Genomic DNA, 98,763 nt, shown 5'->3' with positions numbered 1-98,763 from the left:
ACTGGCCATAATGTGACCTCCTTGTTAGACGAACCTCCGCATTGACGAACTCTTCTTAGCTGACCGAACCCCGCCAGTTCCTCCAGCACGTGGATTTCGAGAACTCATAGCTAAGTAAAGCATACTCCTCGAGCTATGAAGAGCTGATGAGGAATTCATGAAGACTTTTTAATGATCCAGCTGAATGCCTGATCTGAGCGCAAAGCCTTCGGTGAGCCAGCCCCTCTGGCCGTTTCTTCCTGCCTGCTCGACCCCTCAAATGACCTGACTGTCGCCATGAGTGGACCACATGGCAATGTATTCCGGCAATATCCTCACACCCATCCGTCATCCGCAACTGTCGGCGGACAAGCGATGCGCCCAAAGTGTCAGAGAGAGACGGTGATGAAACCTGTTCAGGGGCGGTGACGCAACTCGGTCGATATTAATGCGGCTGCTCCGTCCTGGTGAGGAACCGGTTCTTGATCTAACCACGCATCGCCTTCCGGCTGATGACCAGCCTCTGCTGTCAGCGAGGTAAAGTCAAAGAGTCGTGGATCCATCAAGAGCGAGGGCGCGACGTTGGTCAATGCCGCGGCGATGCTGTCGGAACAGCCAGATGACTCTCGCTCCCATTGCTGAAGAAATGCTTTCACTTTCTTTCGCTTCAAATTCTCTTGAGAGCCGCAGAGGTCGCAGGGAATGATGGGAAATTCTCTTAGCTCCGCATAGCGTGCAAGATCGGCCTCTTTCACCAACGCCAGCGGACGGATGACCAGATGCCGTCCATCCTTTGAACGCAGTTTTGGTGGAATCGCTTTCAACTTCCCTGTATAGAAGAGATTCAGGAAGAGCGTTTCGATTATGTCATCCCGATGATGCCCGAGCGCGATTTTCGTGGCCCCTAGCTCACCGGCGATGCGATAGAGATGTCCCCTGCGAAGGCGCGAACACAACGAGCACGTCGTTTGTCCTTCGGGAATCAGTCGTTTCACAATCGAATAGGTATCGCGGGACTCGATGTGGAAGCGGACTCCCCGACTAGTCAGATAATCTGGCAGGACGTCCGCTGGAAATCCTGGCTGCTTCTGGTCGAGGTTGACGGCAATCAGGTCAAAATGGATCGGTGCACGGGGTTGCAGCACGAGTAGGATGTCGAGTAAACCATAACTATCTTTGCCGCCCGACAGACACACCATAACCTTGTCGCCGTCCTCAATAAGGCGATAGTCAGCAATCGCTTGCCCCACCAGGCGGCAGAGGCGTGTCTGAAGCTTCTCGGTTTCTTCGTCGAGTTTACGACGTGGCGTGGCGGCCGCAGAGATAGGCATGGCGCGATTGTAGCCGCTCTGGAGCGGTCCTGTCGACCGTGCACTGGTACATGGAGCATGACAAACCACCTATGAGGCAGTCCATTCTCTTTGTCTGCACGGGAAACGTGTTCCGCAGCGTGACAGCCGAATATGCGGTCCGGGCACAGAGCGGTCCACAATCCTGTTACCACGTTGAATCGGCTGGTATCAAAGCCTCGCCTCAATCGGTTCCCCTGGTGGTCTGTCACCCGCTGATCCAGAAAGGCATTGACCCCTCTGCGCACATTCCACAAGCACTGACCAAGGAGCTGATCAATCGGGTTGATCTTATTATTGCCATGAGTCTGAACCATCGAGAGTTTATTCAGCGGCAATTCGGTCTGACGACTCCACTCTTCAATGAAGTGGCACTCGGCGAAGAAACCCCAATTCTCGACCTGCACGAAGCTCTGCCAGATTGGGAGCGTGATCTTGCCCAAGCCCGAGACTATGTGGAGTCAGTCATCGACCACATTTGGGCATCCGTGCCGGCATTGATGGCACGACTTTCACAGTTTCCTGGACACCGAGGGCCCATGAAACCGTAATCACAGTTCAAACTGGAACAAGTGTGGACAATTTGTTCCTCCTCTCGCTCCTCGTCGATCAATCGCATCAGCCTCGCCAGCAGCTTGAACCAAGAATGCTATAGTTTTCCATGGACCATACCGACAGACCCTATGGAGGATGAAGTGTCTCATGGACCGTACGGTTTCCGACGTGCTCAAGACTCCGGCTGTTGGCCACGACGAACCGACATGGGCCTCCTGGCCCGACGACGCGTTGTTGGATCTCCCGATGTGCGATCTGCACCTCGGACTCAAGGGTGGATTTCTCGAACAGCCGATCGCAGAATTGACCCGCGAGCTGGAAGAACGTCGCCTGCTGTTTCGCCCACACTTCTGGCTCTCCAATGAATGGTTCACACCCGATGGGGTTCCCGGCATTGCGATTCCCTTCTACCTCGCTCATCCTCGCCTTGCGAAACTCGAACTAGCCCAAATGCTCGAAGTCGAAGGCGGAACAACGGAATGGTGCCTGCGCATTCTCCGCCACGAAGCCGGCCATGCCATCGAGAACGCGTACAAAATCAGGCGGCGCAAAACCCGCCAGCAGACTTTCGGCAAGTCGTCCCAACAGTACCCGCTGTATTACTCGCCTCGTCCCTATAGCCGGAGTTTCGTCCGCCACTTAGATTTATGGTATGCGCAGAGTCATCCGGATGAAGACTTCGCTGAAACCTTTGCCGTCTGGCTGACACCGGACTCCCTATGGGAAGAGCGATACCGTGGCTGGCCCGTTCTGAAGAAGCTCAGATATGTCGATGGCCTCATGAATAACCTCCAGGGCATCCCCCCCTCCGTCACAACACATGAAGAAATTGATCCACTTCCCAATCTCAAAAAGACTCTTCGCGAACACTATGAGCGAAAGCGCAGACATTACGGCATCGAGCACCAGTCGCAGTATGACCCGGATCTCAAGCGGCTCTTTTCCCACCTGCCCAACCATGCCAATAGGCCAAGTGCCGCCACCTTTCTCAATCGGTTTCGCCGTGAAGTGCGACGCAAAGTCGCGAGTTGGACCGGCGAGTATCAATACACGATCGACCAAGTGCTGGAGGACATGATCCGGCGATGCCGTGAATTGAATCTTCGAGTCCCCGTAGCAGAAGAGCAGGCCAAACTCGATTTCACCATCCTCCTGACCGTCCACACCATGAACTTCTTGCGGAGTGGGCGCCATCGAGTGGCCTTATGAAGCGACTGCGCGTGCTCGTCCTTATGCATGAAGACCTTGTCCCGCCGGAGCAGGTGAACGGTCACGATCTGGAAACCGCCGCGTGGCGAACAGAGCATAATGTCGTCTCCACATTGAAGAAGCTAGGGCATGAGGTGCTCCCGCTCGGCGTGAAGAGCGATCTCGACGTGATCCATTCTGCCATTGAGGAGTGGAAGCCGGACATCGCCTTCAACTTACTTGAAGAATTCGATGGCGTTGCCGTCTACGATCAGCACGTCGTGTCATACCTCGAACTCCTGCACCTCCCCTACACCGGCTGTAATCCGCGCGGCCTGATGCTGGCACGGGACAAGGCGCTGACCAAGAAAGTGTTATCCTTTCACCACATCCCCTATCCAGAATTTATCGAAGTCCCTCAGGGGCGCACGGTCAGGCGACCCAAATGGCTCTCCTTCCCATTGATCGTCAAATCCGTCAGCGAAGAAGCCTCACTGGGCATCTCTCAGGCCTCGATCGTAGAGGACGACGACAAGCTGAGCGAACGAGTGGCGTTCATCCATAATAGTGTGGGCAGTGGCGCCCTGATCGAGCGGTATATCGAGGGGCGTGAATTCTACGTAGGGATCATTGGCAACGGCCAGCTGCAAGTGCTGCCGGTGTGGGAACTCATCATGGACAAGCTGCCTGAGGACGCCAAACGGATCGCGACCGAGCGTGTGAAGTGGAGCCGGAAGTATCAGCAGAAGTACGGCATCACATCACGAGAGGCTGACAACCTGCCGAAGGGAAAAGCCGAAGACATTCAGGATCTATCGAAACAAGTGTATCGGGCGCTTGGACTCAGCGGCTATGCGCGGATCGATATGAGGATGGCAGATGACGGACAACTCTATGTCCTGGAAGCTAATCCCAACCCTCAAATCGCAGAGGATGAGGACTTCGCCGATTCGGCAAAGAAAGCGGACTATCACTACAAGGAACTACTCCAAGAACTCCTGAACGTTGGCCTCCGCTGGCGACCCGCTAAAGCGGCCTAACCGTTTACACTCAACCCTACAGTATTTTCCCGCCGAGCGTCAGAACTGCTTGTCCTGGCCTCATGAACCCGTTAGGATCGGTCCACTATGCGCACCATTCACTACGTGAGTTGCTCGACGTCATGCATCCGGCTGCTCACTCTCCTCCCATGAGTAACCCGTCTGATCAACCTAAGACCGCAGGTCTCACGCTCGCCGCGCTTGGTGTCGTGTACGGTGACATCGGGACCAGTCCTCTCTATGCGCTGCGGGAATGTTTCCATGCCTCGCACGGTTTGCCCGTGACACTTCCGACAATCATCGGCCTGCTTTCCCTCATCATCTGGGCCCTGCTGCTGGTCGTCACGGTGAAGTATTTGTTGTTCGTTATGCAAGCCGACAATCAGGGTGAAGGCGGCATTGTGGCGCTCATGGCCTTGGGACAACGCCATCGCGAAGAGTCGGCGTTCCCTTTGCGGATCGGGTCCGTGATTGCACTTGGATTACTCGGGGCTTCATTGGTGTATAGCGATGGGATCATCACACCGGCCATCTCAGTCCTCAGTGCGGTGGAGGGCATCGAGGTGGAGACGACAGCCTATCGGCCCTATACACTGCCGATCGCTATCGCCGTGCTGCTTGCATTCTTTGCAATCCAGTCACGTGGCACTGGGCGGCTCGGCGCATGGTTTGGTCCTGTCATGCTGCTTTGGTTCGTCACCCTCGCAGTTCTGGGAATCACGAGCGCTGTCCAGACCCCCGAGGTGTTTACCGCGTTCAACCCCCACCATGCCGTCCAGTTTCTTCTCGACCATCCCACACAGGGCTTCGCGGTGTTAGGAAGCGTGTTTCTCGTCCTGACAGGGGCCGAAGCCCTGTATGCCGACATGGGACACTTCGGAAAATCCCCCATTCGACTCGGCTGGTATGGCGTGGTCCTTCCATCGCTCGTCCTGCAATACTTGGGTCAGGGCGCATTGCTGGCTCGGCAACCGGACGCCGTAGCGAATCCGTTCTATTTGCTCGCACCGGGATGGTTCCTCTTGCCGCTGGTCGGCCTTGCCACGCTCGCGACCATCATCGCGTCGCAAGCGATGCTCAGCGGCGCCTTTTCCCTCACGAATCAGGCGATCCAGTTGGGCTATCTGCCACGCATGCACATTCGATACACCTCCGCATCGCAGATCGGGCAAATCTACGTCCCGGCGATGAACCTCATGATGCTGATCGGCACGATCAGCCTGGTTATACTCTTTGGCACGTCCAGCAATCTGGCCGCTGCGTACGGGATCGCCGTCGCCGGCACCATGGTCATGACCACGCTACTGATGTCCGTCGTCGCCCGACGCCAATGGAAATGGAGTTGGCCAGCGGTGGTCCTCGTCACCAGTCTCTTGTTGACCATGGACCTGTCGTTTTTTGGAGCCAATGCGCTGAAGATCCCACACGGTGGCTGGCTCCCGCTGGTCCTCGGCGCCGGGATCTTCTTCTTGATGATCACCTGGCATGGCGGGCGTCGGCTCATTGCGAAACACCTCTGGAGCAAAATGCCGCAACTGACCACCTACCTGAAAGACGTGCTGGCGCAGCCGCTCACTCGCGTCCCGGGAACCGCCGTCTACTTGACGCAGTTCCCCGACCTCACGCCGCCGTCTTTCGTGCAGAACGTGCGGCACAATAAAGTGCTCCACGAACAACTGGTCTTCCTCACCACCACGACCGCCCGCGTTCCGATAGTCATCGGCAGTCATCATGTCCGTATCGAACCGCTCGCGGAGGGTGTTCGACGAGTTGTGGCGCAATATGGATTCATGGAGACTCCGGACATTACTCGCCTGCTCACAGCCTGCCGGACACAGGGGTTAGACGTCGATCTTGACGGAGCGACGTTCTTCCTGAGCCGCGTGAATTCCCTCGCCACACCGAAGCCGGGCATGGCGCTCTGGCGGGAACGCCTTTTCATCTTCCTCAGCCGTAACTCCCAGCGCGCCAGTTCGTTCTTTCATATTCCCGCTGAACAGGTTGTTGAAATCGGCGTCGTGGTGGAAATCTAGTCCATACAGGCTGGAGACGACTGCCATTCGCCGCGTTTTCCATCTTTACTCTCTTTTCAGTTTCTGCGAGAATTCATCACGATGCGCTGAGACTTCAGTAAGTCCTGCCGTCCCACCACTCACCAAGTTTTCACAACACGTCCGAGCGAGTTTGGTTATGGCGCGCTTGAGTGGCCGAAGGTGAGTCACTGTTGTTCAATAAGGACATTCAATGAAAGTTTTAGTCACGGGAGCGAATGGGTTTGTTGGAGCCCATCTGTGTCGACGTCTTGTTGAGCGAGGAGCAGATGTTCGGGCATTGGTGCGGCAAGGCTCTGATCAAAGCGAGCTGAAGGGACAGTCCGTCGACATCGTTCACGGAGACATTCTGGATCTCGCGAGTTTAGAGCGGGCCACCCAAGGCTGTGAGCAGGTGTATCACCTGGCGGCGAACGTGAAGTTTTTCACCAGGGATCCTGCGGCCATGCGTGCCGCCAATACACAGGGCACGCGCAACGTGCTCACCGCGGCTCGCAAGGCCGGCGTGCGAAAAATGATTCATACCAGCACCGCCGCAGTCCTACGGCGCGGAACGAATTCGCCCTCGGCAGACGAAACCATGCTCAAGGACGATCATGAAGCCGTTGGCGCCTACGAGCTATCGAAGTTAGAAGCGGATCGCGTCGCGATGGAGGCCTGTGCAGAGGGGCTTCCGGTGATCATCATCAATCTTGCCGCGCCGATCGGTCCTGGCGACGCAAAACCCTCCCCCATTGGTCACACCATCATTCAATTTCTCAAAGGGAGATTCCCGGTATACACCGACTCAGGCTTGAATGTCGTGGATGTTCGAGATGCCGCAGAAGGCCATTGCCTGGCTGCAGAGAAGGGAACAATCGGACATCGCTATATCCTCGGAGGAGAGAACATTTCCTTGAAAGACTTTCTTGGTGTACTGGGAGAGTTGTCGGGGGTCCCCGCGCCAACAATACAAGTGCCCTACGCGTTGACCCTGATCGGTGGTGTGATGGGTGAGATCACCGGGCGGCTCACCGGCAAGGAACCCTTGGCCTGCATGGCCTCGGTGCGAATGGGGAAATATCCGCATTACGTCAGCATCGACAAAGCAAAGCGTGAACTGGGATACCGTCCCGGTCCCATTCGAGCCTCGTTACAAGAAGAAATAGACTGGTTTCGTGCGCACGGCATGGTGTAACTGAGAACCACCACCCTGGCTCGACTCGTTATTGAGGATAGGCCGCATGCTAATCCCTGGACCTGCAGGTTCCAGAAAACATCCAGTTGCATCGCCTCGGGGGCAGTCGTTCGTCAACTCGACACACCCTCCGGTAGTGAGTCAGTTTGAATTCGCCTGATCCCCGACATCCTAAGTTTCATCACTGAGGGTCTATGGCTTACGGACTCACTTGCACAGTGTTCACTTTGGGCTATTTTCTGTTTCTGGAAGATGTTACGGTGCTCGTGCCATGCGATACACGACCCGCCTGCGGCTCGCGGTACACACTATGGTGCTGCGACGTCTGATGCATGGCTTAGGAGCCGGACCCTCAACCTGAGAGTGAACGAGAACCTATCTCAAAATTGATTTTGAGAAGAGTCGGAACGAAGATCAGAACCTTGCAACATTGGATGCTATCGTCTGTTTCATCACTGCCTCATGGTGAAACACCTTCTTGTCTCGCGCTGTCTCAGGTGACGACCCAAATCTGGTCATACCATGTGTAATGATCAATTTTCCCGCAGAGGTGTAGAGGTCTGTCCTGTCTGGCACGACATGTGACATGTATTTTCAACGTGAGATACGTTCGAGACTCAGCCATAGAACAACCCGCGCTCAAAGGAGGCATTTATGAAATCTCTTCTATTACTCATCGAAGGTGACGATGAATTACGACCGGTTGTCAAGGAGCTTCAGGCCACGCCTGTGCCCGGGCCACAAAATCCGTTTGAAGGGACTCTATTCAATAAAACGAAGATCATTGCGGTAACCACCGGCGTTGGTCCCGAACAAGCCTATCGGGTGACCGCCGACGCGATCCGGCAATTCAACCCAGATTACGTGCTCTCTGCCGGAACCTGTGGCGCGTTGGTTCAGGGTCTCGAGGTGTCGGATTGGGTGGTGACAGGAGATGTGCGTGCGATTGGGAAGGCGAAGCAGCAATGGTCTACCCTCGAGACGCTTCGAGACAACGATGCGACCGCAGCGCCACGTCTCGGCCAAGCCCTCAAACAGACCCCACGGTGGCATGAAGGAAGATTGGTGACCGTGGCTGATGAACCAATCCATTGTGCCATGGCCAAGGCCGAGATCGCAGCGCTCCATGACGCGATTGCTGTGGACATGGAAAGTTATGGCATCGCACGGGCAGCCGTCGAGAATGGGCTTCCATGGGTTGTGGCGCGAGTCGTCGTCGATACCCCAGCCCTGCCCTTACCGGACTTCGGCGCCATGAACGTACGCACAGGGCGTCCTCCCCTTTCAGGCATCGCCAAATATGTCCTCATGAACCCCTTTGCGGGGCCCCAAAGATTACACGGATTATGGTCCCTGGTGCAGACCTACGCGTTTCACCTTGTCAGAATCTTGCCGGAATTCACCGATGGGTCGAGGGTCTCTGCCCCGAGAGAAGAGTGTCAACTCGTGTAGTCGCTCATCGCTCCACGATCTTTCTCAAGACCACCACCCTCGCCTGTCGATCACATGATCGTCGTCCAGGTCTGTGTGTCATGGGCTCCTGATCCACGGTGACCATGAGACTTCCTGTTCTGGCAGCCAGAATCCCTGCACCGCGAGGGGACTGATTCGTTTCTTCTCTTGGAAGAGAACGCGCATCGGGCCTACTGCCATGCATGCTGTGTGGCGCACGGCTCACATGACACATCTTTAGACACCACTCCTTTTCTGTTTCATATTGAGTCGGCTCCAAGTGAGAGCTCTCGCATTAATATTGAGCATTCCGCCTCTCTATGAAATAGTGTTGGAGCGGTGCGTGTCACGCCTATCTGGCTCCAGTCCCCCGCTTTACCAAATGTGGAGGTCTTACCTATGAAACGGATACTCACAGCTTGCCGACGTGCCGTGTGGCTACCGACCCTGCTGGTCCTGGTAACGGGCTGCGCCCACTCGACCATGCAAGGACGTTCGTCGCAGGAAGATCTCGGAATGGGAATCGTATCGGGAACATTGGGTGAACAACAACGTGTGGCCCTATGCACCGGAACACCATCCTCCATCTCGGTTATCGGTCACGTGCAAGCGGTGGAGGGCGGCGCGTACCTAATTCAGGACGCCCAGGGACAGGACATCCGTATTCCGCATGATGAAAATACCAAGATCGACCGACCAGCCCATGTGGGCGACCGCATTCAATCCTGGCTCGACCGCCAGGGCCGTGCCGTGCTGATCCGCAGCCTCGATGGAAATGGGCGGTAGCACTTTAAAACATGCTCTTGCAATTTCTAGCGGGATGTTCAGGCATGACCATTGATCTAACCCGCTTCAATCCTCTCGACCTGTGACGAATCGGTTCACACTGCACGATCACCGTGAATAGCGAGGTTCACGCAACCAACACATCTGGCTACTGATACGTACGCTTGCCTTGCCCACCTCGACCCTCTCATACGAGTCGAGCTTCCGCGTCGGCACTCATGGGCACCCAGGAGCTCATCCCCTCCTGGTGGAATGCCCTCGACAGACGAAAACACCGCTCGAACTCGTCACGAGAGCATCGCCGGAAGACTTGGTCGCCGAAGCGAGGCGACGACGACCGGCACATGACCGACCTCGGTCCATGACAGCACCGCCATCTCCGGCTCGACGCTGAACGATTGGAGCAGCCAGAGTGCACCGAGAAAGAGGGCAATGATGGCAGGCCAGATGGTCGAGAGGGCACCGATAACAAAGACGAACGTGATGGCCGACAATGTCAGCTGGAGCAACTGGCTCTTGGCTGTGATCATATGGTCCTCCCTCGTTCCCTAGCCCCTCGATTCATTCAGCGGGTCCCCCATATCTTCCACACTGCTCGATAAGCAAAGAGCGGGCCATGGTGAATCTACTTATAACGACTTGAATTTCCAACATTATGCTGTTGCCTGGAGAACTAACGCCTCACTGGGTGTATCTATCTCGATTCGCCGTGAGTATCCGAATAGATTCATCGCGGTGGGGATATCAGAGCAGATAGCCGAACACGCAGATGCTGATATTTAAGGGTAGACCATCGGACTGAGTGCCGTGGCTGCTTGACTGAGTCATGTCTTGCGCTCAGTAGACCTTCACGTGGAGCACTCTCGCGGCTTCGGGAGATACGGGTGATCGACGCGGCGGAGAGTTCGAGCTCATGCGTGATCCTGGCATCCGTTATACCCAGGACCACTAGATGTGGTGGGCTGACAGCCTGGAACACCTATTACTTTTTGTCCCTATCACGGCTCTCAACGAGATGCCCTGCAGGCCTTGCTGGGCACGACATTTAGTCAAAATCCTCAGTTGCAAAGCGCTGCTAGACGGCGTATAGGGTAGAGTAGGGCCTGTTGGTTCTACTTATCGATCGATAAGAGCGACCAGGGGCAGTTTCATGGTTTTTGGCTGATGTCGTTCCCCTGTTTCGTGACGGATTTTTCACGGTGTGAACGGGAACGGCTGTTGCCTCCATGGTCGACTTCAAAACTTGACTCCAGACAGCGGAGTCGCTGCAACTTCATCATTGAGTGAGGTGAGATATGATTATGAAGCTGGTCGCTTTCGCGTTTCTCTTCACCTTCATGGTCAATGGACAGGAATCGAGTCAGGCTGCGGCCACTCAGTCCATTGCCGACAGCCAGCCGACTGCGGTTCAATCGGACAATGGTCAACGTTCTCTTCTGGCCATGCTCGTCGGATTCTTGACCCCGACCGATGCTCGGCACGCTCAACAGGACTACGAGGCGGGCTCGTATGTTCACAAAGTCGACGGCGACGAGACGTCACTGGCTCCGTCAATTACGCCTATGACGTCGATTACGATCGACACACCCCAGAGCCAATCTTCTGAAGCAGAGAAGGAAACAGTCCGGCTGGAGCAACTCCTCGAACAGCTCACGGCTAAAGAGAAAGAGTTGTCCCTTCTGCGAGAGAAGACGACTGCGGCAGCGAATCAGGTGACCGTCGAAAAGACTCGCGCGGAAGCCTTGGAAGCGCAGCTGACCCAAAAGGAGCAGGAACTCGCAGGGCTCTGTACCCAACGGGACACCCACCAGTATATGTCGCAGGAGCTGAACCGGACACGAAGCAGCCTGGAGTTGGCCAGACAACAAGTCTTCGACATTGAGCGGCAATTTGCCACCAACAATGACCAGCTTGATACCGCGATGCAACGGATTGCCGACCTTGACCTGCAATTGGTGGCGAAAGAGCAGGAATTCCAGCTGGCCAAGGCCAACATGGATATGGAACTCGCCGCTCGCGACTCTCAGCTCGTGCAGGCGAAACGCCTACTCACGAGCCTAGGTAAGAGCTTGCCGAAACCGGTCAAACTGCCTTCCTACGCCAAGAATGCACTGCCTCAGCCAACCATCACGACGGCGCGTGCCACGACTGACCTCTCTCGGGTCAGCGAGAAGCTGGCGAGCGCCCTCCAGGACGAACTCAAACGAGGCACCGTGGTGTTAGAGCAGCGCGGCGACAAACTCACGCTCGCATTGTCGTCGGGTGAACTGTTTGGCATAGGACGAGTGACCATGACGGCGGCGGGAAACTCCTTAGTCAAGCGAATCGGCGTGGCCTTGCGTAAGTTCCGTCCCGAGAGCGTCGAAGTCGCCGGACATACCGACAGCATACCGGTCAAGTACAATCCTCGGCGGCCGTTTAAGGATAACGCTGAGCTTTCTCAGGCGCGCGCCGAAAATGCCGGCAAGGCGTTGGTTAAGGGAGGGTTAGGGGTCGACCGCGTTAGAGCTGTCGGGTATGCGGACGCACGGCCCATCGCGACCAACGATACGGAAGAAGGCCGGAGCAAGAACCGGCGGGTTGAGATTGTCGTGACCCAATCACCTCAGCCAATCGCCTCCACAGGTGAAACAGACGAGCAGGTTACACGCAACACTCGTGACACATCCCAATACAGTGGAATGGTCAAAAAAGTTTCGAATCGCTGATACTCAACAGACAACCATGTCGGCCTCTCATAGGCCGACATGGTTCGGTCGGTTTCCTACAAAGCTGCCCCTACCTGTTTAGAGTCCCGCCCTCTCTTGTATGTTCTGAAGGATATGTGAATCACCGCAATGTTTCCCATCTAAGCCACCACTTGAGGGCATGACGCACCCTGCAGTATTCTACACGCCAACAGGAAAATTGAGATGACTCCTACTCAAGCCGCAGCTGCCTTATTCAACGCTATGCCGCAACCTCTCACCGTGTCTCAGCTTGAGGAATACGGAGTCGAGGCATCGGAATCGACCTCCGGCCAGATCGCTCGCGAAATCTTGTCGTTAAATCTGTATTGGATCCTGGCTGCGGTGGATGCGCATATCCCCGCCAAGTACAGGGCCGCCATTACAGAGGCCCTGTTGGAGTCTGTCCGGAAGGCATGGTGGGAATCAGGGTGGTGCGGAGCTGGAACCTGGGACGAGTATCAACCGGAACTGAACGACCGGCAAACACACTATGCACGCCTGATCGATCAGGAAGGGATGAATCCCATGGGTGTTTGCGCGGAGACGGCGTCACTGATGGAGGATCAAGGCATCATTTCGCCGGAGGATCAAGCAAAGCTGCTCGTATTGCTGATCGACTATGCGCCAGCTTCGGAATACGGCAAGTTGCTCGAAGAGGTGGGATAAACTACACGCTCACAAATACCGGTGTGACAATACCTTGCCGCTGTCATCCAATTCGTAGAGAAGCGGCATGCCGGTCGGAATGTTGAGCTCCAACACCTCTTCCTTCGACAATTGCTCGAGTTCCATCACCAACGCACGAAGGCTGTTGCCATGCGCCGCAATGATGATAGTTTCCCCCTTCAATACACAGGGCTTGATCATCTTCTCATAATAGGGCAACGCGCGCTCAGCCGTATCCTTGAGGCTTTCTCCGCCAGGCGGTCTCACATCATAGCTCCGTCGCCAGATTTTTACTTGCGCATCACCGTACTGCTTGGCGGTTTCGGCCTTATTCAGCCCTTGAAGATCTCCGTACATCCGCTCGTTCAAGGCCTTGTCCTTCTCGATCGGGATGGTCGTTTGGCCAATGGCCTCCAAGACAAGTCTCAAGGTCTCATTCGCGCGAGTGAGCACCGATGTGAACGCCCGGTCAAAGCTAAACCCACGGAGCTTTTCACCAGCTTGTTTCGCTTCCTCAATCCCTTTGGGGGAAAGTGGGACATCAACCCACCCCGTGAAGCGATTTTCCAAGTTCCATTGCGACTCCCCATGCCGAAGCAAGACTAATCGAGCCATCGTAGATCCTTTATTATCAACCTGAACATCTCATCAGGGATCAAAGCATACTGAGTTGTCGCGCCAAGTCAAGCCTGTGACTGCAAGACCGCCTGTTTGGCCGGTCGACCGGGTGATTGCTCCACATCAGGTGGGCCTTCTTGCACCATCTTCGTCAACGTCGCCAGGAAGATAATGTAGAAAACCACACCGACCCAGATGACATAGGGCTGCACCCCGCCTGATTCCTTCAGTGCGGTTTCTTGCGCGGCAACATTCATCCGGCCGGCTTTCTTGATTTCACCGATGTGCTCATGGCAATGCCAAAAATACAGATAGTTCGCAGTCGCTCCCGCCATGACGCTCCACACGATGCCTGCTGAAAAATCTCCTGTGAGGTAGGTCGAGACCATCGGGCCGACCGCGTAGACGAACGCGTGCAGATACATCTTACGGTACAAAAACCACAGAAAGGAGATATAGAGAAAGGCCGGCCAGTTCCACGAAAGCGCAAACTTGGGCTGACCATTCGACGAAAATTTCTTAAACACGGTCAGGTAGTGGTCGGCGTTGGGACCGAGGAATTGGCGCCAGAGCGTGTCCTCGTTTTGAATCGGCTGAGCAGTGGACCTGTCAGTAGCGGTCTCTGCGGCAGTCGTGGCCTCAGCCAGCTTGGCTCCACACTGATGACAGAAATGGGCCTCGTCGGAGTTCTGTTGGCTGCACTGACTGCACATCATCATGGCGACGCAGCTTACCACACTCGGAACAGGAGGATACCACCTATCGCGTAATAGCTGATTGGAGAATGTCGTGCACGCGACTTCTGACAGTAATTTCCCGCTGCTCCGCTTATTGCTCTTCCCATTGCCCCTGTGCTAGCTTTTTCTTCTTTCTTAAGGGGATACGTCGTCATGCCGACCGAAGAACTGAAAGATGATGCCGCCAAATACCTGATGCAGACCTACACGCGCCAGCCGGTCTCGATTGTACGAGGGCGAGGGGCAAAGGTCTACGATTTGGAGGGGCGAGAGTACCTCGATTTCGTCGGCGGGATTGCCGTCAATATATTGGGGCATGGTCATCCTGACCTGGTTCAAGCCATCCAACGCCAGGCCGCCCAACTGATCCATACGTCCAACCTGTATTACACCGAACCACAAGTGAAGCTGGCGCGCCTGCTGGTGGACCATTCGTTCGCCGACCGCGTGTTTTTCTGCAACAGCGGAGCCGAAGCCAATGAAGCGGCGATTAAGCTGGCTCGACGGTACGGGCATGAGCGACATGGGCCTGATCGTTATGAAGTCATCACGATGAAGAATTCGTTCCATGGCCGCACGCTGGGCATGCTCACGGCCACGGGACAGGAGAAGGTCCAGAAGGGTTTCGAACCGCTGATGCCCGGGTTTGCCTATGCCCCGTTCAATGATTTCAGCGCGATCGAGTCCATGGTCAATGAGAAGACTGCGGCGATCATGCTGGAACCGATTCAGGCGGAAGGCGGCGTGCATGTGGCCGACCGGGATTATCTGAGGAGCCTGCGTGAGCTCTGTACACAGCAAGACATCTTGCTCATTTTTGATGAAATTCAAACAGGCATGGGTCGAACCGGCACCTTCTTCGCCCATGAGCAACTCGGTGTGAAACCCGATATCATGACTCTTGCAAAGGGTCTCGCCGGAGGAGTGCCGATCGGCGCCTGTCTGGCGAAAGAATCGGTGGCCGTAGCCTTTACGCCTGGCTCTCATGCATCGACATTCGGTGGGAACCCCTTGGCCTGTGCTGCGGCGCTGGCCGTCTGCCGGGTCCTGCTCGAAGGAAAAATACTGGATCAAGCCAAGCGCATGGGCGAATACTTGGCTAAAGGGTTGGCCGACTGCAAAGACCGCCATCGAATCGTAAAAGACGTGCGCGGGCTTGGTCTCTTGCAAGGTATGGAGTTGGAAGTCGATGCCCGAACGGTGGTGGCCGATGCACTCGCCCGTGGCGTGCTCATCAATGCGGCAACCGAGCGGGTACTGCGTTTTGTACCGGCCTTGGTGATCACACAGCCCGAGGTGGATAAGCTCATTGACCTCCTCGATATCCTGTTCAATCAACGCCAATCGGCGGGAAAAGATTCACACCACTGATGGCGCTCTCAGCCCGACAAAGAATACGCCGCACGCGCTATGCCAAGGACTTGCTCGACGTCGCGACGCTGTCACGACAGCAGGTCCTCGACTTATTGCGTTTGGCGACGTCTTTGAAGACAAAGCAGCGTCACGGCGCTCCACATCGGCTCCTGCCCGGGAAGACATTAGGATTGCTGTTTCAAAAACCGTCGACGAGGACGCGCGTGTCGTTCGAGGCGGGGATGAACCAGCTCGGCGGCCATGCGATGATCCTTCCCATGAGCGACATTCAACTCTCCCGCGGGGAGACGGTCTCAGACACAGCACGCGTCTTGTCTCGTTACCTAGACGGGATCGTGATCCGTACCTATGACCATGCGATTGTTGAAGAGTGGGCGACAGAAGCCACGATGCCGGTGATTAACGGGCTGACCGACCATAGCCATCCTTGTCAGGCGTTGTCCGACTTGATGACGATTCAAGAGATCAAGGGCCGGCTCAAGGGACTCAGCCTGGCCTACATCGGCGATGGAAACAACGTGGCCAACTCGCTCATCGAAGCAGGGGCGAAGGTCGGCATGCGCGTCGTGATCGGATGCCCGTCCGGCTATCAGCCGGATCAGCGGGTGATCGATCGTGCGAGAATGGAAGGGCACACCACCGGTGCGTCCATCGAGGTGCTGGAGAATCCTCTCGTTGCCGTGAAAGAAGCCGATGTGGTGTATACCGACGTATGGATCAGCATGGGCCGCGAGCGGGAGCAGGCTCGACGATTGCGGACGCTCGCCCCCTATCAGCTGAACAAGCGATTGCTGCAACGGGCGAAACCCGACGCCATCGTCATGCATTGCTTGCCGGCTCATCGCGGAGAAGAGATTACGGCGGATGTACTGGACGGCCCACAGTCCGTCGTCATCGATCAAGCAGAAAATCGCCTGCATATGCAGAAGGCAATCTTGACCCAACTGCTCAACCAGAAGACACATACCGAGTAGGATCCACCATGAAGCCAACATCGATCAAGAAAATCGTCCTGGCCTATTCCGGCGGACTGGATACATCCGTCATCCTCAAGTGGCTGCAAGAAACCTATCAGGCCGAGATCATCGCGTTCTGCGCCGACCTCGGCCAGGGCGAAGACCTCAAGGCCGTCAAGGTCAAGGCACAGGCGCTCGGCGTCAAGAAGGTCTATGTCGAGGATCTCCGTGAGACCTTCGTCAAGGACTATGTGTTCCCGATGTTGCGAGGAAATGCGATGTACGAAGGTTGTTACCTCCTGGGGACGTCGATCGCTCGCCCGCTGATCGCTCGTCGTCAGGCTGAAATTGCGCTCAAAGAGGGCGCCGAAGCGGTGTCGCACGGCTCCACAGGGAAGGGCAACGACCAGGTGCGCTTCGAGTTGACCTACATGGCCCTCGCGCCGAATCTCAAGATTATTGCGCCTTGGCGGGAATGGACCATGCGATCCCGGCGTGAATTGATCGAGTATGCCGATCGCCACGGCATTCCGGTGACCGCGACCAAAGCCAAACCCTACAGCACAGACCCAAATCTGTTTCATATTAGTTATGAAGGCGGCATTCTGGAGGACCCCTGGAAATCACCACCGGATGAAATATTCCAGCTGACTGTTTCGCCGGAGAAGGCCCCGAACAAGCCATTGGAAGTGGAGATCGCGTATCAAGCCGGCAATCCCGTCGCAGTCGATGGCAAGAAAATGAGTCCTGCGACCTTACTTGCCCATCTCAATAAACTAGGTGGCGCACACGGGATCGGCCGGGTCGATTTGGTGGAAAACCGCTACGTTGGGATGAAGTCTCGCGGTGTGTATGAAACGCCGGGAGGGACGATTCTACACGTGGCTCATCGCGGACTTGAATCCCTGACGATGGACCGCGAGGTCCTTCACTTCCGCGACAGTTTGATCCCACGATTTGCGGATCTGATCTACAACGGATATTGGTTCAGCCCTGAGCGCGAAATGATACAGACCGCTATCGATGAGGCACAAAAAGACGTCAGCGGCATCGCACGGGTCAAACTCTATAAGGGAAGCTGCACCCTAGCAGGACGTAAATCGAAACAGTCACTCTATCGACTCGACATCGCCACCTTCGAGGAAGATGAGGTGTATAACCAGAAGGACGCAGAAGGCTTCATCCGGCTGAATGCCTTGCGGCTGAAGATTCGCGCACAGAGAAAGAAAGCCTCGTCCTGATGGCCAAGCGCAGGAATGCTCAGACGTCAGTCGGCGGTGCTGGAAAGGCCTGGGACGGTCGGTTTCGAGAGAAGACCGACCAATTGGTCGAAGCGTTTACCAGGTCGGTGACCATCGATAGTCGGCTCTATGGCGAAGACATCACCGGGAGCATCGCCCATTGCAAGACACTCGAGAAGGCCCGGGTCCTCACACGGACAGAAACGCGTGCCATCGTGCGCGGGCTGGAATCAGTGAAGCAGGAGCTGGACCGCGGCCAATTCGCTTTCTCCCCTCACGACGAAGATATTCACATGGCGATTGAGCGACGGTTGACCGAAATGATCGGCCCATTGGGAGGCAAGCTTCACACGGGGCGCAGCCGGAATGACCAGGTAGCATTGGATATTCGACTGTACCTGCGCACACAGCTGGATGAGCTGCACGGACAATTAACTGACTTTCAACGCGTGCTGGTGGCGCAGGCCGCTGCGAACCGCACCCTCATGATGCCCGGGTATACTCACTTACAACGTGCCCAGCCGGTCCTCTTTGCGCACCACCTATTGGCCTACGTGGAGATGCTCGAACGAGACAAGGGCCGACTCCGCGATGCAAGAGGCCGGCTCAATGTCATGCCGCTGGGGTCCGGCGCCTTGGCGGGCACGAACTATCCGGTAAACCGGCGATACACCGCTGAACTGCTGGGCTTTCCTGCCGTCACCCTGAACAGCATGGATGCGGTTTCTGACCGTGATTTCATGATCGAAGTGGCCTCCGCCCTCTCGATTGTGATGATGCATTTGTCTCGGCTCAGCGAAGAATTGATTGTGTGGGCCTCACAGGAATTTCAGTTCGTTGATCTGCCGGACGCCTTCTGCACAGGAAGCAGCATGATGCCGCAGAAGAAGAACCCAGACATCCCTGAGTTGGTCCGAGGAAAGACCGGACGCGTCTACGGCCACCTCGTCAATCTGCTGACCCTGCTCAAGGCTCTGCCGTTAAGTTACAATCGAGATTTGCAAGAAGACAAACCGGCGCTCTTTGACGCCCTTGATACCGTAGCGGCCTCGCTCCAAGTGATGACGGAATTGATGCGCCGACTGACAGTCAACGGAGAGGCCCTCACGCGAGCGTTGCAAGGGGGTGGCCTACTCGCGACAGAACTGGCTGACTACTTGGTCATGAGAGGCGTGCCTTTTCGCGAAGCCCACGGGATCACCGGACGGATCGTACGGGCGGCGCTTGATGGTGGACGTGACATCACGGATTTTTCGCTGAAAGAGTTACAAGCATTTTGTGAACGGATCGATAAGACGGTATTTGCTTGGCTGACGACCGTCGCGGCAATCGATCATAAGGGACAAATCGGCGGGACCGCCCGAGGGCGAGTTGAGCAGCGGATCAAAGAGCTTGAGCGATTACTGTCATGAGAGCATTCCTCGTAATCGCATCGGCAGGGCTTCTGATTTCTTGCGGGGTGGTGGGAACACCGGTCGCCCCGGAACTCATCGGAGTTGCGCCTACGATCGCCAAACAGAAACGGCAACATGCCATCGAGGCAGAGCGGCAGGCAACAGAGTCGGCTGAACCGGACCCTACCCTGGGAGGCCATGAGACGGACCTCCCTCCATCGCAGCCGATCGGAATACGATAAGCGGTGTTGGGCCTGAGACTATCGGATTAACACTAGGAACTAAGCGATGAATAGTTTTGAGTACCACCACGGTGAATTGTATTGTGAACAGGTACCCGTCAGCCGCATGGCGAATGAACTCGGCACTCCCTGCTATATCTATAGCCATGAGACACTCGTCCGGCATTTCCACGCCTATGACAGTGCCTTCAAGAATATCCCGCACGTCATCGCGTTTGCGATGAAGGCCAATTCCAATCTGGCCATCCTTCGCCTGATGGCCAAGGAAGGCAGCGGCGCGGACATCGTGTCGGGCGGCGAGCTGTTCCGAGCCCTCAAAGCCGGGGTGCCTGCTTCCAAAATCGTGTTTGCCGGCGTCGGTAAATCGCCGGATGAAATCCGCGACGCGCTGAAGGCCGATGTTCTCATGTTCAATGTTGAGTCGTCGGCTGAGATTCATGCAATCAACGAGGTCGCGGCGTCGGTCGGGAAAAAGGCGCGCATCGCGTTGCGGATTAATCCGGACGTGGATCCCAAAACCCACCCCTACATCTCGACGGGGATGAAGAAGAGCAAATTTGGCATCGCGTCGGATCGCGCGCTGGAAGAATACAAGATGGCGTCCTCTCTGGACCATATTGACGTCGTCGGTGTCCACGCCCACATCGGCTCGCAGTTGACGGAGGTGACGCCGTTCGTCGATTCGCTGAAGAAGGTCGTGACGCTCATCCATACACTGAAAAGCCAGGGCATCACCATCCGCTACCTGAACATCGGAGGCGGACTCGGTATTACCTATTCCGAGGAGAAGCCCCCTTCGCCCCAAGACCTGGCAAATGCGATTTCGCCGCTTGTCAAAGATTTGGGGTTGACACTGGTCATGGAACCCGGACGCGTCATCGTGGGCAACGCTGGCATCCTGGTGACCAAGGCATTGTACGAGAAGGCCGGTGAGACGAAGCACTTCGTGATCGTCGACGCCGCCATGAACGATTTACTTCGGCCCAGCCTGTACGGCGCCTACCACGAAATTCGTCCAGTGAATGAAGACGCCCTCCATCGGACCAGACAGACAGTGGACATTGTTGGGCCGGTCTGTGAATCGGGTGATTTTCTGGCCAAGGATCGATCGCTGCCTAGCACCAAGCCTGGTGAGTTGTTGGCAGTCATGAGTGCGGGAGCGTATGGCTTTGTGATGGCGTCGAATTATAACTCTCGACCCCGCGTACCGGAAGTGCTCGTCAAGGGTGGAGAGTTTCACGTGATTCGCGAGCGAGAAACATACGACGACCTCGTACGCGGCGAGAGAATTCCGTCCTTCCTCAACGAAACGGAGTGAGTATGTTTACTGGATCTCTTGTCGCAATTGTGACGCCATTTCGACAGGGCAAGGTCGACGAGCGCGCCTTGGCCGAGTTGATCGAATGGCAGATCGCCAATGGCACCAACGGCATTGTCCCCTGTGGAACCACTGGTGAATCGGCTACCCTTTCTCATAGCGAGCATACTCGGGTGATTGAGTTGACGGTTGAGGTGGTCCGTCGTCGGGTACCCGTGATTGCCGGAACGGGTTCGAATAGCACAGAAGAAGCCATCACCCTCACAAAACATGCAAAGCAGGCCGGAGCTGACGGCGCGTTGCTTATTACTCCCTACTACAATAAGCCGACCCAGGAAGGACTCTATCGACACTACAAGGCGATTACAGAGGCCGTGGACCTCCCCATAATCCTGTACAATATCCCCGGTCGTACTGGGGTCAACATGCTCCCCTCAACGATCACCAGACTCTCAGCCATTCAGACAATCGTTGGAGTCAAGGAAGGGAGTGGCTCGGTCCAACAGGCCTCAGATATCGTGCAGATGTGCGGTGACCGCCTAACCGTGCTAGCCGGCGACGACTCCCTCACGTTACCGATGATGGCAGTCGGCGGAAAGGGCGTGATTACCGTAACCGCCAATATCGTACCGATGGAAATGGCCGCTCTTGTGAAGGCCTTTGCCGAGGGACGAATTGATGAAGCGCGACGGATTCACTTTAAGCTCTCTCCCCTCTTTGCCGCGTTGTTCTATGAGACCAATCCCATTCCGGTCAAAGAAGCGTTAGGACTCATGAGAAAGATTGACCCAGAATTGCGCTTACCACTCTGCCCAATGGCACAGGACACACGAGAGAAATTGATTCGCGTCCTCAAGGATGCGGCGTTGGTCTAACTTAATCAAGATCTAGGTATACGACAAGATGATCAAGATCATTGTAGCGGGTGCAGCCGGCCGAATGGGTTGCCGACTAGTGTCACTAATCCGAGATTCAACGGCTTTGACATTGGCAGGGGCCTTAGAGGGGACAGGGCATCCGGCGTTGGGTGAAGATGCGGGCGAGACTGCAGCCTCAGGTCGTGCCGGCATTCCCATCACGGATGATCTCTCCATCCTGATGGAGCGAGGGGAGGCTGTGATCGATTTTTCATCGCCCTCGGCGACACTGGAACATATGCGGATCGTTGCTCGCCATCGACGGGCCATGGTTATCGGAACCACAGGATTTTCGGCTGTTCAACTCGATGAGCTGAGGTTGCTGGCCCAGCAAATTCCCTGTGTCTTTTCTCCGAACATGAGTGTTGGGATCAACCTAATCTGCAAAGTCATCGGCGAAATGGCCAGAACGCTTGGGGACGAGTACGACATCGAAGTGATTGAAGCCCACCACCGGCTGAAAAAGGACGCGCCGAGCGGCACGGCCCTCAAGATTGCTGAAGTCCTCGCCCGTTCGGTGAGCCGAAACTTGGACCAAGTCGGAGTCTATGCCCGCAAGGGACTGATCGGAGAACGAACGAAAACAGAAATCGGGATACAAACTATTCGCGCCGGTGATATCGTCGGCGACCATACGATTCTGTTTGGTGGCATGGGGGAACGAATCGAGGTCACCCATCGGGCCAGTAGCCGGGATACGTTCGCCATCGGAGCCCTGCGAGCCGCCAGGTGGGTCGTCCGCCAACCGCCTGGTTTATACGATATGATGGATGTTTTGAACCTTCGTTGAGCATCTTCCAACTGCGCTTCGGCATCGATCCACTTGATGCCTACGCCTTCAATGAATGCACGGGTGAGATGCAGCCATGCAACACCCTCCCCCAGGATATTCGGGTATGCTGTGGCTCACTGAAGTAGGGAGTGCTTCTAGCTGACGACTTTGAATCCGTTACCGATTCTGAGGGAAGAAGGAATGGGCCATGACGCCAGAATTCATGGCTCGCTTCTGCCTAGCCACTGCTGTTCAAAGAGTAGCCACCGATGGCTACCTCCAGAGCAGCCCATTCCCCACAGTAAGCTAGAAGGCGCTGAGATCAAATCTGACCTCACAACCTTCCCACTCGTCAGTAGGTAGTGGTTTGGAGTCTGACAGGAAGGGATTAGTGACGAGCCGTAATCGGTCGAGGTTCCTGGTCCGCTGCTTTCCGACGACCACAGTTCAAACAGGCAAACACAGTGATCGCAAGCCCGGCGTCCAAATCCACCGCCCGTTCCGGTAACATCGCACCATGGCATTTATCGCATGTCTTCATGGTCGGCACTGTAGCACCATAGAATTGAGAAACCAATACTCCTGAAGTACTGGATGGCACTGACAAGAGTCCCAATGAGACCTAGTATCGTAGGCCATTTGCGCATTATTCATCGGTCTGATTTACGATCTGCAACAGGTCTATTCTTGACAGGCCTACCCTACTCGCATAGGATTGTGGTCCACAATTGGATATCCCACTATGTATAGATTAATCCTAGCTATTTTGCTTTTCACAGCCCTCTACTTCCTGCTCCGACAAATATTTCGTGGATTCAACAAGCCGATTGAGGATGGCCAGAAGAAATCGCCTGTACCAGTCCAAGATGAAGAACAAGATCAGATGGTCGAGGATCCAGTGTGCCACATATTCGTCCCAAAGCGAATCGCCGTGATCGAGACAATCGGTACCCGTGAGTACTGTTTTTGCGGCCCGGAGTGTGCGGCGAGGTTTCGGAGTGAGCACCCCGTCTAACAGATGTATTTAGACGCTACCTGAACTTGTTATCGTGGAAGAAATACGCCAGTAGTTTCAACAATAAGTTGGCTAGCAGCCAGAGTAGGTGTAGTCAGAAAGTTTCTCCTCTTTGTCAAACTTGAGGGTGATCTGACATTGATTGGGAGAGAAATTAAAGAATGGAGGTCCTGATTTTCCGCCAGCGATACGATAGTAGGTCCAGGTCTCTCCACCAAAAAACCTGGAGGCCTTGCCGTCTGGAGAACCCCAGTTCTTTTCGAACCAGCCTTTATCTTTTCCTTGAAGCTCGGCCGGTTTCAGCGATGCCTCAAGATAGGGGTTCTTCCCTGAACAGCCTGGAATGATCAGGGAGAAAAGCAGCAACCAGACAAATCGTTGCATCATGATAGCTCCTCTAAGGCCAATGGGTACTGTGAGCCGCAAAATTCTATCCCCCGCCCGAAAGCCTGTCAAACTTTCGTATCAACTTCTTGCAGTGACGTTGAGTTCTCCATAGAATGACCGATAATAGAGAGTATCACCTCACGATCTCTTCGCTAGGAAAGGGACCATTATGAAAATCTATCTCGATACAGCCAACGTCAAGGAAATCCATGAAGCGGCAAGCCTCGGATTACTCGATGGCGTGACCACGAATCCTTCCCTGGTCGTCAAGGAGGGCCGAAGTTTCAGGGAAATGCTGGAAGAAGTCTGCAAGATTGTGGATGGACCGATCAGCGCTGAGGTTGTGAGTGTGGAAGCTGACGCCATGGTGAAGGAAGGTAAAGAGCTCGCCAAGATCCACAAGAACATCGTGGTCAAGTGCCCGCTGATTCCAGAAGGCCTCAAAGCCACGAAGCGCCTGGCGGCCGAGGGAATCAAAGTGAACGTGACCCTCTGTTTTTCACCGACACAGGCACTGCTGGCGGCCAAAGCTGGCGCCTGGTGCGTCTCGCCTTTTATCGGACGGCTCGACGATATCAGCACAAACGGCATGGAGCTCATTCGACAAATCTTAACGATCTATAAAAACTATGACTACAAGACCTTGGTATTAGTGGCAAGCGTGCGCCATCCGCAGCACGTCGTCGAGGCGGCATTAGCAGGCGGTCACATCTGCACAATGCCCTACAGTGTGTTTCAAATGCTCTTCAAACATCCACTGACCGATGCTGGGCTGAAGAAGTTTTTGGACGACTGGAAGGCGAAGGGGCAGCAGTAGTAGTTGTCTAGTGGGGGTGAGCTCCGCATTCGGCGGACGCTCACCCCCCACTCTTCTTTCAAACTGACGATAAATACCTGCTTAGGTTCTAACTCCAAGTGCAACACGACCGGCCCAACTGGGCTAAGGTTTGACGCACGTCCAGCCGAGGTGGCGACCCGCACGGTGCCCGGCCACTGGGAAGGCGACCTCCTCAAGGGGGCTCGCAATACGTCGGCCATCGGTACGCTGGTCGAGCGGACGACGCGCCTGGTCATCCTAGCTCGGATGGAGGGGACGGATGCGACGAGTGCCCGCCAGGGCTTCACGAAGACACTCCGGCACGTACCCGCCGCACTGCGCAAAACCCTGACGTACGATCGGGGCAAAGAGATGGCCGAGCATGAGCAGTTGGCTCAGCGGCGTGCGCTTCAGATCTTTTTTGCCGATCCGCATAGTCCCTGGCAACGCGGCACCAACGAGAATACCAACGGGTTGCTGCGCCAGTACTTGCCGAAGGGCACGGACTTGTCGGGCTACACGCAGCGCGAGTTGAACGCCATTGCCCATCGGCTGAACACGCGCCCGCGAAAATGTCTTAATTTTGCGACGCCCCTGGAAGTTTATGCGGAACTCCGCTCCCATTCACCCGTTGCACTTGGAACTTGAAACCGCCCTGTTAATACACGCCTACACTACGCCGAGTCGATTTCTTTTCTCGCCCTCTGAAACACCGAGTGAAACATCGAGCGAGTCAATTTCCCGGTAAACGTATTTTGCTGGCTGGGGTGATAGGAACCCAGCAGTATCACGCCCCAGGGTAAGCGATAGACGACTCCATGGCCAAATTTTTGGACTGGCGCTGGCATAGCGTGCCCTTGTGCCCGACAGGTCTTGAGGTAGTGGTCGAAGGCGATCTTTCCTAGCGCAATCACCACACGATGATTTTTCAGGAGACGAACTTCATCCTGTAAAAATTGGCTGCAGCGTTGAAACTCATCGGGCGCAGGTTTGTTCTCCGGCGGTGCGCACCGCACGGTTGCACCAATGTAACAATCCGTCAATGATAGGCCATCTTCTTGGTGTGTCGACAAGGCCTGGTTGGCAAATCCATACCGATACAGGGCGTCATACAACCAGTCCCCACTCCGATCACCGGTGAAGACACGGCCTGTCCGATTCCCCCCATGTGCCGCAGGAGCCAGTCCAAGCACATAGAGCCGAGCTTGGTGATCTCCGAAGCCAGGAACCGGCCGCCCCCAGTAGGTCCAATCACGATATTGCTTCCGTTTCTGCCGTGCAATCCCCTTCCGATAAGTGACCAACCGAGGACAGGCCGTGCAATCAGTGATAGTCTTGTTCAGAACGGTCAAGGCTCGCATATGGGGGAAGAGTGTAACACGGACAGGCCCCTTTGCTTGCTGGTGATGAAGTGAGCTGTTACCATAGTTTTGCATTTTGTGACGGCTTGTATCTGGATGCACTAGAGGAGTTCGAGAATGATCATCCGTGGTATGCAGTCCTTGCTTTCTATAGTTGGAATCGGCTTCATAATCCTGTCAATGTGTCCTCCAGCTCTTGCCACATCAGAAACAGCAGATCATGGTGGCCACAAATCAGACGTGGAGAAGGATTTGCTCTTGCCGGATCTGTTGGATTCACAACCCGAACCAGAAGACCGTCTGGTTATTTTGCCGGAAATCAAACGCGAGGGAGAACGGTACTTTCTAAGTTCATTTAAGCTGCCCGATAAGATCACATTTGCAGGCGTGTCGGTTCCCTTGGATAACTGGCAAGTGAGAGAGCGGATCGAGTACGAGTTCTATCAGTTTTTGGAAGATCAAGGGGAAAGCATCATTCTTGCCAAACGGACTGGACGGTGCTTCCCTCCTGCAGAAAAACAGTTGGCTGATGCCGGGTTGCCGGACGACCTCAAGTACATGTTGCTGGTCGAGAGTAAATGCATTTCCGCCGCCTACTCGAAAGCAAAAGCATCAGGTCCCTGGCAGTTCATCCCATCCACAGGGCGCCGATACCGCCTGAAGAGCGACGCCGTCCGAGATGAACGTCGCAATCTCGAAATGTCGACCGAAGCAGCCGTGAAATACCTCAAGTACCTCAAAGACTTTCAGGAGAATGATTGGTTCATGGCCATGGCCTCCTACAATGCCGGCGAGGAACGAGTCCGCAAGCTGCTCAAAGAGCAAAACATTGCCGACTATTGGAAGATGCATGGCCCACGCGAGACGATGCGGTATGTCCCTCGTATCATCGCCGCGAAGGAAATCTACTCCCAGCCGGAGAAGTATCTTGGATTGACCAAGAAGGACCTCTATATACCGCTTGAGACCGAAACCATCACAGTCAATGTCAAGGAATCCCAGCGCGCGTTGACCTCAATCGCCGAAGAGTTTGGCACCTACCTGCTTGAGCTCAAGATGCTAAATCCCGAGTTTAAGAAAGATCTGCTCCCTCATGGCACCTATCAAATTCGTGTGCCTCGGCAGACCTGTCCTAGCCGCTGCTTCAAACAAGAAAAGACCCCGTAACGCTCTTGCTATGCGACTTCGCCTCTCCTCCTCTCCGGCACGGCCACTTCTTCACAGGCTGATCGCCGCAGGACTGAGTACTGCCGATCCCTACCACGCCCTGCTCAAACACGTCGCGCTTACTCGCCACTCCCTGCGTGTGGGCCGTCGCACCTACAACCTTTCACACATTGACCGTATTGTCGTGGTCGGTGCCGGCAAGGCTTCGGCAAGAATGGCACAAGCATTAGAGACTGCACTGGGGCCAAGGCTGGACGATGGACTTGTCATCGTCAAAACAGGTCACACCCTCGCGACCAAACGGATCACTATCCTCGAAGCCAGCCATCCAATTCCCGATCGTGCGGGTCTGCACGCAACTCAACGGCTTCTGCGTCTGACACAATGTCTGACGCCTCGAGATCTGCTGATCGTGCTCCTGTCCGGAGGTGCATCGAGCCTGCTCCCGGCTCCAGTCGCTGGTGTGACGCTGCCTGATAAGCAGCGCACGACGCGCCTGCTGCTTCACAGCGGTGCAACCATCAACGAAATGAACGTCGTGAGAAAACATTTGTCATTGATCAAAGGAGGCGGGCTAGCCGCGTCAACACGGGCGAAGATTGTGACCCTCCTGCTTTCAGACGTCATCGGCGATGATCTCGGTTCCATCGGCTCGGGACCGACAGCGGGCGACCTCTCGACATTCGCGGACGCAGTGGGCGTGTTGCAGCGATATCGAAGCTGGCGTGCCGTACCCGAGGCCGTACGCCGCTACTTGGACCGAGGGCGAAAAGGAGATGCTACAGAAACTCTGAAGCCTGGGTCACGACGATTGCGCAGCGTGCAGCATCACATCATCGGGAACAACCGGATCATGCTGGAAGCCGTCGCGCGCGCCGCACAACAGGCGGACCTCCACACGAAGTTCGTCTCCCACCCCATCACGGGAGAAGCGCGCGTGGCAGTGAAGCAGTTGACGGACCTCGCCAAGGCGATTACCGAAGGGCATGGCATCTTGAAACGCCCCTGTTGCGTGGTGGCGGGAGGCGAGACCACCGTGACAGTCACGGGCCGTGGGAAGGGTGGGCGTGCCCAGGAGTTCGCCGCTTCTGCGGCATTGGAGATCGCCGGTCTCCCCAATACATGGATCGTAGCCCTAGGCACCGATGGAACCGACGGCCCCACCGATGCAGCCGGGGCGATTGTCACTGGATGCACCGTCGCACGAGCAAAGAAACTCGGCATTGATCTCCGCGCCTCCTTAGATCGGCATAATACCTACCCTGCTTTGAAAGCTCTTGGATGTCATATCCATACCGGCCCGACAGGAACCAACGTGAACGACCTTTACCTTCTCCTCCTGCTCTAGCTACTATGCCGGGCTATGACCCGTCCCATCGTCCTTCCCTTGTCTCAGTGTACCGATCTCAATCTTGTGGGAGGCAAGGCCATTGGACTCGCTCGCCTCATTACAGCCGACTTCTCTGCTCCTCAAGGATTTTGCATCACAACAGAGGCCTATACACAGAGCCTGCATGCGTCAGGGTTTATTGAGCATGAGGAGTGGCAGAAAGCCTATGCATTATCAGGAAACGAGCGAGCGTCGGCGCTGGCCGACTGCCAGATTCGCATTGGACGGATAGAGACTTCCCAACTTGCCGCTCACTGTCTGACTGCGCTCCAAGGTCTTCATCAGCCGCCAAACACTCGCTGGGCCGTCCGGTCATCAGCCACGAATGAGGATATGGCGCATACCAGCTTCGCTGGGCTCTATCGCACACACCTTGGCGTGGCTCTCTTCGATATTGATGCTGCGATCAAAGACCTCTGGGCCTCGCTCTGGGAAGAACGAGTGGTGAGCTACCAGGTTCGGCAAAGCACCCACACGGCGCCAAGAATGGCGGTGGTGGTCCAACCGATGGTCGAAGCGCAATCGGCCGGAGTCGCCTATTCCATACATCCCGTGACTGGACGATCGAATCAGGTGACGATTAACGCCGTACCAGGACTCGCAGCACCACTGGTCGACGGCACGGTCAAGCCGGACCAGTATGTCGTAGAAGTGACCGACGAAGGACAACCGATTCGGGTTCGTCGGCGCATACTTGCCCGTAAGTTCGAGCGGCTATTGGTTTCGAGTGATGGACTGCGCACTGATCCCCTCAGTGGAGCGGCCACACTCCAATCGTCACTCACTGATGTTCAGCTCTTTTCCCTCGCCGAGACAGCCAAACACATCGAACGGTCCTTCGGACAGCCAATGGATCTCGAATGGGCGTTTGATACCCGACAATTGTGGATCGTGCAGGCCAGACCGATTACCGCCATTCGCCCTTCCTCCGATCTCACCAATGATGACTGCGAGTGGTCGCGCGCGAATTTCAAAGAGACGCTGCCTGAACTGCCGAGCCTGCTGAGCCTCTCCTTTCTTGAGCGGTTCATGGACGCCTACATCCTCTCGCACTATCGAAGACTTGGATGCCGTATCCCCGACGGGCTCACGTCAGTCCGTGTGCTCAAAGGGCGCCCTTATCTAAACGTCACGCTTTTCCATATCCTCGTCGCTCAGCTTCGTGGAGACCCCTCCATGAATACCGAACAGATGGGCGGTGAGCCACTACAGACCGTGCCACAGGTCCAACCACTCAGTGGGTCAGCCTTTGTCCGCGCGGGTTGGATGGTGTGGGCAGAGATGCGACGGGTGGAACGATCTGGTCCGCGTCTGTTTGAGGAAATGAAGGCGCTGGCCGCAACGTATCGTCGTGATCACATTCTGCACCTCTCGGTAGAGAAACTAGTGATCGAGCTCGACAAGCTTGGTCTCTGGCTAGAGGGCCGTGAAGTCACGTTCGGTATTGCCGGGGGAGTCGGGCAATGCCTACAGATTTTCAGCCAGCACTTACCTCACTGGCTTGGTCCAGACTGGAGAGGTCTACTGAATGCTGCCCTCCAAGGACAAGGGACCGTCATCAGCGCCCAGCAGATTCTCCGGCTCGCTGAGCTTACGGACATCGCCAGAGATGAAGCAGTGGTGAACGCATTTCTGATATCTGAACCATGGAACCCATCGACGTTTCGGATAGCTCTCGCCAGCACCAGGTTTCTGCGCACCTTTGATAGATACCTTGAAGATTATGGCCATCGCGCGGTTGGCGAATCGGATGTGATGTCTCCGCGTCTCGCCGATAACCCGGAATCGATCCTCGCTATCTTGCGATCCCAACTCATCTCCACCGCTCCTTCTCAGGAAACCATTCGCTCACGCCAAGACGAGACCAGAACCACTGCGCTGGATCAGATCAAACGGCAAATTGGCTGGCGTCTGGACAGATGGGCCCTGTTCTTGTGGTGGTACCGTAGATTGGGCCGGTTCTTTGCTCTGCGTGAAGCGAACCGGCACCACCTGATGTATTACTCAATCGCGATTCGCACCCTCTTGTTGCGCCTCGGAGAACTGCTGGTCGAGCGGGGCCAGCTCAACCACCGTGACGATATCTTTTTCTTGACGATCAGCGATCGAGCTGACCTGTTGGCTGGAAGCACACGTGACTGGAAAACTGAGATTCGAGCACTGCGAACTGAGCACGAACACAACGCACAACTTGAAGTTCCTGACACGATCTGCGACTGGGAAACGGCAAGCGAACGGACCATAACCTCTGATAAATCTGAACAGATCGGCATCCTGTCGGGCATGCCGATTAGCGTGGGAACCGTGGCAGGTCTCGTTCGCACGATCCGTTCAACGGCAGATTGGGGCAAGGTGAGAGCGGGGGAGATTCTGGTAGTCTCCGTTATCGATCCAGGCTTGGCTCCTCTCTTCGGTCTTGCTGGAGGCCTGATCGCGGAAATGGGCGGTACGCTGTCTCACGGAGCCATTATTGCGCGCGAATATGGACTCCCAACTATCGTCAATGTCGCAGACGCTATGACACGACTGGCTGATGGGATGCAGGTCTCAATTGATGCCGGATTAGGGACCATTCGTATAGAGCCATTTCCATAACTTGCCATTGACTAGAGCTGATCGATCCAGGCCTTCTGCTCCTTGACGTTTTTCAATTCCTTGCGTAGTCTTCGCTCAAATTGTGAGTCTTCACGCTATATGTAGCAGTTCATTGCAGTGGGACTGGTGACATGGATCAATCGCTCATTGACATCATCCCCCTCTCTATCGGTTTCGGAGCAGGACTGCTCCTAGGCGGGGTGTTTGCCGGGCTGTGGATCACCAGTCGTCTCCGACCTCAAGCTCAACGGGCTGAAGCAATGGTGGATGAGCTGCGACGGCAGATAGACCAAGAACGAGACGCGATTGCTTCTCTCCGCCACGAGTTGTCCGACGCTCAACACGCACGGGTCACTGCGGAAACCAGAATGGAGAACGCCGCTCGCCAGCTCACAGACCAGAAAGTCCTCATTGATCACACACGTCAAGAACTCATGGGGTCGTTCCAAGCTCTATCCGGCGAAGCGTTGAAGCAAAATAACGAGGCATTCTTGAAGCTCGCCGCCGTGTCGTTTGAAAGCCTTCACGTCAAAGCAGAGGGTGACTTGGCGCAACGGCAGCAGGCTGTCGATGCGCTGGTCCGCCCACTTCAAGAATCCCTGCAACGCTACGATGAACAGTTGCGCTTATTGGAGCAATCTCGGCAGTCGGCCTACGGTGGATTGGATCAACATTTGAAGTCGCTAGCGGAATCGCAGCAACGGTTGCAGCTGGAGACTGGAAACTTAGTCAAGGCCTTGCGGGCTCCGACCGTGCGAGGCCAATGGGGCGAATTGACGCTGAAACGAGTCGCCGAATTGGCAGGCATGGTCGACCACTGTGATTTTATCGAACAACCGTCTGTCACGGGCGACGATGGGCGCTTCCGACCGGATATGGTCGTACAGTTGCCTGGCGGACGCCAAATTATCGTGGATGCGAAGACCGTGCTGTCTGCGTACCTTGATGCCCATGAAGCCCAGAGCGAGACCCAACAGCTGGAAGCCTTGCGTCGCCACGCAGCTCAAGTGAAGAGCCGTATGGATGAGTTGTCGCTGAAAGCGTACTGGACGCAGTTCGACCGTGCACCGGAATTTGTCGTGCTGTTTCTCCCAGGTGAGCAATTCCTCGGTGCGGCGCTGGACCAGAACCCCCGGCTCATTGAAGAGGGATTCGCAAACGGAATCGTGTTGGCGACTCCAGCAACACTCATTGCGTTACTCCGTGCAGTCGCCTACGGCTGGCGCCAAGAACGAATGACCGCCCATGCAGAAGAAGCTGGTCGGTTAGGAAAAGAACTGTATGAACGCATGGCGGTGCTGGCTGAACATATGAACGACGTGGGCCAGGCTCTTGGGAAAAGCGTATCGGCGTATAACCGAGCCGTCGGTTCTCTGGAAACACGCATTCTTCCCGCAGCTCGGCGTTTCAAAGAATTGGGCGTCTCGTCGGATCGGGATATCCCGGTGCTGGAGTCGATGGAAGTGGTTCCGCGTAAGACCTTGCCGTTTGATATTGAATGAAGGAGCAGCATGACCGACGAACAAGCCATGGTTGAAGCATTTCACACTAGGTTCGAGATTGTGACACAAACAACGCCGATGGATGTGAGTGAAGAGACGAAACACCTTCGCGTTCGACTCATTCAGGAAGAGTTCGACGAATTGAAGGAAGCCATGGCCTCTGGAAATCTTGCTGAGGTGGCCAAAGAAATGGCAGATCTTCTGTATGTGACCTATGGAACAGCAGTTTCCTACGGGATCGATATGGAACCGGTGTTTCAGGAAGTCCACCGGTCGAATCTGAGCAAAATCGGCGGCTACAAGCGGGCGGATGGAAAATGGGTGAAGCCCCCCACCTATTCACCAGCGAATATCCAACCGATTGTGGAGGTCCAACAGAAGCAACGACCGGCGGAGCGACTATTGGTACATGATGCCGCCGGTGTGCCCCAGAGCTCATGAGAGATCCACACTGCCCAAGTTGCGGAACCCCCTACGTCCGAGTCGTCTATGACGAGGGAACCGTCGAGCGAATTTTGAATCGCTTCAGGATGTTCTCATTCCGGTGCCAACTCTGCACCGCACGCTTTCGTGTCTATCGGGCTCAGCGTCCAGCCCAGCCCTCGGTCTCGGATCGCCGGCAATACAAACGATTGCCCGTGTCGTTCAGGGCCAACCTCCTCGCAGAGAACGCCAGGCGGATGGACAATCGCGTGACGGATATATCCATGGGAGGGTGCACGCTCGAGACGACGGCAACCTTGCCTCAGGGCTCGTTTATCGAGCTGGTCATCAAACCGGCTTCCAATGAAGAACCGATTAAGATTGGGACGGCCATGGTGTGTTCTTCGCGACCAGAATCGATGGGCATCCGATTTCTCGAAATGGTGGCGGATGACAAGAACCGTCTCAGTCAGGTCATCCTCAGCTTACTGGTTGGACAAAGCCTCCATCCCAATCTTCTCGCCTAAAGACGCCTCGCTCTATTTGGAAGACCGCCGCGGCAGGGTGACCAGAAGATTATCGATAAGCCGAACGGATCCTATCCGCACCGCGCCAAGCAGCACAACTCGCGACGTGACAATGGACAGAGGCTCCAGAGTAGATGGATCGCACAGTGCCAGATAGTCGATCGTGATGGCCGGTTCTTTCTTGAGAACATGAGCCATCGCTGACTGTACGGCCTTTCCATCGGTGACGCCTCTCCGAATCACCTCGGCACCGGCTCGCAGGCTCTTGTACAGCGTGATGGCGCGCACTCGTTCCTCTTGCGACAGATAGACATTGCGTGAGCTCATCGCAAGCCCGTCTCTTTCACGGACGGTAGGACAGACAACCATCTCCACACCGAGATTCAAATCTTTCACCAACTGACGGACCAGCGCCGATTGCTGGAAATCTTTCTGCCCAAAGAGCGCAACCTGAGGGCGGACAATTCCAAAAAGCTTTGTCACGACGGTCGCAACGCCGGAAAAATGATGAGGACGGATCTCCCCCTCCCACCGTCGTGCGATTGTGGGAAGTGTGACCACGGTTTGAAATCCCTTCGGGTACATCCCTTCCGCAGTCGGTTCAAAACAGACATCGACCCCTTCTTTTCGGCACATCGCGTGGTCATGCGCGATGGGACGTGGATACTTGGCGAGGTCTTCCTGTGGCCCAAATTGAGTAGGATTCACAAAGATACTGACGACAAGCGCGTCGCATCGCAACCGCGCTGCCCGAATCAGTGCCCGATGGCCATCATGCAATGCACCCATGGTTGGAACCAGACCAACCCTCACACCTTCTCGCCTGTGTTGTTCGCTCCAGGCTGCCATGGGGGTCAGTGAACGAATAATCTTCATGAGTTGGGTGGCGAACTACAGGCAGGACGTGACCCGTATCTGGTTGAAGGCTGAGGGAACAGGAGACGCACTTGAGACTGGTCCTTGGCCGCCGTCAGTAACTGTGCCACCGATTGGTTGAGCGTCGGATGGACCCAGAGTGGATCCAGTTCATTCATCGGCATCAGGACGAATCGGCGTTGATGGAGACGAGGATGCGGAATGGTCAGTCCTGGCTCCGTGAGCACATGCGCCCCATAAAAGAGAATGTCTAAGTCGATCGTGCGAGGACCAGACCGATTGTCTTCATCTCGATCAAGTGCCCGTTCAATTTCCTGGAGTGTCGAGAGGAGGCTGCGGGGAGTAATGTTCGTTTCAAGCTGCACCACCCCGTTGAGGAACCATCCCTCTCCGGAATCGATCTGGTCGCGTACCGGTTCTGTTTCATACAGCAGTGAGACGCCGTGAAGTCGAGAATGTGGGAGGAGGCTGAGCAACGTCACTGCTCGATCGCAAAAATCGACTCGATCGCCGATGTTCGATCCAAATCCGATGAAGACCATCTCCATAGCGAGTTAAGAGTGAGGGGTAAGGAGTAAGGGGCCGAACTCCGTATCTTTTCGCCTCACCCCTTACCCTTCACCCTCTTACTAGTTAGAATTAGAATCCCACTTTTTTGATCCGCTCGACTGCTTCCGCTAACCGCTCTTTGGTCGTGCAGACCGTCATGCGGATATAGCCTTCGCCCGGTGCGCCAAAGCCGTTGCCCGGCGTCGTCACGATCCCTGCTTTTTCCAGCAGATGGGCGGTGAAGGACGTAGAGGTGTAGCCCTTCGGCACCGTCACCCAGATATAGAAAGCGGCGGGTGGCGCATCCACTTCCAGTCCCAGCTGCTTGAGTCCAGGAATGAGCGTATCGCGGCGCTCCTGGTAGATCCTTCGGATGCCGTCGGTGACAGAGTCGTCCAAGCCCAACGCGGTAATGCCGGCCTCTTGAACCGCCTCAAAACAGCCTGAGTCGAGGTTGCTCTTCACCTTGCCGAGGCCTGCCAAAACATCCTTGTTACCGACGACAAATCCCAGACGCCAGCCGGTCATGTTGTACGTCTTCGAGAGCGAGTGGAACTCCACGCCGACGTCCTTGGCACCATCTACTTCCATAAAACTCGATGGGCGCGCACCATCGTAGTAGATTTCCGAGTAGGCCGCGTCGTGGCAGATGATGATCTGATTATCCCCTGCGAACTCGATGGCCCGCTTAAAGTAGTCCTTCGTCATAATCACGGACGTCGGATTATTCGGAGAGTTCAGCCACATCAGCTTGGCTTTCCTAGCCACATCCTTTGGGATCGCATTCAGATCCGGCAGGAATCCATTGGCTTTTGTCAGCGGCATGAGATGCGACACACCGCCTGAAAATCCGGTACCGACGGGATACACCGGATAGCCGGGGCTGGGAACCAACACGATATCGCCGGGATCGACAAAGGCAAGATGAATGTGCCCGATCCCTTCTTTCGAACCGATCAGCGCGAGGACCTCGTTCGCTGGATCAAGCGTCACATTGAAACGGCGTTTGTACCAACCAGCCACGGCTTTCCTGAAAGACAACATACCTTCATAGGAGGGGTACTGGTGGTGCTTGGGGTCCTTCGCTGCTTTCGCCAAACTGTCGATAATCGGAGTCGGAGTCGGCAAATCTGGATCACCAATCCCGAGATTGATGATATCGACTCCCCGGCCAATGGCCTCCTGCTTCATCTTATCGATCGCGGCAAACAAATAGGGAGGCAGCGTCTTGATGCGTGTGGCAACTTCGATCGGAAAACCGGCCATTCCTTTGGCTCCTTTCGAGATGAATTCACATATTGGAACGTGACAAAGTTAGAACATGCGGAAAGAACCTTCTCACTGTTACACGTTCAAACTGAATGCGTTAGGTTACTTCAGAGCAACGCTGGCAATCAACGTGTAGGGTTAAGAAGATGGCCGATGAGTCGATCAGCCATTTCATGAAGTTGTGGGAGCCGCGGCAACGCGGTGGCTTTGACCTCCTGTGCAGCACGATGCGCTTTCATCAAATCCGGGGCACATTCTCGGCACAATGAGTCGATTCCCGTCTCTTCCATCTCTAAATGAAAGAGAAGGCCGTAGGCACGATCTCCATAGCGAAACGCCTGCAGTGGCGCAATCTCGGATCCAGCCAACGAGACACAATCACGGGGTAAGTCGAAGATTTCCCCGTGCCATTCAAAAACCTCGAATGCCTCAGGCGCAGCGCCAAACACTGGATCTTGTTTTCCATCATCAGTGAGACGAACCGGTGTCATACCGATCTCCAATGCCTTGCCTGATCTCACCGTCGCACCGAGCGCCTTTGCCATGAACTGGCTCCCTAGACACACGCCGATCACCGGCTTGTTGGACAGAAGCGCAGATCTGATGAAGGCGGCCTCTTCGGCAATCCATGCGTCAGAATCATTCACTGACATCGGCCCGCCCATCACAATCAGGAGATCCCCCGTATCGTGAGGCACGCCTTCCTTCGGGACGAGAGAATATTCAAGGCTCACGCCACGCTTGGCAAGAGCCGTTGCAAAAGCTCCCGGACCTTCAAAGGGAACGTGTTGGAGACAGATGGCCTTTGTCATGTACGCGTCCGGATGAATGATCGTGACCGAGCGTCAGAACCTGGACTTTTGCTAACTGGATACATACACTGTCCTCTACGGACGCAGCAAGCAAAGAATCTCTCACCCGAACACATGAGCGGTCTTACATGCCTACTCCCGCTGCTCAAACTCTCCTTAGTCAGCCAGTACCTCGGAACCTCACAGACATCGCCTTGCCACGACGCGTAAAGTTTCACTCGTCGCCAGGAGACTGGCGCGACGAAGTCCTCTACTTTCTCCTCGTCGATCGATTCAGCGATGGGCAGGAGGCATCCAGGCCTCTCCTTGATCGTACCCGTCGCACGACATTTCGACCTCTCGGGCACCACCGACAACCGTGGCGATGGGATCGCTGGGCCGAATCCGGCGCGCATCGGTGGCAAGGGGGAACGCTGAAAGGTGTGGAATCCAAGCTTGGGTATCTGCAGGACCTGGGTGTCACGGCACTCTGGCTGAGCCCCATATTTAAGCAGCGCGGTCACCTTAATACGTTTCATGGTTACGGCATTCAACATTTCTTAGATGTCGATCCTCGATTCGGCACGAGAAACGATCTGGTCGCCCTCGTCGAGGCGGCGCACGCTCGTGGCATGCGGATCATCCTGGACATTATTTTCAACCATTCCGGGTTCAATTGGGTCTATCCAGGAGGGGTCAAGGAACCTGTCTACAAACCGTTTCCGGATCGCTACCCATTCGGTTCATGGCTGGGCCGGAGCGGGGAAGAAATCGGCAACCATGTGGATGACCATGAGGCCGGAGTCTGGCCGGCTGAGATGCAGGCCATCGATTCCTATACTCGGGCAGGCGTTGGAAATCTCGGGGGCGGCAGCCTGGACGATCCGAATGCGGAGCACAAGCGAACGGACTTTTTCACGCTACGGGATTTCTCGCTCAGTGCGCCGGGGGTCCTTGATCATCTGGCGGCTTGTTATCGCTACTGGATTGCCCTGACGGATTGCGATGGTTTCCGCATTGATACGTTGAAACATGTGTCCTACGAGGAGGGGCGAAATTTCTGCGGTGCCATCAAGGAGTTCTCTGCGAATCTTGGCAAAACTAACTTTTTGCTCGTAGGGGAAATCGCGGGGGGTGACTTTGCGCAAGATCGCTACCTTGATGTGCTTGGACGCAATCTTGATGCAGCTCTCGATATCGGCGGGATGCGGATGACGCTTCAGAATGTGGCGAAGGGGCTGGCACCTCCGCAGACATACTTCGATGGCTTCGATGCCGGCACAGCGGAGATGGGATCGCATCGGAATATCGGTCAGCGGCATGTCTCCATCCTGGACGATCACGACCATGTGTTCGGTCACAAGATCCGCTTCTCCAGCGAAGCAGCCTCGGAAGAACAGGTTGTCGCCGGCGTGGCGTTACAGCTGTTTACGCTGGGTATTCCCTGCATTTATTATGGGACGGAGCAATCCTTCGCCGGGCCTGAGGAGTCGGAACAGCGTTTCCTTCCAGGCTGGAAGGGTGGTGACCATGCCGATCGGTACCTGCGCGAAGCCATGTTCGGCCCGGAGCATCCTCGGGCTTCCGGGCTTGTAGGCTTGACAGCAGCCAATGGACTGGACCGAACCCTGCCGGGATTCGGACCGTTCGGAACGGCGGGCGCCCACTGCTTCGATCCAAACTTTCACGCCTACCGCCGGCTTGCAGCCCTTGCTGCCATTCGCCAACGCTTTCCGGTGCTGCGCGTAGGACGGCAATATTTACGACCGATCTCGCTATTCGACGGGCCATTCTTGTTTCGAGAGGCTGGAGAACTTGTCGCATGGTCAAGAATTCTCAGTGATGAAGAGGCCTTGTGCATTGTCAACGCCCATGGGACTCAAATACGTGGTGGTGATGTGATGGTAGACGCAGATCTCAACCAGCCTGACATGGCGTTTACTGTCGTTGCGAATAGCATGGAGGCTGGGGCTGGAACATCGGCTGGGATCGCCCATCCGGTCGGCTCACAGCTCCCCATCAGGCGCCACTCCGACGGCACCGCGTTCGTGGAGATCCGTAATCTCGCACCGTCTGCCGTCATCGTGGCGGTCAATCATCCGTAGGCGGGATGGCCTTCGAAGTAAATATATTGGGAACAGACAATCTTTGGACGTCTGTTTGACCTGAGGCAAGTGAAACAAAAAGGCTCTAGCCTGGACTTTCGCCTGAGGGATACATACACTATCTTCGGCTAGGCTCAAAGTGTAGGCTTTTTGCACAAATGGCCACGGTAGATTCTCAGAAAGAGGTGAGCATGAAATACCGCATCGCCCTGCACAAATCTGAGGAAGGTTTCGCAGTTTCTGTTCCCGGCCTGCCTGGATGCTGGTCCCAAGGTGCATCGGAACAGGAGGCTATTCAGAATATCCAGGATGCTATCCGCGAATACTTGTCCGTCGTTGAGGATGAAATCCGAGGTCAAGACGTGCGCGAGATCGAAGTCGCGGTGTAGCGTTGCCAAAGATTCCCGGAGTCAATCACCTCGCTGCCGTGCGAGCCCTGGAAAAGGCCAGCTTTCGTGTCGCCCGTCAAGGAAAGCATATCGTGATGAGCAATGGACAACGCATCCTCACCATCCCTCGCCACAATCCCGTCAATGCGATCACCATGGGTGGAATCGTTCGTGACGCCGGTCTGAGTGTTGATGAGTTCAGAGCCCTGCTATAAGACCGCAGGCTTTGATTACTTGGGCCTCAAATGAAGACTCCACTACTACGTCCTTTTCGTCATCTGCGCCGACATTACTACACTCAACGTTGACGCTATTGTAAATGCGGCCAATGCTTCTCTACTCCCCGTCCGTGGGGTGTGCGGAACAATCCATCGCGCAGCGGGGCCAGAATTGGCACAGGAATGTCGTGTGCTTGGCGACTGTCCAACAGGCGATGCGACGTTGACGAGAGGCTATCGTTTGTCTGCTCGATACGTGATCCATGCCGTCGGACCGGTCTGGACGGGTGGGAACAATGGCAAACCCGCACAGCTCGCTTCCTGTTATCGCCGCAGTCTTGAGATCGCAACCGAAAATAGAACTCAGACCATCGTCTTTCTCAGCATCAGCACCGGCATCTACGGCTATCCCATCGAGTTTGCTGCCAACGTGGCGATCGACTCAGTCCGTACCACTATGGCCGGCCTTTCGTCGGTCTATGAAGAGACATGTTGTTGTTTTTCTCCAAATGACTTGATGGTGTACCAAAAGCACCTCGCTCGGGCCTGACGATTTACCTCTCCTCCCCCATTTCCGACTTTAGCCCTTCCGTCGACCGACCGACAAGTACATATCATGGCTCTTCCAGCTGCCGATGTAGACCCCACGATGTGCGATATCCCTCTGACCTGCCCACAAATTACTCTGGATACTCTTCCTCGTTGTTCGTTTCAGCAGAGGGTACGCTCACACTATCACGCATTCTGGTACCACCTTGGGGAACGATTCGCCTGGTCACGAGGAGCGTATCGTGAACGACCGGTCAGGCGGCTTTCTCAACTGAGCGGCATTCAGCAAGCACGTATCGCCTCGCTCCAACGACGCTTCTGTGTAGGATTCGAACAGCAGGCAGAACAGTCGACGGCCCTGAAGCAATACGACTATCTTGAGGTGCTGGAACGAACCTGGTCGGCGCTCGGCTTATCCTATTCAGTAGGTGGAGCCGTTCAGGATATAGGGTCGAGTAACTTCTGGTATGCGGCCGCCTTGCATGCGTTCTTTCAGCCATCGGAACTGGTCGGCGTTGAAGTGGAAGGGTACCGGATCTACACCAATGGGTATAGTCGCCTCGACTATGCCCATGGCTATATCCAAGACCTGCCGAACACACAATTCGTCGTCGGCGACTATGCCGGCTATGATCATCCGGCTGACGTCATCACAGCGTGGTATCCCTTCGTGACGCCGGACCCTGTGCTGGCCTGGCGGATGCCGCTCTCAGTGTTAACGCCACACACATTGTTTTCTCGGGTAGTCCGCAATCTCACCTCTCACGGTTTATTCGTCATGGTCAACCAAGGCCGGGACGAAGCGGCAATCGCTGCCGCCTGGTGCGAGAAGGTCGGCCTCATACGGTACGGCTCCTACGAGGTCAGAACCTTGTTGCGTGCTCGGCGTCCTGCTGTGGTATCGTGCTGGACGAGCGCACACGCGTCGCAGACGTCTCCATACCAGAACTAGTATTTGTCATATGAAGCACTCCATTAAGAACGTGGAAGACCTTCGGTGGTTCATCGGGCATACAGGCGGTTTTCGCTCAGGATATGTGACCGACCTGCAGATTTCCAAACGCCGTCTGTTCGACGAAGGCTCTACACGGGAAGTACCGGCCGGTACGACCATCTCGCTCACGATCCGTTATGAGGTTCGCGGATACGTCCGAGTCGCCAAGCTCACGATGACCGGCGTCACGGATTTCTCCGTCTTCGAACAAGATGGGACTGATTGTTCATCCCTTGGCGTGATCCAGACGGAGTTCACTGCGGGGAAAATGCGCTTCTGGTTCGATCCCCAGGGAGAGCTCTACGTGGTGTGCGATGAGGCCGCTCTGGATGAAATCGCCACGCCATTCGTGACGGCCGATCAGGCGGCCGAGTTCGCTCGATGGATATTCCAAGGCCGAGCGACCGAAGGCCCCACGGTGGAGTGGCTGTTACACCAACTGGATCGAGCCGGTCTGCCGTGCACATGGCGTGACGCGACGCGGACAGTCGCGATTCATCCGGCGGTGCAGTGGGAAGGCGATCTGATTCCAGCAGGCGACTCTACCGCCAGCGAGGAGCATAGGGTCCACGTCCTGGGCTATGGTCCACTGGAGGGGCAAGGCTTTGGTCTGATGCTACGGGTGATGGGGATTCAGGATCGGCGGATGAGCCGGATCCTCGAAGTGCTGGCTGATCAAATCACTCAACAGTTCGTCGGTGACTGTCTCGTCGGTACAACGATCATCCCCGGTCGTGAATGGGAGGGATGGTTGATTCGGGAACTCCAGACACGACACAGTCGATAAGCAGCGATGAGGGGGAACGCTGATTAGTGTACGTGCTCGGGGGAGTAACGTCCGTTGCCGTTCACATACCCTGAGGCAGGGCGTGCCGTGCCATTCCCGTTAGTCCGCTGGCCCTTGCCGTTGATGCACTCCACCAAGGCCCAAAGCCGTAATGGATTCACCCGTTGATTGCGAGCGATGCGGAGCGACGTCCCTTCCAACACGGTACTAAGCGACAGATCGGTCCGCCACCCCAGGTGCTTGGTCAACGGCGAGATCACTCGCTCCATCGCATTGATCACCTTGTTGCCATTGCTGAAGTGGTTGAGCATGATAATACGGCCACCGGGACGGCAAACCCGAATCATCTCACTGACCACCGTTCGATAGTCTGGCACCGCCGTGACGACATAGGCCGCCACAACCGTATCGAAGCTATCATCCTCGAATTCCATCGCGCCTGCATCCATGCGGTGAAGCTGGACGTGGTCGAGGGAGTGAGTTTCCGCCTTCTCCCGTGCCCTAGCCAACATTCCTTCGGATACGTCGATCCCAATAATGCGGCAATGGCGAGGGTACATGGGAAGCGCAAGTCCAGTCCCCACACCGACTTCGAGAATCTGTTCATCGGGTTGTACATTGAGATTCCGAACGACTGATTCACGCCCTTCATGGAACACTTTCCCAAACACTTTGTCGTAGAACCCCGCGTAGGAGGTGTAGACACGTTCAATCTTGATGGGATCCATGCTCTCCTCCAAACTTCACACAATTCGCTCTCTGCAATCCTCACTCTGTCAGAGGCGGCAAACCGCCATGGCGACGCGGGGGGGGGAAATTGAGGCGGGAAATCTACACGGTACACGGCCCGCCCGGAACGGCGTCGCCGGTACTGTAGCCAATCTCTCTTCAGCGAGTCAACAGATTCTTGCGAGATCTGAGGAAGAAATGCTGTCCCAATGACATATGGGTACTATCGGTCATGTGGGGCTTACCCGCCTTGATTCATGGCTCGTTCCTATGTGATAGCTACATGTATGATACTGGCGGGCCTCTTCGCAGGGCTCTTATTTATCGGACTGATCGTCGGTGATTGGCTGTATTTTATTCGGCTGACCCCGGACGCCATTCGGTACGGGTGCCGTGTCGCAAGCAATCCGGACCAGTGGCCTGGAGCCGCGCTCACAACCCTAGACGATCGGTTCACGCCCGAAGGGGTGCTGATGCTTCCGCATGGAGTGGCCTGGTTTTATCCACAGCTCTCCCAAATTGCAATCCGCCCCCAGTATCGATTGTTCTCCAGGCGGTTCAGGACCGCCTGGCCGGTGAAAGGGCTGATTCATCTTTCGCCACAGGATCAGTCGCTGAACACGCTGTGCGTGAAGCGGATGCCGTGGTCGTCAACCATCATGACGCTCCTATGGTTTGCGGTCGTCTTGATCGGGTCCCTGACCTTCGTGGTGCAATATGCCCTGGACGGAGGATTCGCTTCACTGGGGGGAACCCTCACGGGTGTCACGGTCATTGCTCTCGCCGCCCTTGTGCTGGCCTTTGGACTCGTCACGATGGCCCTTGCGTATCGGCTTGAAGACAGCCGCCTCATGAAAGTCTATGCCGAATTGCGAGATGCCGTCGCACTTCCCATCTCCTCCTCTTCCTAGTTCGCCCGTTGCGCTTTTTCTCAGGTAAGAAATAAATTCAAGAAGTGATCGTATTCGGCCGGCAAGCTCAAGGCTAAGCGGTTACGGGCCAGGCCGGCAATGATTCCCCGATGCTTCTTCGCAAGCCCTGATGCATGAAACGCCTGTGCAAACTGCTGCCAGTGTAGGGTCGGATCGGAGACGATTCGAACTTGCTCTTCCTTCGGCAGGGCATGCACGATGGTGGTCAGCATCCGAATCGCTTTTTCTACGCTCTCGTAGGGTGGAGCCAATTGAAGATGGGCATAGAACATCTCTAGATGCCGGCGGAACTCCTCCTTCAGAATCTGACTGGGATCGGACAAGGTAGGTGTGGGATCGGCCATAGTAATCATGTGGATAATACGGTATGAAGAAGGCAAGGAACAACTCTCAATAGGAGGCATGCATGAAACGAATGTTTGGCGGCTTACTCAGTGCGCTCACCCTGATGGTGCTGGTTGGGTGCTCGTCTCACCACCACGGCATGCCGGGAGGCGGCAAGAGTGACGCCTATTGGCAGAAGGGCCAGCAAGATATGGAGGGATTGATCAATCGGACCGTGCAAGATCCCGAGAAGGCGAAGGGTGTGAATGCCTACGTCGGTGAGATCATCAAGGAGCTCAAGGAGGGCCGTGCGCAGGAGCGGGCCTATCATCGGCAGCTCTACACTCTGAATACCAGCTATACCGCGACACCTGACGAATTTTCAAAAATCGTGAACGAGGCAAACATTCAGCGGGCGCAAAGCTCGGCCAGGGTACTGAGCCTTCGGTTCAAGATGAAGGACCTGATGACCGCAGACGAGTGGAAAACGCTCTCAGACCGCATGGTCTCCTATAGCGGCCGTTACCAGCATGGAGAAGCAGGCGCAAAAAGCAGTTATTGACTCGAAACCGGCGCGGCAGTGAGCGGCACCGCCGCCCACGTCGCGCCGGCATCAGTGGAACGATAGAGCCCACTACCGTTCGTGCCGGCGTAGAGCAATTGCGGATTCTTCGGGTTCATGGCCAGGGCGCGAATGTTCAGGGTTGTCATGCCCTGGTTGATCGCCTGCCACGTCTTTCCGCTATCCGAACTTTTCCAGACTCCTTTCGGCCCACCAACATAGAGCTGTGACGGTTCTGTGGGATGGAGCAGAATGCTGCTGATAAAGGGATCCGGGAGGGGTTGTCCAATCCGCTCCCATTGTTCACCTTTATTGACCGTGCGAAACAGCCCTTTCGTCGTCCCCGCGTAAACGATAGTAGGATTCGTCTGATCGATTTCAATGGCATTCACGCCCAACGCCATGGACGCCATCAGCTCGCTCTCGGGAATCAACCCGTTGTTGATCCTTTTCCAGGACATCGCTCCATCCTCTGAGCGATACATCCCGCCCGTTGTTCCGCCGTACAGGGTGGTAGGGGCTTTGGGATTCATAGCGATGGCCGTCACAATGTGAACTTCCTTCATCCCGTTCATCCGTTCTTCCCATTCCCGGCCTGCATCTTTTGTGAAGAACACACCGACAGTCGTCGCAATATAGATCTTCTCGCTCAGCATGGGATGGAACACAAACTGATTCACAAACGAGACGTGCTCTTTCAGACCAACATTATGCGGCAGCCAATGTTGCCCGCCATCCGGACTCTTATAAACCGCGTCCCCCATGGTGCCGGCATAGATCGTGGCAGGCAGGAGCGGATCAAGCGCCAGCGTCGTCACCCTACGTGCGCTGAAACTTGGGAATCGCTCCCAGGTCGAGCCACCATCGCGTGACTTATAGACCGCGTCGTTGGTAGCGACGTAGAGGATATTCGCGTTGGTCGGATGGAGCGCGATCGACACGACCGACTCGCTTTCCTTTTGGCAGCCGAGAACGGAAATCAGGAGCGTGATCAAGGCCAGCGTACGGGCAGTGTGAAGCAGTCGCATGGTGGTGGGACCTAACCACAGGGATCTGACGGGCGTCAAGCCGGGAAGGGCTGAACGCCACCGTTGGCGAGGTGAAGGAGTGGTTAGGCCGCCGTGCCGATAAGGCTTTCCAGGGGGATGCGCAACTTGCGGTGGAGTCGACGAATCATCTCAAGCGAGAGATTTCGCTTCTTCGTCAGGATTTCCGACACACGTCCTCGCCCACCCAGTACCGTCTCTAAATCTTTCCGCGTCATGCCGAGTTGATCCATCCGAAATGTGATCGCCTCGATCGGGTCGGGAGGATAAATCGCGTGATGTTTCGCTTCGTACGCCTCGACGAGCGTCGTGAGTACGTCCAGCTCGTCACCAGCTTTCGTGCCTGGCTTCGCCTCCATCAGTTGTTCAATACGAGTTAACGTCCGGTCATAGTCTCGGGCTGTTTTGATCGGAGCAATGATCATGTCGCCTCCTCGCATTCTAGATAGTCGTCACATCGATGGCATAATACTCAGCGTGCATCCACATTGGCAAAACAGGAGTCCGAGGGGCATTGCGTTGGTAGCCTCCGAATGAAGTGGGCCATTTTTTAGAACTACACTCTCATACCTATTTCTTCCTCTTCAAATGACTCTTAGCCCTTCCACGAGGAAGTACTTTCACCCTCATCACATGTGAATCGTTTTTGATTCAATCCCGAATCTTTTCAGATACAGTTCTTTTCTCAATCCCCTCAAGCCAACTCTAGCATTCTCGTAAGTTGCGGAAAAGTCTGGGCGGCTCGGCTTGCGTATTTCCGGCATATATCCTGCCTTGAGTAAGACTTGGATTAATTAAACATAGGGAGGTAACGCAATGCTGATCCAAAAATTGGTGCGCGTCTGGAAAATGAAAACCCTTCTACCTGTTATCGCCATAGGCCTAGCCCTGCTCTGCTATGCCGCAAGTGCATATGCGCAGGTGGTGGCGAAGTGTTGGACGATGGTGGGCTCCGATGGAACCGTGGACCAAGCCGACCTAAGTATCGTTGCTCTCAGCTCCAACACGGCGGCGGTCCGTAGTGGGGTTTCTAAGGGTACGGTAGATATTCGCTACAATGTTGTGGCAATGGACGGAGTTTTTGGAGGGGACAGGAATACCAAGACTCTAGCAGTTCGCTTAGCCGATAACGGACCAGACGCACAGGTTATTGTGCGTCTCCAGCAATTAAATATTTCCACTGGAGTAATTACTCTCCTGGAAGAACTTAATAGTAACGATTTTGATCCCCAAACCACAGCCCAGAGGCGTGCTATACTTTTCAACTGTGACAAACCTGATTTTGATTTCGCTAACAATGTTTACTATGTTGAAGCTCAACTTATAAAGACCGGCCCTAGTGGCACGCCGCTGATACGGGCTATCCAAATATGCAATAACGGTGTGTGTTAGATATTACATTTGATCTAACACAGACCCGGAATGGGATAGCTCTAGCTGTAGGTAGCTCCCCCGTCTTCACAGACGGGGGAGCTCAGGGCTCAAGCTGTGGTTGCCCCTCCCTAGTAGATTACAGTCACCTATGAAAACAACTATAAGGGGACAAGCACAATAGTCGACAATCCGAAATATCCTCGTGCGTCTCAGGCATGAGTATTGACTTGTTACAATTTGATGCTCGACGGTCCTAGAGCAGACAGGCGCTGTGCTCTTTCGAATAATATTCTTCACCCCTGGACACCGGCCAGGGCCCATTGGAGCGTGACGTTATACTAGCCTCTCAGACTCAAACCCATCTACTATCTGCCAGAGTGCTCATTTCACCCTCTCTCGGTGATCACTGTAGAACTGCTCAGCGTCTGCATCGCAGCATTACTTGCTTCCGCTCTCACGCTGTTTTCAGGATTTGGGCTCGGCACGCTGCTGATGCCGGTGGTGGCCCTCTTCTTTCCCCTAGAATTGGCGATTGCGATGACGGTCATGGTCCATTTGGCGAACAACCTCTTCAAGATTGGACTGCTCGGCAGAAAAGCGGACGCTTCGGTTCTGCTGAAGTTCGGGTTGCCCGCAATTGCGGCAGCCTTTGTGAGAGCTGCATTGCTGACGTATCTGGGGAAAGTCAACCCGATCTACGAATACCACGCATTCGGGAGCAATCGGCAGGTCTCAGTGCTCAAGTTAATCATCGGTGCACTCATCGTGTTATTTGTTATCTTGGAACTCTCCCCGACATTCTCGAAGACTGCGCTCGGTCGCAAATGGCTTCCGTTCGGCGGCGTTATCAGCGGGTTCTTCGGCGGATTGTCGGGGCATCAAGGCGCTTTCCGCAGCATGTTCCTGATTAAGGCGGGTCTAGAGAAAGAGGCGTTTGTGGCTACTGGAGTGGTGCTGGCTGTCATGGTCGATCTCTCTCGCATGGTCATCTACGGTGTCAGCGTCTCGGCTCATGGTGATGCCGTTGAGTGGCCGTTGGTTATCGGTGCCAGCATCTCTGCCTTTGCCGGGGCATACGTCGGGGCAAAGATGCTCAAGAAGGTCACGCTCCGATCGGTCCAGTTGATGGTCTCGGCTCTGTTGATTGTGGTCGGCTGTGGGCTGATCGCGGGTGTCTTGTGACTCGACTATGCGGCCTTTCTCCCTACAGCTTGAGGCGTTCGACATAGCCGGTCAGCTCGACGTAGCCTTGGCCCTTGATGGGTTTGCCTTGTTTAGTCCCCGTCACAGCCACCGCCCCTTCCCAATAGGAAACCTTGGTGCTGCGCGAGGTGCGTAATTCCTGATCTGCGAGCAGCGGCGTGACATCCAGCACAAGGTCGAGTGACGGGAATGTCAGCTTCCATCGGCTGGGATACGTGGCCTTGCTCTCAGGGCTGGTCCAAGTGCCGGTCGATTCGATCTGAAAGTCTGTCACCTCCAGATGTCGAGTGCGTCCATCCGGCGACACGGTGGTCCCGCTAGACGCCAGATCGGACGAGCCGTCTTTCCGCCGCATCCGATACAGCATGAGCTCGGTGTCGTCTTCCAACTGGATGCTGAACCAGTCCCATCCGACTTGATCGGTCCCGAGTTCGGCCGACCCGAATTCATGATCCATCCAGGTGAGACCCGTCACTTCGAACTGTTCGCCGTCGATCGTCAGGCTACCCGTTGTCACGAGTCTGGTAAACGAATAGTAGTGAGAGGCTTGACTGACATCTTTCCCTTTTCGGCTAATACCTGCTGCGCCGTGGGTGACGAGCGGCTTGGCCGGTTGGAGTGTGAGGGCGAGCGAATGGGTTTCGTCGTGGGCGACCACGGTATGAGAGCCGGTCGAGTCCGTGGCAGCCTCCGCGCGCCAATCATCGATCCAGACGCGAAGCCGCGACTCGTCGGCACCGGCCTTCCCCAACCCATCCCGGCTGAACTTTTCCGAGAAATGAAATTTCTTCCCGTTGATATCGGTCACGGCAAAGTGGGCCAGATAGAGGTGGCTGATCGACCATTTGGACGGCAGAGTTTTGATGTCGTCAGGCGGCACCCCTCGACGGAAGAAGGTCAATTCAAAGCCAAATGCTCGTCCGTTTTTCGACCGCAGATGGCCTGTGTAGTACCACCACTCGGTTCGATAGCGAGCATGCGATCCATGGTCTCTGGGAAACTCGTACCGATAGCCGGCAGTCGCCGGTTGAAAGGGTGCGGAAGCCGGACTTGCGGCGAGCGCCGTCGGCAAAGTCAGGCTCAGCAAGACAGGGACTACCATGAGGATCCGTCCCCAGTCTGTCACGCGCTGCCTTGTCTCGTCAGCCAATTGTAAATGGATCACGTAACCTGAGCCCTCCCGGTGCATCGTTTATATCACGCATCCGACCTATGAACCAATCGACTGTCTCAGAGCGATGTTTCGAATTTGCTCTTGGCTCGACGCCGAGCAAACGGCGTTGACAATTTTCACACGTGTCAGCTATCGTGAGCCATGCAGGCTGATCATGAGCGGGGGCCGTCTGATTGGAGTTCGTCCAAACATGTCGAACCGTTTCCAATTCCCGATCGCCTTCCGGTGTTTCCGTTACCAAACGTGGTCTTTTTCCCCAGGACGTATCTGCCGCTCCATATTTTTGAACCACGCTATCGCCAGATGATCGCTGATGTGACAATGGGCGGTCAATGTATTGCCATGGCGCTGCTGAAAGAAGGGTGGGAGCCGGACTACTATGGGAATCCGGCCATCTATCCCGCGCTATGCATCGGACGGATCGTGAGCGTACAACCCTTGCCGGACGGGCGCTCCAACATCTTGCTACAAGGGCTCGAACGGTGCGAGATTTCCGAAGAACACTTCGACAAGCCCTATCGCGAAGCGACGATTCAGGTCACGCCCATGTGCTCCACCGAGGGGCTGGCCAAAGGCGTTCGGCAAGCGCTGGTCGATGTGCTTGGACGGTACCTTCAGGCGAGAGAAGATAGTGCAGCGTGGCAAGGGTTTTTTCGCGAAGAAGTCAGTGATGAAGTTTTGGTCAATACTCTCTCAACCTATTTGGACTGTACCCCCTTGGAAAAACAATTTTTACTGGAAGCGGATGGGCTCCACCAACGAGCTCGTCGATTGAACGATCTGGTTCAATTCATGCTCCACGAACCTCACGGCATAAAGGGCTTGGACTAAATGGATCGGACCATCGCAATCGACGTCAGCCATCTGAGCAAAACCTATGACAGCTATAAGGCTGTCGATGACCTCTCGTTCCAGGTCTACGCAGGAGAGATTTTTGGCCTGCTGGGACCGAACGGCGCAGGCAAGAGCACCACGCTTCGCACCCTCATCACATTGCTGCACCCGACATCGGGCGCGGCGACGGTCATGGGGTACGATACGGTGCGGGATGCGGACAAGGTTCGGACCCTCATCGGGTACGTGCCCCAAGAACGCGCGATCGACCGGTTCCTCACCGGACGTGAACACTTACAATTGCTGGGCGCGCTCTATCATCTGACGAAAGAAGAAGCGGCCAAACGCATCGCCGAACTGCTCACACTGGTCGAACTGGAGGCCCATGCGGACCGGCCGGCCAAGACCTATTCCGGTGGGATGAAACGCAAGCTCGATATCGCCTGCGGATTGCTGCCTGACCCCAAAGTCTTGTTTCTCGACGAGCCCACACTTGGCCTCGACGTACAAAGCCGTCTCCGGATTTGGGAGTACGTTCGAATGCTCAAAGCCCGCGGGATGACGATTGTGATGACGACCAACTATCTGGATGAGGCCGATCAACTCTGCGATCGACTTGCGATTATCGACGGGGGCAAGATCAAAACGCTAGGCTCACCAGTCGAGCTCAAAATTGCCCTCGGTGGGGACATTGTGTCCCTGACCTTGAAAGAAACCGACCGGATTCATTCGTTAGAGTCCGAGCTCAAAGATCGGCCTGCGATCAAGGCCGTGCGGGCAACCACCAAGGGCTTGGATATCAGAGTAGAATCCCCAGAAAAAGCATTGCCCACCATTCTCGAATCAGCCAATCGACTAGGTTGTAACATCGAGTTTATTCAATATAACCGTCCGCGCTTGGACGATGTGTTCATCGCACATACGGGACGGGCCATCACCGAATCTATCCCGGAATCCGAGACGGCGTAAAGGAGTCCTGTGGCGCACTATTGGCAAGAAATCAGCGCGTTAACGATGCGGTGGGTTCGGCGATTGAGCCGGGAAAAATTCAGCATGCTGTTCACCTTGGTACAGCCGATGCTGTTCTGGCTCATCTTCTTCGGCAACCTGTTTGAACGGGCCGCAGACACACAGGTCATGCAGGCTCCCAACTACATCAGTTTCCTCGCCGCCGGCGTCGTCGTCATGACGGTCTTGAACAACGGCTTGGCCGGCGGGGTCGATCTGCTGTTCGACAAGGAAAACGGGTTCCTCGAGCGGTTAATGTCCACGCCGATCCATCGAACCTCTGTCATCATCAGCCGGTTTATCTTCGTCATGGCAATCACGTCGATGCAGGTCCTCGTGATTCTCGGCGTATCGTACCTCTTTGGTGTCCAACCCGCGACAGGTATTCTTGGTGTGGCGATGATCGTACTGATCGGCATGATGTTCGGGATCGGCCTGACGGCCATCTCCATGGCGATGGCCTTCTCCGTGAAAAGTCACGGTGATTTCTTTTCCGTCTTGGGATTTCTGTCGCTGCCGATGATTTTCCTCAGTTCCGCGTTGGTGCCGTTGACGGCGATGCCGGGATGGATGAGCTTTCTGGCGCAATTCAACCCGATGACCTGGGCGATCGATGCTGTGCGGCCGTTAATTCTGTCTGGCTGGACTGAAGCGTTGCCGCATGTCGGAATGGTGGTCTTGGTCATGCTGGTGTTCGATGCTCTCTGTCTGTACGGCGGGGCCAAGGCATTCCGTCGTGCCATGGGGTAACCTCACCCTGAACCATGGATCGCTTGACTGACGACGAAATCCGTCAGATCATAACCTCAATGCCCCCACACGTCAGCCTGTGAGCGACGGAGAGTCGTAGGAGATGATGCCGGAGAATCAAATTCGTGCGCTGATACGCCTCCTGTCCGATGAGGACGACCGAATTGTCCGTACTATCAGCGGAAGACTCATCGATATCGGCCCATCGGCCGTCCCGCTTCTTCAGGAGGCGGAAATTGAGCAACCGGAAATGGCCGATCGGATCGCGTCTGTCCTAGAGGAAATCCGAGGAAGCAAGCTGGAGGATGAACTAGCGAGCCTGACAACCCTCACGGACGACGCGATGCGTCTCGAATCCGGCGCCTTCCTGATCGCTCGCTATACCTATCCTGCACTCGATGTCGCTCGCTATCGTGAACAGCTCGATACCATGGCAGACGAAGTTCGAGCGCGGATTGGCTATCGAGCCTCCGGCGAAGAGGCTGTCAACGCCCTTAACCGCTACCTGTTCACCGAACAAGGGTTTAAGGGAAATACTAAAAACTACTATGAAATTGAGAACAGTTACATCAACTGCGTCATGGATCGGCGAGTTGGTATCCCCATCAGCTTGTCAGCCGTCTATCTCTTGATCGGACAGCGTTTGGCACTCCCACTGTTTGGCGTTGGCATGCCGGGGCATTTCTTAGTGAAATACGAGTCCGATCGGTACAAGATTTTCATTGACTGCTTCAACGGTGGAGCCTTGCTCACCGAAAAAAACTGCGCTCGATTTCTGACCGAAGCCGGATACGGGTTTGATGAGAAGTATCTGCAAAAAAGCCCGGTTCAAGCGATTCTGTCCCGCATGATCAAAAACCTGTTGGCGATCTATTCCAAGTCGGGGGAAGAGGAAAAGACCGCTCGCCTCACCAAGTTCATCGAGATCCTAGGCGGTGCTCCACGCGAAGAAGGGCTATAACGGACACTCCTTGCCGCATCGAGCAGGGTATTCAAAATGGCCGCCAGCGCGGTCGCAGCGAGCGAAGAGGCGAAGCGTACTCAGTACCGTACGTTGAGCCTCTGAGCGATGCGAGAACAAAGCTCGCGGACTTTTTCAACATCCTGATAGGCTAGACTCGAATCGTCAACAGATCCTTCCCCTTCCAAATCTTGCCACCATACTGCTCAGCCGCTTGGCCTCTCACGTCGTATCGATCCGTAATCGGATAGAAGTGCGAGAGGACAAGTTGTCCCACCCCGGCCTTCTTCGCCACCTGACCACACTGTCCAGCGTGCAGATGGGCGGGGCCAGGCTTGTTTGCTGGAAATGAACAATCGAGCACGGCCAAGTCGGCATCTGTGCACAGTCGAATAAGCGCGTCACAATATTGCGTATCTCCAGAATACACGATCACCTTCCCACGGTACTCGATCCGATAACCGACGGACGAGAGGTCTGGTACGTGGACCACTGGTTTGGGAACGATACGAGTTTCTCCGATCATGAACGGCTTACTGGATACCTCGCGCAAGGTCACGCGGAATGGAGCTGAGTCAAAACTCGGGAAACTGCGCATGATCGACCGGAGAAGACGGATCGTGCCTTTCGGGCCAATCAGCGTCATCCCTGGGCGATGCCCTCCTCCGTATTTGGCATAGATGATCGCATCGAAAAAGAAGGTGATGAAATCAGAAAAGTGATCGGCATGAAAATGGGAAAACAGAATATGCGTGATCTGGTGCCGATTCACACCGGTTTTGATCAGGTTCATCAACGTGCGAGGGCCAAAATCCAAGATGATCGATTGATCCGTCCGTACCAGATACCCAGCTGCGGCACGCGTGGGATGCACGTTGGTTCCAGAACCGAGAATAGTTAGGCGCATAGGTACGTCATTGAGTGCTCTCCGTGAGGCAGAATAGTCGTAACAAGAAACCCCGGTCAAGATAGCGCGTTGGACAGCAGTTGATTCGTTGACGACCAATCAACTCCGCTCGTATGATTTCTCCCCCATGACGAAACAACCTCAACAGGGGCAGATGATCCCCCTCCTATTTGTCGTACTGATCATTCTCATCATCGTTGCAGTATGGACCTGGAAACGGTTAGCGGTTGAGACGCAAGACTACATCGTCGATCAAGCTGTGCCGATCGCCGCAATTGGGCTCGTGGCTGCCGGCCTGCTGTTCATATTGATCAAGGCGGTGGCACGCCGACGCACGAGGTCTCGAGAACGCAGCAGGCTCCTGACGCTGTTTGAGCGAGAAACGGGCCAAGACAAACGACTCGACCTCGCATTTGCCTTACTGGAAACCAATCAATATCGCGCTACTGGGATCCAATCTGCCGTCCCTGCTCTCAGGGAACTGTTTGCCACGACCCTGGAACGGGCGTTGGGCGACAAGCAGCATCGCATCAGGGGCATGGCAGCCAGTCATCTGGGAGCGTTGGAGGATCTGTCTGTCGTGCCACTGCTTGTGAAGGCCCTTGAGGATGACCATGCGTACGTCCGCTCCTGCGCCGCCTTGGGGCTCGGACGACTCAGGGCAACGGAAGCGCGTGAACGACTGAAGGTGGTTGCAGAACAAGATTGGGATCAAACGGTACGAAGTCGAGCCAGAGAAGCATTGGAACGGATGCGAGAGTAACAATCATGCGGTTTGCGGCTCGGCCCATTCCTGCATCCAGTCAATCACGGCGATCTCAGGCCGACAGTTGAAGCGGAATGGGAGGAAGGACCAACCCAACCCCCGGTTGACGTAGAGCCTATGTGGGCCTGATTCGTGCCAGCCTGCCACGCGGCCATTACAGCCAGGAGGAAGCCAGAAGGTGGGTATGCCCGGCACCCGCCATTGCCCGCCATGGCTGTGTCCGCAGAGGATTAGGTCAATGGCATGATGATCTTCCACATAGTCGAGGATGTTGGGGGCATGGGCGAGCAGCACGGTACAGCGTGACGCGGCGCGAGGCGGGACACATCGAAGATCCGCGCGATGAAGCGATGGGTCATCGACGCCAACAATCGCGAGTTCTCCCTTTCCTGTTGACACGATGGCGCTTTGATTCACCAGCAGCGTGATCTTGTGCCGATCGGCCAGTTCGGCATATTGTGCCACCGGTACACCGCTATAGTGGTCATGATTGCCCAACGTCATGTAGATAGGGGCTATGACGCGAAGCTGTTCGAGAAAGCGAAAGAGATGAGGAAGTCCTTCGGGAACGTTGAGCAAGTCCCCGGTGATGAAAATCCAATCAGGATGAAGCTCCCTCACGGTGTCGACGATGCGATCGTGACGTGGGCAATATCGGTCAATATGCAGGTCGGTGATATGGACGGCACGACCAGCCAGAACACTATGCGCCTGCGTGTACCGCGTCACCTCATGCTCTGCAAGGCCAAATTCCCAGTCGGGGATGAGACTGAATAGTTGGTAGAGGGGATAGCCGAGACAGTAGCCAATAGAGGCTCGCGCGCGATCAGGCCATGACACCGCCCGCCGCCGGCTCATTCCATAACCTGTCTCTTATCTGATCGTTTCCACATGGACCAGAAAAGTATACCATGGGCTTACGTTTCACCAGATTCGACAACACATTTGGGCTATTCATCGTCAGCCCAACGAAGGAATACCTGTGACGCAACCAATCGAGCCCTTCCTCACTAGCAACGTGCCTGGAATCGGTGGACAAATCCGCGCCGTGCCCGAAGACTTTCAGGTCGAGGAACGGCCGCTCTACCTTCCTTGCGGGGAAGGTGAACATCTGTACATCACGATCACTAAGCGAGGCCTCTCCACGCCGGATCTTGTTCGCCAACTTTCCTCTACATTGGGTGTGAGAGCTCAAGCCATCGGGGTCGCCGGATTAAAAGATTCACGAGCCGTCACCACTCAGATGGTGTCGCTGCAAGGAGTCACGATGGAACAGGTGTCGGCCCTGAAGATCGATGACATGGTTCTAAGCCTTCAGATCCTCGGGCGCCATCGTAATCGCTTACGAACCGGTCATCACTCTGGCAATCACTTCCGTTTAGTCATCCGCAATGTCGCGGATCACGCGGCTGAAACCGTGCAGGCTGTTCTTCAACAACTCAGCGCACGCGGCGTGCCCAACTACTTTGGCCCTCAGCGACAAGGGAAGAAGGGCGATAACTACGAAGTTGGCGCCGCACTCCTCCACGATGCGCGGCGGCGAGAAAGGATGAATCGGTCCCAGCGCATCTGGTACCTCAACACCTATCAGTCGTTTTTATTCAATCGCATCCTCGCCCGGCGCATCGATCAGATCGATCGCCTATTCGTCGGTGATTGGGCGACAAAACTGGAGAATGGCGCCTGTTTTCAAGTTGAGAATGCTGAAAGCGAACAGCCTCGCGCAGATCGTTTTGAGATCAGTCCGACCGGCATCCTCTTCGGCTCACGCGTGTCCTGGGCGAGTGGCGAGCCTGGTGGAATCGAAGAAGCTGTCATTGCCGAAGCAGGCACAAGTAAAGAGAGTCTCGTCGCCGCCGCGAAAGCTTGTGGATTCCGTGGCGAACGCAGAGCGCTCCGCATCCCCCTCACTGAACTTGAATGGTCACTCAGCGGTGATGTCCTTACCCTCTCTTTCAGCCTCCCTCCCGGCGCCTATGCCACGAGCGTACTCCGAGAACTGATGAAAATATCCCCCGCGAACGCTTAGTTCCTCTCATTTTCTTTCCCCTGGCATAGCGGGTGGTACTATATGGTCACATCCACTGAGGGCGGCTGTGAACCACTACCAAGAACGCGTGTGTCTTCAAGGACACATCATCGACTCTCTCGTACTCGCTAAGGTGCTCGATCTCATCCTGATGATGGGAGGAACCTTCGACCTGGAGGACGTGCACATCGGCAAGACAAGGGAAGAAGCGTCTCATGCCCGTATCCGGATCCAAACTGCTTCAAGAACGCTTCTAGACGACATTTTGAAGGCGATTCAGCCACACGGCGCCTCGATCGAACGTGAGGCCGACTGCCGCACCGACTGTGCGCCTGCCGACGGGGTGTTACCCGATGACTTCTATGCCACGACACACCTCCCCACCCAGATCCGGCTCAACGGTCGATGGCTAGACGTGGATCGAATCGAAATGGATCTCGCGATCGTGGTCAATGAGGCTGGCTCCGCCGCCCAGGCCGTGCCGATGAACGAAGTTCGTCGTGGGGATCACATCGTGATCGGTCGAGAGGGGGTGCGTGTCATTCCCCTCCAGCGGCCACGCGAACGAGACGTCTTTGGGTTCATGGAGTCTCAGGTCTCGGCTGAACGGCCCCATGCTCATATCATCGCCGACGTCGCGACTCGAATGCGTCAAATGAGAGAGCGACACAGAGAGCGGCAGAGCGACTCACACGTCTTGCTGGCCGGTGGACCAGCCATCATTCATGCCGGTGGGCGAGAGGCGCTGACCTGGCTGATCGAACAGGGGTTTATTCATATCCTGTTTTGTGGGAATGCGCTGGCTGCACATGACATGGAAGCTGATCTGTTCGGCACATCACTCGGCTACGGACTCACAGCAGGGCGCGCAGTCCCACATGGCCATGAACATCATTTGCGGACCATCAACCGCATTCGGACGATTGGAAGTATTGAGACGGCGGTCACGTCGGGAATGATCAAGCAAGGAATCATGGCAGCCTGTGTCCGCCAAGGCGTCTCGGTGGTCATGTCCGGAACGATTCGTGACGATGGGCCATTGCCCGGAGTGATCACGGATTCCGTTCTGGCACAACGCGCGATGCGCGCCTTGATCCCTGGCGTTGGGCTGGCTCTCCTTGTCGCCTCGACACTCCACTCCGTGGCGACGGGCAATCTTCTGCCGGCAACCGTTCCCACTGTCTGTGTCGACGTAAACCCGTCGGTCCCGACCAAGCTGGCCGACCGAGGGAGCTTTCAGGCGGTCGGCCTCGTCATGGATGCGGCATCGTTTCTGTCGGAACTTGCCAGGCTGTTGGGGAAGTCCACATGAGCCGCCTTCTCGTCTGTCCTCCGGATTTTTTTGGGATTGAGTATGAGATCAATCCCTGGATGCGGCGTACCAATCGCGTCGATCACGGACGGGCGGTGCGACAGTGGCATGAATTGATGCGCGTCCTCGGAAAAGACGTGGGCGTCGTGCTTGAACACATGACTCCCATGCCTGGGTTGCCCGACCTCGTATTTACGGCCAATGCCGGCATCGTGGCGGGACGAACCGCCGTCGTGAGTCGCTTCCGGTACCCTGAGCGTCAGCCTGAAGAAGCTCATTTTGAAGATTGGTTCCGTAAGCAGGGCTATGACGTGGTCACAGTAGACCACGAGCTGTATTTTGAGGGAGCAGGCGATCTCCTGGGTTTTTCAGAATACTGGTTCGGTGGCTATCGACAACGATCGGATATCCGCGTCTTCCCAATCCTTAGTGAGCGCTTTCACCGAGAAATCATTCCCCTCGAACTTGTCGACAGCCGCTTCTATCATCTGGATACCTGCCTCTGTTCTTTGAGCGGCGGCGAGCTCCTCTATTTCCCTGCTGCCTTTGATCGCTATGGCCAGGCAGCGATTGCAGAACGGATTCCTGACAAGCTGCGTCTTGCCGTTCCAGAAGATGAAGCCCTACAGTTCGCCTGCAATGCCGTTTGTGTCGGGAAACATGTCGTTCTTCCTACGGGGTGTCCCACCACTCAAACCTGGCTCCGTATGCGAGGATATGAAACCCACCCGGTTCAGCTCGATGAGTTCATGAAATCCGGTGGGTCCGCCAAGTGTCTCACGCTCGCATTGGACTGAGAAACGTCATTGGTCAATCGATGAACGGACACGAATTTATTCTGATCAATGACGAATGACTATTGCCCAATCACTTTGTTCTGAACAGAAACGCGCCATACATGCCGGCAATCGCGACTGTAACGAGCTCAATGGTTAGAAGCATGCGGCTTACGACACCGTCCGGAGTTGGAGGAGAGAGGATGAAATGCAGACCGAGAAACTCCGGGGTCTGCGTCGGCGGTGTCTCCCATGGAGGGAACAAGACGGCCAGGATCAGCACAACGACCATTCCGTAGAGTACCGCGAGATTGAGTTGGTCTGGTGCCGAAGTGCTAGGGGGTTGAGTAGCGGACCGACTATCCGATCGGTCGGCGAGTTGCCGACCGCATTGGATACAGAAACGGTTGATCTCCGGTTGTGACCGGCTGCAGGCAGGACAGACTTGCATCCTTGAGTATTCCCTGTACGCCACCTACATACATGGAAATGTCCTAAAGATGCCAGAGGGAGAGCTGACACGCTAGAAGTGGTAATTGACTCCGAAGGAAAAAATGACCGGATTATAAATAGCTGTAAATCCAAAGGCTCCTGCGTCGTTGGCGTCAAAATTGAAAGTCGTGTAGTTATATCTGACTTCTCCGAATCCAGAGATGTGTCGTGTGAAAAAGTATTCGCCACCGAGCTTGACGTTCAGACCTACCCTGGTTGAACTCTGCGTCCCTTCAAATCCCGATACTATGGTTTTGACCCGGGCCATAAATACTCCAGGACCAATCCCAACATAGGGTTGAAACCTTGTCTTGTGATACCGCAACATGAGATTAAATGGAGCAACCGTAATGACTCGAAAAAGATCCCCTGAAAAACCACTTATTGTATCTCCACCAGCTATCTGACCGACGCCATTCAAGATCGATCCAGGAATAAAGCTGAGTCTTGTCGATTGTTGCTCAATGTGAGGAGTCGTATAGTAGCCTTCCAGCTCTAGACCAAGCCATGGCACTTGCGGAAAGTAATACCCGATTTTCCCGCCTAGTACTGGGGAGCTGGCCAAATCACGACCTGACATCGATCCGGGAGGAGTGAGCGTGGATCCTGGAGGACCACCAAGATCGGTCAGGTCGACTCTGGTGAGCTTGTTGTTGTCGCCGAACAATGTGGTACCGATTTGACCTCCAACGTACATTTCTGAATAGGCATTCGGTATGGTCAGAACCGATGTCAGCGACGCGTGCAACAACGTCGCAGTGAAGATCCATGTGTAAACCCACGCAGGACATCGTTGTTTCATGAGAACCACTCCGGATTGCCCATCTCCAACTCTGTCGTGGACTGGATGATCGCAAAGTCCTTTCTTGGACGCTCACAAGAAGGTTCAGCAAACTACATGCCACCCACAGTCGCATCTTCGTTGGGGAATAGGTCATGAGTGACACGTCGTATGCGCGTACTCCATTCATTGACAGGCTCTCGAGGGCCTTCCTATAATTCGCCCTCCTCAATGAGTGGATGATGATTTCGTCATGAGGCAGAATCGCTTATGCCAACCACGATCAATAAGCTCGGTGTTATTGGAGCTGGCGCCTGGGGCACAGCCTTGGCGAAACATCTGGCCGAAAAGGGTCTGGAGGTTTGCCTCTGGGCCTATGAACACGACGTCGTCAACGCCATCAACACCTCTCATGAAAATCCTGTCTTCCTGAAGGGTGTCCCTCTTCCATCAAATTTGATGGCCACTTCCTCACTGGTTGACGCCGTACATGGCTGTGATGGGATTCTGCTTGCCGTTCCTTCACACAGAACCCGATCCGTGTTGCATCAGTTGGCACCCTACATCTCAAAGCCCCTACCGTTCGTGTGCGCAACCAAAGGCATAGAAGAAACCACGGCCAAATTGATGACCCAGGTTATGGAGGACGAGTTATCGCCGTCCATGCACCGCTCCCTCATGGTGCTGTCTGGACCCAGTTTCGCTTCCGAATTCAGCATGAGGAAACCCACGGCCCTGTGCTTGGCTGGCTCCGATGAACAGCTCGTGCGGCAGTTTCAGGGTGCCTTGATGACGCCTGTATTTCGTGTGTACGCCGATACAGACGTCATCGGCGTCCAACTCGGCGGAGCCCTGAAAAATGTCATGGCACTGGCTGCCGGTGTGATCGATGGCCTGAACCTCGGACTCAATGCCCGCGCGGCGCTCATTACTCGAGGCCTGGCTGAAACCGTCAGGCTGGGCATGGCCATGGGAGCCGATCCGCGCACATTTTATGGACTGTCCGGGGTCGGCGATCTGGTCCTGACCTGTACGGGCACACTCAGCCGAAACCATTCGGTAGGCGTTCGCCTCGGCCAGGGAGAAAAGTTGGAGACAATTTTGGCAGGCATGCAGGCTGTCGCTGAAGGCGTTCGGACGGCACGTGCCGCATTAACATTGGCCCAGCGCCATCGGGTCGATATGCCGATCATACAAGAAATTCATTCCGTCCTGTATGACGATAAGTCTTGTAGGAAGGCCGTGACTGATTTGATGGAACGGGATGCAAAATCAGAGAAGGAGTGGACATGAATCCGGAAGGACTCGAACGGCTGTTGCAGCAAGTCCGTCAAGGCGATGCCACGGTGGAACAGGCACTTCAGCGCCTGCAGTCACTACCTTTTGAGGATCTGGGCTTTGCCTCAGTCGATCATCATCGGTCATTACGACAAGGGTTCCCCGAGGTCGTCTTGTGTGAAGGGAAAACCATCGCGCAGATTATCGCCATCGCTCGGGCGCTTATCAAGAAACAAGGCCCGTTTCTTGCCACTCGTGCCAACCCATCGGTTGGGCGAGCCATTCGCCGCCTGGATCGGCGAGCACAGTACTATCCTGATGCACGTCTGGTGGCGATTCACGCTTCCAAGCAGAAACAACATGGGCATATACTCGTAGTGACCGCAGGAACGGCGGACGTGCCCGTGGCGGAAGAAGCTCGTGTGACGGCTGAAGTGATGGGTAGCCACGTCGAGCGACTGTACGATGTCGGGGTTGCGGGTATCCATCGACTGCTCGGAAAGAGAGATCGGCTGTTCGATGCGAAGGTCGTGATCGTCGCAGCTGGTATGGACGGTGTCCTGCCGAGCGTGGTGGGAGGGTTGGTCCACTGCCCGGTCATTGCCGTGCCAACCAGCCGAGGCTATGGTGCGAGCTTCGGGGGAGTCGCTGCGCTGCTGACGATGCTCAATTCCTGCGCTGCGGGTGTAGGCGTGATGAATATCGACAACGGATTCGGCGCGGCCTGCCTCGCACATCGGATCAATATGTTGGGAGTAGAGAAATAGGCGCGGGAGAAATGAATGCGCCTCTATTTCACTTCCAGTAAGCCTCGCTTTGGCCAGGCAACCATCACGGTACGTAACCCTTTTTCTCCATTGGCCAACAACTTTGTCCGCACTTCATACGAATAGATGCCCACCCCGGCGAGTTGCTTTCGGTGATCCTGGCCATCCCACGCAAGTTCGACAGACACCTTCGATCGTCCTGTCTCCCCATCCACGGCTAGAGAGACTTGGATGGGCTGTCGATACGTGAGAAATCGAAGCGAGCTCTTCGACGGAGAACTAATGAGCGAGGTCACCTCCAAAATCGTGGATCCATCCACTTCTTTCGGAAGCTGGACTGTAACGGAAAACTGAAGAGGCCCGTTGCCCAGCGCATACGGCGTCGGGGCAATGTTAAGGCCGACAATTTTGAGCTGAGGCTCAGGCCTGGGAACGCGGGGCGGCTTCTCTTTCGAGAGGCTCTCTGCCGGGAATACGGCCATCAGAGAAGCACACAGGGTGAGCAACCCGAGCAGACGTCTCATGTAATGGAGCGTATGTGACAATTTCAACAAAAACCCTGAACCATGCTTTCATGAGTGGCGGGCGTCGTGTTCGGCACGATGCAACTCAACCGCACTCTTAGGGGGATACCATAGCACCCCTAGGCTGTCAACGAAGCGTCGAGAATGAACCAGCGATTGCCGTTCGTCCACGCCTTCGGTAAGATGTCCGGTCATTTTGCGCATCGCATGTAAGGAACTGAATGGGCCGTCATTTGCATTTCGATTGTTTCTCCGGAGTCAGTGGAGATATGGTCCTGGGCGCATTAGTGAGCGCAGGGTTACCATGGACTGACTTGGTCAAGGGCCTCAAAGGACTCAAGCTTACCGGCTACACATTGCGGAAGCGCGAGGTACATCGTGGCGTGCTCCCGGCAATCAAAGTCGATGTGATCGTTCAACAGGGATTTCAACGGCCGCTGACCCTCTCTCGCATTCGAAAAATCCTTGTCGACAGCACGTTGCCAGGCCCGGTCAAGGAACGGAGCCAGTCGGTCTTTGATCGACTGACTGAGGCCGAAGGAGTGGCGCATGGTGTCGATCCAAAAGATGTTCACTTTCATGAAGTCGGAGTGATGGATTCGTTTATCGATGTTGTCGGTGGCGTGCTGGGGTGCTATCTCTTGAACGCCACCCAAATCACCGCCTCTCCGATCAATGTTGGAGCCGGGTCGATTCAAACCTCACACGGACTCTTACCGGTTCCAGGGCCTGCGGTGGCGGCGCTGGCGAAGGGAATTCCGATCTACGCCGACGGTCCGCGTTGTGAGCTTGCCACCCCCACCGGGGTTGCGCTGCTTCGAACATTGGCGTCTGAATTCGGCCCGATGCCGACCATGAAGAGTACGGCCGTGGGCTACGGAGCCGGCGACCAGGATCCAGACGGATGGCCGAATGCCTTGCGCCTGTTTGTGGAGGAAGAGTCCACGTCGGCGGCCAATCCGACCGAGCCGATGATACAGATTGAGACGAATCTTGACGACCTCAGTCCACAGACCTACGAATACATCATGGAGCAGCTCTTTCAGGTCGGTGCTGTTGATGTCGTGCTGGTTCCCGTCGTCATGAAGAAAAGTCGGCCAGGAATTCTGCTGAGCTGCCTAGCTACTGAAGACCGGACGGATGCCGTGATTGAGGTCCTCTTCCAGGAAACGACCACGCTCGGAGTGCGACTTCATGAAGTACGCCGACAGGTCCTCACCAGGCGATTCGTCCCCGTCACGACGCCAGGCGGAGTCATTCGTATGAAAGTAGCCGAGGTCGGCGCCGGATGGGAAAAAGCAGCCCCCGAATATGAGGACTGCAAAGCCATCGCGCAACGAACCGGCCAGCCGCTCAAGACAGTAATGGAGGATGCGCTGATGGCCTATCGACAGGGACGCAAGAAAACGAGAATCACAGCTTCGCGAGGCCGAGCATGACCGTGCTGTACTACGTGCTCCTCTTTCTCGTTTCCGTCGCGGTCACGCTTGGTGGGTGTGCACTCTTTACGAACGCCATTGAATGGTTTGGCAAGCGGCGTGGTATCTCCGAGGGTGCCGTTGGTAGTGTCTTTGCCGCCATCGGCACAACCCTGCCTGAGACCTCGATCCCGATCATTGCGATTTTCTTCGGTGATAGCCCTGAAGAAGCTGAGGTTGGCTTAGGTGCCATCTTAGGCGCGCCGTTCATGCTCAGCACACTGGTGCTACCCATCCTGGCTGTGCTGCTGCTGCTCTATGCACGAGCCGGCAAGCGGACCGCCCGATTCCAGCTCAACTATCATGAAGTACTAACAGACCTCACGTTTTTTATGATCGGGTATTTTATCGCCTTGGGATGCGCCTTCGTGCCGTCCAAACTGATTCACCTCATCGCGGCCGGTGTATTGATCTGCTTGTATATCTACTACATGAAGCTCAAATTCGCACCCGCTGGTGAGGAAGAAGGGGGTGGTGAGCTGGAGCCGTTGATTTTCGACAAGCACGCAGCCACGCCGTCCTATGCCATGATCGGATTTCAATCCCTCTTGGGTTTAGGTGGATTGATCATGGGCGCCCATTTATTTGTCATGGCTGCAGAATCGATGGCCGGCTTGTTCGCCATGTCGCCGTTGATCTTGGCGCTGCTGATCGCGCCACTCGCTACCGAGCTACCGGAGATGTCCAATAGTTTTCTCTGGCTCTATCGCAAGAAAGACCGGCTCGCCGTGGCCAATGTTACGGGTGCCATGGTCTTTCAAGGCACCTTCCCGGTTGCGCTGGGGTTGATCGGAACCGAGTGGGTCATTGCATCATCGGCATTGACCACCATGATCCTAGCCGTGCTGGCCGTGGGATTCTGCCTCCTGCAGATTCTGATCGGTGGACGGTGGCGACCGTGGCTGCTCGCCGCCGGAGCGGTGTTCTATATCGGTTATACGGTACATCTCTATGTCAACTGAACCGCGATCACCTCGCACACGTTCTTCATCCCCTCAACTCCCCTTGCTGGGAATCACGATGGGAGACCCGTCCGGCATCGGTCCGGAGGTCATCGCCAAAGCTCTGTCTGGTACTCACTTGCGTAACGTCTGTCGGTCGGTTGTGATCGGATCCCTTCCCGTCATGGAGCGAACGATCAAGTCACTGAAGCTTAAACTGAACGTAGTCCAAGTTCGTAATCATGAATCGATGGCGCCGCGTAGAGGAACGGTAGCGGTACTCGACCCACTGGAGACACCGCTGCGAACATTCAAACGAGGAATTGCCGCTGCGGAGACTGGCGCCGCTTCAGTCGCCTTTATCAAAAAGGCTGTCGAACTGGCTCAGATCGGCTGTATTGAAGGCATGGTGACAGCGCCCATCAACAAAGAAGCCATCAATATGGCTGGCTGCCGGTACCCAGGCCATACCGAGTTATTGGCTGATCTCACCCACGCGAACGAATCAGGCATGATGATCGTGGGCGGACCGTTACGCATCATGTTCGTCACAACACATGTCGCGATCAGAGATCTCCCGGCACTGCTGACGCAAGCCAAGACTGAAAAGGCGATCCGCTTGGCCCAATTGGCGCTGACGACACTGTTTGGCATCAAGCGCCCCAGGATAGGAGTGGCTGCCCTCAATCCGCATGCCGGTGAACATGGCTTATTCGGTGATGAAGAAGCGCGAATTATCCTCCCGGCAACACGCGCCACCCAACAACAGGGCATTCTGGCAAGTGATCCCTTGCCGGCTGATACGCTGTTTGGGAAAGCTGCGAAAGGGGCATTTGACGGCGTCGTCGCCCTCTATCACGATCAGGGTCTCATTCCCCTGAAGCTGGTCGCCTTCGGCACCTGTGTCAATCTCACCGTGGGCTTGCCGATCATCCGCACCTCAGTGGATCATGGAACCGCATTTGATATCGTCGGGAAAGGCGTCGCTGATCCCGGAAGCCTGATTGAGGCCATCAAACTGGCTGCCATGATCGCTCAGAATAGAATGGTGACAACTTCGACCAAGAAGGGACGGACTAAACGTGTCGCTTGATATTTCGAAGGGCCTTGCCGTAGTTCGACGTCAGATGGACGAATTGGAGACGCTTGAGAAACAGACTCTTCAAGACCTGAACACCGTCGCTGGAACGGAACGAATAGAAAAATGGAAAGCCCGCACAGTCGCGTTTCTCACCAATTCCGTAGGCGATCGGGAAGGACAACTCTTCGCGAGCGTCCAACCAGGGCCATCGTTTACTCATGATTTGGTTGAAGAGTTCACGGATCTTGTGGAGTGCTATCGCACGCCTCTGGGTATATTGGCCAAGCAATTGGCCCAGGCTCCACCAACTCGGAGTTGAGTGTGAACTCCTCTCTTCCCCCTGCCGCGATCAAACGCCTTGGGCAGAACTTTCTCATCGACCCCAACATTGTTCGTAAAATCATCGCACTGGCTGAGCTCACCCCAACTCATGCCGCGTTGGAAATCGGGCCAGGCCGCGGCATCCTCACCGAAGCGCTGTGTCGTGCGAGTGGCCACGTGACGGCGATCGAAGTCGATCCTCGGCTCCATGCGTTCTTAACTGAACAACAGCCCCAGTTTTCCAATCTCATGCTTGTCCTCGACGATGCGATGACCTATCCGGTCGAGCAGCTTCCGAGCGGCACCATCGTCGTCGCCAATCTTCCCTATTATTTATCCACTCCCCTCCTCTTCCGGCTTCTCGATCGACGCGATCGATTCCCCCGTATGGTGCTGATGCTGCAGAATGAAGTAGCTGATCGACTCGTGGCCAAACCCGGAAGTTCGGACTACGGAGTCCTCTCCGTCATGGCACAATATGCGGCAGAGATCACGAAAGCATTTCGAGTCTCTGCCCAGTGCTTCCGACCACGACCGCAAGTCGGCTCTGCAGTGGTTCTGCTCAAGACCAAGCATCAGAGAGCACTGAACCAGGAAGAAGAGGCCAAATTTGCAGCACTGGTGAAAGCCGCCTTCGCCCACCGCCGCAAGACGCTCATCAATTCACTGAAAGATCAGGGGTACGATCAGAAGCTAGTGGCAGCTGCGTTGGAAGCGCTTGCACTCTCGCCTTCTCTCCGTGCGGAAATCCTTTCCATCGAGCAGTTTATTGAACTGACCCGCCGCATTTATGGATGAGGCTTCTCGCCCATCTATCCTTAACAGTCGGAGACAGGCGAGAGCCGAATGGCGCTGAGGTCTTACTCCACCCAAGCCAGCGATGGCAGAAAAGAGGTCCACGCTGTGTAGGCTCACACGCTACGTGGGGCGCATGTGGATTTTGAACATGACACGGCGGCTTTTTTCGCGGGCTGGTTGCCCTATCTCATTCCGTAAAAGATCCTGCCTCCCACGCCCATTCGCGGTGGCTTTCTGCAAGAAGCACTCATAGGCCCACGGAAGCTTCTCGCGGATCACTTCCAAGCTTTTGGCCAGCACCGCAAAAGAGCGTTCCTGACTGAGTCTCAGATTACGTATGTCGTCACCCAGATCATCGGTGTATCCCTCGATCACAAAGGCTTCTACTTCTTGCTCTCCAGGCGTGCAGACGAGTGAGGCGTAGTGTGGCATGGTCTCGGACAAGAAGATCTCGGCCGTCTGGAGCAACGTGCTTTTCCCAAACTCAAAGGTAATCGCCGTATCCGGCACCGTAATCGTGTGGGTGCTTGGCATTTTAGTTTCCAGGGCTGGATGAGGTGGATCGATTCTCGGTGTGCTGTCCGTTGGAGTACCACGGCTCTTGGCCAAATTGGTATGTCCATCCTCGACGCGAGTCATATAGGCCACGAGCAAGAGAATGAAGATGACGGCGAGCGAGGTCATAAGATCGGCAACCCCACTCGTCACCACCGCTGAGTTGTCACGCGAGTCCAGTGTAAAGCTCGACTTCATCCCTTTCATTTCCTCCGTGCTGTTTCAGGTGAGACGAGATGGTTTTCCTGCATTGCGATCTTTATGGATCGGACGTGCAGGTTCTGTCGTTGCGGCGGTGGTATTCCTGAGATCCTGAAACATCGCTTCGATCTCGGCTTGAGACAGCCGCACTGGGGAAGCATGCTCCTTCATCGAACGGTTGAGGTCTTGAATAGCGTCCAGTATGGGATTCATTATGGGTCGTAACGCCCGCTGGACCTCGTGACCAATCTCCGCTGGCAAATCATCAAACTTCATCGGTGGATGATTGGATTGCAGCGCCGTGAGGGATTCTGCGGCTGAGTTCAGCGCTGCGACGGTGGACCCGAGGCGCTGCTGCACGGCCTCGACAAGCTGATGTGCGGTGTCGCCTCGGATGGGAGTGGCGATGGCCACCGGAGATCCGTTCGGCGATGGGCCCCCCTGGGAATGTTGGTCCGTAGCCCTCTGCGGAAACATTTCGTCCAGGAGGGAGATGCACTCCCCGTGTCGGTTGTCCAACCGATGCCAGAAAGAATGTTCGAGGAGGGTGAATGCATTGGCGCAGGCCAAGCCGACGATGGATGTCACAAACTTTCCTGAGAGGCCGTTGATCAGTCCTTGGATGCCATCGATCTCCGATCCGTTCGCATGGAGCTTGCTGAGGCCGATCAAGATGGCGAGGAAGGTGAACATCAACCCCATGCCCGTCATGAAAGCGGGCAGCTGCCGGTAAAAGCGGACATTGAGATGGGCTGCGCAGAGAGATTCGAACGAGAAAAACTCACTGGCGGAACGCTGACTATGGACGGTCGGCTCAAGAAACCAGGCGGACTGCTCTACCGCGAGGGTCTTGCGGTATGAAAACCAGTCTCTGGCAAAATCCTGTTCTGACCGTACCGCCTGATCCAATGTATGCAGATCGTCAAGATCGCGTCGCGTTTCTGACGAGACATCGAGACGCGCTCGCTTTTTTGCCAACGCCGGAATAACCAGCCAATCTTTGGACACCTGTTGCCGTGCCAATACCAAAGGCGCGACGGACAAGTGAAAGCGCGCAAGCGTCCCTTGGATGTGGAACAAACCTCTGAGGAACATCGCGCTATGCCAAAGAAACAGGACCAAGATCCCCACAGCACCAATCCAGCTCAGCACGGGACTCTGAAGCCCACCGACAACCGTGACATCGCGAGTGAGCCATTCCCAAAGAGCGGTGATCGAATCCATGTCATCCATCAAGCAAACCTCACTGGTGCGCTACGCACCATTCTCAGCAGGAGCAAAACCCGATTATTTCTCTCAACTTCTGTGCCAGAGAAAGATGCAAGAAATGGCCTCATATCGCTGCACGATTGGGGTCACGCCAGAGCAAGAGGGAAGTTTTTACCGAGAGAGCGGCAAGTTCTGTCAGGCTCACGGAGGCACAGTTACCGCAACAAAACTCTCCATTGCTTTTGAGGTGTGAGAACCTGGTGTATGCTCAACCCGTGGCTGACAATTGGAAAGAGGAAATGTTATGCACTTTGTCCAAATCGGAAACCATGCGTTCAACCTGGATCTGATCTCTCACTGTGAGCTGCAGATCTGGCATGATGCGATGTCGGTCAAGATCTATATGACAGGAACAGCCAATAACACTCCGGTGGTGTTGAACGAGGAAGACGCTAAGCAGTTCTGGAAATACATCGAGTATATCGCAGAGAAGCCGGTCTAATTCGGTCAGTGTTCAACGGCTCTTCCCTTTTACCCCGCTGAACTGTTCAAGCGCACGTTATTGTTCAGTCGATTGGGAAAGGTTGTTCGTGGTATGGTTTGGTCTGTTGTCAGCGGTGTGCCCGTGGACAAACCTGCTGGATGGGGGCGATTTACGATGGGTCAAGGGAGAGTGCTCGGTCGACTTGGCGGTATTCTGTGTGTGCTGCTCTCAGTCACAGGATGTGCAAGCGAATTCTCTGTTCTCAGCACATCGGGTGAGCCGCTCTTGATTTCGCGTCGAGGTTATTCACCCGGTGAATGCACTGAGAAGGTAAAGGACGACGCCGCTCGTATGGGTGTCACATTGCGATATATTCACATTCGTGGCAGCGCTGTTGGCCGTTCGTTACTATGGCCCTTCGAAGCAGGATATGCCTGTGAAGCTGGGATCGGCCCAGAGCAGGGCCCAATCGGCACGTATCCGAGCAATCCTCGCATCCTTTCTCGCGGCTCGTGATTGAGCCCATCGAGCAGAGTCCTTCTGCTCTCTTTTGCCTAAGAGCGATGTAACGTATTGGGAGTGCCCAGACTAGTTCTGGGTCTTGACCCGATAAAAATCCGCCGGTCTTCCAAGTTCTCGCCAGAGAGTGTCTTAGTGTCTCATTGACCAACCAGCCCGCCACAATTCCGTCCCGCGCAAACAGCCAAAGAGCTACACCTGCAGACGAAATTATGTTCTCCAAGTCGAAGCATGCCTCTTATGGTATTCCACCCTCTATTGCCTTCGTACGCATCGCACATCCGAGATACCGACCAGACCGTGGCGGCGCAGGCACTCTGACGAGGGCTCGAGCATGTCAACACTTCCTGGATTTGCTTGTTGATTCAGTATCTTAAGCTATACTTAGTACGTGCGTGAAACAGTGGTTGGGAGGAGGTTAGGAAAAAGCTCAGGCCTGGAGCGCGATGATCAAGATCCTATTAGTCGAAGACAACGACGTTGATGCACGCCTGACTCAAGATATTCTATCGGAATGGGGCATGGAAGAATTCGAGATCATCCATGTGACCCGCCTGAGCGACGCTGTCACCCGCCTCGCGCGCATACGTTTTGACGCCGTCCTTCTCGACCTATCACTCCCGGACGGTTATGGGCTCTCAACCGTGCGTCAAATGCAAGCCGCGAATCCGACGATTGCCATCATTGTGCTCAGTGGGCTCAATGATCAAACGCTCGCGCTACAGGCTCTCCGGAATGGAGCACAGGATTACCTCGTCAAGGGACAAGGGCCGTCGGAGCTATTGGCTCGCTCAATCCGCTATGCCATTGAGCGAAAACGGGCTGAAGAGCGGCTGACCTACCTGGCCCAATATGATCAGCTGACGGGCCTTGTGAACCGCACATTGTTTCGTGATCGCCTGATCCAAGCCATGGCGCGTAGTAAACGGCTTCAACAGCCTCTCGGTCTCATGTTACTCGACCTGGATCATTTCAAACCTGTGAACGATACCATGGGTCACAATGTCGGTGACCAGCTATTAAAGTGCGTTGCTGAACGACTCCACGAGTGTGTGCGCGAAGTGGACACGGTCGCCCGCATGGGAGGAGATGAGTTCACGATTATCCTTGAAGGCTTGACGTGCGAAGAGGATATCACGCTTGTCGCACAGCGAATCACTACGTCAGTGGCGGAACCGTTCCACCTTGAGGAACACAAGGCGTTGATCGGCATCAGTATCGGGATTACCGTCTATCCGACCGATGATCACGAAGTCGATGAGCTTTTGAAACATGCCGATGCGGCCATGTATCGGGCCAAACAACAAGGGGGAAGTTCGTTTCAGTTTCACATTCCCGCTGATTCGCCTTCCTCCACCCGCTTAAATTAACAATCATCGACCATCCGGCAGCTCCTGGTTGCTCTCATCGACCAATCTGAGCAAGCGGTTGATCAGAGATTGAATACACACCGATTCCATTCGGTTCGAGTCGATTCATCGTTGGAAGCACCGATGGCGCAGGGTTGGGATGGGAATCGGGTGTCAGGAGGATGCCCCAGTGCTGATTGTTCCGGCACACATTGTCCACAATCAGCCCTTCGGCGTGCTGGAACATGAGGATGCCGCTGAGCATGTTGTCTTCACACAGATTCCGCACCAGTTCTGGACGGCTGCCCGAATCTCGGACCGCGATGCCAAAATGGTGATTCTCGACACAGCGATTATCCGCCACTCGCGGTTGAGCGCCGGCAAACACGAAAATGCCCGACTCCCGATTGCGACACACTTCGTTATCGGTGAAGGCGACCCGACATTCGGGTCCATACAACACCACGCCCGACAAAATCCCTTCCATCGCTCGGCACTGTGTGATGATGCATGTGGAATTGAGTATATTCAGCGCTGAATGCTGGTCGCTGCCGACATAGCGGAACGTGATGCCAGTAATCCACCCTTCCGGTACCTCTTGAAGATACAGCGGCCCGCTGCGGCGGCAGAAGATTTGGACGCTATCTCGTCCGGCACCAACAAGCCGTATGGGTCGTTGGGTGACGACAAGCTTATCCTCATAAATCCCAGGACGGACATAGACCTGATCCGATTCAGCGGCATCCTTCAGCGCAGCACTTGGAGTGGGATAACAGCCCTGATCAGTCGGATCGACAATCAAGGTTCGTCCGCCCAGGGGGTTGGTCGGAATGGTCTCTTCATTCACGATGTTCTCCTCGGAAAGGTTGGTCGCACTCTTACGGCCTTGACGGGACATGAAGACCCTTTGAATGCTGAATGAGACAAGTCAGGGACTTGAACCACATTGTACAAAACTGTGTCTTCATTAACACGCCCCTGGAAAACCCCTTAAGACGATTGGCTTCCTCGATTCTGCAAGATCCTGTTTTTTAAAGGTTTCGCATGCGTGAATGGAAGGAGCCCTGGCATACCGATTGCGTGCCTAAGCCTCTTGACTGCCGCTTGATCAGATGGAGGCCTATTATGCCCCAGAAATGTCTCGGAATTCTCATCCTCCTATTCATGTTCTTCTCGGTGGGCGAGTCCCTAGCTGCTCCTACTCAACGGCAGGATACGACCCGCCGATTATATGATCGCGTCATGGATGAATTTAAGCACCGCGACTACAAAGCAGCCATGGCAGGTTTCCAACTCTTCATCGAACTGCATAGCGAATCCGCCTTAGCCGCCAATGCGCAATATTGGATCGGGGAATGTCAATATCGGATGGGACGATATCGAGATGCGCTCAAGTCGTTCAATGAGGTCGTGTCAAATTACCCACTCAGCCCTAAGTTGGCAGCTTCCACGCTGAAGCTCGGCCAGACATACACCAAACTAGGGGATCATGAGACGGCACGACTGATGTTTGACCGGGTGGTGGACCAATACCCGGATAGCTCTGAAGCAGAACTCGCGCGCAAGGCCATCGAGGCTACGGCACCCGCCGAAGACTCGACAAATCAATCTCCGTAGGTATCCTCCTGTTCGATTGATGCAACTCGTCACTCCTCTGCAGTGATCCCCAATCGAGTGGTCAGATCAGGCAGCGTGTGGCGTTTCTTTGGCTGCAACGTTGTCAGCCTGATCCCCGCTGCGTTCAGCACCGACTCGATGACGTGCTGGCGTTCGGCCTGATGCAGTGGTGAAGATTCACGCTCGATCTGGACAACATGTTCGACGCGACATGACCCAGGATGGACCAAGACAAAATCGACTCGCTTGAGTGCAATCTCTCGAAGAAGATTGGAACGCACTGGTGCCTCCGCTTCGACCTCGACGAAGGACCAGAGTGGCACCTGACTAAAGACAAGGTAGCGCTCTTGGACAGCCATTTGCAGGAGGCTATACAACGCAATTTCTTCTTCCTCGAGTAATCGGGTAGGCTCAATGGTCACGCCGGAAGGAATGGCAAATGGCGTTGTCCGCTTCTTCCTCCGTCGTGTCTTCCTTAGATAACGCCACAGCATGATGATCCCCATAATGACCGTACCAACCAGAAGAAGTCTCATTTCTTTTTGCTTCCGCCTTTGCGTGATCGTAACTGCTCATACCACTGTGGGCCGCTTGGGACGATGCAACCTAATATCCTTGGGGATGCTGCCCCCGTAACCGAGGGAACGTTTCCACACTGTTCCATAATAGTCTGATACGCGAGGACGGCAAACGCCACCGATTCCAGCGCTTTACTGTCCCAGCCATGAGTCTCAAAGGATGTGACCGGCACTGGAGCAAAGATATCCGTTAAATGTCCCATGATCGCCCGGTTCCGGACACCGCCCCCCCCCACGCAGTCCAACGGCTACAGGTGGCCAGAAGATCTTCAACCGATAACCGGCGTGTGTATTGCCAATTGAGCAATTCGTCTAGCATCTTTGTGCCGAATGCTTCACGACCGGTCGATTTTGGCGGCGCCTGAGAGAGATAGGGATGAGCGAGAAGTTTGGCTAATAGTCTCGAATTGACCTGGCCTTTTTCCGCCAATCGCCCCTCACGGTCCATCGAAGCCCGACCATTCGTGATGCGAGACATGAGCCCATCGAGCACCATATTTGCCGGGCCCGTATCAAATGCGGCGAGTTCCGCAGAGCCTGAGCCCTTGGGAAGATAGGTCACGTTGCTGATGCCGCCAAGATTCACGATCAACCGCGCGCGGCGCGGATGCCGAAACAGCAGCGCGTGGACCCCCGGGGTCAACGGTGCTCCCTGTCCGCCAGCCGCGATATCGCGTGGCCGAAAATTGGCCACCGTGGTAATCCCTGTGCGTTCGGCAATGACGGCTGGCTCAGCGATTTGCAGTGTCGACCGTATGGCGCCGACACCGGCATCTTTGATGCCATGCGGCAGGTGCTGCACAGTTTGGCCGTGAGATCCAATGAGATCTACGTCCTCTGGCGACAGTTGAGCTGACCGAATGACTCCTAAGGCAGCGTCGGCGAACCATTCACCTAAGAGCGCATTCAAGTGGCAAATATCCGTCACCGTTCCCGACACTGAGGCAGAGAGAATGCGCTGCTGCAGCGAACGCGGATAGGAAAGTGAATGAAACGCAATCATCTCGACTCTGAGACCGCCTTTCTGGCGGACAATGGTCACCAGCGCTGCATCGACTCCGTCGGCTGAAGTTCCTGACATCAATCCGACAACGTTCATCTCCGGTATCCTTTCACGATCGCCTGAATCCTGAGTAGCTCATACGCGTGCTACGCTAATCGAACTTTCGTGTACGGTCAAGGAGGCGAATGGACAGGGCCTATGAGCGGGTACCGCCCTCATCGCGTCGTTGACACCGTCAGACGCGGATGGTACCGTCCCCGCCGATGTTTCCTATCACGCATGTGCAGAAGTTATCTTCTTTCTTTCTCCTCGCCCTGTTAGCTGGTTTCCTTCCACCTCTTGGCACCGTGACGGAAGCTCGCGACCCGATTCCGATTGTGGTCACCATTCCTGTGCTGAAGGATTTGACAGAGCAGGTCGGTGGCCCCCATGTACGAGTCACATCGTTGTTGAGCGGCTATGAAAATGAGCATACCTATTCTCCCAAACCCACCGATCTGATCGCAGTCCGGAAGGCCAGACTGTTACTGGAGATCGGCATGGGACTTGAGGTGTGGGTTTCATCGCTGGTGAAGAACGCGGGTGGCCAATCGTTACGTGTGATTACGACCTCTCACGGCGTCGAGCTGATTCACGACGATACGGATGCGCATGAAGGGACACCTCACGACGGGAAAGCCGGGAATCCGCATGTCTGGCTGGACCCTGAAAATGTCACCATCATGCTGCGCCATATCACCGACGCTCTCATTGAAGTGGACCCAAGTCATACAACGGAATTCCGAACCAATCAAGCGGCCTATCTTCAACGGCTTGGTCAGGTGCAACAGGAACTCTCCGCGCGTATCCAGCGGCTCTCCGACCGGCGATTCATTGCCCATCATCCAGCGTGGCCCTATTTGGCAAAGCGATTCAGCCTCGACATTGTTGGCACGATCCACATGCAGTCCGGCACAGAGCCCTCCGCCCTTCATCTGCAAGCGCTCATCCAGAAGATGAGACGGGACCATATCAAGGTGATCGTATCCGAGGTTCAACTCAGTCGGCGACTTCCGGAGCTACTGGCGAGGGAAACCAAGGCCCACGTCGTCGTCTTGACCACGATGCCAGGCGGTTTGGAGGGAACGGCGACCTACCTCGACATGCTTCGCTATAATGTGCTCCAATTGGTCCGCGCATTAGAAACGACCTCGTAGTCTTGAGCAGACGACCCCCAGAAGGAGCTTCGGATTCCGTGTCAGATCCCCGTGAGCCAATCATCCGTTTTGAGCATGCCTCCTTCGGGTTTCCCGGGCTCATCGCCCTCAAAGACATTTCGTTGGCTATCTACGACGGCGAGTTTGTAGGCGTCATCGGCCCAAACGGATCAGGCAAGACGACGTTGTGTCGTGCCGTACTGGGGCTTCTTGCCCCCGTGGAAGGACATCTTCATATCTTCGACTGTGCCTGCAACGAACTCCGCTGCTACCATCGCGCAAAAATTGGCTATCTCCCACAGAAAGGGGTCGTCGATCGGAATTTTCCGGTGACGGTCCTTGAAACAGTGATGATGGGTCGTTACGGAGCGCTGGGCCTATTCAAACGTCCAGGGAAAAAGGATCGTGACATCGCGCAGGAAGCTCTGGCTCAGGTGGGAATGGATTCTCACAAGGATCATTCCCTTGGACACCTATCCGGTGGTCAACAGCAGCGCGTCTTTATTGCGAGAGCCCTGGCACAACAGCCCAAGGTCCTTATATTGGATGAGCCGACGACCGGTCTGGATATTACCGCTCAACACAATGTCATCGAGCTCGTGCAACAGCTGCATGATGAACTCAAATTGACCGTCCTCTTGATTACGCACGACATTAATATGATTCGCTCACGGGTCGATCGATTGGTTCTTCTCAAAACCAGACTCTTCGCCGCCGCCCCCCCCGCAGAGGTCCTCAAGCCGGAGATTCTTCACCAGGTCTATGGCAAAGACTTGGTGATTACAGAGAAAGATCTCGTCATCGTCGAAGATTACCACCATCACCACTAGGAATGAACTTCAGACAATGTTGGATCTCCTCGCCTACGATTTCATGCAACGCTCACTCCTCGCCGCTGCGATGGTGGGCGGGCTCTGTTCGGTCATCGGCGTATTCGTCGTCCTGCGGGGACTGGCGTTTGTAGGAGCCGGGACGTCACATGCCGCATTTGCGGGCGTGACACTCGGCTACTTGATGGGATGGCCTCCCCTGTTGCTGGCCATTGTGTTCGGTCTTGCGACGGTTTGGATTACTGGTTGGGTTGAAGAACGGGGCAGGATGAAGCTGGATGTTTCGATCGGTATTCTCTATACCACGACAATGGCACTGGGTATTCTCTTCATTGGATTGATGAAAAGCTACAATGCCGAGGTCTACGGGTACTTATTTGGCAGCGTGCTATCGGTCACACCTGAGGAACTAAGCGTCATCGGAGCGTTGACCGTCCTCGTCTTGGGCCTCCTCCTGCTGTTCTCAAAAGAACTCTATTTTATCGCGTTCGACCAAGAGATGGCTGAAGCCTCCGGCGTCCCTGCACGCCAAATCTTTTTCCTCCTCCTGACGTTGGTCGCCTTGACAGTGGTGGTCTCACTGAAAACCGTCGGAGCGATCTTGGTCTTTGCCATGATCCTGATTCCGGCATCGACCGCTTACCAACTCACGCATAGCCTTGCAACACTGACTCTGTATTCCGCAACAATCGGGATATTCACCTCGATTGCTGGTGTCTTGATTTCCGCGTTTTGGGATGTGCCCTCAGGGCCGGCTATTGTCCTCTTAGCGACCACCATATTTTTCATCGCAGTCTTCTTCTCCCCAAAACGCGAGCGTCGGATACGGCTCGTGCATTCCCACTAACGTACGCTGGGAGCGACCGAGGTCCATCGCCGACAGCTCAGTCTGAAGTCGATCTCGTACCGAAGAAAAAGTCCCCCGCCTTTTCAAGCGGGGGACTCGACATGACACTTGCGAGTATTGAGGTTGGCCAGGACTAGCGCTTGGGGTAGTGTTCGTTTATGTGGCTTATTGGAATTAGAACGTATGGCGTACGCCGAAGAGGAGTCCTATGGTGGAGGCATCGCTCCCGCCGGGAGAATTTCGCTTCCACGCCGTTTCCATATTCAGCATGAGGCCTTTTGGTGCACCTGCCATTAAGTTGCTCAAGGCATAGTCAATGCCGCCACCGACCCGCCATGCAACCGTATCCGAGACATCACGCGTATTGATATTCACACCGATACCAGTCGTGACATACGGCACGAACGGACCAAAATGACCAGGACGATACTCGAGATTAAGCGGAAGTATGGAAACGGTATTCACCGCGCCACTTCCTGCATCAACCCCGTGCCGCTCCCACTCCACCATCATGCCGACTCGAAACCACTTATTGAGCCCGTACATGCCTTGGAAATTGACCAGTGGCCCAACAGTCGACACGCCGGAACTTTGAGTCGTGAAACTCGGTCCCACCCGAAACCCGCCGGTAATTTTCCCCTCTTCAGCCATTCCCTCATGAACCCAAGCCAAATCGGTGGCATGTGCGGTACCGGTCAACAAGGTAAGGCTGACAACTGCCGTAGCGAAATACTGTCGAACTTTCTGCATGATTCCCTCCTGTATAGAAAACGATTGCTTCACGCCAACTGTAACCGAGGGTCCACTGATGATTCAAGACCAACTACGGTAAACCCTCTAGAAAGTGATGGACGTGATGGGTGACGCTCTGCTAATCACGTGATGTCCAATAGCTGTCATGTACAGCGCAGAAATAGTGGCGTCACGGGTGGCTGGGATACATACCGGGCTTTGACATGAGAGGGGGGAGGTTATGCCCAGACAGGTATTCAGAATACAACTAATTAGATTGCTGTTTACAATTTGTACCGCCTTGTTCCCTCTTTCACACACCGCCCAGGCGGAAGAGCTTGGAGGGACTGAACCTGGAAGCTGGGTCCTCGGCTTTCGGGTTGGATTTGCACCACTCACCCAACAGCTCTCCAAAAACACCTCAACTTCGATTGGGCCGCTCGTCAATTTTTGAGGGCTGTATAGCCTCAACTCGTGGTTCATGGTCGGACTGATGCTTGAGTGGGAGCGGCATAGCGTGAGTATTGAGAGGCCTGACGTGGATCTTGGACATCAAGGCACCGTCTCGGTGCTGCCGACCCTGGAAATACGACCGGTCAGATTAGACCAGGTTATCCCCTATGTGAATATGAGCTTTGATGTGAATGTGAATAGTTTCGGCGAAGACACGGCGATTCGGATCAGTCCCAGCAATACGTTTGCTTGGCGACTCGGGTGGGGAGCGGATTACAAGATCAATGACCGGTTCGCTCTCAATGCAGAATAGGCGTCAAACGAAATGATGGCCATACGACCGGTACCGGCGGAAGGAATGATGACTAGAATGCGTCTTCGTTTGGCTTTCTCTTCGGTGGGAAGATGTTCTTCTGATCCTCATATCTTGGCACGCACAACGATTACCTCTTCTACTCACATGGCAGGAGGGTGCTCATGGATTGGGATGGGTCTGCTATTCAAGCCGACCCTGTTTGCTTCGACTCCACACCAGACCTATCTGTTCTTTTGAGCTGAAGCCTAGTTTCTCATAAAAGCCAGGTCGTCTGGTACACAGCCACACGAGCTCCACCCGCTCGAGCCGTGGATGCTTGAGGATGCGCTGAACAATCTCAGTCCCCACGCCGTGTCCCTGATACGCCCTGTCAACGATCACATCCCAGATCGTCGCGCGATAGATAAAGTCGGTGAGGACTCGACCGAACCCGATAAGACGCTCTCCATCCCATGCACAGAGTGTCAGATCCGTATGGAGGAGCATCTCCTTCGCGTCTTCGAGAGATCGGCCCTTGGCCCAGGGGGCTTGGTGGAATAGCCCAAGGAGCTGAGACGCGTCAGGGGGCTCGTGATGGGAATAGGTGACAGCGGACTTGAGGGTTGGAGGCATCTTATACTAGAGTATCCCCCGAATGGTCTTGGAGTGTACGAGGAAACTGATGTCAACGCAAGTCCGAACCTGTCCAAAGTGCTTCCAACTGATGTGGCTGAAGGCAGATGAGTACGAAGTGCTCGACGAGGAAACCGTTCGAGCGAAGTGCCCCCACTGTGGGAGCGCGGCTCGCTTCAAACTCGTCACTGCTGGAGTGAACGCGTTGGGGCCCAAGATGGGCCACTGATCGCTTCGCTGAGTTGTTGATCGTCGTGCTGTATTCGGCAGGTGGACTGCTGCTGAAACGCTCATGGCAAGCTGCTCAGAAGCCACCAGAACGGCATTACAGGCCTCCTCCCGCGCCATCCAATTCTGGCTGATTGCCGGGAAGTATCTTGTGTAATGCGGCGCGGTACTCCCTAAGACGCTTGTCATCGATTCGCCCAATCTCGATTTCGTGATCCCGCTGCATGCGTTCCAAGTGATCTAATACCGAGAGCAATGGATGAACAGCCCCGAGAAGGTTTCCAATTTCAAACGCCTCCAGCGATGACACGAAGGGTTCATTCAGCGCCTTGTACGGAGTCCCAGCACTCTGGCTTCGAACACGGGATACGATGGTTTCATAACCCTCAACCGCCTCGAACGACGGCTTCACTGCCGAGGGTGCGGCGCTCAAGTGGACAATGGGTGGAAGTTTAGACGCATAGGACTTGATGTGAGACGTGCCCCCCCCCACCGCATCAAGGACTTCGGCGGTCAACATGCATCCTCTGCAACGTAGGGATCGGCGAGTGGCTCACGCGGTTTCTTCTCCCCAGGGATGCTGAGCTGTTCAAGCGCAGACATCACCGTCTCCATATCGTCAGGCACCGACTTCGTGAAGTCTTCCACCTTGCCCGTCACCGGATGGGTAAAGCCGAGAGTTCTGGCATGGAGCATCACCCGAGGAACCTCCACATCGGCGATCGTGCAGACCTTTCTCCCGCCGTACGTGTGATCCCCCAGAAGGGGATGACCCAATGACGTGAGGTGAACCCGAAGCTGGTGCGTTCGCCCCGTTCGCGGGTACAGTAATACATGGGCCGCTACTTTGCCATACCGCCGGTCGACCACATAGTCGGTCACAGATTCCTTGGGACTGGTCGTTCTCGCTGAAAAGGTCTTCCGGTCTTTGACGTCTCGACCAATCGCGAGTTCGATCATTCCTCGACCTTTCTTAGGCACGCCCCAGACCAACGCCTCATAGACGCGGGTGATGGTATGGAGCTTGAATTGCGCGGCGAGCGCCCGATGCGCCGTATCAGTTTTGGCAATCACCATAACGCCGGACGTTTCTTTGTCTAGTCGATGAACAAGGCCGGGGCGCTCTTTCCCTCCGATGGCCGACATCGTTCCGCCCGATGTTTGAAAATGATGCAGCAACGCGTTGACCAGCGTTCCGGTCCAATGCCCTGGGGCAGGATGCACCACAATGCCGGACGGCTTATTCAACACGAGAAGGGAGTCGTCTTCGAACAGGACCTCCAATGGGATCGCCTCCCCCTTCATTGAAAGCGGCTCAGGCTTTGGCACATCCATCGTGATGCGATCACCGGGTTTGATCTTGTGACTCGGTTTCACGACCTGATCGTTGATGCGAATACGCCCCAGCTCGATCAGACGCTGCAACGCTGACCGCGACATGTCTCGTTCTCGATTGACAAGGAAGAGGTCCAACCGTTTGGGCTGCTCTCCGGACGTGATGATAAATTCTGTAATCATAAACAGAATACGCTACTAAAGAGCTTCGGCTAAATGCAATCGGAGAATACTGTCGGTTTGCCTCCTCCCTGCGGGAGGACTATGGTGGTGGCGCAGGACTGATCCTCCCCTATACGAGGAGGCATCGACCATGATAGATAGGCAGTTCGTCTCCGCCACAACGGCAGCCGGACAGTTATGAAATTTTCAGAGTACGATCCAGGCGAGTTCTACGACGAGCTGTACGAGGGCAAAGGGCAACCACGACCCGGAAGTACGCTGTTGCTGCGAAAGTTTGCCTCGCTGCCGGAAGGAGAACTCAAAAAGCGCCAGGAAGCGGCAGAACGGGTCATTCTCAACATGGGCATGACCTTCGGCATCCATGGGGGCGATGACGGCCATGAACAGATCTTTCCCTTCGACATCGTGCCGCGGGTTGTCGTGGCATCTGATTGGGAACGCATCGAATCCGGGCTTCGCCAGCGCATGCGCGCGTTGAACTTGTTTATCGACGATGTGTACCACGATCAAACGATCCTCAAGAACGGGGTGATCCCCAGCGAACTGATTTTTTCCGGCAAAGGTTTCTTGCTCCCCTGCATGGGTCTCAACCCACCGCGAGGCATCTGGTGCCACGTGGCCGGGATTGACTTGGTCAGAATCAGCGATGGACAGTACTATGTCCTTGAAGACAATACCCGTTGCCCGTCAGGAGTTGCCTATGTGCTGGAAGCCCGACAGGTCATGAAACGGACGTTTCCCGAACTGTTCGAGGCCTATCGCGTGCGGCCGGTTGATGGGTATCCGAGCCAACTCTTGGAAACCCTTCGGTCCCTTTCGGACCTTCCCGATCCGACCGTCGTCATTCTCACACCGGGCATCTTCAATTCTGCCTATTATGAACATTCCCTGCTCGCCCACAAAATGGGTGTGGAATTGGTCGAGGCCAACGATCTGGCGGTCGTGGATGGGTCAGTTCATATGCGCACCACCAAGGGATCGCAACGCGTGGATGTGATCTACCGGCGAATCAATGACGACTATTTGGACCCACTGGCGTTTCGTCACGATTCCATACTGGGAGTGCCTGGTCTCATGGAAGCTTATAAGAGAGGCAGGGTGGCGCTCGCCAATGCGCCCGGCACCGGTGTATCCGACGACAAAGCTATTTATGCGTACCTCCCGAAGATCATCAATTACTACTTGGCGGAGGAACCGATTCTCCCGAACGTGCCCACCTATCTCTGTTCCGACAGACAGGATCGGACCTATGTCTTGGAGCATTTGGATCAGCTGGTCGTGAAAGCCACCAATGAAGCCGGTGGGTACGGAATGATGATTGGGCCCCATGCCTCAAAGCAGGAGCGTGAGGACTGTGCCCGCCGCATCGAGGCAGATCCACGCAACTATATCGCCCAGCCAACCTTGGCACTCTCGCGGGTGCCCACCTTGGTGGAGGATCACCTAGAAGGACGTCACGTTGACCTTCGGCCATACGTCTTGTACGGCCGTGATGTCTACGTCTTGCCGGGAGGCATGACACGCGTGGCATTGCGGAAAGGGTCTCTCGTAGTGAATTCCTCTCAAGGCGGAGGCAATAAGGACACATGGGTCCTTTCATGAGCGCCTCCTTCACGAACGGCCTGGATACCGGCAACGATCCATTAACCGGTCAACAGACAGGGCCTGGTCCACGATGCTGAGCCGAGTCGCCAGTTCCATTTATTGGTTGAACCGCTACATCGAACGGGCGGAAAACTATGCCCGATTCATCGAGGTGAACGTAAACCTCACCCTCGACCTTCCCAGGGGCACCACAGAGCAGTGGGAGCCCTTGGTGGCCACCACAGGCGATCATGAGAGTTTTACCAGTCGCTATGGGAAAGCAACAAAAGAAAACGTCACGCAGTTTCTGTCAGCGGATGTGGCAAACCCCAACTCGATTCTGTCCTGTCTGTTGGCTGCACGTGAAAATGCCCGGTCGGTCCGAGAAGTCATTTCCAGCGATATGTGGGAGCAAGTCAATCGCTTTTATCTCATGGTGAGAGACGCTGTTTCTCAAGGCTTGTCCAGTCGAAATCTCCACACGTTTTTGGCAGACGTGAAAGCAAACAGCCACCTCTTTCTCGGCATTACCGATGCCACCATGTCGCACGGAGAAGGCTGGCATTTTGCCAGGCTCGGTCGTCTGCTGGAGCGAGCGGACAAGACCTCCCGCATTCTCGACGTCAAATACTTCATGTTGCTCCCGACCGTCACCGAAGTCGGCACGCCGTTCGATATCATCCAGTGGTCCGCCTTGTTAAAATCCGCCAGCGCTCTGGAGATGTATTACACACGTTTTGGCCGCATCTCGCCGGACGATGTCACCGCGTTCCTGATTCTTGACTCCACGTTTCCGCGAGCGATCCGGTACTGCCTCATTAAGAGCGAAGATTCGCTCCATGCCATCTCCGGGTCTGAACACGGATCCTATCAGAACCAAGCCGAGAAGCGGCTGGGGCGGTTGCGTGCCGAGTTGGACTTTGGCGATCTTGAGGATTGCGTGACCGGCGGACTGCACGAATTCTTGGATCAGTTTCAAGCGCAGCTCAATCGCGTGGGCGAGGCCATTTCTGAGACCTTCTTTGCCCCGCGTCCTATCCACAGCATAATCACCGGAGCGGAGACACAATGACCTTTTGCCTGGGCATGAAAGTCGAAGATGGTCTCATTGGCATCGCCGACACACGGGTCACGACCGGTGTGGAATACATCACGACAGGGAAAGTCTCGATTCATCAGCATGGGCGTCACTCGATGTTTCTCATGACATCTGGACTGCGCTCCGTCCGTGATAAGGCCGTCACATATTTTGACGAAGCGATTGGCGAAGAGGATAAAACGTTCGATAAATTATTCAAAGCCGTCAACGTGTTTGCCGCACAGATTCGCCGCGTGGCAGAAGAAGACCGTACAGCACTGGATCAAGCAGGCCTGATTTTCAATCTTCACGCCCTCGTGGGTGGACAGCTAGAAAAGGACAAGGAGCACAAGCTCTATCTCATCTACCCCCAGGGAAACTGGGTGGAAGTGAGCCAAGGGACACCCTATTGCATTATCGGGGAGACCGGCTATGGGAAACCACTCCTTGATCGTGTGCTACGCTATAACTCCAGCATGGACCTCGCCATGAAGGTGGGCTTCCTAGCCTTCGACGCCACTCGCACCAGCTCGACGAGCGTCGAATATCCGCTCGACGTGGTCCTCTATCGCCACGATACCTTCGATATCATCCAACACCGTTTCCAGAAGGAAGACCTTGATGAGATTGCCATCTGGTGGCAATCCCGCATTTGCGAGTCGGTCGAGAAGTTACCCTCGACGTGGATTGATCGCCTGCTGACATCGCTTCCTCGTGAGACACGATCACCACCCACAAACTCCTCCGACACAACTCTGTAATGCGGTGACAGCGCACGCCAACCCGGACAGCGCCTCACCGGAGCCCAACGATTGGAACCAGACGCGGAGACATCCTGCGTCGCGCTTGCCACGAACAGGCTTGATCGTATCGAGCTCAGCACTGTGCTGACTGAGCTCACCTATTCTTACACCGAGGTCACGCAGATGGTGGAAACACGGTATGGTGAAACGTGGGTGAGGGTCCTCGACACAGGGTAAGGATACAGAGAAGGAATCAAATAAGAACTAAGCGTGGCTGGTCTTTTTCGCGCGTTCGGCAATCTTCTTGCGAAGTCGAGCTTTTTCGAGGCTGATCTGGGCTTCTTTGACTTCCGACGGCAAGCCGCCCGCTTGAAGGCGTCGCTCCGCTTCAGCAACTTTGGCCGTGGCTCGCTCCACATCAATGTCTTCCGCCTGTTCCGCAATTTCAGCCATGATGGTGACTTTGGTAGGAGTGACTTCGGCAAAGCCCCACAGAATGGCCATGGAATGGGTCTGACTATCAACACGGTAACGAAGTTCGCCGATGCGCAGGGTCGACAGGAAATGACAGTGCCCGGGGAGTACCCCAAACTCTCCTTCAGACCCCGGGGCAATGACTTCATCCACCTGCTGACTCAGCAGCTGCTTCTCCGGCGTGACAACTTCTAATAAAAACTTTCCAGCCATTCTTTCTTTTCCTTTACCTTCCCCCTACAGGCGGGGAAGCGAGGCGTCCTCCACTGCGCGCATGCAACGAGGGTCTTCCGAGACCGCGCGTTGCGCGAGCAAGGAGGATGGTCGGTTCATCCGCCTCCGCTAAACTTTCACTCCCATCTTCTCGGCTTTCGCCAGAGCTTCTTCGATGGGGCCAACCATGTAGAAGGCCTGCTCCGGCAGATGGTCATACTTACCTTCCAGGATCTCCTTGAAACTGCGGACTGTATCTTTCAGTTTCACGTATTTGCCGGGAGCTCCGGTGAAGGCTTCAGCCACGTGGAACGGCTGCGAGAGGAAGCGCTGAATCTTTCTGGCGCGTGCCACAGCCATCTTATCGTCTTCCGACAACTCATCCATACCAAGAATGGCAATAATATCTTGGAGGTCCTTGTAGCGTTGGAGGACGGATTGTACGCCGCGCGCAATTTTGTAATGCTCTTCCCCGATAACCTGTGGGTCAAGAATACGTGACGTGGAGTCCAACGGATCGACCGCTGGATAAATACCCAACTCCGCCAATTGCCGAGACAACACGGTCGTGGCGTCCAAGTGCGCGAAGGCGGTGGCCGGCGCCGGATCGGTCAAGTCGTCGGCCGGCACATAGATCGCCTGCACCGATGTGATCGACCCACGCTTGGTCGAGGTGATACGTTCTTGTAAGGCGCCCATTTCAGTCGAGAGGTTCGGTTGATACCCGACGGCTGACGGCATACGACCAAGCAACGCGGAGACTTCCGATCCCGCCTGTGTAAACCGGAAAATATTGTCCACGAAGAGCAGCACGTCTTGGTTCTCTTCATCGCGGAAATACTCCGCGACGGTAAGGCCGGTCAAGCCCACACGAAGGCGCGCGCCGGGCGGCTCATTCATCTGGCCGTAGACTAACGCAGCTTTGGACTTGGTGAAGTCGTCCGGATCGATGACTTTCGATTCCATCATTTCGTGCCAGAGATCGTTCCCTTCGCGGGTCCGTTCACCGACACCGGCAAATACTGAAAATCCACCGTGGTGGAGCGCAATATTGTTGATGAGCTCCATGATGATCACGGTCTTGCCGACACCGGCGCCGCCGAAGAGTCCGACCTTGCCGCCCTTGCTATAGGGTTCGAGCAAATCGACGACCTTGATGCCGGTCTCCAGCACTTCCGTCTTGGTCTCTTGATCTTCCAGCTTCGGAGCGGGCCGGTGGATCGGATAGGTTTTCTGCGTCTTGATCGGTCCTTTTTCGTCAACTGGCTCGCCGAGCACGTTCATGAGACGGCCGAGCGTCTCACGGCCGACGGGCACCGAGATAGCGGCGCCCGTATCCGTCACATCCATCCCGCGCGTCAGACCGTCGGTCGTGGACATCGCGATGCTGCGGACTCGGTTTTCACCCAGATGTGACGCCACTTCAAGCGTGATCCGAATGGCAGGCGTACCTGCCTCCTTGTTCTCTTCTTGTGTCACCTTCAGTGCGTTGTAGATATTCGGCAGTTTCCCGGGCGGAAACTCGATGTCCACGACCGGGCCGATGACTTGAATGACTTTTCCTGTACTCACTGTTTCACCCCTTTGCTCAAGTGCTGAATTCTGAGTGCTCCGTGCTGAGCGAGCTGATCATCTCTCCTGGACTCAGCACACACGTCTCGCGCTCAGAACTATCCTATTTAAGAGCTTCCGCGCCGCCGACGATGTCCATCAGTTCCTTGGTGATCGCCGTCTGTCTGGTCTTATTGTAATAGAGCGTAACCTTCTTAATGAGCTGGCCAGCGTTGCGTGTCGCCCCATCCATGGCGGCCATCCGGGCGCCGTGCTCAGCAGCTGCTGATTCCAACAGGATTCGATAGGCCTGTACCTGGAAATGTTTCGGCACGAGCGCACTCAGCAACGCCGCTTCATCAGGCTCGTAGAGGTAGGCTCCTGACGCCACGCCCTCAGCAGGAGCCGCGCTGAACTCAGTCGCCGCATCCACAGGAAACAGCTTCTCCACGATCACACGCTGCTGGATGGCCGACTTGAATTCGTTGTATACGACATGAAGCTCGTCGAATGTGCCCTTCACAAAATTGTCGGTCAGGTCGCCGCCGATATCGAGGGCATGTTCAAAGCTGAGCTTGTCGAATACACCGGTCCATTCCTGCCGAATCGGCCACGAACGGCGCCGGAAATAGTCACGGCCCTTTCGACCGACGATGCTCAGACCCACCGTCAACCCTTGGGCCTCGCACTGCCGCACAAACTCAGCGCTCTTCCGCGCGATATTGCCGTTGAATCCTCCACAGAGCCCTCGATCGCTAGTGATCACGAGCACCTCGATCTTTTTCACCTCGCGCTTCTGGAGGAGCGGATGGGCGGAGCGGTTGACGCGCCGGCTCAGATTGCTCAGGACTCCGCGCATCTTGTGGGCGTAGGGACGAGCGGCCAGGATACGGTCCTGCGAGCGTTTGAGCTTCGCCGCCGCCACCATCTTCATGGCCTTGGTGATTTTCTGGGTATTCTTAAACGCCGCGATCTTGCGGCGCAAACTTTGTAAACTTGGCATTGTCTTCCATCAGGGCTGTGGACTGAGTGCTGAGGGTGCAGATCCGGCACCCTGGCGTCCGTTTCCGCCCTGAGTCCTCGATACTCAGTCTGTGCTTATGCTTTGGCTCCGTACCCCATCTTCTGCTTGAAGGTCGTGATGATCTCTTTCACGCGAGCGCCAACCTTGTCGTCGATCTTGCCGATGGTCGTGACTTCTTTTTTGAGTTCAGCATGGTTCTGCTGAACATAGTGCAGGAAGTCCGCTTCGAACTGCAGCACCTTGTCGACAGGCACATCGTCGAGATATCCGTTGACACCCGCATAGATCGAGAGCACTTGATCGGCGACCGGCATTGGCTTGTACTGCCCCTGCTTCAACAGCTCGACCATGCGCGCGCCGCGCGCCAGCTGCATTTGTGTGGCCTTGTCAAGTTCGCTGCCAAATTGGGCGAACGCCGCCATTTCGCGATATTGGGCCAAGTCCAGCCGAAGCGTACCGGCCACTTGCTTCATCGTCTTGATCTGCGCCGATCCACCGACGCGGGAGACCGATAGTCCAACGTTAATGGCTGGGCGGATACCGGAATAGAACAAATCACTGCCGAGGTAGATCTGACCGTCCGTAATTGAAATGACGTTCGTCGGGATATAGGCCGACACGTCGCCCGCTTGCGTTTCAATGATTGGCAACGCCGTAAGGCTCCCTCCGCCGAGCTTTTCGCTCAGCTTAGCGGCCCGCTCGAGCAACCGTGAGTGCAGATAAAACACATCTCCCGGATAGGCTTCGCGTCCCGGGGGGCGACGAAGCAAGAGCGAGAGCTCACGATAGGCGACGGCATGTTTGGACAAATCGTCATAGACAATCAACGCATGCTTCCCGTTATCGCGGAAATACTCACCGATCGCGGCACCGGCGAAGGGCGCCAAGAACTGCATAGGAGCAGGATCGCTGGCGCTGGCCGACACGACCATGCTGTATTCCATCGCATGACTCTCTTCGAGGGTCTTGACGACGCGCGCGACGGTCGATCGCTTTTGGCCGATGGCGACGTAGATACAAAATACGCCGAGACCCTTTTGATTGATGATTGTATCGACCGCGATAGCCGTCTTACCGGTCTGGCGGTCTCCGATGATCAGCTCGCGCTGTCCGCGCCCGATGGGAATCATGGCATCGATAGCCTTAATACCGGTCTGCAACGGTTCCCGCACCGATTGGCGGGTATTCACGCCAGGAGCCACCATCTCAATACGTGACGAGAGCGTCGACTTGATGGCACCCTTGCCGTCGATCGGCTGGCCGATTGCATTCACCACACGGCCGATCAACGCCTCACCCACCGGAATTTCCGCGATGCGGCCGGTGCGCTTGACCGGATCGCCTTCTTTGACCCCGACCGAGTCGCCCATTAACACGGCACCGACATTGTCTTCTTCCAGGTTCAACGCAATGCCATACAGTCCGCCTGGGAATTCGAGCATCTCACCGGCCATGGCTCCATCGAGGCCATAGACCTTGGCAATACCGTCGCCCACCTGGATGACGGACCCTGTTTCCTTGACATCAACCTGCTTGTCGAAGCCTTTGATCTTCTCTTTAATAATCGCACTGATTTCTTCTGCCCTGATCTGCATGGCTACTCCTTATTCTCGCGTCAACAGGACTTGCAAATCGCGCAAGCGACCTTGGACGGTGCTGTCGACTACTTTGCTACCGATCTGAATCTGCAAGCCGGCGAGGTGACTGGCATCGATCTGAAATGTGACATCAACGTCGCGCTTTAACGTGTCGCGTAGGCGCGTCCTGATTCGATCTTGTTCCGCCGGCGGAAGAGCCGTCGCGGAAGACACGGTCACCGGCTGCGTCCGCTTTAATTGATCAACTAACTTGCCGAAGGCGTCGGCGATTTCCGGCAGAAAGCCCACTCGATTCTTCTTCACCAATTGGCCCAGGAATGCTTTACCGGCTGGAGGGCACCCCAGCTTCTCGCCGAGTGCGGTCAGGACGGCAATTTTCTCCTCCACCCCGAACGCAGGTGAGGCCACCACGTGGCGAAGATGGGCGGATTCCTTCATGGCCAGACCGAGGTCAGTAAGTGTCCCCCGCGTGGCTTCGATGGTTGAATGATCGAGGAGCTCGAAGAGGGCTTGTGCATAACGTCGCGCAACTGTTGTCTTAATCACCGTTTAGCATCCACATGCGTTATTTTGACAAATCTAAAGATTTCGTGCGAGGCACGAAGCAGAGCGCGAAAATTAGCATTGGGACCTATGAGCTGTCAATACGATACAGGCACGGGCAAGCAAGATACTCGTCAACACAGCCGAGCGATGAAGACGGTGTATACTGCAAGTCGATCGGCGGCGTACGCCAAGTTCCTCAAGCGATCGCACCCACACCTGGATTCGATACGAGTGGGCGGAGGTGAGCCATGCAAAAACAATTAGCCTTATCGACCCTCGCACTCTGTCTCGTTCTGAGCCTGATGCCCTCATCTGCCTCTGCCTACCGTGAATACTTTACGCCAGAGCAAAAGGGTCGGCTGGAGAAGATTCAGACCGTGTTAGTCGATGTTCTCACCATCACGGATAAGGGCGGAGTGGGTGCTGGCGCCTTAGCCGAGGTCGTCGCCCAACGTCTGAATGAAGCTGGGTATGCAACCGTTCGAGATCCGGCCACCCCTCATGATGTCGTCTTTCGGGTGAAATGTGAGCAACGTAAAACGTGGGAAGGGACGACAGCAACGGGGGGAGATGCCGACCTGCCCGACGCCCCATCGCGCCTCTGGAAAGGGCCTGCCTGCCAGCTGACCTACCTGCTCGGCGGCATGAAGATCAAATGGCAGAAAGAAGTGCGCACGGAGTTCGAGGATGCCGTGGCGGCCGCACAGGCGGCCCAAGGCGCTGATCCCGGCCTGTATGCGATGACCAAGTTGCAGGAAGCGCTCGCAACGTACGATTTCCCACTCCTCCTCGCGGCGGAATGGGGCCATGCCGATCGGCTCCTCAACATGCTCGACTCCCCGGATGCCAGTCAGGCCCGGAAGATCAAAATCATGTCATTGCTTGGTGAGATGCAGGCTGACGAAGCCCTGCCCAAGTTGAAAGAAGCGCTGAAAAATAGGGACCTGGCTAAACAGGCCATTCTCTCCATGGGCAATCTCAGCAAAGACGGCATTCCATTGCTCGTCGACTTGATGAATACCTCGCCTCAGATAGAAATTCAGGCCGCTGCCGCCAAAGGGCTTGGGCAGATCGGAGGCATTGCAGGAGATGCGTCGGTCGTGCTGCCGTTATTGGCAAAACTTCAAGATTCAAAGACCGACTGGACGGTCCTCACCGAAGTGGCGTGGGCGCTGGGCAAAATTCCCGATAAGCGATCGATCCAACCGCTGTATGACCTCGACAAAAAGCTGCAGGCCATCCGTGATCCCGACAACGTGATCCTCAAGAAGCTCAAAGAAGCCGTCTTCTGGTCGATCAAGCAATGCGATACGTGGGATCAATTTAGTTGAGAGGAGGTGGCGGGCCACTCTGGTCGTCCTCCTGCTCACGGAACACGCAGTCTCAGACTCCCCCTGCCCCATGACCCTATTCTGGACTGTTGATTTATTCACTCCTTGAGCGTAGGAATTGCCCCGATAGATACTCCAGCATGACCGGGATTTCTCTATGTCAGAACCAACGATTACCTGTCCAAACTGCAAGACTGAAATCAAGTTAACTGAATCCCTCGCCGCTCCCTTGATCGAGTCAACTCGTCGCGACTACGAGAAGCGGCTGGCGCTAAAAGATACGGACATTGCCAGGAAAGAAGAGTCTCTGCGCGAGCGGGAGGAAGCCGTCACGAAGGCTAAGCAGGCCATCGACGATCAGGTGGCCGAGAAGCTTCTGGTTGAACGCGCGAAGATTGTCAGCGAGGAATCCAAGAAGGCCAAACTCGCCCTGCAATCGGATATCGACCAGAAAGCGAGAGAACTCGCCGAACTTCAAGACGTCCTCACTCAACGCGACATCAAACTCGCCGAGGCCCAGAAAGCACAGGCCGATCTCATCCGACAAAAGCGCGAACTGGATGATGCCAAGCGTGAGCTAGAACTCACGGTCGAAAAGCGGGTGCAGGATGGACTCTCTGTCACCCGTGAGCAGGCCAAGAAGGAAGCGGAGGAAGGCCTGAAGCTCAAGGTGATGGAGAAGGAGCAAACCATCGCCTCCATGCAAACCCAGATCGAGGAACTCAAACGCAGGGCTGAACAGGGATCGCAGCAACTCCAGGGTGAAGTCCAGGAGTTAGAACTTGAAGCGTTGCTCAGAACAAAGTTCCCGAGAGACACGATCGAGCCTGTCCCCAAAGGTGAGTTCGGCGGCGATGCACTCCAGCGAGTCATGGGCCCTCTCGGTCAGGTCTGTGGAACCATCTTATGGGAATCCAAGCGAACCAAAAATTGGAGCGACGGCTGGCTGGTCAAACTCCGTGACGATCAGCGAACAGCGAAAGCAGACATCGCTATTATCGTCAGTCAGACTCTTCCCAAAGACGTCGAGTCTTTTGATCTGGTCGATGGAATCTGGGTCACAAACGCAAAGTCCGTGTTCTCCTTGGCAGTCGCTCTCCGCCATTCTTTAATCGAACTCGCCTCAGCCCGGCAGGCACTTGATGGCCAACAGACCAAGACCGAAATGGTCTATCAGTATCTCACCGGTCCACGGTTCCGCCATCGAGTCGAAGCCATCGTCGAGGCGTTCTCGTCAATGCAAGAGGATTTGGATCGGGAAAAGAAAGCCATTACCAAGCAATGGGCCAAGCGAGAGGAACAAATCGAACGAGTCATGCAAGCGACAGTCGGCATGTATGGTGACTTGCAGGCTATTGCCGGCAAGTCGTTCCAAGAAATAGAGGGGCTCGAACTAGCAGCATTGGAGCCCAAAAACCCAGTCCAGCAATTGCTCCCTGAGTAAAGAATCAACGGCGACGCGTCGGTGGTGCTTCCCTTATTGGCAAAACTTCAAGATTCAAAGACAGACTGGATCGTACTGACGGAGGTTGCATGGGCCCTCGGCAAGATACCGGACAAGCGTACCATACAGCCCCTCTACGATCTGAACAAGAAGCTGCAGGCCATACGCGATCCCGACAACATGATCCTTAAGAAACTCAAGGAAGCGGTGTTCTGGGCAATCAAGCAATGCGATACGTGGGATCAGTACAGCTAAGCCCTTCCTGCTACAATTTCTCCAATGGCAACGACTAGAACCAGCAAACAAGTGACGGTTGTGACGGCCAACGATCTGGGACACGCGCTGGATTTGTCAGCGGCGGATACCGCTGAAATGGAATTTCGGTCGGAACTCACCGTCGTCCTGGCCAAGATCATTCAAGCCGGGCGGCTGACCCATGCAGCGATTGCAAAAGGCGCAGGCACATCGAGAACGCGGGTGACGGCGATTGCGAATGGGAATGCCCACGGGGTTTCAAGCGATGTGCTGATTCGAGTCCTGGCCGCAACCGGTCATCGGGCAGAAGTCCGGGTCAAAAGGGCAGCAGCCTAATCTGATAATCTGCCGATGGAAGTGCGCAATGAGATCACCGTCATTCCGGTAGAGCGGATCGAAGAAATCCTGCCGGAGCCTTCAATCAGGATATGTTACAGCCCCACCGGCTCAACGGGATGAGCCGTTACCGAGTGCAATAGCCCCATAATTTCAAAAGGCGCAGCTCAACGCCGGGGCTTACCTCATTGGTTCAAGAACTTCCCCCACTAGCCTTCTCCAGCAAATTCAAACATACATGCCTCTCATGCTTTCTTCTTTTTTGGCTTTGGCATCTTCGTACGGATATCCATATTGCTCAGCAACAAATAGTCTGGGAAATAAATTTAGGTACGACTATAATCCTGGCATATCTATGAACAGAGCTCCCAACAAAAAGGAAACAGACCTGCTCTCCGGTGATCTTTTTTCAGGAGCAGGCGGCCTATCAATTGGCTTTCACACAGCGGGGTTTACGCCCGTATTTTTCAACGATATCGATCTCGATTCAGCAAATACATTCCACGCCAATTTTCCTGCTGCTACTCCTTTTGTGGGTCCCATTCAGGAACTGAGCGCTAGCATAATCCGAGAACGAACAAGACTAGGTGCGGCGACGTTAGATGTCATGATTGGAGGCCCCCCCTGCCAAGGATTCAGCATTAATGCTCCCATCAGAAGCCAAGAGGACCCAAGGAACCACCTCTTTCATCACTATGTTCGCTTAGTGTTAGAAGGCCTACGCCCAAACTTTGTTGTGATGGAGAATGTGCCTGGATTGGTCTCACTTGATGGAGGTAAGAGCCTAGAGAGTGTCCTAGCTGCATTTGAGAAGGCCGGATATAGTGTGAAGTTCAAGATTTTGAATGCCGCTCATTATGGCGTCCCGCAAGAGCGATGGCGGCTTGTGTTCTTGGGCACATGCCTACCCGGCGTTGAACCCTCCTTCCCACTTCCTACACATTACAGCCTACAACGGCCTAACTTTACCGGAGGGCGCGACTACACATTTGAGCATGCAATTGGAGGCGCTAAGCAGATCAGCTTTCTTTATGAAAACTTGATGAAACCAGCGACGATTGGAGAGGCAATCGGCGATCTTCCTTCTATTCCATCAGGAGGAGGAGCGGGAGAAATGCCCTATTGGAAGCCTGCAAGAAATTGCTACCAAGAAATGCTTCGAGAGGGCGCCTCAGGGATCTTTAATCATGAATGCGCTGGGGTCGCACCAATTAATATTCAACGGATCAGTCACGTCAAACCAGGAGGATCCTGGCGCGATATCCCGCATAAGCTTCTACCCAAAGGGCTGCAGAGAGCGAGAAGAAGCGACCATACAAAGCGTTATGGCCGCCTCGATCCCGAAGGCCTCTCAGGAACAATCCTCACAAAATGTGACCCGCATTGGGGGACTTTCTTTCATTATGCCCAGGATCGAATAATAAGCATTCGAGAGGCCGCCCGACTGCAGTCTTTCCCCGACTGGTTTAGATTCACAGGCTCAAAGGTGGAACAATACCGGCAGGTTGGGAATGCCGTCCCACCGCTGCTCGCACGTGCTCTGGCTGAGCACATCAAAACCCTTATCAAGGAGAATCAACCAAAGCGCACCGTCAAGCCTTATAAAGAAAGGGCATATGCCACGAGCCAAGGGAAATGACCTTTGCGAGATCTTCGGATATGCTCCTGACGATCGAAGCAACCCCGCCAGGAAGCAATGGAAAAGCCAGGATTGCCCTTTCGTAGGGAACACGTGCGTCAAACATAGCCACCCACAAGACGGTGGAACCGTAGTTGTGTATGGCACCTGCAGCGTTGCTAATAAAACGAGAAATGGACTCGAAGAGGTTATCGTTTGCCCCCAACGCCTCTACGCGGGGAAATATGAAACTCTTAGGTCCTGCGCAATTGATGCTATAGGCCACCCCCTTCCGACGCTTCTAGCAAACGACTACTCGAAAGCCAAACGTGCCAAGCGGCTTCCCGAAGATTTCGTGGTTTTTCTAGGGCAAAACTCGGGTAGCGAGGTCCAGCTGTCCAATCCCGGGATTATCCAATTGAGTCTTGATTGGGTGCTAGTCAGAGTAACTGCAGGAGTACCTACTCTTGCGGTCCCTTGCGAGGTCCAAAGCATCGACACAACCGGAAACTATCACAGCAGCTGGCGTGCCTATGCCGAAGAAAAATCTTCTGTTCCAGATTCGAAACACGGCATGAATTGGGCAAATGTATGGAAGCGACTAATCCCTCAGCTAATCCTCAAGAGTTCTATCGCCACAACCTCACAGCTTTGCAAGAAGGGAATGTATTTCATTCTTCCAGACCGAGTGTATATGCAGTTCGAGAAACTAGTAGGCAAAGTACCAGCGTCTAAAGCAGCTGGACATGGCGTCTTGACTGTTATGACGTATGGCCTGGGGCCTGATGTGCTCCCTGGCCAAATCAGACCTGTAGAGCTTCGGCGCCAAGACAGGATGTCCTCGGTTGATTTTGCCAAAGCATTTGCGTCAGGAAAACAAATGCCCCTTGGAAGCCAGCTTGATCAAAAAGTCATCGAGATTTTGCAAGGCCTTTGAGGCATCTCCATGGATAGAGTCTCTCCCTCGACAAGATCAGATAACATGTCCAGAATCCGCTCTACCGGGAACATGACTACCGAAAAGGGAGAGCAAGTAAAGAGCGTCAGGTCTTGCAATCCAACATTTGCCAGACATGGTGTCGTCCTGGAACAAATATACCGGGCCACGCATAGTGAATGAGTGATGACTACAACCTACGCCGGTTTCTCAACGCACAAGTGGGTGTCTATGACACAGTCCTTGCTGAGCTGCGGGCCGGGAGAAAGGCCAGCCATTGGATCTGGTTTGTCTTTCCGCAGATCGCCGGTCTTGGACACAGTGCAATGGCGCAGCAATTTGCCATTGGCTCACTCGATGAGGCCAAAGCCTATCTGCAACACCCAGTCCTGGCCTGCAATATTCACGAAGACTTCTACTGCAACCGCCGATACGCCGCTACGACAAGCCTAACGGCGGGCGGGCTCGCTGCTCAGTCAGTCGACATACTGTTTCAAGTATGCCTCCTTCCTTCGTAGCTCCGCGCGCCTGTCTCGCGAGGCGTCTTGGCGGTTTCGTCACGAACTCTCGTGAATAATACAGGCTGGGCCTCAGGCTCAGAGCCTGTACGCAGCTTGTGCTCGATGTGAACAGTCGTAGCGCTGAGGAGATCTTCGGCTATCCCAACTATCTCAATTTCCGGTCCTGCATGACCTTGTTTCTGACTGCTGCCCCCGACCACACACTCTTCAAAGACACCCTCCTCAAATACTTCGACGGCCAGCCCGATCAATCGATTCTCGATATCCTGGCACAACAACGGTCCTAGCGAATGCGTGGCGCTCTGGCCCCGTGGCATGTACCTGCTCCGTCCTTGACTCCCCTCTCCCGCCTGAATACTTTTCGCCGCAAATGACTGTGCCGCTGCCTATCCATTAAGACCTATCATTCATCCACCAAAGCCTGTTTCTTTCCCACGCTCAGGTAAAGACATTTGCACGTCCCCTAAGCGCAGTGGTAACATAACAGTTACTATATCTATGTCGGAGATACGCGTACTCGAATATCTCGACCCCCAGTCCCGCTCACCTTTCGCCGTATGGCTCGAAGGGCTCAATGCCGTCGCCTCGGCCAAAGTTGCTGCGGGAGTCTATCAACTAGCGGCAGGGAATTGGTCGAACGTGAAGGGGGTCGGGGCTGGAGTCTTTGAGCGAAAGATCGATGCAGGTCCTGGCTATCGCATCTATTTCGGCAAAGACGGTGATCGCCTCGTGATCCTGCTGGGTGGCAGCACAAAACAACGCCAGCAGCAGGCTATCGAGACGGCAAAAGAGCGATGGGCCGACTATCGCCGCCGAAGCACCACCAAGAAGACCTAACACAGAACGGAGCGACCTATGGCACTGACAAGGGAATTTAGAAACACTATCGCGGCGCGTGTGGAACGGGACCCGCGCTTTCGGGAAGCACTTTTTACAGAGGCGCTCAATGCCTATTTCGCAGGCGACACCGCCGTAGGCAAAGCCATCCTCAGGGATCTTGTCAATGCTACTGTAGGATTTGAAGAACTAGCCTTGACGCTCAAGAAACCAAGCAAGAGCTTGCATCGAATGTTGGCTCCGCGTGGAAATCCCAGCACGGATAACTTCTTCAGCATTGTAAACGCGCTTCAGAAGAAGGCTCACGTCAAATTACGCGTAACGGCAAAGGCCAGCTGAAAGAATACCGGCTAGACTCACGTGGCTGACGGCTGCCACCGACAACACCATCTTCAACGACGCTCTGCTCACATACTTCGACGGCAAGCCTAACCAACTGACGATGAACGTCTTGGCCCGACACAACATGCCACTGTGCTAGGGACCATGTCGTTCTGCCCTGCTCGCCACATTCAAACCAGCTTCCAGCAATCGCCATGATCGGAGCCCGCTAAGAGGCTTTGGCGGGTTTGTGATGCAACTCAGCCTGGACGCGTTCGAGCACGAAGAGCTTGAGCAGTGTCTGATACGGGACGTCGCGTTTGTTCGCGATCGTCTTGAGTTGATCCAAGAGGGATTTTGGCAGGCGGAGCGAGATCGTCTCGGTAGACGGCTTCAACCGGGGAAACACCATCCGACGACTCTTGGAGTAGTCGACATACTCCGTTGAGTCGTGTGACGCCCAAAACTCAGCTTCCTGTTTCTCACTCTTGAACGTCGGTCTTTTTTTGAGTTTGGTCACGATACGTCCTCCGCTCCTTGAGACTCATATCTCTGGCTGAAATAATGCGGATGCGCCGTCGACGGATGGTGAAGACGAGAAACAAGCGGCGTATCGGCGATTGCAGCAGAAGGGTCATGAATAATGCGGGCTAGGAGCCTGTCCGACATTGATCTGAGCGCAGCCTGATCTTCCTCGCTGATCCA

Annotated in this window: 109 protein-coding genes and 1 pseudogene; 72 read left to right on the top strand and 38 right to left on the bottom strand. The window is 55.2% G+C overall.

The window, feature by feature from the left end; all coding sequences use genetic code 11:
* Positions 1-395 precede the first annotated feature (395 nt).
* On the bottom strand, positions 396-1,310 hold the full coding sequence (gene ttcA, locus E8D52_08350; GenBank protein ID TKB68979.1) for a tRNA 2-thiocytidine(32) synthetase TtcA: 915 nt from the start codon (positions 1,308-1,310) through the stop codon (positions 396-398).
* Between the two features lie 38 nt (positions 1,311-1,348).
* Here ttcA and E8D52_08345 point away from each other — a divergent pair, with 38 nt between their 5' ends.
* The 7 genes from E8D52_08345 to E8D52_08315 all read left to right on the top strand — a co-directional run bounded on the left by E8D52_08345 (position 1,349) and on the right by E8D52_08315 (position 9,577).
* Positions 1,349-1,879 carry a hypothetical protein gene (locus E8D52_08345; protein TKB68978.1) on the top strand — a complete coding sequence of 177 codons (531 nt, stop codon included), beginning with the start codon at positions 1,349-1,351 and terminating at the stop codon, positions 1,877-1,879.
* 151 nt (positions 1,880-2,030) lie between these two features.
* A complete protein-coding gene (locus E8D52_08340) occupies positions 2,031-3,092 on the top strand; it encodes a hypothetical protein (GenBank protein TKB68977.1) in 1,062 nt (353 codons plus the stop codon).
* The gene (locus E8D52_08335) at positions 3,089-4,111 is read left to right on the top strand and encodes an ATP-grasp domain-containing protein (GenBank protein ID TKB68976.1); all 1,023 of its coding nucleotides are present in this window, start codon (positions 3,089-3,091) and stop codon (positions 4,109-4,111) included. Before E8D52_08340 ends, E8D52_08335 begins: the two co-directional genes overlap by 4 nt.
* Before the next feature lie 149 nt (positions 4,112-4,260).
* Positions 4,261-6,144, top strand: coding sequence for a potassium transporter Kup (locus E8D52_08330; protein TKB69450.1), 1,884 nt, complete (start codon positions 4,261-4,263; stop codon positions 6,142-6,144).
* Between the two features lie 211 nt (positions 6,145-6,355).
* Entirely contained in the window at positions 6,356-7,339 is a 984-nt protein-coding gene (locus E8D52_08325; GenBank protein ID TKB68975.1) for an NAD-dependent epimerase/dehydratase family protein, read from the top strand.
* A gap of 654 nt (positions 7,340-7,993) precedes the next feature.
* A complete protein-coding gene (locus tag E8D52_08320; GenBank protein TKB68974.1) occupies positions 7,994-8,791 on the top strand; it encodes a hypothetical protein in 798 nt (265 codons plus the stop codon).
* Between the two features lie 399 nt (positions 8,792-9,190).
* Positions 9,191-9,577 carry a hypothetical protein gene (locus E8D52_08315; protein TKB68973.1) on the top strand — a complete coding sequence of 129 codons (387 nt, stop codon included), beginning with the start codon at positions 9,191-9,193 and terminating at the stop codon, positions 9,575-9,577.
* A 287-nt stretch (positions 9,578-9,864) separates the two neighbouring features.
* On the opposite strand, the gene E8D52_08310 is transcribed toward E8D52_08315, so the two are convergent.
* Positions 9,865-10,107 (bottom strand): hypothetical protein, encoded by a 243-nt coding sequence (locus E8D52_08310; protein ID TKB68972.1) that lies wholly within the window; start codon positions 10,105-10,107, stop codon positions 9,865-9,867.
* A gap of 765 nt (positions 10,108-10,872) precedes the next feature.
* On the opposite strand from E8D52_08310, the gene E8D52_08305 reads away from it, so the two are divergent.
* The gene (locus tag E8D52_08305) at positions 10,873-12,285 is read left to right on the top strand and encodes a hypothetical protein (GenBank protein TKB68971.1); all 1,413 of its coding nucleotides are present in this window, start codon (positions 10,873-10,875) and stop codon (positions 12,283-12,285) included.
* Positions 12,286-12,489: 204 nt separating this feature from the next.
* Positions 12,490-12,972: a hypothetical protein gene (locus E8D52_08300; GenBank protein TKB68970.1), complete on the top strand. Its 483-nt coding sequence runs from the start codon at positions 12,490-12,492 to the stop codon at positions 12,970-12,972.
* A gap of 9 nt (positions 12,973-12,981) precedes the next feature.
* Here E8D52_08300 and E8D52_08295 read toward each other — a convergent pair whose 3' ends face one another.
* Positions 12,982-13,587 carry a 2,3-bisphosphoglycerate-dependent phosphoglycerate mutase gene (locus tag E8D52_08295; GenBank protein ID TKB68969.1) on the bottom strand — a complete coding sequence of 202 codons (606 nt, stop codon included), beginning with the start codon at positions 13,585-13,587 and terminating at the stop codon, positions 12,982-12,984.
* Positions 13,588-13,655: 68 nt separating this feature from the next.
* The gene (locus E8D52_08290) at positions 13,656-14,309 is read right to left on the bottom strand and encodes a DUF2628 domain-containing protein (GenBank protein ID TKB68968.1); all 654 of its coding nucleotides are present in this window, start codon (positions 14,307-14,309) and stop codon (positions 13,656-13,658) included.
* A 171-nt stretch (positions 14,310-14,480) separates the two neighbouring features.
* Between E8D52_08290 and E8D52_08285 the strand changes: the two genes are divergently transcribed.
* The 9 genes from E8D52_08285 to E8D52_08245 all read left to right on the top strand — a co-directional run bounded on the left by E8D52_08285 (position 14,481) and on the right by E8D52_08245 (position 23,556).
* Positions 14,481-15,698 (top strand): acetylornithine transaminase, encoded by a 1,218-nt coding sequence (locus E8D52_08285; GenBank protein TKB68967.1) that lies wholly within the window; start codon positions 14,481-14,483, stop codon positions 15,696-15,698.
* A complete protein-coding gene (argF, locus tag E8D52_08280) occupies positions 15,698-16,675 on the top strand; it encodes an ornithine carbamoyltransferase (GenBank protein ID TKB68966.1) in 978 nt (325 codons plus the stop codon). The genes E8D52_08285 and argF overlap by 1 nt, the downstream gene beginning before the upstream one ends.
* A gap of 8 nt (positions 16,676-16,683) precedes the next feature.
* Positions 16,684-17,898 carry an argininosuccinate synthase gene (locus E8D52_08275; protein TKB68965.1) on the top strand — a complete coding sequence of 405 codons (1,215 nt, stop codon included), beginning with the start codon at positions 16,684-16,686 and terminating at the stop codon, positions 17,896-17,898.
* Positions 17,898-19,310: an argininosuccinate lyase gene (gene argH / locus E8D52_08270; GenBank protein ID TKB68964.1), complete on the top strand. Its 1,413-nt coding sequence runs from the start codon at positions 17,898-17,900 to the stop codon at positions 19,308-19,310. The genes E8D52_08275 and argH overlap by 1 nt, the downstream gene beginning before the upstream one ends.
* Positions 19,307-19,534: a hypothetical protein gene (locus E8D52_08265; GenBank protein TKB68963.1), complete on the top strand. Its 228-nt coding sequence runs from the start codon at positions 19,307-19,309 to the stop codon at positions 19,532-19,534. The genes argH and E8D52_08265 overlap by 4 nt, the downstream gene beginning before the upstream one ends.
* A gap of 46 nt (positions 19,535-19,580) precedes the next feature.
* Positions 19,581-20,852, top strand: coding sequence for a diaminopimelate decarboxylase (gene lysA, locus E8D52_08260; protein ID TKB68962.1), 1,272 nt, complete (start codon positions 19,581-19,583; stop codon positions 20,850-20,852).
* Positions 20,853-20,854: 2 nt separating this feature from the next.
* On the top strand, positions 20,855-21,727 hold the full coding sequence (locus E8D52_08255) for a 4-hydroxy-tetrahydrodipicolinate synthase (protein TKB68961.1): 873 nt from the start codon (positions 20,855-20,857) through the stop codon (positions 21,725-21,727).
* Between the two features lie 28 nt (positions 21,728-21,755).
* Positions 21,756-22,559, top strand: coding sequence for a 4-hydroxy-tetrahydrodipicolinate reductase (gene dapB / locus E8D52_08250; GenBank protein ID TKB68960.1), 804 nt, complete (start codon positions 21,756-21,758; stop codon positions 22,557-22,559).
* A gap of 724 nt (positions 22,560-23,283) precedes the next feature.
* Complete coding sequence (locus tag E8D52_08245) at positions 23,284-23,556, top strand: hypothetical protein (protein TKB68959.1); 273 nt, start codon at positions 23,284-23,286, stop codon at positions 23,554-23,556.
* 72 nt (positions 23,557-23,628) lie between these two features.
* On the opposite strand, the gene E8D52_08240 is transcribed toward E8D52_08245, so the two are convergent.
* Complete coding sequence (locus E8D52_08240; protein TKB68958.1) at positions 23,629-23,943, bottom strand: hypothetical protein; 315 nt, start codon at positions 23,941-23,943, stop codon at positions 23,629-23,631.
* A gap of 169 nt (positions 23,944-24,112) precedes the next feature.
* On the opposite strand from E8D52_08240, the gene fsa reads away from it, so the two are divergent.
* Both fsa and E8D52_08230 read left to right on the top strand, forming a co-directional pair.
* Entirely contained in the window at positions 24,113-24,760 is a 648-nt protein-coding gene (gene fsa / locus E8D52_08235; protein ID TKB68957.1) for a fructose-6-phosphate aldolase, read from the top strand.
* Between the two features lie 135 nt (positions 24,761-24,895).
* Positions 24,896-25,408 (top strand): annotated as a pseudogene (locus E8D52_08230) (IS30 family transposase).
* Between the two features lie 26 nt (positions 25,409-25,434).
* Here the strand turns inward: E8D52_08230 and E8D52_08225 are convergent.
* Entirely contained in the window at positions 25,435-26,121 is a 687-nt protein-coding gene (locus E8D52_08225) for a uracil-DNA glycosylase (protein TKB69449.1), read from the bottom strand.
* Between the two features lie 117 nt (positions 26,122-26,238).
* On the opposite strand from E8D52_08225, the gene E8D52_08220 reads away from it, so the two are divergent.
* The 6 genes from E8D52_08220 to E8D52_08195 all read left to right on the top strand — a co-directional run bounded on the left by E8D52_08220 (position 26,239) and on the right by E8D52_08195 (position 33,725).
* Complete coding sequence (locus tag E8D52_08220; GenBank protein TKB68956.1) at positions 26,239-27,288, top strand: lytic transglycosylase domain-containing protein; 1,050 nt, start codon at positions 26,239-26,241, stop codon at positions 27,286-27,288.
* A gap of 10 nt (positions 27,289-27,298) precedes the next feature.
* Positions 27,299-28,636, top strand: a complete 1,338-nt coding sequence (locus tag E8D52_08215) for a glycerate kinase (protein ID TKB68955.1) — start codon at positions 27,299-27,301, stop codon at positions 28,634-28,636.
* 15 nt (positions 28,637-28,651) lie between these two features.
* Positions 28,652-31,273 (top strand): hypothetical protein, encoded by a 2,622-nt coding sequence (locus E8D52_08210; GenBank protein ID TKB68954.1) that lies wholly within the window; start codon positions 28,652-28,654, stop codon positions 31,271-31,273.
* Between the two features lie 131 nt (positions 31,274-31,404).
* Positions 31,405-32,775, top strand: a complete 1,371-nt coding sequence (rmuC, locus tag E8D52_08205; GenBank protein ID TKB68953.1) for a DNA recombination protein RmuC — start codon at positions 31,405-31,407, stop codon at positions 32,773-32,775.
* Positions 32,776-32,784: 9 nt separating this feature from the next.
* Positions 32,785-33,216 (top strand): hypothetical protein, encoded by a 432-nt coding sequence (locus E8D52_08200; GenBank protein TKB68952.1) that lies wholly within the window; start codon positions 32,785-32,787, stop codon positions 33,214-33,216.
* Positions 33,213-33,725, top strand: a complete 513-nt coding sequence (locus E8D52_08195; GenBank protein ID TKB68951.1) for a PilZ domain-containing protein — start codon at positions 33,213-33,215, stop codon at positions 33,723-33,725. The genes E8D52_08200 and E8D52_08195 overlap by 4 nt, the downstream gene beginning before the upstream one ends.
* Positions 33,726-33,737: 12 nt before the next feature.
* On the opposite strand, the gene E8D52_08190 is transcribed toward E8D52_08195, so the two are convergent.
* The 4 genes from E8D52_08190 to E8D52_08175 all read right to left on the bottom strand — a co-directional run bounded on the left by E8D52_08190 (position 33,738) and on the right by E8D52_08175 (position 37,231).
* Entirely contained in the window at positions 33,738-34,601 is an 864-nt protein-coding gene (locus tag E8D52_08190; GenBank protein TKB68950.1) for a pantoate--beta-alanine ligase, read from the bottom strand.
* Complete coding sequence (gene folK, locus E8D52_08185; GenBank protein ID TKB69448.1) at positions 34,598-35,143, bottom strand: 2-amino-4-hydroxy-6-hydroxymethyldihydropteridine diphosphokinase; 546 nt, start codon at positions 35,141-35,143, stop codon at positions 34,598-34,600. Before folK ends, E8D52_08190 begins: the two co-directional genes overlap by 4 nt.
* A gap of 97 nt (positions 35,144-35,240) precedes the next feature.
* Positions 35,241-36,416, bottom strand: a complete 1,176-nt coding sequence (locus E8D52_08180) for an LL-diaminopimelate aminotransferase (protein ID TKB68949.1) — start codon at positions 36,414-36,416, stop codon at positions 35,241-35,243.
* A 128-nt stretch (positions 36,417-36,544) separates the two neighbouring features.
* Positions 36,545-37,231: a type 1 glutamine amidotransferase gene (locus E8D52_08175; GenBank protein TKB68948.1), complete on the bottom strand. Its 687-nt coding sequence runs from the start codon at positions 37,229-37,231 to the stop codon at positions 36,545-36,547.
* A gap of 128 nt (positions 37,232-37,359) precedes the next feature.
* Here E8D52_08175 and E8D52_08170 point away from each other — a divergent pair, with 128 nt between their 5' ends.
* The 6 genes from E8D52_08170 to E8D52_08145 all read left to right on the top strand — a co-directional run bounded on the left by E8D52_08170 (position 37,360) and on the right by E8D52_08145 (position 42,252).
* Positions 37,360-39,315 (top strand): alpha-amylase, encoded by a 1,956-nt coding sequence (locus E8D52_08170; protein TKB68947.1) that lies wholly within the window; start codon positions 37,360-37,362, stop codon positions 39,313-39,315.
* A 191-nt stretch (positions 39,316-39,506) separates the two neighbouring features.
* Positions 39,507-39,704: a type II toxin-antitoxin system HicB family antitoxin gene (locus tag E8D52_08165; GenBank protein TKB68946.1), complete on the top strand. Its 198-nt coding sequence runs from the start codon at positions 39,507-39,509 to the stop codon at positions 39,702-39,704.
* A 2-nt stretch (positions 39,705-39,706) separates the two neighbouring features.
* Positions 39,707-39,919 (top strand): addiction module toxin, HicA family, encoded by a 213-nt coding sequence (locus E8D52_08160; protein TKB68945.1) that lies wholly within the window; start codon positions 39,707-39,709, stop codon positions 39,917-39,919.
* A gap of 61 nt (positions 39,920-39,980) precedes the next feature.
* Positions 39,981-40,472 (top strand): macro domain-containing protein, encoded by a 492-nt coding sequence (locus E8D52_08155; protein TKB68944.1) that lies wholly within the window; start codon positions 39,981-39,983, stop codon positions 40,470-40,472.
* Positions 40,473-40,538: 66 nt separating this feature from the next.
* Complete coding sequence (locus tag E8D52_08150) at positions 40,539-41,423, top strand: hypothetical protein (protein ID TKB68943.1); 885 nt, start codon at positions 40,539-40,541, stop codon at positions 41,421-41,423.
* A gap of 10 nt (positions 41,424-41,433) precedes the next feature.
* Positions 41,434-42,252 (top strand): hypothetical protein, encoded by an 819-nt coding sequence (locus tag E8D52_08145; protein ID TKB68942.1) that lies wholly within the window; start codon positions 41,434-41,436, stop codon positions 42,250-42,252.
* A gap of 23 nt (positions 42,253-42,275) precedes the next feature.
* Here the strand turns inward: E8D52_08145 and E8D52_08140 are convergent, their stop codons facing one another.
* Positions 42,276-42,980, bottom strand: coding sequence for a methyltransferase domain-containing protein (locus E8D52_08140; GenBank protein TKB68941.1), 705 nt, complete (start codon positions 42,978-42,980; stop codon positions 42,276-42,278).
* 288 nt (positions 42,981-43,268) lie between these two features.
* On the opposite strand from E8D52_08140, the gene E8D52_08135 reads away from it, so the two are divergent.
* On the top strand, positions 43,269-43,892 hold the full coding sequence (locus E8D52_08135; GenBank protein ID TKB68940.1) for a hypothetical protein: 624 nt from the start codon (positions 43,269-43,271) through the stop codon (positions 43,890-43,892).
* Between the two features lie 20 nt (positions 43,893-43,912).
* Here E8D52_08135 and E8D52_08130 read toward each other — a convergent pair whose 3' ends face one another.
* Positions 43,913-44,257 (bottom strand): hypothetical protein, encoded by a 345-nt coding sequence (locus tag E8D52_08130; protein ID TKB68939.1) that lies wholly within the window; start codon positions 44,255-44,257, stop codon positions 43,913-43,915.
* Between the two features lie 62 nt (positions 44,258-44,319).
* Here E8D52_08130 and E8D52_08125 point away from each other — a divergent pair, with 62 nt between their 5' ends.
* A complete protein-coding gene (locus E8D52_08125) occupies positions 44,320-44,799 on the top strand; it encodes a hypothetical protein (GenBank protein ID TKB68938.1) in 480 nt (159 codons plus the stop codon).
* On the opposite strand, the gene E8D52_08120 is transcribed toward E8D52_08125, so the two are convergent.
* Together E8D52_08120 and E8D52_08115 are read right to left on the bottom strand one after the other, a co-directional pair.
* Positions 44,793-45,827: a hypothetical protein gene (locus E8D52_08120; GenBank protein ID TKB68937.1), complete on the bottom strand. Its 1,035-nt coding sequence runs from the start codon at positions 45,825-45,827 to the stop codon at positions 44,793-44,795. The two genes, E8D52_08125 and E8D52_08120, sit on opposite strands and share 7 nt — an antisense overlap.
* A gap of 83 nt (positions 45,828-45,910) precedes the next feature.
* Positions 45,911-46,270 carry a helix-turn-helix domain-containing protein gene (locus E8D52_08115; protein ID TKB68936.1) on the bottom strand — a complete coding sequence of 120 codons (360 nt, stop codon included), beginning with the start codon at positions 46,268-46,270 and terminating at the stop codon, positions 45,911-45,913.
* Between the two features lie 391 nt (positions 46,271-46,661).
* Here E8D52_08115 and E8D52_08110 point away from each other — a divergent pair, with 391 nt between their 5' ends.
* Positions 46,662-47,237: a hypothetical protein gene (locus tag E8D52_08110; GenBank protein TKB68935.1), complete on the top strand. Its 576-nt coding sequence runs from the start codon at positions 46,662-46,664 to the stop codon at positions 47,235-47,237.
* Positions 47,238-47,621: 384 nt separating this feature from the next.
* Positions 47,622-48,401, top strand: a complete 780-nt coding sequence (locus E8D52_08105; GenBank protein ID TKB69447.1) for a sulfite exporter TauE/SafE family protein — start codon at positions 47,622-47,624, stop codon at positions 48,399-48,401.
* 22 nt (positions 48,402-48,423) lie between these two features.
* Here E8D52_08105 and E8D52_08100 read toward each other — a convergent pair whose 3' ends face one another.
* Complete coding sequence (locus E8D52_08100; GenBank protein TKB68934.1) at positions 48,424-49,611, bottom strand: carotenoid 1,2-hydratase; 1,188 nt, start codon at positions 49,609-49,611, stop codon at positions 48,424-48,426.
* Positions 49,612-49,737: 126 nt separating this feature from the next.
* On the opposite strand from E8D52_08100, the gene E8D52_08095 reads away from it, so the two are divergent.
* The 4 genes from E8D52_08095 (at position 49,738) to E8D52_08080 (ending at position 53,149) form a co-directional block, all read left to right on the top strand.
* A complete protein-coding gene (locus E8D52_08095) occupies positions 49,738-50,427 on the top strand; it encodes a Lon family ATP-dependent protease (protein ID TKB68933.1) in 690 nt (229 codons plus the stop codon).
* On the top strand, positions 50,428-51,399 hold the full coding sequence (locus tag E8D52_08090; GenBank protein ID TKB68932.1) for an ATP-binding cassette domain-containing protein: 972 nt from the start codon (positions 50,428-50,430) through the stop codon (positions 51,397-51,399).
* A 9-nt stretch (positions 51,400-51,408) separates the two neighbouring features.
* Positions 51,409-52,188, top strand: coding sequence for an ABC transporter (locus E8D52_08085; GenBank protein TKB68931.1), 780 nt, complete (start codon positions 51,409-51,411; stop codon positions 52,186-52,188).
* A 103-nt stretch (positions 52,189-52,291) separates the two neighbouring features.
* Positions 52,292-53,149 (top strand): hypothetical protein, encoded by an 858-nt coding sequence (locus E8D52_08080; GenBank protein TKB68930.1) that lies wholly within the window; start codon positions 52,292-52,294, stop codon positions 53,147-53,149.
* 151 nt (positions 53,150-53,300) lie between these two features.
* Here E8D52_08080 and E8D52_08075 read toward each other — a convergent pair whose 3' ends face one another.
* Positions 53,301-54,056, bottom strand: a complete 756-nt coding sequence (locus E8D52_08075; protein ID TKB68929.1) for an MBL fold metallo-hydrolase — start codon at positions 54,054-54,056, stop codon at positions 53,301-53,303.
* A gap of 127 nt (positions 54,057-54,183) precedes the next feature.
* On the opposite strand from E8D52_08075, the gene E8D52_08070 reads away from it, so the two are divergent.
* On the top strand, positions 54,184-54,819 hold the full coding sequence (locus E8D52_08070) for a HEAT repeat domain-containing protein (protein ID TKB68928.1): 636 nt from the start codon (positions 54,184-54,186) through the stop codon (positions 54,817-54,819).
* 3 nt (positions 54,820-54,822) lie between these two features.
* Here the strand turns inward: E8D52_08070 and E8D52_08065 are convergent, their stop codons facing one another.
* Positions 54,823-55,680: a hypothetical protein gene (locus E8D52_08065; GenBank protein ID TKB68927.1), complete on the bottom strand. Its 858-nt coding sequence runs from the start codon at positions 55,678-55,680 to the stop codon at positions 54,823-54,825.
* A 124-nt stretch (positions 55,681-55,804) separates the two neighbouring features.
* On the opposite strand from E8D52_08065, the gene E8D52_08060 reads away from it, so the two are divergent.
* From E8D52_08060 to E8D52_08050, 3 genes are all read left to right on the top strand, one after another.
* Positions 55,805-56,851 (top strand): tRNA pseudouridine(13) synthase TruD, encoded by a 1,047-nt coding sequence (locus E8D52_08060; protein TKB68926.1) that lies wholly within the window; start codon positions 55,805-55,807, stop codon positions 56,849-56,851.
* Positions 56,852-56,918: 67 nt separating this feature from the next.
* Positions 56,919-58,163, top strand: a complete 1,245-nt coding sequence (locus E8D52_08055; GenBank protein ID TKB68925.1) for a TIGR00300 family protein — start codon at positions 56,919-56,921, stop codon at positions 58,161-58,163.
* Complete coding sequence (locus E8D52_08050; GenBank protein ID TKB68924.1) at positions 58,160-58,960, top strand: hypothetical protein; 801 nt, start codon at positions 58,160-58,162, stop codon at positions 58,958-58,960. The genes E8D52_08055 and E8D52_08050 overlap by 4 nt, the downstream gene beginning before the upstream one ends.
* 70 nt (positions 58,961-59,030) lie before the next feature.
* Here E8D52_08050 and E8D52_08045 read toward each other — a convergent pair whose 3' ends face one another.
* A complete protein-coding gene (locus E8D52_08045) occupies positions 59,031-59,390 on the bottom strand; it encodes a hypothetical protein (GenBank protein TKB68923.1) in 360 nt (119 codons plus the stop codon).
* Positions 59,391-59,462: 72 nt separating this feature from the next.
* A complete protein-coding gene (locus E8D52_08040; protein TKB68922.1) occupies positions 59,463-60,233 on the bottom strand; it encodes a porin family protein in 771 nt (256 codons plus the stop codon).
* 249 nt (positions 60,234-60,482) lie between these two features.
* On the opposite strand from E8D52_08040, the gene E8D52_08035 reads away from it, so the two are divergent.
* Together E8D52_08035 and larB are read left to right on the top strand one after the other, a co-directional pair.
* On the top strand, positions 60,483-61,505 hold the full coding sequence (locus E8D52_08035; protein ID TKB68921.1) for an NAD(P)-dependent glycerol-3-phosphate dehydrogenase: 1,023 nt from the start codon (positions 60,483-60,485) through the stop codon (positions 61,503-61,505).
* A complete protein-coding gene (gene larB, locus E8D52_08030) occupies positions 61,502-62,257 on the top strand; it encodes a nickel pincer cofactor biosynthesis protein LarB (protein ID TKB68920.1) in 756 nt (251 codons plus the stop codon). The genes E8D52_08035 and larB overlap by 4 nt, the downstream gene beginning before the upstream one ends.
* Before the next feature lie 23 nt (positions 62,258-62,280).
* Here the strand turns inward: larB and E8D52_08025 are convergent, their stop codons facing one another.
* The gene (locus E8D52_08025; protein TKB68919.1) at positions 62,281-62,781 is read right to left on the bottom strand and encodes a hypothetical protein; all 501 of its coding nucleotides are present in this window, start codon (positions 62,779-62,781) and stop codon (positions 62,281-62,283) included.
* A 221-nt stretch (positions 62,782-63,002) separates the two neighbouring features.
* On the opposite strand from E8D52_08025, the gene larC reads away from it, so the two are divergent.
* From larC to pdxA, 3 genes are read left to right on the top strand one after another with little or no spacing between them, the layout of a single operon-like run.
* Positions 63,003-64,220 carry a nickel pincer cofactor biosynthesis protein LarC gene (gene larC, locus E8D52_08020; protein ID TKB68918.1) on the top strand — a complete coding sequence of 406 codons (1,218 nt, stop codon included), beginning with the start codon at positions 63,003-63,005 and terminating at the stop codon, positions 64,218-64,220.
* Positions 64,217-65,221 (top strand): sodium:calcium antiporter, encoded by a 1,005-nt coding sequence (locus E8D52_08015; protein ID TKB68917.1) that lies wholly within the window; start codon positions 64,217-64,219, stop codon positions 65,219-65,221. Before larC ends, E8D52_08015 begins: the two co-directional genes overlap by 4 nt.
* The gene (pdxA, locus tag E8D52_08010) at positions 65,211-66,293 is read left to right on the top strand and encodes a 4-hydroxythreonine-4-phosphate dehydrogenase PdxA (protein TKB68916.1); all 1,083 of its coding nucleotides are present in this window, start codon (positions 65,211-65,213) and stop codon (positions 66,291-66,293) included. The genes E8D52_08015 and pdxA overlap by 11 nt, the downstream gene beginning before the upstream one ends.
* Here the strand turns inward: pdxA and E8D52_08005 are convergent.
* The gene (locus E8D52_08005) at positions 66,277-66,501 is read right to left on the bottom strand and encodes a hypothetical protein (protein TKB68915.1); all 225 of its coding nucleotides are present in this window, start codon (positions 66,499-66,501) and stop codon (positions 66,277-66,279) included. The two genes, pdxA and E8D52_08005, sit on opposite strands and share 17 nt — an antisense overlap.
* A gap of 32 nt (positions 66,502-66,533) precedes the next feature.
* Between E8D52_08005 and rsmA the strand changes: the two genes are divergently transcribed.
* Entirely contained in the window at positions 66,534-67,400 is an 867-nt protein-coding gene (gene rsmA / locus E8D52_08000) for a ribosomal RNA small subunit methyltransferase A (GenBank protein TKB68914.1), read from the top strand.
* A gap of 120 nt (positions 67,401-67,520) precedes the next feature.
* On the opposite strand, the gene E8D52_07995 is transcribed toward rsmA, so the two are convergent.
* Both E8D52_07995 and E8D52_07990 read right to left on the bottom strand, forming a co-directional pair.
* Complete coding sequence (locus E8D52_07995) at positions 67,521-68,162, bottom strand: hypothetical protein (GenBank protein ID TKB68913.1); 642 nt, start codon at positions 68,160-68,162, stop codon at positions 67,521-67,523.
* Between the two features lie 15 nt (positions 68,163-68,177).
* Positions 68,178-69,380, bottom strand: a complete 1,203-nt coding sequence (locus E8D52_07990; protein TKB68912.1) for a hypothetical protein — start codon at positions 69,378-69,380, stop codon at positions 68,178-68,180.
* On the opposite strand from E8D52_07990, the gene E8D52_07985 reads away from it, so the two are divergent.
* From E8D52_07985 to E8D52_07975, 3 genes are all read left to right on the top strand, one after another.
* Complete coding sequence (locus E8D52_07985; GenBank protein TKB68911.1) at positions 69,379-69,618, top strand: hypothetical protein; 240 nt, start codon at positions 69,379-69,381, stop codon at positions 69,616-69,618. The two genes, E8D52_07990 and E8D52_07985, sit on opposite strands and share 2 nt — an antisense overlap.
* 51 nt (positions 69,619-69,669) lie before the next feature.
* A complete protein-coding gene (locus E8D52_07980) occupies positions 69,670-69,867 on the top strand; it encodes a hypothetical protein (GenBank protein TKB68910.1) in 198 nt (65 codons plus the stop codon).
* 947 nt (positions 69,868-70,814) lie between these two features.
* Positions 70,815-71,738, top strand: a complete 924-nt coding sequence (locus E8D52_07975) for a GGDEF domain-containing response regulator (protein ID TKB68909.1) — start codon at positions 70,815-70,817, stop codon at positions 71,736-71,738.
* Between the two features lie 34 nt (positions 71,739-71,772).
* Here E8D52_07975 and E8D52_07970 read toward each other — a convergent pair whose 3' ends face one another.
* A complete protein-coding gene (locus E8D52_07970; GenBank protein ID TKB68908.1) occupies positions 71,773-72,615 on the bottom strand; it encodes a hypothetical protein in 843 nt (280 codons plus the stop codon).
* Between the two features lie 146 nt (positions 72,616-72,761).
* Between E8D52_07970 and ybgF the strand changes: the two genes are divergently transcribed.
* Positions 72,762-73,334, top strand: a complete 573-nt coding sequence (ybgF, locus tag E8D52_07965) for a tol-pal system protein YbgF (GenBank protein ID TKB68907.1) — start codon at positions 72,762-72,764, stop codon at positions 73,332-73,334.
* Positions 73,335-73,363: 29 nt separating this feature from the next.
* On the opposite strand, the gene E8D52_07960 is transcribed toward ybgF, so the two are convergent.
* The 3 genes from E8D52_07960 to E8D52_07950 are packed head-to-tail and all read right to left on the bottom strand — an operon-like array spanning position 73,364 to position 75,011.
* Positions 73,364-73,870, bottom strand: a complete 507-nt coding sequence (locus E8D52_07960; protein ID TKB68906.1) for a DUF2726 domain-containing protein — start codon at positions 73,868-73,870, stop codon at positions 73,364-73,366.
* Positions 73,867-74,115 carry a hypothetical protein gene (locus E8D52_07955; protein ID TKB68905.1) on the bottom strand — a complete coding sequence of 83 codons (249 nt, stop codon included), beginning with the start codon at positions 74,113-74,115 and terminating at the stop codon, positions 73,867-73,869. The genes E8D52_07960 and E8D52_07955 overlap by 4 nt, the downstream gene beginning before the upstream one ends.
* Positions 74,103-75,011, bottom strand: a complete 909-nt coding sequence (locus tag E8D52_07950) for an anhydro-N-acetylmuramic acid kinase (GenBank protein TKB68904.1) — start codon at positions 75,009-75,011, stop codon at positions 74,103-74,105. The genes E8D52_07955 and E8D52_07950 overlap by 13 nt, the downstream gene beginning before the upstream one ends.
* 149 nt (positions 75,012-75,160) lie before the next feature.
* On the opposite strand from E8D52_07950, the gene E8D52_07945 reads away from it, so the two are divergent.
* The 3 genes from E8D52_07945 to E8D52_07935 are packed head-to-tail and all read left to right on the top strand — an operon-like array spanning position 75,161 to position 77,788.
* Complete coding sequence (locus tag E8D52_07945) at positions 75,161-76,111, top strand: zinc ABC transporter substrate-binding protein (GenBank protein TKB68903.1); 951 nt, start codon at positions 75,161-75,163, stop codon at positions 76,109-76,111.
* Entirely contained in the window at positions 76,081-76,941 is an 861-nt protein-coding gene (locus E8D52_07940) for a metal ABC transporter ATP-binding protein (GenBank protein TKB68902.1), read from the top strand. The genes E8D52_07945 and E8D52_07940 overlap by 31 nt, the downstream gene beginning before the upstream one ends.
* Before the next feature lie 16 nt (positions 76,942-76,957).
* Positions 76,958-77,788, top strand: coding sequence for a metal ABC transporter permease (locus E8D52_07935; GenBank protein ID TKB68901.1), 831 nt, complete (start codon positions 76,958-76,960; stop codon positions 77,786-77,788).
* A gap of 174 nt (positions 77,789-77,962) precedes the next feature.
* On the opposite strand, the gene E8D52_07930 is transcribed toward E8D52_07935, so the two are convergent.
* Complete coding sequence (locus tag E8D52_07930) at positions 77,963-78,538, bottom strand: porin family protein (protein ID TKB68900.1); 576 nt, start codon at positions 78,536-78,538, stop codon at positions 77,963-77,965.
* A 499-nt stretch (positions 78,539-79,037) separates the two neighbouring features.
* Between E8D52_07930 and E8D52_07925 the strand changes: the two genes are divergently transcribed.
* Positions 79,038-79,286, top strand: a complete 249-nt coding sequence (locus tag E8D52_07925; GenBank protein ID TKB68899.1) for a hypothetical protein — start codon at positions 79,038-79,040, stop codon at positions 79,284-79,286.
* A 183-nt stretch (positions 79,287-79,469) separates the two neighbouring features.
* Here the strand turns inward: E8D52_07925 and E8D52_07920 are convergent, their stop codons facing one another.
* Positions 79,470-79,901, bottom strand: coding sequence for a GNAT family N-acetyltransferase (locus E8D52_07920; GenBank protein TKB68898.1), 432 nt, complete (start codon positions 79,899-79,901; stop codon positions 79,470-79,472).
* A gap of 49 nt (positions 79,902-79,950) precedes the next feature.
* Between E8D52_07920 and E8D52_07915 the strand changes: the two genes are divergently transcribed.
* Complete coding sequence (locus E8D52_07915; protein ID TKB68897.1) at positions 79,951-80,130, top strand: hypothetical protein; 180 nt, start codon at positions 79,951-79,953, stop codon at positions 80,128-80,130.
* A 96-nt stretch (positions 80,131-80,226) separates the two neighbouring features.
* On the opposite strand, the gene E8D52_07910 is transcribed toward E8D52_07915, so the two are convergent.
* The gene (locus tag E8D52_07910; protein ID TKB68896.1) at positions 80,227-80,649 is read right to left on the bottom strand and encodes a hypothetical protein; all 423 of its coding nucleotides are present in this window, start codon (positions 80,647-80,649) and stop codon (positions 80,227-80,229) included.
* Complete coding sequence (locus tag E8D52_07905) at positions 80,643-81,647, bottom strand: RluA family pseudouridine synthase (GenBank protein ID TKB68895.1); 1,005 nt, start codon at positions 81,645-81,647, stop codon at positions 80,643-80,645. The genes E8D52_07910 and E8D52_07905 overlap by 7 nt, the downstream gene beginning before the upstream one ends.
* A 177-nt stretch (positions 81,648-81,824) precedes the next feature.
* Here E8D52_07905 and E8D52_07900 point away from each other — a divergent pair, with 177 nt between their 5' ends.
* The 3 genes from E8D52_07900 to E8D52_07890 all read left to right on the top strand — a co-directional run bounded on the left by E8D52_07900 (position 81,825) and on the right by E8D52_07890 (position 85,070).
* Positions 81,825-83,249, top strand: a complete 1,425-nt coding sequence (locus tag E8D52_07900) for a circularly permuted type 2 ATP-grasp protein (protein TKB68894.1) — start codon at positions 81,825-81,827, stop codon at positions 83,247-83,249.
* A gap of 73 nt (positions 83,250-83,322) precedes the next feature.
* Entirely contained in the window at positions 83,323-84,303 is a 981-nt protein-coding gene (locus E8D52_07895; protein ID TKB68893.1) for an alpha-E domain-containing protein, read from the top strand.
* Complete coding sequence (locus E8D52_07890) at positions 84,300-85,070, top strand: peptidase (protein TKB68892.1); 771 nt, start codon at positions 84,300-84,302, stop codon at positions 85,068-85,070. Before E8D52_07895 ends, E8D52_07890 begins: the two co-directional genes overlap by 4 nt.
* 246 nt (positions 85,071-85,316) lie before the next feature.
* On the opposite strand, the gene E8D52_07885 is transcribed toward E8D52_07890, so the two are convergent.
* From E8D52_07885 to atpH, 5 genes are all read right to left on the bottom strand, one after another.
* Positions 85,317-85,739 (bottom strand): F0F1 ATP synthase subunit epsilon, encoded by a 423-nt coding sequence (locus tag E8D52_07885; protein ID TKB68891.1) that lies wholly within the window; start codon positions 85,737-85,739, stop codon positions 85,317-85,319.
* Between the two features lie 129 nt (positions 85,740-85,868).
* Positions 85,869-87,311, bottom strand: coding sequence for a F0F1 ATP synthase subunit beta (gene atpD, locus E8D52_07880; protein ID TKB68890.1), 1,443 nt, complete (start codon positions 87,309-87,311; stop codon positions 85,869-85,871).
* A gap of 103 nt (positions 87,312-87,414) precedes the next feature.
* Positions 87,415-88,293 (bottom strand): ATP synthase F1 subunit gamma, encoded by an 879-nt coding sequence (gene atpG, locus E8D52_07875; protein ID TKB68889.1) that lies wholly within the window; start codon positions 88,291-88,293, stop codon positions 87,415-87,417.
* A 95-nt stretch (positions 88,294-88,388) separates the two neighbouring features.
* On the bottom strand, positions 88,389-89,909 hold the full coding sequence (locus E8D52_07870; protein TKB68888.1) for a F0F1 ATP synthase subunit alpha: 1,521 nt from the start codon (positions 89,907-89,909) through the stop codon (positions 88,389-88,391).
* A 9-nt stretch (positions 89,910-89,918) separates the two neighbouring features.
* Positions 89,919-90,458, bottom strand: coding sequence for an ATP synthase F1 subunit delta (gene atpH, locus E8D52_07865; protein TKB68887.1), 540 nt, complete (start codon positions 90,456-90,458; stop codon positions 89,919-89,921).
* A 248-nt stretch (positions 90,459-90,706) separates the two neighbouring features.
* On the opposite strand from atpH, the gene E8D52_07860 reads away from it, so the two are divergent.
* The 10 genes from E8D52_07860 to E8D52_07815 all read left to right on the top strand — a co-directional run bounded on the left by E8D52_07860 (position 90,707) and on the right by E8D52_07815 (position 98,076).
* Entirely contained in the window at positions 90,707-91,789 is a 1,083-nt protein-coding gene (locus tag E8D52_07860; protein ID TKB68886.1) for a HEAT repeat domain-containing protein, read from the top strand.
* Positions 91,790-91,946: 157 nt separating this feature from the next.
* Positions 91,947-93,233, top strand: coding sequence for a DUF2130 domain-containing protein (locus tag E8D52_07855; GenBank protein TKB68885.1), 1,287 nt, complete (start codon positions 91,947-91,949; stop codon positions 93,231-93,233).
* Between the two features lie 21 nt (positions 93,234-93,254).
* Positions 93,255-93,488, top strand: coding sequence for a hypothetical protein (locus tag E8D52_07850; protein ID TKB68884.1), 234 nt, complete (start codon positions 93,255-93,257; stop codon positions 93,486-93,488).
* A gap of 24 nt (positions 93,489-93,512) precedes the next feature.
* Complete coding sequence (locus tag E8D52_07845) at positions 93,513-93,824, top strand: hypothetical protein (GenBank protein TKB68883.1); 312 nt, start codon at positions 93,513-93,515, stop codon at positions 93,822-93,824.
* A gap of 355 nt (positions 93,825-94,179) precedes the next feature.
* Positions 94,180-95,463: a DNA cytosine methyltransferase gene (locus E8D52_07840; GenBank protein TKB69446.1), complete on the top strand. Its 1,284-nt coding sequence runs from the start codon at positions 94,180-94,182 to the stop codon at positions 95,461-95,463.
* Positions 95,336-96,379 carry a restriction endonuclease gene (locus tag E8D52_07835; GenBank protein TKB68882.1) on the top strand — a complete coding sequence of 348 codons (1,044 nt, stop codon included), beginning with the start codon at positions 95,336-95,338 and terminating at the stop codon, positions 96,377-96,379. The genes E8D52_07840 and E8D52_07835 overlap by 128 nt, the downstream gene beginning before the upstream one ends.
* 179 nt (positions 96,380-96,558) lie before the next feature.
* Complete coding sequence (locus E8D52_07830) at positions 96,559-96,897, top strand: DUF1810 domain-containing protein (protein ID TKB68881.1); 339 nt, start codon at positions 96,559-96,561, stop codon at positions 96,895-96,897.
* Positions 96,898-96,962: 65 nt separating this feature from the next.
* Positions 96,963-97,187 carry a DUF1810 domain-containing protein gene (locus tag E8D52_07825; GenBank protein TKB68880.1) on the top strand — a complete coding sequence of 75 codons (225 nt, stop codon included), beginning with the start codon at positions 96,963-96,965 and terminating at the stop codon, positions 97,185-97,187.
* Positions 97,188-97,407: 220 nt separating this feature from the next.
* Positions 97,408-97,737, top strand: coding sequence for a type II toxin-antitoxin system RelE/ParE family toxin (locus E8D52_07820; GenBank protein ID TKB69445.1), 330 nt, complete (start codon positions 97,408-97,410; stop codon positions 97,735-97,737).
* An 18-nt stretch (positions 97,738-97,755) separates the two neighbouring features.
* Positions 97,756-98,076 carry a transcriptional regulator gene (locus E8D52_07815; GenBank protein ID TKB68879.1) on the top strand — a complete coding sequence of 107 codons (321 nt, stop codon included), beginning with the start codon at positions 97,756-97,758 and terminating at the stop codon, positions 98,074-98,076.
* A gap of 211 nt (positions 98,077-98,287) precedes the next feature.
* Here the strand turns inward: E8D52_07815 and E8D52_07810 are convergent, their stop codons facing one another.
* Positions 98,288-98,578 (bottom strand): hypothetical protein, encoded by a 291-nt coding sequence (locus E8D52_07810; GenBank protein ID TKB68878.1) that lies wholly within the window; start codon positions 98,576-98,578, stop codon positions 98,288-98,290.
* The gene (locus E8D52_07805; GenBank protein ID TKB68877.1) at positions 98,541-98,696 is read right to left on the bottom strand and encodes a hypothetical protein; all 156 of its coding nucleotides are present in this window, start codon (positions 98,694-98,696) and stop codon (positions 98,541-98,543) included. Before E8D52_07805 ends, E8D52_07810 begins: the two co-directional genes overlap by 38 nt.
* Positions 98,697-98,763 lie beyond the last annotated feature (67 nt).

The organism is Nitrospira sp., from assembly GCA_005116745.1.
In the GTDB taxonomy this organism is placed as follows: domain Bacteria; phylum Nitrospirota; class Nitrospiria; order Nitrospirales; family Nitrospiraceae; genus Nitrospira_D.
The sequence above is the reverse complement of the archived record's forward strand: the minus strand, read 5'-3'. Positions and strand labels throughout refer to the sequence as shown.

Coding starts and splice junctions, on each gene's coding strand:
- E8D52_07895 (TKB68893.1), top strand. CDS start 83,323: ATGCTGAGCCGAGTCGCCAGTTCCATTTATTGGTTGAACCGCTACATC.
- E8D52_08140 (TKB68941.1), bottom strand. CDS start 42,980: ATGGATCCCATCAAGATTGAACGTGTCTACACCTCCTACGCGGGGTTC.
- E8D52_08025 (TKB68919.1), bottom strand. CDS start 62,781: ATGAGACGTCTGCTCGGGTTGCTCACCCTGTGTGCTTCTCTGATGGCC.
- E8D52_08340 (TKB68977.1), top strand. CDS start 2,031: ATGGACCGTACGGTTTCCGACGTGCTCAAGACTCCGGCTGTTGGCCAC.
- E8D52_08180 (TKB68949.1), bottom strand. CDS start 36,416: ATGGCCGGTTTTCCGATCGAAGTTGCCACACGCATCAAGACGCTGCCT.
- E8D52_07920 (TKB68898.1), bottom strand. CDS start 79,901: ATGCCTCCAACCCTCAAGTCCGCTGTCACCTATTCCCATCACGAGCCC.
- E8D52_08130 (TKB68939.1), bottom strand. CDS start 44,257: ATGGCCGATCCCACACCTACCTTGTCCGATCCCAGTCAGATTCTGAAG.
- E8D52_08225 (TKB69449.1), bottom strand. CDS start 26,121: ATGCGAGCCTTGACCGTTCTGAACAAGACTATCACTGATTGCACGGCC.
- E8D52_08175 (TKB68948.1), bottom strand. CDS start 37,231: ATGACAAAGGCCATCTGTCTCCAACACGTTCCCTTTGAAGGTCCGGGA.
- E8D52_08045 (TKB68923.1), bottom strand. CDS start 59,390: ATGCAAGTCTGTCCTGCCTGCAGCCGGTCACAACCGGAGATCAACCGT.
- E8D52_08100 (TKB68934.1), bottom strand. CDS start 49,611: ATGCACCGGGAGGGCTCAGGTTACGTGATCCATTTACAATTGGCTGAC.
- E8D52_08065 (TKB68927.1), bottom strand. CDS start 55,680: ATGAGCCGGCGGCGGGCGGTGTCATGGCCTGATCGCGCGCGAGCCTCT.
- argH (TKB68964.1), top strand. CDS start 17,898: ATGGCCAAGCGCAGGAATGCTCAGACGTCAGTCGGCGGTGCTGGAAAG.
- E8D52_08220 (TKB68956.1), top strand. CDS start 26,239: ATGATCATCCGTGGTATGCAGTCCTTGCTTTCTATAGTTGGAATCGGC.
- larB (TKB68920.1), top strand. CDS start 61,502: ATGAATCCGGAAGGACTCGAACGGCTGTTGCAGCAAGTCCGTCAAGGC.
- E8D52_08015 (TKB68917.1), top strand. CDS start 64,217: ATGACCGTGCTGTACTACGTGCTCCTCTTTCTCGTTTCCGTCGCGGTC.
- E8D52_07955 (TKB68905.1), bottom strand. CDS start 74,115: ATGGGACATTTAACGGATATCTTTGCTCCAGTGCCGGTCACATCCTTT.
- E8D52_08120 (TKB68937.1), bottom strand. CDS start 45,827: ATGCGACTGCTTCACACTGCCCGTACGCTGGCCTTGATCACGCTCCTG.
- E8D52_07860 (TKB68886.1), top strand. CDS start 90,707: ATGCAAAAACAATTAGCCTTATCGACCCTCGCACTCTGTCTCGTTCTG.
- E8D52_07845 (TKB68883.1), top strand. CDS start 93,513: ATGGCAACGACTAGAACCAGCAAACAAGTGACGGTTGTGACGGCCAAC.
- E8D52_08050 (TKB68924.1), top strand. CDS start 58,160: ATGAGCCGCCTTCTCGTCTGTCCTCCGGATTTTTTTGGGATTGAGTAT.
- E8D52_08315 (TKB68973.1), top strand. CDS start 9,191: ATGAAACGGATACTCACAGCTTGCCGACGTGCCGTGTGGCTACCGACC.
- E8D52_08035 (TKB68921.1), top strand. CDS start 60,483: ATGCCAACCACGATCAATAAGCTCGGTGTTATTGGAGCTGGCGCCTGG.
- E8D52_07950 (TKB68904.1), bottom strand. CDS start 75,011: ATGAACGTTGTCGGATTGATGTCAGGAACTTCAGCCGACGGAGTCGAT.
- E8D52_08265 (TKB68963.1), top strand. CDS start 19,307: ATGAGAGCATTCCTCGTAATCGCATCGGCAGGGCTTCTGATTTCTTGC.
- E8D52_08300 (TKB68970.1), top strand. CDS start 12,490: ATGACTCCTACTCAAGCCGCAGCTGCCTTATTCAACGCTATGCCGCAA.
- E8D52_07815 (TKB68879.1), top strand. CDS start 97,756: ATGGCACTGACAAGGGAATTTAGAAACACTATCGCGGCGCGTGTGGAA.
- rmuC (TKB68953.1), top strand. CDS start 31,405: ATGGATCAATCGCTCATTGACATCATCCCCCTCTCTATCGGTTTCGGA.
- larC (TKB68918.1), top strand. CDS start 63,003: ATGGGCCGTCATTTGCATTTCGATTGTTTCTCCGGAGTCAGTGGAGAT.
- E8D52_07835 (TKB68882.1), top strand. CDS start 95,336: ATGCCGTCCCACCGCTGCTCGCACGTGCTCTGGCTGAGCACATCAAAA.
- ybgF (TKB68907.1), top strand. CDS start 72,762: ATGCGTGAATGGAAGGAGCCCTGGCATACCGATTGCGTGCCTAAGCCT.
- fsa (TKB68957.1), top strand. CDS start 24,113: ATGAAAATCTATCTCGATACAGCCAACGTCAAGGAAATCCATGAAGCG.
- pdxA (TKB68916.1), top strand. CDS start 65,211: ATGTCAACTGAACCGCGATCACCTCGCACACGTTCTTCATCCCCTCAA.
- E8D52_08170 (TKB68947.1), top strand. CDS start 37,360: ATGCCTACTCCCGCTGCTCAAACTCTCCTTAGTCAGCCAGTACCTCGG.
- E8D52_07910 (TKB68896.1), bottom strand. CDS start 80,649: ATGTTGACCGCCGAAGTCCTTGATGCGGTGGGGGGGGGCACGTCTCAC.
- E8D52_08005 (TKB68915.1), bottom strand. CDS start 66,501: ATGAGTAAACGATGGCCCTGGTTGGACGCTCGCGAAGAGTTGTCCTTC.
- E8D52_07905 (TKB68895.1), bottom strand. CDS start 81,647: ATGATTACAGAATTTATCATCACGTCCGGAGAGCAGCCCAAACGGTTG.
- argF (TKB68966.1), top strand. CDS start 15,698: ATGGCGCTCTCAGCCCGACAAAGAATACGCCGCACGCGCTATGCCAAG.
- E8D52_07975 (TKB68909.1), top strand. CDS start 70,815: ATGATCAAGATCCTATTAGTCGAAGACAACGACGTTGATGCACGCCTG.
- E8D52_08075 (TKB68929.1), bottom strand. CDS start 54,056: ATGCGCCTAACTATTCTCGGTTCTGGAACCAACGTGCATCCCACGCGT.
- E8D52_07885 (TKB68891.1), bottom strand. CDS start 85,739: ATGGCTGGAAAGTTTTTATTAGAAGTTGTCACGCCGGAGAAGCAGCTG.
- E8D52_08275 (TKB68965.1), top strand. CDS start 16,684: ATGAAGCCAACATCGATCAAGAAAATCGTCCTGGCCTATTCCGGCGGA.
- E8D52_08070 (TKB68928.1), top strand. CDS start 54,184: ATGACGAAACAACCTCAACAGGGGCAGATGATCCCCCTCCTATTTGTC.
- E8D52_07890 (TKB68892.1), top strand. CDS start 84,300: ATGACCTTTTGCCTGGGCATGAAAGTCGAAGATGGTCTCATTGGCATC.
- E8D52_07960 (TKB68906.1), bottom strand. CDS start 73,870: ATGAGACTTCTTCTGGTTGGTACGGTCATTATGGGGATCATCATGCTG.
- E8D52_08330 (TKB69450.1), top strand. CDS start 4,261: ATGAGTAACCCGTCTGATCAACCTAAGACCGCAGGTCTCACGCTCGCC.
- E8D52_08320 (TKB68974.1), top strand. CDS start 7,994: ATGAAATCTCTTCTATTACTCATCGAAGGTGACGATGAATTACGACCG.
- E8D52_08080 (TKB68930.1), top strand. CDS start 52,292: ATGATGCCGGAGAATCAAATTCGTGCGCTGATACGCCTCCTGTCCGAT.
- E8D52_08190 (TKB68950.1), bottom strand. CDS start 34,601: ATGAAGATTATTCGTTCACTGACCCCCATGGCAGCCTGGAGCGAACAA.
- E8D52_07970 (TKB68908.1), bottom strand. CDS start 72,615: ATGTCCCGTCAAGGCCGTAAGAGTGCGACCAACCTTTCCGAGGAGAAC.
- E8D52_07995 (TKB68913.1), bottom strand. CDS start 68,162: ATGAAAGGGATGAAGTCGAGCTTTACACTGGACTCGCGTGACAACTCA.
- E8D52_08290 (TKB68968.1), bottom strand. CDS start 14,309: ATGATGATGTGCAGTCAGTGCAGCCAACAGAACTCCGACGAGGCCCAT.
- E8D52_08295 (TKB68969.1), bottom strand. CDS start 13,587: ATGGCTCGATTAGTCTTGCTTCGGCATGGGGAGTCGCAATGGAACTTG.
- E8D52_08285 (TKB68967.1), top strand. CDS start 14,481: ATGCCGACCGAAGAACTGAAAGATGATGCCGCCAAATACCTGATGCAG.
- E8D52_08095 (TKB68933.1), top strand. CDS start 49,738: ATGCAGGCTGATCATGAGCGGGGGCCGTCTGATTGGAGTTCGTCCAAA.
- E8D52_07915 (TKB68897.1), top strand. CDS start 79,951: ATGTCAACGCAAGTCCGAACCTGTCCAAAGTGCTTCCAACTGATGTGG.
- lysA (TKB68962.1), top strand. CDS start 19,581: ATGAATAGTTTTGAGTACCACCACGGTGAATTGTATTGTGAACAGGTA.
- E8D52_07870 (TKB68888.1), bottom strand. CDS start 89,909: ATGCAGATCAGGGCAGAAGAAATCAGTGCGATTATTAAAGAGAAGATC.
- E8D52_08255 (TKB68961.1), top strand. CDS start 20,855: ATGTTTACTGGATCTCTTGTCGCAATTGTGACGCCATTTCGACAGGGC.
- E8D52_08240 (TKB68958.1), bottom strand. CDS start 23,943: ATGATGCAACGATTTGTCTGGTTGCTGCTTTTCTCCCTGATCATTCCA.
- E8D52_08165 (TKB68946.1), top strand. CDS start 39,507: ATGAAATACCGCATCGCCCTGCACAAATCTGAGGAAGGTTTCGCAGTT.
- E8D52_08040 (TKB68922.1), bottom strand. CDS start 60,233: ATGAAACAACGATGTCCTGCGTGGGTTTACACATGGATCTTCACTGCG.
- folK (TKB69448.1), bottom strand. CDS start 35,143: ATGGTCTTCATCGGATTTGGATCGAACATCGGCGATCGAGTCGATTTT.
- E8D52_08110 (TKB68935.1), top strand. CDS start 46,662: ATGCTGATCCAAAAATTGGTGCGCGTCTGGAAAATGAAAACCCTTCTA.
- E8D52_08135 (TKB68940.1), top strand. CDS start 43,269: ATGATACTGGCGGGCCTCTTCGCAGGGCTCTTATTTATCGGACTGATC.
- E8D52_07990 (TKB68912.1), bottom strand. CDS start 69,380: ATGGATTCGATCACCGCTCTTTGGGAATGGCTCACTCGCGATGTCACG.
- dapB (TKB68960.1), top strand. CDS start 21,756: ATGATCAAGATCATTGTAGCGGGTGCAGCCGGCCGAATGGGTTGCCGA.
- E8D52_08245 (TKB68959.1), top strand. CDS start 23,284: ATGTATAGATTAATCCTAGCTATTTTGCTTTTCACAGCCCTCTACTTC.
- E8D52_07855 (TKB68885.1), top strand. CDS start 91,947: ATGTCAGAACCAACGATTACCTGTCCAAACTGCAAGACTGAAATCAAG.
- E8D52_07930 (TKB68900.1), bottom strand. CDS start 78,538: ATGCAGAAAGTTCGACAGTATTTCGCTACGGCAGTTGTCAGCCTTACC.
- E8D52_07900 (TKB68894.1), top strand. CDS start 81,825: ATGAAATTTTCAGAGTACGATCCAGGCGAGTTCTACGACGAGCTGTAC.
- E8D52_08200 (TKB68952.1), top strand. CDS start 32,785: ATGACCGACGAACAAGCCATGGTTGAAGCATTTCACACTAGGTTCGAG.
- E8D52_07935 (TKB68901.1), top strand. CDS start 76,958: ATGTTGGATCTCCTCGCCTACGATTTCATGCAACGCTCACTCCTCGCC.
- E8D52_07980 (TKB68910.1), top strand. CDS start 69,670: ATGCACTTTGTCCAAATCGGAAACCATGCGTTCAACCTGGATCTGATC.
- E8D52_08115 (TKB68936.1), bottom strand. CDS start 46,270: ATGATCATTGCTCCGATCAAAACAGCCCGAGACTATGACCGGACGTTA.
- E8D52_07840 (TKB69446.1), top strand. CDS start 94,180: ATGAACAGAGCTCCCAACAAAAAGGAAACAGACCTGCTCTCCGGTGAT.
- E8D52_08195 (TKB68951.1), top strand. CDS start 33,213: ATGAGAGATCCACACTGCCCAAGTTGCGGAACCCCCTACGTCCGAGTC.
- E8D52_08090 (TKB68932.1), top strand. CDS start 50,428: ATGGATCGGACCATCGCAATCGACGTCAGCCATCTGAGCAAAACCTAT.
- E8D52_08305 (TKB68971.1), top strand. CDS start 10,873: ATGATTATGAAGCTGGTCGCTTTCGCGTTTCTCTTCACCTTCATGGTC.
- E8D52_08150 (TKB68943.1), top strand. CDS start 40,539: ATGGCTCTTCCAGCTGCCGATGTAGACCCCACGATGTGCGATATCCCT.
- E8D52_08210 (TKB68954.1), top strand. CDS start 28,652: ATGACCCGTCCCATCGTCCTTCCCTTGTCTCAGTGTACCGATCTCAAT.
- E8D52_08145 (TKB68942.1), top strand. CDS start 41,434: ATGAAGCACTCCATTAAGAACGTGGAAGACCTTCGGTGGTTCATCGGG.
- E8D52_08125 (TKB68938.1), top strand. CDS start 44,320: ATGAAACGAATGTTTGGCGGCTTACTCAGTGCGCTCACCCTGATGGTG.
- E8D52_07830 (TKB68881.1), top strand. CDS start 96,559: ATGAGTGATGACTACAACCTACGCCGGTTTCTCAACGCACAAGTGGGT.
- E8D52_08335 (TKB68976.1), top strand. CDS start 3,089: ATGAAGCGACTGCGCGTGCTCGTCCTTATGCATGAAGACCTTGTCCCG.
- E8D52_07805 (TKB68877.1), bottom strand. CDS start 98,696: ATGACCCTTCTGCTGCAATCGCCGATACGCCGCTTGTTTCTCGTCTTC.
- E8D52_07985 (TKB68911.1), top strand. CDS start 69,379: ATGTCATCCATCAAGCAAACCTCACTGGTGCGCTACGCACCATTCTCA.
- ttcA (TKB68979.1), bottom strand. CDS start 1,310: ATGCCTATCTCTGCGGCCGCCACGCCACGTCGTAAACTCGACGAAGAA.
- E8D52_07945 (TKB68903.1), top strand. CDS start 75,161: ATGGTACCGTCCCCGCCGATGTTTCCTATCACGCATGTGCAGAAGTTA.
- E8D52_08215 (TKB68955.1), top strand. CDS start 27,299: ATGCGACTTCGCCTCTCCTCCTCTCCGGCACGGCCACTTCTTCACAGG.
- atpG (TKB68889.1), bottom strand. CDS start 88,293: ATGCCAAGTTTACAAAGTTTGCGCCGCAAGATCGCGGCGTTTAAGAAT.
- E8D52_08310 (TKB68972.1), bottom strand. CDS start 10,107: ATGATCACAGCCAAGAGCCAGTTGCTCCAGCTGACATTGTCGGCCATC.
- E8D52_08325 (TKB68975.1), top strand. CDS start 6,356: ATGAAAGTTTTAGTCACGGGAGCGAATGGGTTTGTTGGAGCCCATCTG.